Raw genomic sequence first — 115,343 nt, 5'->3', positions numbered from 1 at the left:
TTTCAGCGTATCCAACAGTTTACGGATAACCTCAATGTTATCGGCTTCATCCAGGTCTTCATAAAACAGTTCCGCAGACGGGCTGATATTTCCCTTTAACCACACATCCAGCATATGTTCGCTTAATGATTCACCGTTAAAAGGGTTAATCAGCCAGATTTCTCCGTCCGGGCATTCTATGCGCAATATAAGCTGCGTTGGGAATATCACCGGCAATAGTGGCAAATCGAGACGATTAGCAACCCACAATAAAACGGCGCCTAACGATACCGCACTGCCCTGCCGATTTTTTAGCACTTGATCAAGCCATAATGCATCGGAAAGACGATAAACACCACGTGAGGCTTTAAACCCCCATTCGCCGTAAAACAGCGCGATTAATTTTTCCAGCTGCTCTTCTAATGGCAGAAGCTGGCTAATTTCTTCCTTCGCCAGACTAACGAGACGCTCCAGTTCGTCGTAGACATCTTGCGAGGGAAAATCGCGGCGGATTGCTTCGCAAGCCAGGATCATGCCTTCGCACAATGGTGCTTTATTAAATTCGAAATCAGCTAACGATCTCATGACTTACCCCAGTAACGGTACTTTTGTGGTGGCGAGTTTAATGATGATGTACAGCACCACCAGCGCCAGCGGGAAGGCAATAATGCGCGCCTGCTGACTGTGCATCCGACGATAATCGAGTGCAATAAAACCCAAAACGATATAAATGATAACTCCAAACAGCTTTTCAGTCAGCCATTCAGCCTGCCCGGAAAATGGCAGGATGTGCGCTTTAGCCATCAGCGCGATGCCGCTAAGCAATAACACCGTGTCGACAACCGGCGGCACAATGCGCGTCCAACGAGCGAATGCCAGTGGATGCTCCTGGTAACGTAGCCAGAATCGTAGGGTTAAGAGCCCAACAGAAAGCGCAATGCTAATGAGATGAACGCTAAGCAGCGTAGTAAAACTTAACATCGATAATAGCGACCGAGCGTTACACGCTCGTTATCACCATAGTCCCGACAGGTTTCGACTTCATGATATCCCGCGTGGATAAATGCCTGTCGCACAGCTTCGCCCTGCTGCCAGCCATGTTCCAGAAGCAGAAAACCGCCGGATACCAGCGCGTTACGCGACTGTTCGATGATATGCACGATGTCTGCCATTCCGCTGTCTGCCGCAACCAGCGCAGTGAGTGGCTCAAAGCGAACATCGCCTTGTTGAAGATGTGGATCCTGCTCGTCGATATACGGCGGATTGCTGACAATCATCGTAAACTGCTGCCCGGCTAGCGCGCTAAACCAGTCGCTTTGCAGGATGTGGATATTTTTGATTGCCAGATTTTGCGCATTGCGCTTCGCAAGAGCGATAGCGTCAGGCATTCGGTCAACCGCCGTAACATCGCAATCCGGGCGTTCGCTGGCCAATGCCAGTGCAATTGCCCCTGTGCCAGTTCCAAGATCGAGAATGCGACAAGGTTGTTCAGGCAATCGCGCCAGTGCCTGTTCCACCAGACATTCCGTATCCGGGCGCGGAATTAAGGTCGCTGGCGAAACAAATAACGGCAACGACCAGAACTCACGCACACCGGTTAAATGAGCAATAGGTTCACCGGCACGGCGACGGGCTAAAAGCGCGTCGAGTTGCTCACATTGCTCTTCAGTCAACTGCGTTTCACCAAAGGCGAGAATATAAGTGCGCCCCTTGCCGGTAACATGCTCCAGCAGGATTTCAGCATCGCGCCGCGGGCTTTCGCTCGCCTGAAGTTGGCTTATTGCTTCACGTAACCAGTGTTGATATTCCATTATTCCTGCTCGGACAACGCCGCCAGTTGGTCGGCCTGATGTTCCTGGACGATCGGTTCTATCAGCATATCCAGTTTACCTTCCATTACTTCATCCAGACGGTAGAGCGTCAGGTTGATGCGGTGATCGGTAACACGCCCCTGCGGGAAGTTGTAGGTACGGTTACGATCGCTGCGATCGCCGCTACCCAGCAAGTTGCGACGGGTGGAAGCCTCTGCCTGCTGGCGTTTTGCCATTTCCGCTGCATGGATACGAGCACCGAGCACTGAAAGCGCCTTCGCTTTGTTTTTATGCTGCGAACGTTCGTCCTGACATTCAACAACAATACCGGTCGGCAAGTGAGTAATACGAATTGCCGAATCGGTGGTGTTAACGTGCTGACCACCTGCGCCTGAGGAACGGAAAGTATCGATACGCAAATCTGCCGGGTTGATATCCGGTAGTTCCGCTTCCGGCAGCTCCGGCATTACCGCTACGGTACAAGCAGAAGTATGAATACGCCCTTGCGATTCCGTCGCAGGAACACGCTGCACACGATGGCCGCCAGATTCGAATTTCAAACGTCCATACACACCATCACCGCTAATTTTGGCGATGATCTCTTTATAACCGCCATGTTCACCCTCGCTGGCGCTCATGATTTCTACACGCCAGCGGCGGGCTTCGGCGTAGCGGCTGTACATACGGAACAGATCGCCAGCGAACAGCGCCGCTTCATCACCACCAGTTCCGGCACGCACTTCAAGGAAGGCGTTACGTTCGTCATCGGGATCTTTTGGCAGCAAAAGAACCTGTAACTGTTGTTCCAGTTGCTCGCTTTTTTCTTTAGCTTCACGCAGCTCATCCTGCGCCATCTCGCGCATTTCCGGATCGTCGAGCATCATCTGCGCGGTTTCAATATCTTCCTGAACCTGTTGCCAGTCGGTGAAACAGCGCGAAACATCACTTAACTGCGCATATTCACGTGATAATGCGCGAAAACGTTCCTGGTCGGCGATGGTTTGCGCATCACCCAGCAGTGCCTGAACTTCTTCATGGCGTTCATGCAGGGCTTCCAGTTTGGCAACGATAGAAGGCTTCATAGGCGTAAATGCACCCTGTAAAAAAGAAAATGATGTACTGCTACTCCAGCCCGAGGCTGTCGCGCAGAATATTCAGGCGTTCGTTATCCCCGTCACGGGCGGCCTGTTGAAGTGATTTCGTTGGCGCATGGATCAGGCGGTTAGTCAGTTTCCATGCCAGATCCTGCATTATGGCTTGCGCGTCGCCGCCCTGTTCCAGGGCCGCTAACGCTTTGGCGGTTAACTCATCGCGAACTTGTTCAGCCTGGCTGCGATAATCGCGAATGGTTTCGCTGGCGCTTTGTGCGCGTAGCCACGCCATAAATTCGCTGGTTTCCTGGGCGACGATAGTTTCCGCCTCAACTGCGGCGGCTTTACGTTGCGCCAGGTTGTGCGAAATAATGCTTTGCAGATCATCAACGCTGTAAAGGTAGGCATTCGCCAGTTTGCCAACTTCTGGCTCAACATCGCGTGGAACGGCAATATCGACCAGCAGCATCGGTTGGTTGCGACGACTTTTTAATGCGCGCTCCACCATGCCTTTACCGATAATCGGCAACGGGCTAGCGGTGGAACTGATGATGATATCGGCTTCACACAGACGTTCGTCGATATCGCTCAGGGCAATCACTTCCGCGCCGACTTCATCTGCCAGAATTTGGGCACGTTCGCGAGTACGGTTGGCGATAATCATCTTCTGTACTTTGTGTTCGCGCAGATGACGCGCCACCAGCTCGATGGTTTCGCCCGCGCCAACCAGCAATACGGTCACCGTAGAGAGCGATTCAAAGATCTGCCGCGCCAGCGTACAAGCCGCAAATGCAACAGATACCGCACTGGCGCCAATATCCGTTTCAGTGCGAACGCGTTTCGCCACGGAGAAAGATTTCTGGAACATACGCTCCAGTTCGCTGGCCTTCATATGGCCTTTTTGCGAATCGGCAAAGGCTTTTTTTACCTGGCCGAGGATTTGCGGCTCGCCCAATACCAATGAGTCCAGGCCACTGGCAACACGCATTAAATGGCTGACCGCGTCGTTATCCTGATGCCAATAGAGGCTATTACGCAGATCTTCTTCGTTGAGATTATGGTAATCGCACAACCAGCGAATGAGCGCCTCTTGCAGGTTATCCTGCTCTTCAACGCTAAGATAAAGTTCTGTGCGGTTACACGTCGACAGCACCACGCCGCCCTGCACCATCGGCTGCGCGAGCAGACTGTCCAGCGCCTGATCGAGCTTATCCGGCGAAAACGATACACGTTCTCGCAGCGATACAGGTGCCGTTTTATGGTTGATACCGAGTGCTAAAAGGGTCATGTCTGCGGGAAATAATACCAACGTTGATATGGTTAGTCTGCTCGCATCATACAGGATGCGCGGGATCAATAAAAGAGAGCGCCCCCTTTTGGAGTAATTGCCTAAACCCGTTAGATTCTGGCAATTAAGACAACTTGAACATAGACGATGGCTGACGGTAACGCTAGCATTAAGGGTTATAACTGCAACGTATCTCAAGGACTTGTCATTATTATGCCCCTGCCCGATTTTCGCTTTATCCGCCTGCTACCGCTGGCTGCTCTCGTGCTCACGGCCTGTTCCGTTACGACGCCGAAAGGTCCGGGCAAAAGCCCGGATTCGCCACAGTGGCGTCAGCATCAGCAAGACGTGCGCAACCTGAATCAGTACCAGACACGCGGTGCGTTTGCCTATATTTCTGACCAACAAAAAGTGTATGCCCGTTTCTTCTGGCAGCAAACTGGTCAGGATCGCTACCGTCTGCTGCTGACTAACCCATTGGGCAGCACTGAGCTGGAGTTGAATGCCCAGCCGGGTAATGTGCAGTTAGTGGACAATAAAGGCCAGCGTTACACCGCCGATGACGCCGAAGAGATGATTGGCAAATTGACCGGAATGCCGATTCCGCTCAACAGTTTGCGCCAGTGGATTTTAGGTTTGCCAGGTGATGCAACCGACTACAAACTGGACGACCAGTACCGCCTGAGCGAAATTACCTATAGTCAGAACGGTAAAAAATGGAAAGTGGTATACGGCGGTTATGACACCAAAACGCAACCTGCGATGCCTGCCAACATGGAACTCACCGAAGGTGGTCAGCGCATCAAGTTAAAAATGGATAACTGGATAGTGAAATAATGCGGACTCAGTGGCCCTCTCCGGCAAAGCTTAATCTGTTTTTATACATTACCGGTCAGCGTGCGGACGGCTACCACACGCTGCAAACGCTGTTTCAGTTTCTGGATTACGGCGACACTATCAGCATTGAACTTCGCAACGATGGGGAAATCCGCCTGTTAACGCCAGTTGAAGGTGTGGAACACGAAGATAACCTGATTGTTCGCGCGGCACGGTTGTTGATGAAAGCAGCCGCCGCCAGTGGGCGTCTTCCGAAAGGAAGTGGTGCAGATATCAGCATTGACAAGCGTTTGCCTATGGGTGGTGGTCTGGGCGGTGGTTCATCCAATGCCGCAACAGTTCTGGTAGCTTTAAATCATCTGTGGCAATGCGGACTGAGTGTTGATGAGTTGGCAGAAATCGGTCTGACGCTGGGCGCAGATGTTCCGGTTTTTGTCCGTGGTCATGCTGCTTTTGCCGAAGGGGTCGGCGAAATATTAACGCCGGTGAATCCACCAGAGAAATGGTATCTGGTTGCGCACCCTGGCGTGAATATTCCTACACCAATGATTTTTAAAGATCCCGAACTCCCGCGCAACACGGCGAAAAGGTCAATAGAAACGTTGCTAAAATGTGAATTCAGCAATGATTGCGAGGTTATCGCAAGAAAACGTTTTCGCGAGGTTGATGCGGTGCTTTCCTGGCTGTTAGAATACGCCCCGTCGCGCCTGACTGGGACAGGGGCCTGTGTCTTTGCTGAATTTGATACAGAGTCTGAAGCCCGCCAGGTGCTAGAGCAAGCCCCGGAATGGCTCAATGGCTTTGTGGCGAAAGGTGTCAATCTTTCCCCATTGCACAGAGCCATGCTTTAAGCCGGGCAAGCTGAGTTTCGGTGACAACGTCACCTTGTTCCAGACGTTGCATCGCGCTCTTTAATACACCGCCTGGAAAGAATATTGCCTGGCCCGCACAGTTTTCGGCAGATTCTTTCCACCAATGGACGCATGCCTGAGGTTCTTCTCGTGCCTGATATGAAGCTTTTTGCTGGTAACGCCACCCCGGAACTAGCACAACGTATTGCCAACCGCCTGTACACTTCACTCGGCGACGCCGCTGTAGGTCGCTTTAGCGACGGCGAAGTCAGCGTACAAATTAACGAAAATGTACGCGGTGGTGATATTTTCATCATCCAGTCCACTTGTGCCCCTACTAACGACAACCTGATGGAATTAGTCGTGATGGTTGATGCCCTGCGTCGTGCTTCCGCAGGTCGTATCACCGCTGTTATCCCCTACTTTGGCTATGCGCGCCAGGACCGTCGCGTCCGTTCCGCTCGTGTACCAATCACTGCGAAAGTGGTTGCAGACTTCCTCTCCAGCGTCGGTGTTGACCGTGTGCTGACAGTGGATCTGCACGCTGAACAGATTCAGGGTTTCTTCGACGTTCCGGTTGATAACGTATTTGGTAGCCCGATCCTGCTGGAAGACATGCTGCAGCTGAATCTGGATAACCCGATTGTGGTTTCCCCGGACATCGGCGGCGTTGTGCGTGCCCGCGCTATCGCTAAGCTGCTGAACGATACCGATATGGCAATCATCGACAAACGTCGTCCGCGTGCGAACGTTTCCCAGGTGATGCATATCATCGGTGACGTTGCAGGTCGTGACTGCGTACTGGTCGATGATATGATCGACACTGGCGGTACGCTGTGTAAAGCTGCTGAAGCTCTGAAAGAACGTGGTGCTAAGCGTGTATTTGCGTACGCGACTCACCCGATCTTCTCTGGCAACGCGGCGAACAACCTGCGTAACTCTGTAATTGATGAAGTCGTTGTCTGCGATACCATTCCGCTGAGCGATGAAATCAAATCACTGCCGAACGTGCGTACTCTGACCCTGTCAGGTATGCTGGCCGAAGCGATTCGTCGTATCAGCAACGAAGAATCGATCTCTGCCATGTTCGAACATTAATCGAACCCGGCTCAAAGACCCGCTGCGGCGGGTTTTTTTGTCTGTAATATCCATTTGTATGACCTATGCCTCCTTCACCTGCCATTTAGTTGACAGATGATGCGCTCACGGATGAAACATTATTGTGAACAAAATATTTTCCTCACATGTGATGCCTTTCCGCGCTCTGATCGACGCTTGCTGGAAAGAAAAATACACTGCCGCACGGTTTACCCGTGACCTGATTGCCGGGATAACCGTTGGGATTATTGCTATTCCTCTGGCGATGGCGTTGGCAATTGGCAGTGGTGTGGCTCCTCAATACGGTTTATATACCGCTGCCGTTGCGGGGATTGTCATAGCTCTGACGGGTGGGTCGCGCTTTAGCGTTTCCGGTCCGACTGCAGCATTTGTAGTAATTCTCTATCCCGTTTCGCAACAGTTTGGACTGGCAGGCCTGCTGGTTGCGACGTTGTTGTCGGGGATCTTTTTGATCCTGATGGGTCTGGCGCGCTTTGGTCGTCTGATTGAATATATTCCGGTTTCCGTCACCTTAGGTTTTACCTCGGGTATCGGGATTACCATCGGTACCATGCAGATTAAAGATTTTCTCGGTCTGCAAATGGCTCATGTCCCGGAACATTATCTACAAAAAGTCGGCGCATTATTTATGGCGCTGCCGACCATTAATGTGGGTGATGCTGCTATTGGTATCGTGACGCTTGGCATTCTGATTTTCTGGCCACGTTTGGGTATTCGTTTACCTGGTCACCTTCCGGCCTTGCTGGCTGGTTGCGCGGTGATGGGGATTGTTAACCTGCTTGGCGGACATGTTGCTACCATCGGGTCGCAATTCCACTACGTTCTGGCCGATGGTTCTCAGGGTAACGGTATTCCGCAACTGCTGCCGCAACTGGTGCTGCCGTGGGATCTGCCTAATTCAGAATTCACACTAACCTGGGATTCTATTCGCACTCTGCTGCCTGCGGCATTCTCAATGGCAATGCTCGGGGCAATCGAATCTCTGCTCTGCGCCGTCGTACTGGATGGTATGACCGGGACTAAGCACAAGGCGAATAGTGAACTGGTCGGTCAGGGGCTGGGGAATATCATCGCTCCATTCTTTGGTGGTATTACCGCTACTGCTGCCATCGCACGTTCTGCCGCTAACGTCCGTGCTGGGGCAACTTCCCCTATCTCGGCGGTGATCCACTCTATTCTGGTTATTCTCGCCCTGCTGGTACTGGCACCACTGCTCTCCTGGCTGCCGCTTTCCGCCATGGCGGCCCTGCTGTTGATGGTGGCGTGGAACATGAGTGAAGCGCACAAAGTGGTCGACTTGCTGCGTCATGCGCCGAAAGATGACATCATCGTCATGCTGCTGTGTATGTCACTGACCGTGCTGTTTGATATGGTTATTGCCATCAGCGTGGGGATTGTTCTGGCATCGTTGCTGTTTATGCGCCGTATCGCCCGTATGACTCGTCTGGCGCCGGTGGCAGTAGACGTTCCTGAAGATGTGCTGGTCTTGCGTGTTATTGGCCCGCTGTTTTTCGCGGCGGCTGAAGGTCTGTTCACCGACCTGGAATCACGTCTGGAAGGAAAACGGATTGTTATTCTGAAGTGGGATGCCGTTCCGGTGCTTGATGCCGGTGGTCTTGATGCGTTCCAGCGTTTTGTGAAGCGCCTGCCTGAAGGGTGTGAACTGCGCGTGTGTAACGTGGAATTCCAGCCTCTGCGTACAATGGCCCGATCCGGTATTCAACCGATTCCGGGACGTCTGGCGTTCTTCCCGAATCGCAGCGCAGCGATGGCTGATCTGTAAGAAAGGCATTAAATTGACCAGTCAGCGCAAACTGACTGGTCAGCAAACTACTTTAGTTGTTAGCTATGACGGCGATTATCGCTACGGCGGCAACGTTTGTCATAGTGGCGAACCCACCAGTAACGGTCGCACACCTGTTCATGCCCGCCAACACGGGCTCCCGCCAGCCAGAGAATGGCACCGACGAAAATACTCAGCACTGCACCGTGTGCGAAATACTGGGGCATATCAAACTGTGGTAATTGGTTGAGGATTGAATACCCCACGCCGACCACCATCACCACCAGACCCAACCCCATAAGCACGTTACCGAGTAACGAAGCGTTTTTGCGTTTCATGTGTCACCTCCGGAACTTTCTGGGTTGTAACAGGGAATACCCCTCTTCCTTATGTGTAAAGTATAGACAACCCCCTGTGGCTTATGTGCGGGCGTGATCACAATTACAACCCTTATTTCAACAAAACTTTACAAATAACCGTCTGAACACCTTGACTTTCTAATAGTCGATACTGGCAATTATTATGTTATCTACGTTTAACACGCTGTTTTTTGTCAAGCGGGGCCGCAACCAGTAAACTACGCGCCAGTTATGTACTCACTCAGGACAAAAAAACGTGACGATTAAATTGATTGTCGGCCTGGCGAACCCCGGCGCTGAATACGCCACAACGCGACATAATGCTGGCGCCTGGTTCGTTGACTTACTGGCGGAGCGTTTACGCGCTCCCCTGCGCGAAGAGGCTAAATTCTTTGGTTATACCTCGCGAGTTACCCTCGGAGGCGAAGATGTCCGCCTGTTAGTCCCGACTACATTTATGAATCTCAGCGGCAAAGCCGTCGCCGCGATGGCCAGTTTTTTCCGCATTAATCCGGACGAAATTCTGGTCGCTCACGACGAACTGGATCTGCCTCCGGGCGTCGCCAAATTTAAATTGGGCGGTGGCCACGGTGGTCACAATGGACTGAAAGACATCATCAGTAAATTGGGTAATAACCCTAACTTTCACCGTTTACGCATCGGAATCGGTCATCCGGGCGATAAAAACAAAGTTGTCGGGTTTGTGTTAGGCAAACCACCTGTTAGTGAACAGAAGTTAATTGATGAAGCCATCGACGAAGCGGCGCGTTGTACTGAAATGTGGTTTACAGATGGTTTGACCAAAGCAACGAACCGATTGCACGCCTTTAAAGCGCAATAAGTCGTTGTCTGCGGCATTTTTGCCGAGTGCCGTGTATAATAGGCAAAGTTATTTCCATTTCTGCAATCTGTTTGTGATAACAGGTTGATTATTAAGATATTAAGGTGATTTAAATCATGGGATTCAAATGCGGTATCGTCGGTTTGCCCAACGTCGGGAAATCTACCCTGTTCAACGCGCTGACCAAAGCCGGTATTGAAGCGGCCAACTTTCCATTCTGTACCATCGAGCCGAACACGGGCGTCGTACCAATGCCTGACCCTCGCCTGGATCAACTGGCTGAAATCGTAAAACCGCAGCGTACGCTTCCCACGACCATGGAATTTGTCGATATCGCCGGTCTGGTAAAAGGCGCGTCGAAAGGTGAAGGTCTGGGTAACCAGTTCCTGACCAACATTCGTGAAACCGAAGCGATCGGCCACGTTGTTCGCTGCTTTGAGAATGACAATATCATTCACGTTTCCGGCAAAGTTAACCCGGCGGACGATATTGACGTTATCAACACCGAACTGGCGCTGGCGGATCTCGACACCTGCGAACGTGCGATTCACCGCGTACAGAAGAAAGCCAAAGGTGGCGATAAAGACGCGAAAGCCGAGCTGGCGGTACTGGAAAAATGCCTGCCACAGCTGGAAAACGCAGGCATGCTGCGCGCGCTGGATTTAAGTGCAGAAGAGAAAGCGGCGATTCGTTACCTGAGCTTCCTGACGCTGAAACCAACGATGTACATCGCCAACGTCAACGAAGACGGTTTTGAAAACAACCCGTATCTTGACCAGGTGCGTGAAATCGCGGCGAAAGAAGGCTCTGTTGTGGTTCCGGTTTGTGCTGCTGTTGAAGCTGACATTGCCGAACTGGACGACGAAGAACGTGACGAGTTTATGCAGGAACTGGGGCTGGAAGAACCAGGCCTGAACCGTGTGATCCGTGCCGGTTATAAACTGCTGAACCTGCAAACTTACTTCACCGCTGGGGTGAAAGAAGTACGCGCATGGACCATTCCGGTTGGTGCAACCGCGCCGCAGGCAGCTGGTAAAATCCACACCGATTTTGAAAAAGGCTTTATCCGCGCACAAACCATCTCGTTTGAAGACTTCATCACTTACAAAGGTGAACAAGGTGCGAAAGAAGCGGGCAAAATGCGTGCAGAAGGTAAAGACTACATCGTTAAAGATGGCGATGTGATGAACTTCCTGTTCAACGTCTAATTCCACGTAATATCCTGGCGGTTAATAACGAGCCATTATGTGAGTCGCACATAATGGCTTTTTTACGCCTGCTACGCTGCTTCTTTCAATTCTGAGTTACCGAACCCCATAATCAGACTCCTGGCAATATTAACAATGCGGCTTTTATGTGATAACAATCACAGTGCATTAACCGTTCAAGAGTTTGTCATGAAAAAAACATTTACCTTCAGTCTGTTAGCAATTGTCTTTGCGAGCCTGTTAAGTGCTTGTGTTCCTCACCATCATCACCGCCACAACGATGGCCCGCGTGGTCCTGCGGCTTCCGGTAAGCCAATGCCACCTTCAAATGGTGGGCCAAATCATGGCAGTCATGGTCGCCGCTATTAATTAGCAAGTCATACGCGGGAGAGTGCCTACTTTCCCGCTATCCACGGCGCTTAAACTGACTCGCATCAATGCCGTATTGCTTCATTTTTCGCCACAGCGTAGTGCGACCAATCCCGAGTAAAACCGACATTTCCTGAATACGTCCGCCAGTAACCTGGGCCGCGTTAATAATCGCCTCTTTTTCAACTTCCGCGAATGACAGACTGGTAGAAAGGCGTGTAGCGCTGGCATCATCTGTCGCCTGTTCAGTAAACAGGTGTTCCGGCAAATCACTGACACGAATGCGTCCGTTTTCGCTACTCAGCGCAAGATTCTCGATGACGCTGTAAAGTTCAAAATCATTGCCAGGCCATGCGCAAGAAACCAGGCGAGTAAGCGCATCGTCATCAATTTTCAGACGCGTAGAGAAGCGTTTTTCAAGACTGCGTAATTTGTTATTCACCAGCGCCGGAATACTGTCGCGCCGCATCCACAAAGGAGGGATGGTAATTTCAAATGCATGAAGCGCGTAATAAAGCTGGCGACTAAAGCGATTTTGCTCCACCAGCATCGCCAGGTCCGCTGTTGTAGTGGCAATCACTTTGACATCAATGGGTATTAAACGCCGCGCATCCAGTCTTGTGATGACGCCTTGTTTGATGACCTGGAGCAACGCAGACTGTAACTCTGCCGCCAGATATTCAATCTTTTCAAGGCACAACGTGCCGCCATGTGCCAGTTCCAGCCGACTCAGACGACCATTTTCATTCTCCGTGCGATCGCCACCAATAAATTCTTCCGCCAGCGCCGCATCGCCATATAACTCGCAATTAACCGCGATATAGGGACCCGCCGCACGCTCGCTTTCATTGTGAATGGCCTGGCTTAACAGTGCTTTGCCAACGCCTTCTTCTCCACAGAGTAACACCGGGAAACTGCTGCGCGCCGCCTGGCGGCCAAAATGGATCAACCGGCGGGTTTGCGGATCGTCCTGTGGCATATGAGCGAAGGTATGGCTGACTTTGCCTAATTGACTGGTCATCAACTGCCGCATCTGTTCTACCGGATGGAGCAACAGAATAAAGCTGGTCCCTTGCGTTTCAATTATCGGTTTAAGGGTAATGACCGCATCAATAAACTGGTGCTGACTTTCAAAAGTCGCTTCCACATGTTTGAGGGGATGAGCTTGCTTTATTGCCTGTTGCAATACGGTTGGTAGCGTTAATAGCTCAGTGATCGGCCTTCCCTGACTTGCCGTCGCGTCCAGACACAAAACACGCGCCGCCTGGGCATTGATAAATTGCAAATTACCCTGCTCATCCCAGCTAATCACGCCATCATCCATACTTTCCAGCAAGGCGTTAAGCTGATTTAAATGCCGGTTTGTTTCAGCCAGTAAACTGTCTGTCAGCAGTAAATTTCCTACCTCGCGCGCAATTGCCAGCGTCAACGGCAAATCGGCTGCGGTGGTTTGCTCAACCGGACATGCCAGCGCTATCGTTCCCGTTAATCGGCCCTTGCTGTCAAACAGTGGCGTTGCACAAAATGCCCAATCCCATAGCGCCTGCTTGAAATGTTGATCGGCCATCGTTTTCACTGCCTGACCGGAGATAGCCGCTAACGATAGCGCACAAGTACCAATAATTCCCTCTGCGCAATACGTGCCGTCATTGAATCCCAGGACACTAAGCTGGTGCAACGTTTGTGGATCGCCATAACGACTAAGGATGCAGGCGGTTTCATCAAGGATGAACAGTCCGCACGCCCGCGATTCCATATATTCCCAGGCATCTTCCAGTGCCGCTTGCCCGAGTGCCAGCATCGCTTCCTTACGCCGATAGATAGAAGCAAATGTCACGCCCCGAGCCTGATGCGGTACGCTCCATGACTCCCGTTTCATCAGCTTGCGGCATCGCTCCCAGGATGCTGCTATCAAGGGAGATACGCTCTGTTGCTGGTTGTTAAAACCGTCATTCATATTTGCTGCCCTTATGACAAAAAGGTGTTCCGCATCGCAAATTTACTTATCCAGATTCGGCATTGTTCCGTTATGGAACATTTATTAAAGCATATGTTTCATTGTGAAACATAATTTTGGTTAATTTTCTTTTCCCCTCCCTGATGCACAATGGATTTATCGGCAGTCAGTGGTCGCCGTGTCGTTGAACATCATCCATGCCCTACCCTAATTGCTGGAGCAAAATAATGAAAAAATTGATCAATGATGTGCAAGACGTACTGAACGAACAACTGGCGGGACTGGCGAAAGCGTATCCTTCGCTGGCACTGCATCAGGATCCGGTGTATGTCACCCGAGCCGATGCGCCAATTGCAGGAAAAGTGGCGTTATTGTCGGGCGGCGGCAGCGGACACGAACCCATGCACTGTGGTTATATTGGCCAGGGTATGCTCTCGGGGGCGTGTCCGGGCGAAATATTCACCTCACCGACGCCCGATAAAATTTTTGAATGTGCCATGCAAATCGATGGTGGCGAAGGTGTACTGCTGATTATCAAAAATTATACCGGCGATATTCTTAACTTCGAGACAGCGACCGAATTACTGCACGATAGTGGCGTAAAAGTGACCACCGTGGTCATTGATGACGACGTTGCAGTAAAAGACAGTCTTTATACCGCCGGGCGGCGCGGCGTTGCCAATACAGTATTAATTGAAAAAATTGTTGGCGCAGCGGCAGAACGCGGTGACTCGCTGGAGGCTTGTGCACAACTGGGGCGTAAGTTGAACAATCAGGGCCACTCTATTGGTATCGCCCTCGGTGCCTGTACCGTCCCTGCTGCAGGCAAACCTTCTTTTACGCTGGCAGATAATGAAATGGAATTTGGTGTCGGCATTCATGGTGAGCCGGGTATTGACCGCCGCCCCTTCTCCTCTCTTGATCAAACTGTCGATGAAATGTTCGACACGCTGCTGGAAAATGGCACATACCACCGCACGCTGCGCTTCTGGGATTATCGACAAGGTAGCTGGCAGGAAGAGACGCAAACTAAACAACCGCTTCAGTCTGGCGATCGAGTGATTGCGCTGGTCAACAATCTTGGCGCGACACCGCTTTCTGAACTGTATGGCGTCTATAACCGCCTGACCACGCGTTGCCAGCAAGCTGGCTTGACTATCGAGCGCAATTTAATCGGCGCGTACTGCACCTCACTGGACATGACCGGTTTTTCCATCACCTTACTGAAAGTTGATGACGAAACGCTGGCGTTATGGGACGCCCCGGTCCACACCCCGGCGCTTAACTGGGGTAAATAAGGAGATAACCATGTCACTGAGCAGAACTCAAATTGTTACCTGGCTCACTCGCTGTGGAGAAATTTTCAGCGAAGAGAGCGATTATCTTACCGGGCTGGATCGTGAAATCGGCGACGCTGACCACGGGCTAAATATGAATCGTGGCTTTAGCAAAGTGGTGGAAAAACTCCCTGCCATCGCGGATAAAGACATCGGTTTCATTCTCAAGAATACCGGCATGACGTTGCTTTCCAGCGTCGGCGGTGCCAGCGGCCCACTGTTCGGTACGTTCTTTATCCGTGCGGCACAGGCAACTCAGGCACGTCAAAGCCTGACGTTGATAGAGCTTTATCAGATGTTCCGTGATGGCGCAGACGGCGTAATCAGCCGGGGGAAAGCAGAACCCGGCGATAAAACCATGTGCGATGTCTGGGGGCCGGTGGTTGAGTCGTTACGCCAGTCCAGTGAGCAAAACCTTTCTGTTCCGGCGGCGCTCGAAGCCGCCAGTAGCGTCGCGGAATCCGCCGCACAAAGCACGATTACGATGCAAGCCCGCAAAGGCCGCGCCAGTTATCTCGGTGAACGCAGTATTGGTCACCAGGATCCTGGTGCAACCTCCGTGATGTTTATGATGCAAATGTTGGCGTTAGCCGCAAAAGAGTAAGGAATTGGTGATGGTAAACCTGGTCATAGTTTCACATAGCGCCCGACTGGGAGAAGGTGTCGGTGAATTAGCTCGCCAGATGTTAATGGGCGATAGTTGTAAAATCGCCATTGCCGCAGGAATTGACGATCCGCAGAATCCCATCGGTACAGATGCCGTCAAAGTGATGGAAGCCATCGAATCCGTTGCCGATGCCGACCATGTGTTGGTCATGATGGATATGGGGAGTGCGTTATTGAGTGCAGAAACCGCACTGGAATTGCTGGCGCCAGAGATCGCCGCGAGAGTACGTTTGTGCGCTGCACCGTTGGTCGAAGGAACGTTAGCAGCCGCCGTCAGCGCAGCCTCGGGAGCGGATATCGACAAAGTCATCCATGACGCCATGCATGCGCTGGAAGCCAAACGAGAACAACTGGGTTTACCATCATCCGCTACTGAAATCTCCGACATATGCCCCTCGCACGATGAAGAAGCCCGTTCTCTGGCAGTGGTGATTAAAAACCGTAACGGACTCCACGTCCGTCCAGCCTCCCGACTGGTCTATACTTTATCGACATTTAATGCAGACATGTTGTTGGAGAAAAACGGTAAGTGCGTAACACCGGAGAGTATTAACCAGATTGCGCTGTTACAAGTCCGCTGTAACGATACGCTGCGCCTGATTGCAAAAGGGCCAGAGGCTGAAGAGGCGTTAGCCGCTTTTCGCCAGTTGGCTGAAGATAACTTTGGTGAAATGGAAGAGATTGCACCGCCAACTCTGCGTCCAGTTCCGCCTGTCACAGGCAAAGCCTTTTATTATCAACCGGTTTTATGCACAGTACAGGCGAAATCATCACTGAGCGTGGAAGAAGAACAGGAACGGTTACGCCAGGCAATTGACTTCACGTTGTTAGATCTGATGACGTTAACGGCAAAGGCAGAAGCAAGCGGGCTCGACGATATCGCAGCAATTTTTTCCGGCCACCATACACTATTAGACGATCCTGAACTGCGGGTAGCGGCAAGCGAACTCCTTCAGCATGAACATTGCACGGCGGAGTATGCCTGGCAGCAGGTTCTTAAAGAACTTAGCCAGCAATACCAGCAGATTGATGATGAATATTTGCAGGCTCGCTATATTGATGTGGACGATCTTCTGCATCGCACCCTGCTCCACCTGACACAGACAAAAGAAGAACTCCCTCAGTTTAGCGCGCCGACCATTTTACTGGCGGAGAACATTTATCCCTCCACGGTACTTCAACTGGATCCGACAGTCGTTAAGGGCATCTGCCTTAGTGCCGGAAGTCCGGTATCCCACAGCGCTCTAATTGCCCGTGAACTGGGTATTGGCTGGATTTGTCAGCAGGGAGAGAAGCTGTATTCGATTCAACCTGAAGAGACGCTAACGCTGGATGTAAAAGCACAATGCTTCAGGCATCAGAGTTAAATTAGATTTGTCTGTCAGTTCGCAGAAAAAGATTTCAATCATGCTCTTACGGCGATCCTGAACTAAGGTTTTCTGATACTTGAATACCGTTTTGTTCGGTATCGCCAAAGGAGAATGATTGATGAAACCACTTGTCCCTCGTCGCTCGCAGAAAGTGGCGTTAATACCTGCTGCCGTATTATTGTGTGCCACCGCGCTATCTGCACAGGCAGAAGAAACACCGGTGACGCCACAATCGCCTGATATTTTGTTAGGCCCTCTGTTTAACGATGTGCAAAACGCCAAACTTTTTCCTGATCAAAAAACTTTTGCCGATGCCATTCCTAACAGCGATCCATTAATGATCCTCGCAGACTACCGGATGCAGCAGAATCAGAGCGGGTTCGATCTGCGCCATTTCGTTAACGTCAATTTCACCCTGCCGAAAGAGGGAGAAAAATATGTGCCTCCAAAGGGGCAGTCACTGCGCGAACACATTGACGGACTTTGGCCGGTGTTAACCCGTTCTACCGAAAGTACCGAACAATGGGATTCTCTGTTGCCGTTGCCGAAACCCTATGTCGTGCCGGGAGGTCGTTTTCGCGAAGTGTATTACTGGGACAGTTACTTTACCATGCTGGGGCTTGCCGAAAGCGGTCACTGGGATAAAGTGGCGGACATGGTGGCCAACTTTGGTCATGAAATAGATACTTATGGGCATATTCCAAACGGTAACCGCAGCTATTATTTGAGCCGATCGCAGCCGCCCTTTTTTGCCTTGATGGTGGAGTTACTCGCGCAACACGAAGGTGACGACGCGTTGAAACAATATCTGCCGCAACTGCAAAAAGAGTACGCGTACTGGATGGACGGTATTGAAAACCTGCAGGCCGGGCAACAGGAAAAACGCGTTGTTAAACTCAAGGATGGCACTATTCTTAACCGCTACTGGGATGACCACGATACGCCACGCCCGGAGTCGTGGGTAGAAGATATTGCCACCGCCAAAAGTAATCCGAACCGCCCTGCCACTGAAATTTACCGCGATCTGCGTTCTGCCGCCGCGTCTGGCTGGGATTTCAGTTCACGCTGGATGGACAACCCGCAGCAGTTAAATACGTTACGCACCACCAGCATCGTACCGGTCGATCTCAATAGTCTGATGTATAAGATGGAGAAAATTCTCTCCCGCGCCAGTAAAGTCGCCGGGGATAACGCGATGGCCAGCCAATATGAAACGCTCGCCGATGCCCGTCAGAAAGGGATCGAAAAATACCTGTGGAACGATCAACATGGCTGGTATGCCGACTACGATCTGAAGAGCGATAAAGTACGCAATCAGTTAACTGCCGCCGCCCTGTTCCCGCTTTATGTCATTGCAGCGGCAAAAGATCGCGCGACCAAAATGGCTGCTGCCACTAAAACACATCTGTTGCAACCTGGCGGACTGAACACCACATCGGTTAAAAGTGGACAGCAATGGGATGCGCCAAATGGCTGGGCTCCGCTGCAATGGGTCGCGACAGAAGGGTTGCAAAACTACGGGCAGAACGAGGTGGCGATGGACATTAGCTGGCACTTCCTGACCAATGTTCAGCACACTTATGACCGGGAGAAGAAGCTGGTCGAGAAATATGATGTCAGTACCACCGGAACAGGTGGCGGCGGTGGCGAATACCCGTTGCAGGATGGCTTTGGCTGGACCAATGGCGTCACGCTGAAAATGCTCGATTTGATCTGCCCGAAAGAACAACCGTGTGACAACGTTCCGGCAACGCGTCCGACCGGTAAATCAACCACACAGCCGGTTAAACAAAAAGAAGCGGAACCTACGTCTTAACTTTGCTGTATATCGGGCAATGCCATTGCGCGCATAAAATTGGCATTGCTCTTTTTTTCCACGAAAAACCAAACATCGATTATTATACGATCTATGTCTTAATTTTCTTATATCAGAGAAGATATTAATTTTACATTATCAATTTATTAATCATTACTCTTCTATTTATATTTTTCCGCCACTCACGCATTCTCCCTGACAATTTTCTTGTTGAACAATGCGTTGTTTAGCAAATAAGCAGATCATTCTGTTTCTTTAGACAAATCTTGACATCAAACATGATCTTTACCGATATATATGTAAATATATAGCGGTTTTAATTGTCAGGATATTACTTATGTCACTAACCAGACGGATGTTTACGCAGGCTCTTGCATCTACCTTGTTCCTGCATCATCTGCCGTCCTTTGCACAATCAGTTAAATTCTGGGCCTCATTGACGCTTCCTGAAGCCAAAAAAATTACGCGTATTGTCAGTGCCGGTGCGCCTGCCGATCTGCTTTTGCTGGCTGTCGCGCCAGAAAAACTGGTCGGTTTTTCTTCTTTTGACTTTGCTCGCGAGGCGGCAATTCCATTAACTCCGGCAATACGTCATTTACCTAAACTTGGACGACTCGCCGGGCGCGCCAGTTCGCTTTCAATGGAAGGGCTTATGGCATTGCAGCCCGATTTGGTCGTTGATTGCGGCAATACGGATGAAACCTGGCTCTCCCAGGCACGGCAGGTTAGCGAACAGACACAAATCCCCTGGTTATTGCTTAATGGGAAACTGGAGCAATCGGCAGAACAGTTAACAACGCTGGGCAAAACATTAGGCGAAGAGCACCGCACCGCAGAACAAGTCAATCTCGCCAGCCGCTTCGTCGGTGAAGCTCAGGCATTCTCCACCTCACCCGCCGCTAACCTCCGCTTTTATGCTGCGCGCGGTCCCCGAGGGCTGGAAACGGGCTTACAGGGTTCGTTGCATACCGAGGCGGCGGAATTATTAGGTTTGCACAACGTCGCGCAAATAGCCGATCGCCATGGCCTGGCACAGGTTTCCATGGAAAATCTACTGCGCTGGCAGCCGGATATTATTCTGGTTCAGGATGCTGTGACTGCAAACTTTATCCGTAACGATCCTCTCTGGCAGGGCGTAAAAGCCGTTGCGGAACATCGCATCCTGTTTTTGAGTGGCTTGCCTTTCGGCTGGCTGGATGCCCCGCCGGGAATCAACCGTCTTCTGGGATTGCGCAGACTCCACGCCTGGCTGGATCCCGCAGTCAACAGCCAGTTTAAAAACGATATGCAACGTTACGCTCAACTGTTCTGGCATTGCCCATTAAGTGACGCCGACTATCAAAAAATGGTGGCGAGCTAATGAGAACCGCGAACGGATGTATTCTGCTGCTGGCAGCTATCAGTATCACTTTTGCCGCCGTAAATGGGGCTTATCATCTCGATATGCAGCAACTGCTGGCGCTAATTCTTCGTCAAGAAGATGTTCCTGTGCAGGAACAAATTGTCTTCTGGCAAATCCGCGTGCCGCGCATTCTGGCGGCGTTGTTACTGGGCGCTGCGCTGGCAGGCGCCGGAACCACCTATCAGGGGATGTTCCGTAATCCCTTAGTTTCACCGGATATTTTAGGCGTCTCCGCCGGTGCCGGACTTGGTGCTTGCGCTGCAATCCTGTGGGGATTATCGATAGCTTACATCCAACTCTATGCATTTTTCGGCGGTCTGCTGGTGGTCGCGGGCGTCTGGCTGATTACATGTCGGGTGACTCGTCACGATCCGGTGCTCACGCTGGTGCTGGTCGGCATTGCGTTAGGAACGCTGTGTGGAGCGGGGATATCGCTAATTAAAACGCTGGCCGATCCCTATACCCAGTTGCCCTCGATTACCTTCTGGCTACTCGGTGGCCTGTCTACGGTAACCTTACGCGACCTTTACTACGCGGCACCGCTCATTCTGGCTGGCACCGTTCCTCTGCTATTCCTCCGCTGGCGCATGAATTTACTCACGCTTTCTGATGACGAAGCCCGTTCGCTGGGGCTGAATGTTGCGCGTCTGCGATTAGGATTGATTGTCTGCGCCACACTAATCACCGCCAGCACGGTAGCAATAGCGGGCATTATTGGTTGGGTTGGTCTGGTCGTTCCGCACATTGCCCGCTTGTTGACCGGTCATAACCATCAGCAACAGTTGCCCATGGCAATGTGTACTGGCGCGATTCTGCTCCTGCTTACCGATACGCTGGCGCGCAGCATTGGGACAACAGAAATCCCGCTCGGCATTCTGACCGCTTTTGTTGGCGCACCGTTTTTCCTGCTTTTGTTGTTACGCGGAGGTCGCCAGTGACTTTGCTTGCCGTCCGTCATGCGTCTCTGGGTTACTCCCGCCATCCGGTGCTAAGTGACGTTTCCTTCGCCCTGTCGCAAGGAACAATTTGTTGTCTGCTTGGCGCCAATGGTTGCGGCAAAACCACACTCATGCGCTCCATTCTTGGCGTTATTCCGTTATTAAAGGGCGAGATCTTACTGGATAGCATCCCTGTTCAGACACTTAGCCATCGCCAGCGCGCGCAAGCAATTGCCTGGGTACCGCAGGCGCACGACGGTATTTTTGCTTTCAGTGTGCTGGATATGGTGTTGATGGGCCTGGCCCCCACCATGGGCGCTTTTTCCCTTCCCGGTAAGCAAGAACGCCTGAAAGCAACGGAACAACTGGAAAAGCTGGGTATTTTGCATCTGGCGACAAGACGCTGGAATACCCTTAGCGGTGGTGAACGCCAGCTGGCTTTAATCGCCCGTGCACTCGTCCAACAACCGCGCTTGTTGTTACTGGATGAGCCCGCCTCCAGCCTCGATTTCGGTCATCAGATCCAACTTCTGGACACGCTGGCGCAGCTAAAAAATAACGGCATGACAATGTTAATGTCGACTCACCATCCGCTCCATGCCAACGCCATTGCCGACAGCATTATCCAGGTAGAGCCAGATGGACGAGTAACACAAGGCTTACCGACCGAACAGTTAACAACGAACAAACTGGCGACCCTGTATCGGGTTTCTGCCGACCAAATTCATCATCACCTCTCTGCAATTAGCCGCTAAGGAACAATCATGCTCATTGATGATATTGATTTTGCAGACCTTTATCTGCAGCAACTCAAACTGGCTCACCGCACAGAAAAAACGCCCGATCACTGGGATCAACGGGCGGAGAAAATGGCTGAAAATTGTGCCTCGCCAACGGACAGCTACCTGCAACAACTGATCGCTAAAATTGACCTGCAAGGCGCGCAGACCTTATTCGATATGGGCTGCGGACCAGGCACCGTATCGCTGGCGCAGGCTGACAAACTCACTACGATTTATGGCGTTGATTACAGTCAGGGGATGCTGAACGTTGCCGCCCGCCGCGCCGCCGCGCTGAAGGCAGACAATGTCCACTGGATCCAGCGCGCCTGGGAAGAGGACTGGAGTGACCTGCCACGCTGCGATATTGCCGTGGCTTCCCGATCCACACTGGTGGCTGATATGCGCCAGGCAATGAGCAAACTGAATAATCAGGCACGGCTGCGCGTCTACACCACCCATCTGGTCAGCACCTCGTTCGTCTCCCCGGCCATTCAGCGGGCGGCAGGTCGGGAAGTGATCGAATTACCCAACTATATCTTTGCGCTCAACGTCCTGTATCAAATGGGAATTTATGCTCACGTCGATTTTATCCGTGGACAAAATTGCCAACAGGATAACAGCACCTGGGAACGTTTTGAGCAGAATGTCAGCTGGAGTCTTGGCACGCTTAACGACGATGAGCGTGAGCGGTTATATCGCTGGTATCAACAACAAGATGCTCGTGCCCTCGCCCCTGCCAGCCGCGACTGGGCGCTCATCTGGTGGGATAGCGTGCCGCCGGAGGCACTGCGATGATCTTCATTTCTCAGGCACAAATCGATGCGTTACTTCTGGAAGATATCCAGGGCGGTGACCTGACCACGCGGGCATTAAATATTGGACACCAGCCTGGCTATATTGCGTTTTTTCACCGTCAGGGCGGCTGCGTCAGCGGCGTTTCTGTCGCGTGTAAGATGTTAACCACGCTGGGGTTAACCATTGATGACGCGGTCAGCGACGGTTCACAAGCGGATGCAGGTCAGCGGCTGATCCATGCTCACGGCGACGCTGCTGCACTTCATCAGGGATGGAAAGCGGTCCAGAACGTACTGGAGTGGAGTTGCGGCGTCTCAGATTATCTCGCTCAAATGCTGGCGTTGCTTCGTGAACGTTATCCTGACGGCAATATCGCCTGCACCCGAAAAGCTATCCCTGGAACCCGGTTGCTGGCAACACAAGCTGTCATTGCCGCTGGCGGGCTGATTCACCGTGCCGGATGTGCGGAAACTATATTATTGTTCGCCAACCACCGTCATTTTCTTGCTGACAATCAGGACTGGTCGGGCGCAATCGCCCAGTTACGTCGCCACGCCCCCGAGAAGAAAATTGTTGTTGAAGCCGACACGTCTGAAGAGGCTATCGCCGCGTTACGTGCGCAACCAGACGTACTTCAGCTCGACAAATTTAGTCCGCAGCAGGCAACTGAAATTGCGCAAATAGCGCCGTCGCTGGCTCCCCACTGCACGCTGGCTCTGACCGGCGGAATTAATCTGACGACACTCAAAAATTACCTCGACTGCGGCATTCGCCTTTTTATTACTTCCGCGCCTTATTACGCGGCACCGGCTGACATCAAAGTCAGTCTGCAACCCGCAGCCTCTTTTTAATTCTTTGTTAAACGGAATTTATTCTATGAGACTCAAAAAACGTTATCTCTGCACAGCACTATCACTTGCCTTTACCCAGCAGGCCGTAGCGGCTCAGGAGAGCGACACGCTGACCGTATGGTCCAGTCCGGTATCATCGACGACGACCACCGTTCTCGATCACCCCACCATGAAGGCCCTGGATAAGCAGAATGTCGCTCAGGCATTAAGCGTCGTCCCTGGCGTAGTGCTGCAAAAGTCAGGCAGCCGCAACGAAGAACAGGTCAAAGTTCGTGGTTTTGATAGCCGTCAGGTACCGGTCTATTTCGACGGCGTGCCGATTTATGTTCCCTATGACGGCAACCTCGATCTGGCGCGGATTCTGACCAACAATCTGGGCGCGGTCGAAGTTTCCAAAGGGTATTCGTCGCTGCTTCAGGGGCCTAATCAGATGGGCGGTGCCATTAATATCACCACCCAGAAGCCAACGAAACCTCTGGAAGCAAATCTGGGATATCGCCAGGGATGGAGCCGTAGCCAGGACAATGCCTACGATATGCATGCTTCATTTGCCGCCAGCAGCGATCTGGGGTATTTGCAAGTCAGCGGTAGCCAGCTAAAGCAGGATTTTCTCGGCCTGCCGCATGGTGTAAATAACGATATTGCAGGCAAACACGGCAAGATGATTAACTCATCGGCTGATGATAAACGCGGCATTGTGAAGCTCGGTTTTACACCGCGTGAAAACGATGAATACACACTGACTTACATTAAGCAGGATGGTGAAAAAGATAACCCGCCATACAGCGGAAACAGTGGTCAGAAATCACGCTACTGGCAGTGGCCGGAGTATGATAAAGAAAGTTTTTACTATCAGGGAACGACCCAGCTAAACGAGCGTTTTACTTTGAAAAGTCGGCTGTATCGCGACACCTTTGAAAATACGCTAATGATGTACAACTCGCTGGCTGATTTGAAAAATAAAAAAGGCAGCTACAGCCATTATTCCGATTACAGCGACGGTGCCGGATTACAACTGGCAGCCGATGTGCGTGAAAACGATCTGCTGTCGTTTGCCGTTAACTGGAAAGATGACGTACACCGGGAAAAAGGTGCGCCGCACGCCGCTTACGATCGCTATGAAGATCGCACCTGGTCGCTCGCCAGTGAATATCAATGGGCTGCCGCCGATAATGTCGATGTCGTGGCTGGAATCAGCTATGACTGGCGCGATAGCGTAGAAGCGAAAAAACATGAGAACGATGGCAGCATCACCCATTATGACGACAACAATCAGTCAGCTTTTAACTGGCAGGTGATGGGGAAATACCACTTTGCCAATGAAGACACGCTGGCGCTTTCGTACTATGACCGCACACGCTTTCCGACGCTGAAAGAACGCTATACCACGTCCAAACCAGCGTATAACCAGATAGCGATTGTTAACCCGCAGCTCAAGCCGGAACGCGCGCGCGGGGTAGATTTAACCTGGAATGGTGCCTTCACGCGCGACTGGGGATTTGAGGTCAGCGTTTACTATAATCGGGTGAGTGATGCCATCCTCTCGCACAATATCGATGCCGATACCATTCAAAACCAGAACAGCGGCACGGTGGATTACAGCGGTCTGGACGCCGGTATTAAGGGGAAAATCAGCAATATACTGGATGTAGGGTTGAGCTACGCCCTGATCCACGCTGACGCCAAACGCAAAGACATCGGCAAGATAACCGATCTGCCAACGCAGACAATGACCGCATGGATGACTCTCAAACCGTGGGAGCCGTTAAGCGTAACACTGTCGGAAGAGGCGCGTTCCTCCAGCTACAGCAACAGTGACGGTTCACAAAAAGCCGCCGGTTTTGCGGTGACCCACATTCGAGCCGATTACGCCTTAGGTCATGGCTTCAGCGTCAATGCGTCGGTCAATAACCTGTTTGATACCCAATATGCCTACAGTGAAGGGTTTATTGAAGAAGGTCGCAATTTCTGGGCAGGTGTCGAGTATACGTTCTGATGTGAAAGCGGATAGCGGCATCTGTATCGCTATCCGCCTTATGAAAATCTTATTCTCTTCGCAGGAGGCGGAATACGCCCAGAACGAGAATAGCTCCCACTACCGCCACCAGGAAGCTGTGCAGATTAAAACCGCTGATGGAGCCGCCAATGCCAAACATGGTCGCCAGCCAGCCGCCGACCACCGCACCGACTATCCCGAGAATACAGGTCAGGAAAAATCCACCACCATCACGCCCCGGCATGATTAGCTTGGCGATAATGCCGGCTATCAGGCCAAAAATAATCCAGGCAATAATTCCCATGTTCAGGCCCTCGTTTCTATGAACAGGACGCAAGAAATGCTTACGTCAACGCTCTAAGTATAGGCAAGGGTAAGTTTGATGTTGGGCGTCTGGCGGTTGATTTGCAGCCAATATGTAAAAAAAATTCTCATTTGTATAAAGTTTTGTTAATCGCTACCGATAAACCAAAGACAGTTTGTCGGTCAGGAGTTTTTCCGCGTGAGTCACTACCATGAGCAGTTCCTGAAACAAAATCCTTTAGCAGTGTTGGGCGTTTTACGCGATTTGCATAAAGCCGCAATTCCCTTGCGTATCAGTTGGAGTGACGGTCAACTGATCAGCAAAATACTGGCAATAACCTCGGATAAGCTGGTGCTGGATTACGGCAGTCAAGCAGAAGACAACAATGCCGTGCTTAAGGCGCGGCACATTACCATTACCGCCGAAACTCAGGGTGCGAAAGTCGAGTTTACTGTTGAACAATTACAGCAAAGTGAATACCTGCAGCTTCCGGCCTTTATTACCGCACCACCTCCCGCGCTATGGTTTGTGCAGCGACGCAGATATTTCCGCATCTCCGCCCCGCTCCATCCGCCTTATTTTTGCCAGACCAAACTGGCGGATAACAGCACGTTACGTTTTCGCCTGTATGATTTGTCGTTAGGCGGCATGGGCGCATTACTGGAAACGGCAAAGCCTGCCGGATTGCAAGAAGGCATGCGCTTCGCACAGATTGAAGTCAACATGGGACAATGGGGCATTTTTCACTTTGATGCCCAGTTACTGACGATCAGCGAGCGTAAATTGATTGATGGTAAAAATGAAACCGTCTCCACTCCCCGTCTGAGCTTTCGTTTTCTTAACGTCAGCCCGACGGTGGAGCGGCAATTACAGCGAATTATTTTCTCACTGGAGCGGGAAGCCCGTGAGAAAGCGGACAAAGTACGCGACTGAGTTACATTGCGTCCAGAGCCTGCTCGAGTTTGTAGATATAGCGTGGAGCCTGCGGCGCGGGGTGATTTCTCGCGACGTGATCGAGGAACTCGTCAGCGTCCAGATCGTTGATTTTGCTGATCGCCTTTTTCCGATCTGAGGAGAAAGTCCGTAGCAGTGCGCCTGCCCCGTTAGCGTATGACACTACCAGCGCATATTGCAGTACTTTCGGATCTTCAATACCTGCCAGCGGGCCGGTTTCCAGAATATTCAGGTAAGCTGCCCCCATTGAGATATTACGCTCTGGATTTTTCAGCTCACTGGTCGTCGGCTCACCACTCCAGCCCATACGGCGATAAACATCGCGTCCGGACGTGGAGGCTTTTAACTGCATCAAACCAATGGCATTCGATTTACTCACCGCGTTCGGGTTACCGCCCGACTCGATAGCGATAATCGCCGTGATCAATTGTGGATCGACACCCCAGGCAGCACCGGCTTTCTGACTTATTGGCATCCACTTCATTGCACGTTGTACCGGAACTTTCGCGTTCCACGGAGGATTCGTATAGTCATGTTTTGATGAACAACCCGCTAATAACACAATCAAAAAGGCAAACCATCTCAATTTCACTTCATCTATCCTTATAGCCTGGAATCGCCGTTGAGGTGACAACGGCACACCTAAGCGGCATGATATACAATTCGTTTCTGTTGTCAGCAAGGAATTGCCATGTCTCAGTTTCACTTAATCGCCCCGTCGGGTTACTGCATTAATCAGCACGCCGCGCAGCGCGGTATTCAACGCCTGATGGATGCGGGTCATCAGGTCAATAACGTAGAGGTCATTGCCCGTCGCTGTGAGCGGTTTGCAGGTACGGAAACGGAGCGTCTGGCGGATATTAATTCCCTTGCAGGGCTGACATCACCCAACACTATCGTACTGGCGGTTCGCGGCGGTTACGGCGCCAGCCGCTTACTGGCGGATATTGACTGGCAGGCGCTGGTTGCTCGCCAACAACATAATCCGTTGCTGATCTGCGGGCATAGCGATTTCACAGCCATCCAGTGTGGACTGCTGACCCAGGGTAATGTCATCACCTTTAGCGGCCCGATGCTGGTGGCGAATTTTGGCGCGGAAGAGCTGAACGCCTTTACCGAGCACCATTTCTGGCTGGCATTACGCAATGAAACATTCACCATTGAATGGCAAGGGGAAGGCCCGACGTGTCGGACCGAAGGCACGTTGTGGGGAGGCAATCTCGCGATGCTGATTTCGCTGATTGGTACGCCGTGGATGCCGCAAATTGAGAACGGTATTCTGGTGCTGGAAGATATTAACGAGCACCCTTTCCGCGTCGAACGTATGCTGTTACAGCTCTATCATGCCGGAATTTTACCGCGTCAGAAGGCGATTATCCTCGGTAGCTTCAGTGGTAGCACGCCCAATAATTATGACGCGGGTTACAACCTGGAGTCGGTGTACGCGTTCTTGCGTTCCCGCCTGTCTATTCCACTCATAACTGGCCTCGATTTTGGTCATGAACAACGCACAGTTACGCTGCCGTTGGGCGCACATGCCATCCTTAATCACACCCAGGAAGGCACACAGTTGACGATTAGTGGTCATCCTGTTCTTAAAGTGTAAAAAAATCACGTTTCAGGGCTAAGTAAAACGCTGTTTCTGCCGCTAATATGGTAGGGTTTATATAAGAGACAGCGTAATCAGGAGTAACCGACCGTTGGATGCCACAACAATAATTAGCCTTTTCATCTTAGGATCCATCCTTGTCACCAGCAGTATTTTACTTAGTTCATTTTCTTCCCGTCTTGGCATTCCCATTCTGGTTATTTTTCTGGCGATCGGCATGCTGGCGGGGGTTGATGGCGTCGGCGGCATCCCGTTTGATAATTATCCTTTTGCTTACATGGTAAGTAACCTCGCGCTGGCGATTATTTTGCTCGACGGCGGGATGCGTACCCAGGCCAGTTCATTTCGCGTGGCGTTAGGTCCGGCGCTGTCACTGGCGACGGTGGGCGTGCTGATTACTTCTGGTTTAACCGGCATGATGGCGGCGTGGCTGTTTAATCTCAATTTGATTGAAGGCTTATTAATCGGCGCCATTGTCGGTTCCACGGATGCCGCTGCGGTATTTTCTCTGCTTGGCGGCAAGGGGCTTAACGAACGTGTTGGCTCGACGCTGGAAATAGAATCCGGCAGTAATGATCCGATGGCCGTGTTTCTGACCATTACCCTGATTGCGATGATCCAGCATCATGAGAGCAATATTAGCTGGATGTTCATTGTCGATATTCTGCAACAATTTGGTCTGGGCATTGTAATAGGTCTTGGTGGCGGTTATTTACTGCTGCAAATGATCAACCGCATCGCCCTGCCCGCCGGATTATATCCATTGCTGGCATTAAGCGGCGGTATTCTGATTTTCTCATTAACCACTGCGCTGGAAGGTAGCGGTATTCTGGCGGTGTATCTGTGCGGTTTTCTGCTGGGTAATCGCCCTATTCGCAACCGCTACGGCATTCTGCAGAATTTCGACGGCCTCGCCTGGCTGGCGCAGATCGCCATGTTCCTGGTGCTTGGGCTGTTGGTTAACCCAAGCGACTTACTGCCTATTGCCATTCCAGCGCTCATTTTGTCCGCATGGATGATTTTCTTCGCTCGTCCCCTTTCGGTATTTGCCGGATTGCTGCCGTTCCGTGGCTTCAATTTGCGCGAGCGCGTATTTATCAGTTGGGTCGGGCTGCGCGGCGCGGTGCCAATTATCCTAGCGGTGTTCCCGATGATGGCGGGCCTGGAGAATGCACGGCTGTTCTTTAATGTCGCCTTCTTCGTGGTTCTGGTTTCGCTGTTGTTACAGGGAACGTCGCTCTCGTGGGCGGCGAAAAAAGCCAAAGTGGTGGTTCCGCCCGTCGGACGCCCGGTATCACGCGTTGGCCTTGATATTCATCCGGAAAACCCGTGGGAACAGTTTGTTTATCAGTTGAGTGCCGATAAATGGTGCGTGGGCGCGGCGCTGCGCGATCTGCATATGCCAAAAGAGACGCGTATTGCGGCACTATTTCGTGATAACCAATTGCTTCATCCCACTGGCAGCACCCGACTGCGTGAAGGCGACGTCTTGTGCGTGATTGGTCGGGAACGCGATCTCCCGGCGCTCGGTAAACTGTTCAGCCAGTCACCGCCAGTCGCGCTGGATCAACGCTTCTTTGGTGACTTCATTCTTGAAGCCAGTGCCAAATATGCCGATGTGGCGCTGATATATGGTCTGGAAGACGGTCGGGAGTATCGCGATAAACAGCAAACGCTGGGGGAAATTGTCCAGCAATTGTTAGGCGCGGCTCCGGTTGTCGGTGATCAGGTGGAGTTTGCCGGGATGATCTGGACGGTGGCCGAGAAAGAAGATAATGAAGTGCTGAAGATTGGCGTTCGGGTAGCGGAGGAAGAAGCCGAATCTTAAGTTTGATCCGTCTTGTATCGCCGGATGCGACACTGGTCGCATCCGGCTACAACAAGTTACACCGTCACAACAGGCACACGTAACGCCAGCGCGCACATCAACTCATAGCCAACGGTTCCGGCAGCGGCGGCGACATCATCAATTTTGATCTCTCTGCCCCACAGCTCAACCGGTGTACCAATACCCGCCTGCGGGCAAGGCGTTAAATCGACCGCCAGCATATCCATCGAGACAGTCCCTACCGTCATGGTGCGTACGCCGTCGACTAAAACCGGCGTACCGGTTGGCGCATGACGCGGATAACCGTCAGCGTATCCGGCGGCAACAATGCCAATTCGCTGTTCATCGCGCGCGGTATAGCGACCGCCATAGCCCACACGATCTCCCGCTTTTAGCGTCTGGATACCAATAATCTCGCTGCTTAACGTCATTACCGGACGTAATCCGGTATTGGCGATATCGCGCCACTGACCGGACGGCGATGCACCATACAAAACAATCCCCGGACGCACCCAGTCAAAATGCGCTTCCGGATGCCACAGCGTCGCCGCCGAGTTAGACAACGAGCGTCGACACTCAAGCCCTTCCGCCGCCTGGTCAACACGCGCCATCGCCTCGGTAATCCCATCAGGATGCTCGGCCTCGGCAAAATGCGACATCAGGGTCATTTCGCCAACATTCGCCATCGCCCGCAGCTGCTGCCAGACGGTGGACACGCGATCGGGCAGGAAGCCCAGCCGATTCATTCCACTGTTCACTTTAAGATAAATATCCAGTGGTGCTTTTAGTCGCGCGTTTTGCAACGCTTTGAGCTGCCAGTTACTGTGAACGCAGGTAGTCAGGCGATACTGGTCATAAATCTCCAGATCCTGGGCGTGGAAAAAACCTTCCAACATGAGGATCGGCCCTTTCCAGCCGCGCTCACGTAGGGTAATGGCCTCTTCCAGATTAAGTAAGGCAAAGCCATCAGTCGCCCCGAGCGCACTCCAGATACGGTCAATACCATGCCCATACGCGTTCGCTTTTACCACCGACCAGACGCGCGCATGCGGCGCGGCCTGGCGGACAATGTTCAGATTCTGTTTTAATGCCTGTAGATCGAGGCTGGCCTGTATCGGTCTGGTCATCTCGATTCCTTAGCTGTGCGCGCCATGTAAATGGCCCGGGCGTGATGGCGTAAATCCACGGCTGTAGCGCGCTACGCTTAAATCCTCATACGGGATAGCAGGCGTGCGCCCCGAGAGCAGATCGCTTAACAGCTGACCGGAACCGCAAGCCATCGTCCAGCCGAGCGTACCGTGACCGGTATTCAGCCACAGATTTTTAAAGCGTGAACGACCAACAATCGGCGTGCCGTCTGGCGTCATCGGGCGCAGACCGGTCCAGAAAGTAGCCTGCTCGACATGACCGCCGCGCGGATAGAGATCGCGAACGACCATTTCCAGCGTTTCACGACGCGGCTGTAACAGTTCAGTGTTAAAGCCAACAATTTCCGCCATTCCGCCAACGCGGATGCGGTTATCGAAACGGGTAATGGCGATTTTGTAGGTTTCATCCAGAATGGTGGATACCGGCGCGCCATCTTCCTGCGCTATCGGAATGGTCAGGGAATACCCCTTCAGCGGATATACAGGAATATCAACAATGCCTTTAAGCATCGCCGTCGAGTAAGAACCAAACGCCATCACATACGCATCGGCCTTAATCACTTCATCACCACACTTCACGCCATAGATTTGTTCGCCGTCACAAAGCAGCTGATCAACTGGCGTATTAAAGCGGAATTTAACCCCTGCCTGCTCCGCCATCCGCGCCAGATTCTGGGTAAACAGCTGGCAGTCTCCGGTTTCGTCATTGGGTAACTGCAGGCCGCCCGTCAGTTTGTGCGCCACTTCTGCCAGCGCGGGTTCCACCTCCGCCAGGCGGCTGGATTCCAGTAATTTGTACGGCACACCAGCATCTTCCAGCACGGCGATATCGCGAGTGGCATTTTCATACTGTTGTTCGGTACGGAACAGTTGCAGCGTCCCGCCCTGCCGACCTTCATACTGGATATTTGTCTCTGCGCGTAATGCTTTCAGGCAATCACGGCTGTATTCCGCCAGGCGCACCATCCGCCCTTTATTTTCCATATAGTGGCTGGTGTCGCAGTTACGTAACATTTGCCACATCCATTTCAACTGGAACTGCGTACCGTCGAGACGAACGGCCAGCGGCGCATGGCGCTGAAACATCCATTTAATCGCTTTTAAAGGCACGCCTGGTGCTGCCCACGGCGCGGCATAGCCGGGGGAGATTTGCCCGGCATTCGCTGCGCTGGTTTCAAGAGCCGCCCCCGGTTCCCGATCAATGACGGTGACCTCATGTCCTGCCTGATTCAGATACCAGGCGCTGGCAACGCCTACCACACCACTTCCCAGTATGACAACTCGCATAGCCACTCCGATAACGGTAGATACAGTAAAAGAATAATAATCTAATTACATCTTGATAACTCAGTTGAAAATATTATTCAACATATGGGTTTTTTATGGTGAGCCAGCTCACATCTCCCTGACACAGCGGGAATATGCTGTCTTTGGCATCTCCTGCTGAACGTGCTTTTTATCCAGCAGAAAATTCCGTTGAGACGCTAATTATTGGCACTCCGATAATAAGAAATCGCAAAGAAAAAAATTCTCCGGCGACGCGGTTTTTAACAGGTGTTCTATGCTTGAAATGAGGCGTTCCACACAGAGAGCGCCGACAACAATGAGGTGCGCGTATGGCGACGATCGATTCTATGAATAAGGACACCACACGTTTGAGCGATGGACCCGACTGGACGTTCGACCTGCTGGATGTTTACCTTGCAGAGATAGACCGGGTGGCGAAACTCTATCGGCTGGATACCTACCCGCACCAGATTGAAGTGATCACTTCGGAACAGATGATGGATGCCTACTCCAGCGTCGGCATGCCGATTAACTATCCGCACTGGTCATTCGGTAAAAAGTTTATCGAAACCGAACGTCTGTATAAGCACGGTCAGCAAGGGCTGGCCTATGAAATTGTCATTAACTCTAACCCGTGCATCGCTTACCTGATGGAAGAGAACACCATTACCATGCAGGCGCTGGTGATGGCACACGCCTGCTATGGTCACAACTCTTTCTTCAAAAACAATTACCTGTTTCGCAGCTGGACTGACGCCAGTTCCATTGTCGATTACCTGATTTTTGCCCGTAAATATATTACCGAGTGCGAAGAGCGTTATGGCGTTGATGAAGTAGAAAAGCTGCTGGACTCCTGTCATGCCCTGATGAACTACGGCGTGGACCGGTACAAACGTCCGCAAAAAATCTCTCTCCAGGAGGAAAAAGCCCGGCAGAAAAGTCGCGAGGAGTATCTGCAAAGTCAGGTCAACATGCTGTGGCGTACCCTGCCGAAGCGCGAAGAAGAGAAAACAGTCGCCGAAGCGCGCCGCTATCCTTCCGAGCCGCAAGAAAACCTGCTTTATTTTATGGAGAAAAATGCCCCACTGCTGGAATCATGGCAGCGTGAAATCCTGCGCATCGTGCGAAAGGTGAGCCAGTATTTTTATCCGCAAAAACAGACCCAGGTGATGAATGAAGGCTGGGCGACCTTCTGGCACTATACCATCCTTAACCATCTGTATGATGAAGGGAAAGTAACGGAACGTTTTATGCTGGAGTTTTTGCACAGCCACACCAATGTGGTCTTCCAGCCGCCCTATAACAGCCCGTGGTACAGCGGAATAAATCCGTATGCGCTTGGTTTCGCCATGTTCCAGGATATTAAACGGATTTGTCAGTCGCCAACGGAAGAAGACAAATACTGGTTCCCGGATATCGCCGGTTCTGACTGGCTGGAAACATTGCATTTTGCGATGCGTGATTTCAAAGATGAGAGTTTTATTAGCCAGTTCCTGTCACCGAAAGTAATGCGTGATTTCCGCTTCTTCACTGTGCTGGATGACGATCGCCATAATTATCTGGAAATTTCTGCCATTCATAATGAGGAAGGTTATCGGGAGATCCGTAACCGATTATCGTCGCAATATAACTTAAGTAATCTGGAGCCGAATATTCAGATCTGGAACGTGGATTTACGCGGCGACCGTTCACTGACGCTGCGCTACATTCCGCATAACCGCGCTCCGCTGGACCGGGGGCGTAAAGAGGTGCTGAAGCATGTGCATCGCCTGTGGGGATTTGATGTGATGCTCGAACAGCAAAACGAAGACGGCAGCGTCGAGTTGCTGGAACGTTGCCCGCCAAGAATGGGTAATCTGTAAAAACAACAAAAAACCCCTCGTTTGAGGGGTTTGCTTTTTAAACGGAAGGGATTATCGCCCCTGAATGGCTAAATCACCTGGCAGATTTTTCTGCATCCGGTGCCATATCTCGCCACTCTCATGCCCATAGCGGCGCACTGTTTCGTAAACCTGATCATGCGCGCCTTCAGTGCACAATGCCGATAACTTGTGATAGAAGCCCAGTGCCAGACTGCGCGCCTCCGGATTAGCGAAATAGTGACGACCAATTCGCGTATACAGCCCTTTCATCCCGTTAAGGATCAGACCGTAAATTGGGTTACCGGAAGCAAACGCCAAACCGCGGAAAATGTTGTAATCCAGATCAGCAAAGGCGTCGGCGTGATCGGCCACTTCATTGGCGGTTGCCAACACTTCTTGCGCTTTATCAGGATGCTGACGAAACGCGGTGCGAATAAAAATGGTTGAAATATTGGTACGCACCGACAGCAAATTATCAATAAGCTGCGGCACACTTTCGTGATCCAGTCGCGCCAGCGTCTCAAGAATATTCAACCCGGAGGTTTCCCAGAAATTATTCACCTTCGTCGGTTTGCCGTGTTGAATAGTCAGCCAGCCGTCTCGCGCCAGGCGCTGCAACACTTCGCGTAACGTAGTACGCGTTACGCCAATTAATTCTGAAAGTTCACGTTCTGCGGGCAAAATAGTCCCGGGAGGGAAGCGGTTATTCCAGATACTTTCAATAATGTACTCTTCCGCGAAACCCGCCGGGCTTTGCGCCTTAATGACCATAGTGAGATTTCCATAACACAGCAAAACAAAGTTGCACTCATCATACCAGAGGGCTAATCACGCTGATAGCAGACAAAAAGAAGAAAAAAGGGATCAAGGCTTCATTTTCTGCATCTCTTTCTCCTTGATCATCAATACTTGCCTCACTCCTGCCCGACCGTTAAGCTTTGCGCTTAAACATAAAAACATCATTGATTATTACTAAGGTAAGGGAAACCATCATGGAAATCTCCTGGGGCCGCGCGTTATGGCGCAATTTTTTAGGCCAGTCACCCGACTGGTACAAACTTGCCCTCATCATTTTTTTAATTATTAACCCGCTCATTTTTCTCATCAGTCCTTTTGTTGCTGGCTGGCTGCTGGTAGCGGAATTTATTTTCACGCTGGCAATGGCCCTGAAGTGCTATCCGCTACTGCCAGGTGGTCTGTTGGCTATCGAAGCCGTATTTATTGGCATGACCAGCGCAGGACATGTTCGGGAAGAGGTGGCTGCAAACCTTGAGGTTTTGCTGCTACTGATGTTTATGGTTGCGGGGATCTATTTTATGAAACAGCTATTGCTGTTCATTTTTACCCGCTTGCTGTTAAGCATTCGCTCCAAAATGCTGTTGTCGCTCTCTTTTTGCATTGCGGCAGCATTTCTCTCCGCGTTCCTTGATGCCTTAACCGTCGTGGCGGTGGTGATCAGCGTCGCTGTCGGTTTTTATGGTATTTATCACCGCGTAGCCTCTTCCCGCACGGAAGATACCGACCTGCAAGACGACAGCCATATCGACAAACATTACAAGGTGGTGCTGGAGCAGTTCCGTGCTTTTCTACGTAGCCTGATGATGCACGCGGGCGTCGGTACCGCATTAGGCGGCGTGATGACTATGGTAGGCGAACCGCAAAACCTGATTATCGCCAAAGCCGCTGGCTGGCATTTTGGCGATTTCTTTCTGCGCATGTCGCCGGTAACCGTTCCGGTCCTGATCGGCGGCATGTTAACCTGCCTGCTGGTGGAAAAAATGCGTTGGTTTGGCTACGGTGAAACACTGCCGGAGAAAGTCCGCGAAGTGCTGCAGCAGTTTGACGATCAAAGCCGCCAACAGCGTACCCGCCAGGATAAAGTTCGCCTGATTGTCCAGGCCGCCATCGGCGTCTGGCTGGTTATCGCGCTGGCACTACATCTGGCAGAAGTTGGCTTAATTGGTTTGTCTGTGATCATTCTGGCGACATCACTGACCGGTGTGACTGATGAACACGCTATCGGCAAAGCCTTCACCGAATCACTTCCGTTTACCGCATTGTTGACGGTCTTTTTCTCGGTAGTTGCGGTGATTATCGACCAGCAATTGTTCTCGCCAATTATTCATTTTGTCCTACAGGCATCGGAACACGCCCAGTTGTCACTGTTCTATATTTTCAACGGCCTGCTGTCATCCATTTCGGATAACGTCTTCGTGGGGACGATTTATATCAACGAAGCGAAGGCAGCTATGGAGAGTGGCGTTATCACCCTGAAGCAATACGAGCTGCTGGCGGTCGCTATTAACACCGGGACCAATCTGCCCTCCGTCGCTACACCGAACGGACAGGCTGCATTCTTGTTCCTGCTGACCTCCGCACTCGCGCCATTGATTCGCCTCTCTTATGGCCGCATGGTGTGGATGGCCCTGCCTTATACCCTCGTACTGACTCTCGTCGGACTGCTCTGCGTCGAGTTTACTCTTGCCCCTGTAACCGAATGGTTTATGCAAATGGGGTGGATAGCAACGCTTTGATAACAACTTACCGGGCATATTTATGCCCGGTTTGCCTTTTCGCCCGATAATTGTTCAATTACATCCTATTTTTACTCCCTCCTGGTGGCGCAACGAATGAATTGGTTTAAACTGCGCATTCGATGCATATTGCAGGGAAATTATTATGTTGCGATTTTTGAACCAATGTTCACAAGGCCGGGGTGCGTGGTTGTTAATGGCGTTAACCGCTCTGGCACTGGAACTGACGGCGCTGTGGTTCCAGCATGTGATGTTACTAAAACCTTGCGTGCTCTGTATTTATGAACGTTGTGCGTTATTTGGCGTTCTGGGCGCTGCACTCATTGGCGCCATCGCCCCGAAAACTCCGCTACGTTATGTAGCAATGATTATCTGGTTATACAGTGCGTTCCGCGGTGTACAGTTAACTTACGAACACACTATGCTTCAACTCTATCCCTCACCGTTTGCGACCTGTGATTTCATGGTTCGCTTCCCGGACTGGCTGCCGCTGGATAAATGGGTGCCACAAGTGTTTGTCGCCTCTGGCGATTGTGCCGAGCGTCAGTGGGAATTTTTAGGTCTGGAAATGCCACAGTGGTTGCTCGGTATTTTTATCGCTTACCTGATTGTCGCGGTGCTGGTGGTGATTTCCCAGCCATTTAAAGCGAAAAAACGTGATCTGTTTGGTCGCTAATCAATTCGGCGCTCCTGCGGGAGCGTCTTTTTCCTGCCGCTATGTTTATTTGACTCGCAGTAAATCAGAACTTCGCGTTGTATAACGTGGTGAAAGCATGGCTCGCTTCATCTGCCATTGTTGCTGGATCCCCTGCCCGGCAAAATAGAGTGTTCCCCTGCCATCCTTAGCATTCAGCATATCCATTACCGCCATCAATTGTTCACTACCGGGACGCGGTGCGTTGTCATCGAACAAATTTAGCTGCGCCACTCCCTGACTGAAAAAATCGCCCAGCATCACTCCCGCTTTTTGGTAGCGATGGCCCGCTTGCCAGATGGCGTCCAGAGATCGCGTAGCCGCGTTAATAATGTCTCTGCTGTCCTGGGTAGGCGTCAGCAGTTTTACCGACGCACTATTACCGTAATAGGATTCATTGAGCGCAAATGGCGACGTTTTAATAAACGTGGAGATAAACCGACAATATTGATGCTCACTGCGGAGTTTTTCTGCCGCCCGGGCGGCGTAACTACAAATGGCCTGCCGCATCGATTCATAATCCGTGATACGTTCGCCAAACGAGCGGGAACAGATAATTTCCTGCTTCGTCGGTGCAAACTCTTCCAGCTGCAAACAGGGTTCGCCGCGCAGTTCACGCACCGTTCTTTCGAGCACGACATTAAAATGTTTACGGATAAACCGGATATCAGTATCCGCCAAATCCAGAACGGTTTTGATACCCATCGTGTTCAATTTTTTGCTGATGCGCCGTCCAATTCCCCAGACTTCATCTACGGGTAAAGCGGCCATTAATTTACGCTGGCGTTCCAGATTAGATAAATCCACCACCCCACCGGTCTGCCGCTGCCATTTTTTTGCCGCATGATTGGCAAGTTTTGCCAGCGTTTTGGTCTGAGCGATACCCACCCCCACGGTGAGATGCGTTCGTTGCAGTACCGTTGCGCGAATTTCTCTGCCAAAGTCAGTGAGATCGCGGCAGTTACGTACCCCCGTCAAATCGCAGAACGCTTCATCAATACTGTAAATCTCCACGCGAGGAGATAGCTCTTCCAGCGTCGACATCACCCGATTGCTCATGTCTGCGTAAAGCTCATAATTGCTGCTAAAGCAGACAACGCCACAGCGACGAAACAGCTCTTTTTGTTTGAACCAGGGATCGCCCATTTTAACGCCCAGCGCCTTTGCCTCAGCGTTTCGGGCAATAACGCAACCGTCATTATTCGATAGCACAACCACCGGTTTACCCCATAAGTCAGGGCGAAACACCGCTTCACAACTGGCATAAAACGAGTTCACATCGCAAAGGGCAAACATCAGCGCATCGCCTTTATTACATGGACAACTACGCCAAAGACATCCAGCGTATCCTCGCTGCCGAGGGTAATCGGCGAGTACGCGCTATTCATGGGAATAAGCTGTACCGTCGGGCGCAACTGCAATTTTTTCACCGTAAACTCGCCATCGACAGCAGCGATGACGATATCACCGTGGCTGGCGGTAATAGCGCTATCGACAATCAATAAATCACCGTCACTAATCCCACCGTCAATCATGGAGTCTCCGCTCGCTTTGACGAAGTAAGTCGCGCTGGGATGCTGAATAAGCAATTGATTCAGATCGATACGCTGTTCAACGTAATCCGCTGCCGGTGAAGGAAAGCCACACTGAACAAGATCGCTAAACAGCGGAAAAGTCACAATTTCGCGGAGATCCGCAGGCTTGATAAACAACATAATAATCTGCCTGAAGTTATACTGTTTTTATATACAGTAGTCTGTTCTTACCAGCAGATCAATACTGATTCAGGCTATCAATACCTGTCGCTGCGTAGGCTGATCCTTAAGGATTGCCGCCCCACTGTTAACCATCTGAACGCGGTATGGATATGTCGGTAAGCATTACCTGAAAATACGGTTAATTTTATAGTTTAAACCTTTTTTAGTTATTAGTAAGATACCTGTGCTTCCAAAAAAGCTGGGAAATTCAACGACTCTTGGAAATTTTTGGACCTTGTCCCGCGGCTACAATCCGACAGCCGCGTTTCTTTTTACTATCTAACCCACCGTAAACCTACGGACCTTGCTCTACGGCTCATCCTGTACCCGTGTGATCCTGGCCATGTAATGAATGGATAGCAGTGAGTTATCCGGTTACGACATCAACCAGTTCTTTGGTTTCATCACTTTGGACTCTGCCCACCACAATAAATCTGAGAAGATGGACAACGAGAGCAATAACACAGACCATAAATAAGCCTCAAAAAAAAATAATAAAAGAAGCCATTTGTTTTATTAACAACGAGGATTTAATGATCAATAGAATTACAGATGTTTTAGTTAATGGGATATCTTCGATATTAAAATGATATAAAGAGTAGTTATTATTTTCCTGACACATTATTCCCGGTGGCGGCCTTCAAGATGGTCATTGATAATGATCAAGTCAATAATATCTTCCGATATTTATATTTTTATCGTGAAGCGTTTTTACTATAGCCCTAAAGTTTATCGATCAGCTAAAGACACGTTACCATGGATTAACAGTATGAATGGAGCTTTTTCAGCACGGCGTGATATTAATCACGCCAGAGTTGGATAATGAAAAGCAATATGACAGACAAAAAGTTAATGCAGGACTTTTCCATGCGTGGGGGGGAGTTGCGTAACGTTAGGTATTTACGCTCAGGAAGATGGGGGTATTTATTATGTTGAAAATCATAGGGTAGATCAGGATCTTGCTGTGGCCTATTCTGCTCAGGCAATAGCATTCTACGGCGAATCCATCGCCTGATGGCGCTTCTTTGTCCACTGTCATTTGCATGATTGTAGAGTAAACATAGACTGGAATTGAACAATCTCACGTAATCAGAATCACCCATTCTCAGTTTCAACCGCCAGTGCATAGCGCTAAATAAAGCTAACAATATAAAAGGACTTTATGAATTTTTCACATATTCTACAAGCATATTCACGAGTATTTTATATCAACTACCTGTAGCTCGGATATATAACGACGTCGTTTGATGTCCGAATTTACCGTCTTTCATTTTATACCCACCAGAACACCTGAGTAGAATAAGCATGCATGTTCAGGCAGTCTAATTAATGTGTCCATTGGTTACGGCATTTAAATTATTGTCATACCGTAGATTATCTTTTTTCGCGTGCTGCAATTTACTTAGAAACAGCGATGACGCTCTCACTTTTTAGCTCGAAAATTTTTTGCAGGATTCAGGATTAATACGTCAGCCCACCAGTACAAAATATTTCATACTTCCAATATACCGCCAGCCCAAACTTCATCGTGGCACTCTGGCGACACGTCTGGGAAATCGGTTCATTTCTTCCCGGGTAGCAAATCGCTAATACACTGTGCGCCAGACCTTGTTATTGATGACCAGAAAACCGCAAGGACCATTTTCGCGGCGGTTTGACTGATGCGGATTATTGCGCCCAGTCAGGTTTATTTAAGATATGGTCCTGCCAGTCAATCACTTCCGACTCTTTCACCGCGATATGGCGCACTGAAATGCGTTCGCCATGCATGGCTGCTTTTGAACCGGTAAGTAGCGGATGCCACGCAGGTAAATCTTTACCCTCCGCCAACAAGCGATAAGCACAAGTCATCGGTAGCCATTCGAACGTGGGCAGATTTTCACGAGTTAATTTAATGCAGTCGGGTTCAAACTCGAAGCGGCGTTCGTAGTTCCGACATTGACAGGTTTTAATATTGAGCTGACGGCAGGCAACGTTAGTGAAGTAGATTTCGTCGGTGTCCTCATCCATCAGTTTATGCAGGCAGCACTGACCACAACCATCACACAACGACTCCCATTCTGCATCGCTCATTTCGTCCAGGGTTTTACTTTGCCAGAAAGGTATATCGCTCATCAGGTGTTCCACCATTACGTTAAAACGCACCTTATAACCAGTCTGGCACGGCGATGCAAGCTTTGCCGCCCCTTTCAGGCGGCAAAAGTATTACAAAACGCGAGTTGTCAAAGAATGACCGCCGAAAGTAACCGTCAATTCATCGCCACTGTGCAGCGGACCAACACCATCAGGCGTGCCTGTCAGCACAACGTCACCGGCCTTAAGGGTAAAAAACTTGCTCATATAAGCAATCAGTGGAACGATTTTGTGGATCATGTCCGCAGTCGTACCTTGTTGGCGTTGTTCGCCGTTTACACTTAGACCCAGCGACGTATTTTGTGGATCACCGCTGAACTCTGCTGCAGGAATAAACCCGGAAAGTGGACACGAGTTATCAAACCCTTTGGCCTTTTCCCACGGCTGTCCGGCTTTCTTCATTTTTCCCTGAACATCACGTAATGTCAGATCGAGCGCCACACCGTAACCTGCAATAGCTTTGCGCACATGCTCTTCCGTGGCCTGACGTAGCGTCGCGCCAATCAACACCGCCAGTTCAACTTCATGATGAACCGAGCCGAAATTAGAGGGGATAGCCAGGGGCTGGCGCAGATCACACAGTGCCGTTTCAGGTTTAATAAACAACACGGGCTCTTCGGGCACTTCACTCCCCATCTCTTTAATATGTTTGGCATAGTTACTGCCAACACAGACGACCTTACTCACCGGATAATCCAGCAGCGCACCTTGCCAGTTGTGATGTTGATACATAACGTTCCTCTCACTTCATCGTGGTTCTTAAATCCCGCTCCAACGAATATGATGCCACCGCCGGATATCGGTTATTTGTCAGTACTGTCTGTATTTTTCGCCATCACAGAAAGATGTTGTTTAAGCAAATCCTCAGGTGGTGGTGGTAACTGGAGATAATAACCTTGCTCGGCTAATGCCTGTTTAACTTTCTCAATATCGGCATTTACCAGTTTTTTCCGCCCATCCAATGGCAGAATCATCGCGAGTTGAGGTTGGCCAAACCCTTTCATCAGCTCCTCTGGAACACGCGAAAAATCGTCTTTTTTTTCGACATATAAATAGGTCTGGTCACGTTTGCTACTTCGATAGATCACACAAAACATAATTTTACTCTGAATAAATGTGGGGGTGACTTGCCTCAATATAATCCAGACTATAACATGCCTGATAGTCTTCGTAATATCATCGCTCGCTGATGATGATAATTAGCTAATTGAGTAAGGCCAGGATGTCAAACACGCCAATCGAGCTTAAAGGTAGCAACTTCACCTTATCCGTGGTTCATCTGCATGAGGCAGAGCCTAAGATTATTCATCAAGCGCTGGAAGACAAAATCGCTCAGGCCCCCGCATTTTTAAAACATGCACCCGTCGTACTCAATGTCAGTGGCCTCGAAGAACGGGTCAACTGGTCAGCAATGCACAAAGCTATCTCAGCAACTGGCTTGCGGATAATTGGCGTCAGCGGTTGCAAAAATGCGAAACTGAAAGCTGAAATAGAAAAGATGGGGCTACCAATCCTGACTGAAGGAAAGGAAAAAGCGCCACGTTCAGCTCCCGTTCCCCAGGCTCCAGCGCAAAATACGATCCCGGACACAAAAACACGTTTAATAGACACTCCTGTACGTTCCGGTCAGCGCATTTATGCTCCACAATGTGATTTGATTGTTACAAGTAATGTAAGTGCAGGAGCAGAATTGATCGCAGATGGTAACATTCATATCTATGGCATGATGCGCGGTCGTGCGCTGGCCGGGGCAAGTGGTGACCGGGAAGCGCAAATATTTTGTACTAACCTGATGGCCGAACTAGTATCTATTGCTGGTGAATACTGGCTGAGTGATAAAATCCCAGTAGAATTTTATGGCAAAGCGGCACGGCTGCAATTAGTCGAAAACGCTTTGACCGTTCAATCGTTAAATTGATCCCTTTTTAACAAGGAATTTTTATGGCACGCATTATTGTTGTTACTTCGGGGAAAGGGGGCGTTGGAAAGACCACCTCCAGCGCGGCCATCGCCACTGGTTTGGCCCAGAAGGGAAAGAAAACTGTCGTGATCGATTTTGATATCGGCTTGCGTAACCTCGACCTGATTATGGGTTGTGAGCGTCGGGTCGTGTACGATTTCGTCAACGTCATTCAGGGCGATGCAACGCTAAATCAGGCGCTAATTAAGGATAAGCGTACTGATAACCTCTACATTCTCCCGGCATCGCAAACTCGCGATAAAGATGCCCTCACCCGCGAAGGGGTGGCCAAAGTTCTTGATGACCTAAAAGCGATGGACTTTGAGTTTATCGTTTGTGACTCACCGGCGGGTATTGAAACCGGTGCATTAATGGCTCTTTATTTCGCTGATGAAGCCATTATTACCACGAACCCGGAAGTCTCATCAGTTCGTGACTCTGACCGTATTTTAGGTATTCTGGCGTCGAAATCACGTCGCGCAGAAAACGGCGAAGAACCCATTAAAGAGCACCTGCTGTTAACGCGCTATAACCCTGGTCGCGTGCACAAAGGAGACATGCTGAGTATGGAAGACGTGCTGGAAATCCTGCGCATCAAACTCGTCGGTGTGATCCCAGAGGATCAATCCGTATTGCGCGCCTCTAACCAGGGTGAACCGGTCATTCTCGACATCAATGCCGATGCGGGTAAAGCCTACGCAGATACCGTAGAACGCCTGTTGGGTGAAGAACGCCCTTTCCGCTTCATTGAAGAAGAGAAGAAAGGCTTCCTCAAACGCTTGTTCGGAGGATAAGTTATGGCATTACTCGATTTCTTTCTCTCACGGAAGAAAAACACGGCCAACATTGCAAAAGAACGGCTGCAGATTATTGTTGCTGAACGTCGTCGCAGCGATGCAGAACCACACTATCTGCCGCAGTTGCGTAAAGATATTCTTGATGTCATTTGTAAATACGTACAAATTGATCCCGAGATGGTAACCGTACAACTCGAGCAAAAGGATGGCGATATTTCCATTCTTGAGCTTAACGTGACCTTACCAGAAGCAGAAGAGCTGAAATAAGCTGTATTAGCTCAAACCTGATCTGACAGTTACCGGTTGTTTATACTGGTATCTGTCAGATTGCATTTGGTCTAAATTTTGTTCTCCCCTTCTATTGTCAGCTCAAATCGCCGCTAATTCACACTATTGCCACCAGAGCGAAATTACTTATCCTGCCTTTTTTGATAAATATTTTTTACATTTAAATCACACAACAATATTGATATTTCAGATCGCATAACCTTTACAATACCATGTTAACACCTGATGACATTTCTTGAAGAAAATATTTCAAATCAATGAGTTAATCCTTATTTAAGATTATTCCCATTCAAGCATAAAACACAATTACTATTATACCATTCGCGCTCATTTTGAATTATCTGAATAATAGCGAGCGTTCTTTAGTTAAGTGAATATTAATTAAAGACGAAATTATTGTGTGTGCAACTTACTTAATACCGGACATCTAAGTTGAAGAAAAAAATACTCGCCTTCGGGCTTATCTCAGCATTGTTCTGCTCCGCACCAGCAATGGCGGATATGAATCGCACCACGAAAGGTGCGCTGTTAGGTGCAGGCGTAGGTTTACTGACTGGCAATGGCGTTAATGGTGTGCTGAAAGGCGCTGCTGTGGGCGCTGGTGTTGGTGCAGTAACTGAAAAAGGTCGTGACGGTAAAAATGCCCGCAAAGGTGCGAAAGTGGGTGCTGCCGTTGGTGCAGTCACTGGCGTGTTGACCGGCAATGGTCTGGAAGGCGCGATTAAAGGTGCTGTAGTTGGCGGCACAGGTGGTGCCATTCTGGGTAAAATGAAATAAGGAATGATGATGAAAAAATTTGCATTACTGGCTGGTCTGTTTGTTTTCGCACCAATGAGCTGGGCGCAGGACTACAATATTAAGAACGGTTTGCCAGCAGAAACCTATATTACTTGTGCTGAAGCCAACGAAATGGCAAAAACTGACAGCGCACAGGTTGCAGAAATTGTGGCTGTAATGGGTAACGCCAGCGTTACGAGCCGTGATTTAAAAATCGAGCAATCTCCGGAACTCAGTGCCAAAGTGGTAGAAAAACTGAACCAAGTTTGTGCTAAAGATCCGCAAATGCTGTTAATTACCGCCATTGATGACACCATGCGTGCCATTGGCAAAAAATAATCATTAATGTCGTACCGCGCCGATTGATTCGGCGCGTTTTTTTAGCAGGCGAAGGAATCAGAACTTATATTTCAATCCCACCATAACTGCGGTGTCATTGTAGCCATTATCACCGAGTTGAACGCCAACATTTCCCCAGACGCTGGCCGCTGGATTCAGATTGCCATTTACGCCAAGTTTAATTTCCCCCAGATTACGCGCACTGCCAGCAACTCATTTAGCCGTTTTCTGACAGTGATAACAGAAGGATTAATGCTGATCCCTATGGCTAACGAGTTTTTCCCTTAACCGATTAACCACATTGATCGCCAACCAAACCAACGCATTTAGCAAATTTATAGTAACAAGCACTTCTCCCAGCCAGGTGCTGGGTTTGGCAAAAAGGATAACCAGGAAAGTGATTAGCATAAATGCAATGGAGAAAATGATATATAAAGTAAAATAATCCAGATTATTACTCTTGTTCATGCTACTGATGGTAATCCTGTCAAAAATTTCAGACAATTATAGCAAACAAAATAATGAACAATAGTAACAAGACGAAACGAGCTAATTAGCTGTCTATAATTACGTCACCTCACGCTCAGGCGATCATTTTTCACTCAACCACCACTTTCACCTTCGGTTTTGAGAGAATAATTTTGACCAGCTCAATATATGTCACTGGTTTATAGAAATAGTATCCCTGTTGGAACGTGATGTTGTTTTGGTTCAGGTAATCGAGCTGCTCCTTCGTCTCAACACCTTCAGCGACAATACTGATAGAAAGTTTGCGCGCCAGATCCAGCACGCAGTCCAGGATCCGGGTGGAATCTGGATCTGCGTTGACCCGCCCGACGAAGCTGTGATCAATCTTAATATAATCAATATGTAGATCATGGAGATAAGAAAGCCCCGAGTATCCAGTACCAAAATCATCCAGTGCGATGACAAAACCATTTTCATGCAAAATGTTTAGTCGCTGGACCAGACTTTCATCAACATGCAAAGGCTCACGCTCAGTGACTTCAAGCACGAGATTCAAATCACGGCGCGTGAAGCTGTCCTTGTATTTCAGGCATTCTTCAACAAATGTCGGCGAAATAATATGCGAGGCGCTGAAATTTATCCCAACGTGAAAACCTTCTGGCAGTTTACTTTCGATCGCATTCATTTGTTTGGCGACCTGGCTCATCAAACTTTGGGTGAGCGGAACTATCAACCCTGATTTTTCAGCAAGAGGAATGAAAGCCGCAGGAGAGATATATCCTCCCCGAGGGTGTTTCCAGCGGGCAAGGACTTCCACGCCGCGTAACGTCCCTTCCAGCCCATTTACCACTGGTTGATAAAAAGGCACAATTTCACCGTTATGTATTGCCCGCCGCAGGATCTCTTCCGGTGTCGCGCTTTTGTTGAAATATTTATCAAGCAGGAAGACAACGGCGCAGGAAATCAACAAAATGAATATCAAAATCCCCAGACCTTTATCGATAAGTCTGCTAAAGCTAAATAGAGGCGGCTGGTTATAAATAATACTGAAATGATATTTTGTGGAACTGACTCGCCCAGAAAAATGATTTTTACCATTGAGAGCTGTCACATCTCCCGACGGGCCAATAATGCTACCGCCAACGAGTAAAGTATATTTCGCCCCCTTCAACGGCACATTGAGCGCGCCACGAATATGCTGATCGCTAATAGTCACCAAAACTCGGGTATCTGCGAACTGATTCTGATAAAGCAAAATGGGCATTTTATTAACAGTATCGATTGCCGGAGCTAGCAGTAAATTGCTTTCAGGAATCACGGGTATACGTGATAGCAGTACGCGGTTCCCCGGCAGTGAAGTACACCAGACCGCATCTTGTTTGAGAATGATGATCGTACGCAGATGTGGCTTGAGCGCTGCTTCTGTACCTAGTTGATATTGTTCATCCAGATCACACCCTTTTCTGGCTATTTCCCGTACCGTTTGAATCGCCTGTGACGCTTCCTCAAGTATATAATTGATATTGTTTGCGGCATATCTCGCCCCTGCCAGGCTCTCCGCTTTTGCGGAATACCAGAGCTGGATGTTCAAAATAGAGACGCCGGTAATAAACAGGCAAACCGCAGCGAGGATAGGGATAAGTGTATTGCGCATCTGCGTGTCCCTGACAACAGGTTAATAGAGGGGGTTGACATTCATTCGCTCAATCTGGCGTCTACAGAGAGCATGGTCGAGAGAATCAGAAATATCCACGCATCAGATGAAATTTTGCCCAACATGCCGCAAGTCTTTCAATGACTGATGAAAAACTAATGTTCGCGCTGATCAATGGGTCTTTAAGCAGACAAGAGGCATGGGGTAATAATTCGGGAACAAAAATATAGGTTGAGCACGTTTCTGTTTAGCTTTAACCTTCGCCTTTATACATATGTGAATCAATAGGTTGAATGCATTTCTGTACCAGCAATTCCAGCTTTTTCAGCGTTTGTATCGCCGTTGAGTCAAGTCCATAACATTTCAATTCTTCTGCCGAATGAAATCTAACGTTGACCTGACCTCCGGGCAACTGGCGAAGGAGTACCCTGAAAGGTAAATCCAGAGCGAGGTCTGGATGTTCCAACATCAAAGGCGTTCCCTTTTCAGGATTACCAAATACCAGAACAGTCGTTGGCGGCATTACAAGACCTGCATTACTGGCAGCTTTCGCGTGGTCAAACTCGCCAAATAAAACCAGACCATTATTTGATACCGCCTTAAGAAGACGTGTTCTGGTATGCTCGAAGTCAAATGCACTATTGAATTGAATCATAACGTTTTTACCATTAACACAATAATCAATGTGAACGATGAGACAACCGTAATATAAATACAAAATATTATAACCTGAGCTTGCTCATATTTTTGAACATCAGAGAAATAACATTTTCTGATGAGTTCCTTTAATCAACCAGAATTAAAACAATCACAATATCCACCATGCTTATAAAATCATCCTATAGTAACAAGATAATGTAGACTCTGATTCCATAAAGCACTCCCTTCCTAAACCCTGTAGTTACAAATTGTAAAGATTAATTTACTCTGTTTATATTTTGACTATCTGGTTATATCTCAGTGGATATGTAAAATTAATAACAGCTGGTGATCATTCAGTAGTTGACTATAGAAAATTCACCAGCCGGTCACAGACACGCATCTTTACAGGGCGTGTCTGCATTTTTTGTTATGATGTATTGTGATGTATATAGTAGTACTGGTGAATTATGAGCAATCTGAATCCATGCCTGGCGTGTGGTGCCTGTTGTGCATTTTTCCGCGTCTCTTTTTACTGGGCCGAAGCAGATGATGCAGGCGGCACTATCCCGGCTCATCTTACTGAGCAAATATCCCCTTACCACCGATGTATGAGCGGTACTAACCAGAAGGATCCACGTTGTGTCGCCCTGGCAGGAACGCCTGGAAAAAACGCATGTTGCACCATATATAAGAATCGCTCATCGACATGTCGAGAATTCGCCATGTCTGGCGAGGATGGGAAGATTAATGAGGCATGTAATCGCGCCCGAGCAAAATATGGGCTGCCGCCAATTTAAATCACTTTTCATTTTTAATGGGCGCTATAAAACTGCGTATCCATGATTATATTCTGATGTAACATGCCCATTGCCCGAGTATCAAGAATACAATGCCATATGTTCCTGGTACCGGGCAACATTTTGGTGAAAACTGCCATTTTAGAATTCAGTTCTTGATGATCATTCTTGATATTTTACGTAACAATTAACAGGCATTACATTCTGATATTTCGACTATAAACCATTACGTTTTTCGCGCTATTTCCACTCATCGGATGATCCTTTGCCGTTAATCATGAGATAGTTAAAACCAGTAATTTCGATTAGTCTTATTTTTTAGATGAGAGTCTTTTTATATGCTTTTAAACATTCTTTAAGAATAAGAAATCTGCCATAAAGACAGATTTCTTTAATTTATAATTAGAGATTTGCAACGTTATGATATACTTTTTGAACATCGTCGTCATCTTCGAGGGCATCAATAAGTCCTTCAAAGATTTCTAAATCTTCTGGTGAAAGCTCAACTTCTGATTGAGCAATCATTTCTAATTCTGTTGTTGAGAACTCAGTAATTCCAGCTGCTTTTAGAGCTGCAATTCCTTTATGAAGGTCTGTAGGCTCAGTATAAATAACGATGTTTCCTTCTTCTTCGGTCACATCACGGACATCCACTTCAGCTTCAAGCAAAATTTCAAAAATACGGTCAGGGTCAGTTCCTTTAAATACAATCACGCCAGTATTGTCAAACATATAGCTGACAGAACCTGCCGCGCCAATGTTACCGCCTTTTTTATTGAAAATTGTACGAACGTTAGCAATCGTACGGTTAACGTTTGAAGTCAACGTTTCAGCGATAATCATTGAACCATTGGGTCCAAAGCCTTCATAACGTCCTTGTACGAACGTTTCGTCTCCGCCACCTTTGGCTTTATCAATAGCTTTATCAATAACGTGTTTTGGAACTTGCGCCTGCTTCGCGCGTTCAATAACGAACTTTAAAGAAGTGTTTAATTCTGGGTCTGGTTCACCTTGTTTAGCCGCAGCATAGATTTCCACACCGAATTTTGCATATACTTTAGACGTTGCCCCGTCTTTAGCCGTTTTTTTAGCTACGATATTGGCCCATTTACGTCCCACTGGAATAATCTCCTCGAAATTTATTTACATCAATAACAGGTTGATAACCTGCGATTTTCGTCATATTATATCATAACATGAAAAAATTCGTCTATGAGAATTAGAAATAAGATAAATGTATAGCGACAGTTTAATTCTCCATTATTTAAATAATGTTACCAGATTATTTTTCGGATTTAGTTTTAGCTTTTTGCCCTTAATTATTGAAACGCTATAATAATACCTAAGGCAAAAATAATGTGTTGATATATAAATTATTTTTTCTTATGTTAATGTTAATTCATTCCAACCTAGGCTCAAGCACTCTTTCTTAACAACGAAAGGCCATAAAATGAATATCGAAGCATTTGCTTTTGGCACCACCAACTGGGGTGAAGTCGAAAAAACAGAACATCCCGGGGAAACAGGCATGGCCTACTGGCGCACACAATTTTTTGGTCACAAGCCGAACCAAATCCGTGTGCGAATGGTTGAATATACCCCAGGTTACCTGGCGGATCATTGGTGCAGTAAAGGTCATATCCTTTTATGCTTGGAGGGAGAACTCGAAACACTGCTCGCAGATGGCCGCAAATTCACTTTAACTGCGGGGATGAGTTATCAGGTTGGTGATAACGCAGAGCCACATCAGTCCAGAACGGAGACAGGAGCAAAACTCTTTATTGTGGACTAAAGGATTCGTCGTTGTTGCGATTGCGACGTCCGATTCTGGCACAGAATTGGAACCTGGCAGTAGAACAACCATCTGACCATCCCCCAACTACCTGGGGGTTTTGATAACTTATTTTGATAACCGTTAGCATCCTGGCAAAAATAACGGGAGCGTTACGCTCCCGTTAATGAATTTAATAAATTACCGAATTACATGTTCTTGATGATCGCATCACCAAACTCTGAACATTTCAGCAGCTTAGCGCCTTCCATCAGACGTTCGAAGTCATATGTTACGGTCTTCGCGTTGATTGCGCCTTCCATACCTTTAACAATCAGGTCTGCGGCTTCAGTCCAGCCCATATGGCGCAGCATCATCTCAGCGGAGAGGATGATAGAGCCTGGGTTAACTTTGTCCTGACCGGCATATTTCGGCGCAGTACCGTGGGTGGCTTCAAACAGGGCGCATTCGTCACCGATGTTTGCACCAGGGGCGATACCGATACCGCCAACCTGCGCTGCCAGGGCGTCAGAAATGTAGTCACCGTTCAGGTTCATACAGGCGATAACATCATATTCAGCCGGACGCAGCAGGATCTGTTGCAGGAATGCATCAGCAATCACGTCTTTAATGACGATCTCTTTGCCGGTATTCGGGTTTTTAACTTTCAGCCACGGGCCGCCGTCGATCAGTTCACCGCCAAACTCTTCACGCGCCAGCTGGTAGCCCCAGTCTTTAAACGCGCCTTCGGTGAACTTCATGATGTTGCCTTTGTGCACCAGGGTCACAGAGTCACGATCGTTAGCAATTGCGTATTCGATTGCGGCACGAACAAGACGTTTGGTGCCTTCTTCAGAACATGGCTTAATACCGATACCGCAGTGTTCCGGGAAGCGAATTTTCTTCACGCCCATCTCTTCACGCAGGAATTTAATTACTTTCTCAGCGTCGGCAGAGTCTGCTTTCCATTCGATACCTGCATAAATGTCTTCCGAGTTTTCACGGAAGATAACCATATCGGTCAGTTCAGGGTGTTTAACCGGGCTTGGGGTGCCCTGATAGTAACGTACCGGACGCAGGCAGATGTAGAGATCAAGTTCCTGGCGCAGGGCAACGTTGAGAGAACGAATACCGCCACCAACCGGAGTGGTCAGCGGGCCTTTAATAGCAACGCGATATTCACGAATCAGATCAAGGGTTTCAGCAGGCAGCCAGACATCCTGACCATAAACCTGTGTGGATTTTTCACCGGTGTAAATTTCCATCCAGGAGATTTTACGCTCGCCTTTATAGGCTTTCTCGACTGCAGCGTCGACCACTTTCAGCATGGCTGGGGTTACATCTACACCGATTCCATCACCTTCAATGTAAGGGATAATCGGATTTTCAGGAACGTTGAGTTTGCCGTTTTGCAGGGTGATCTTCTTGCCTTGTGCCGGAACAACTACTTTACTTTCCATTCACCTCTCCTTCGAGCGCTACTGGTTTGCTCGTCTGCCACCACGTTGCATATGCGTTTGCGTCCTGCGATACGGATGCTTTAGAGCAATTTTTTGTTAATGATTTGTAATTGACTTGTCAATACTACCCTATTGTTTGCCGTCATGAAAGATGCGCGTTATTAGGCTATAATGCGGCAATTCATAATCTCTGAAAATACCATGCAAAAAACTTCTTTTAGAAATCACCAGGTTAAGCGATTCAGCTCGCAACGCACTAACAAACGCAAACCAGAAAACCAGCCCACGCGCGTGATCCTGTTTAATAAACCTTACGATGTCCTGCCACAGTTCACCGATGAAGCTGGGCGCAAAACATTAAAAGAATTCATCCCGGTTCAGGGTGTTTATGCGGCGGGTCGTCTCGACCGCGATAGCGAAGGGTTATTGGTGCTGACCAATAATGGTGCACTACAGGCTCGTTTAACTCAGCCGGGCAAACTCACCGGGAAAATCTATTATGTGCAGGTGGAAGGCATTCCCACACAAGACGCACTTGAAGCCTTGCGCAATGGCGTAACCTTAAATGATGGTCCTACCCTGCCCGCAGGCGTGGAGCTGGTTGAAGAACCAGAGTGGTTATGGCCACGTAATCCGCCAATTCGTGAACGTAAAAGTATTCCCACCAGCTGGCTGAAGATTACTTTATATGAAGGACGTAATCGCCAGGTGCGCCGCATGACCGCCCATGTCGGTTTCCCTACGCTGCGACTGATTCGTTATGCCATGGGCAATTACACACTGGATAATCTCGCTAACGGCGAATGGCGAGAAGCAACAGAATAAGGATGCACAATGTTTAAACCGCACGTTACCGTCGCCTGCGTGGTACACGCAGAGGGCAAATTTTTAGTTGTTGAAGAGACGATTAACGGTAAAGCGTTATGGAACCAACCGGCGGGACATCTGGAGGCGGATGAGACGCTAGTAGAAGCGGCTGCGCGTGAGCTGTGGGAAGAAACCGGCATCAGCGCGCGACCGCAACACTTTATCCGCATGCATCAGTGGATTGCGCCAGATAAAACGCCGTTTTTGCGTTTCCTGTTTGCCATTGAACTTGAGCAAATATGCCCGACCCAGCCTCATGACAGCGATATCGACTGCTGCCGTTGGGTCAGCGCCGAAGAAATTTTACAGGCGTCAAATCTTCGTTCGCCGCTGGTGGCAGAAAGTATTCGTTGTTATCAAAGCGGGCAACGCTATCCGCTGGAGATGATTGGCGATTTTAACTGGCCTTTTACAAAGGGTGTCATCTAAAAGGCTGCGTGATAGAATACGCCGCCTTGAAGTTCAATGTCGTGAGTAATCCAATGTCTGAAACCGCAAAAAAAGTGATCGTCGGCATGTCCGGCGGTGTCGATTCCTCCGTTTCTGCCTGGCTGTTGCAACAACAGGGATATCAGGTCGAAGGCCTGTTTATGAAGAACTGGGAAGAAGACGACGGTGAGGAATATTGCACAGCGGCAGCGGATCTGGCTGATGCCCAGGCGGTCTGCGATAAGCTCGGCATTGAACTGCACACCGTCAACTTTGCTGCCGAATACTGGGACAACGTCTTCGAACTGTTCCTTGCCGAATATAAAGCCGGTCGCACGCCGAATCCGGATATTCTGTGCAACAAAGAGATCAAATTTAAAGCCTTCCTCGAATTTGCCGCCGAAGATTTAGGTGCCGATTATATCGCTACCGGTCATTACGTTCGTCGTGCAGATGTCGATGGCAAGAGCCGCCTGCTGCGTGGTCTGGACAGCAATAAAGACCAGAGCTACTTCCTTTATACGCTCAGCCATGAGCAAATTGCGCAAAGCCTGTTCCCGGTCGGCGAACTGGAAAAACCGCAGGTGCGTAAGATTGCTGAAGATCTTGGTCTGGTCACCGCGAAGAAAAAAGACTCTACCGGCATTTGCTTCATTGGCGAACGTAAATTCCGCGAGTTCCTGGGCCGTTATCTCCCGGCGCAACCGGGCAAAATCATTACCGTCGATGGCGATGAAATTGGTGAGCACCAGGGGCTGATGTATCACACCCTCGGTCAGCGTAAAGGTCTGGGTATCGGTGGCACTAAAGAAGGCACCGAAGAACCGTGGTATGTGGTCGATAAAGACGTCGAAAACAACATTCTGATTGTTGCGCAGGGCCATGAACACCCGCGTCTGATGTCTGTCGGTCTGATTGCCCAGCAGCTACACTGGGTCGATCGCGAACCGTTCACCGGCACTATGCGTTGCACGGTAAAAACCCGCTATCGCCAGACCGACATTCCGTGCACCGTCAAGGCGCTGGACGACGATCGCATTGAAGTGATTTTCGATGAGCCAGTTGCCGCCGTGACGCCGGGCCAGTCTGCCGTCTTCTATAACGGTGAAGTGTGCCTCGGTGGCGGTATCATTGAGCAGCGTCTGCCGCTGCCGGTCTGATTATTGTCTTTAATTACAACAAGGAAGCAGTGAACGTGGCAAAGAATTACTATGACATCACCCTCGCCCTGGCCGGTATTTGTCAGTCGGCACGCCTGGTGCAACAACTCGCTCACCAGGGGCATTGTGATGCCGATGCGCTACACGTCTCACTCAACAGTATTATTGATATGAACCCCAGCTCGACGCTGGCGGTTTTTGGCGGTAGCGAAGCCAACCTGCGCGTCGGGCTGGAAACCCTGCTCGGCGTGCTCAATGCCAGCAGTCGTCAGGGCTTAAACGCTGAGCTAACCCGCTACACGCTAAGCCTGATGGTGCTTGAGCGCAAACTTTCCTCAGCGAAAGGTGCGCTCAACACTCTGGGCAACCGGATCAACGGTCTGCAACGCCAACTCGAACACTTCGATTTACAGTCCGAAACGCTGATGAGCGCGATGGCCGCCATCTATGTTGATGTGATAAGCCCGCTTGGCCCGCGCATTCAGGTCACCGGCTCCCCTGCCGTACTGCAAAGCCCACAGGTGCAGGCGAAAGTTCGCGCAACCCTGCTGGCAGGCATTCGCGCCGCCGTGCTCTGGCACCAGGTTGGCGGCGGACGTCTGCAACTGATGTTTTCTCGTAATCGCCTGACCACTCAGGCAAAACAAATTCTTGCTCATTTAACCCCGGAGTTGTGATCTATGGAATTATCCTCACTGACCGCCGTTTCCCCTGTCGATGGACGCTACGGCGATAAAGTCAGCGCGCTGCGCGGGATTTTCAGCGAATACGGTTTGCTGAAATTCCGTGTACAAGTTGAAGTACGTTGGCTGCAAAAACTGGCCGCGCACGCAGCGATCAAGGAAGTTCCTGCTTTTGCTGCCGACGCAATCGGTTACCTTGATGCAATCGTCGCTAATTTCAGTGAAGAAGATGCATCGCGAATCAAAACCATCGAGCGTACCACTAACCACGACGTTAAAGCGGTTGAGTATTTCCTGAAAGAAAAAGTGGCGGAGATCCCGGAACTGCACGCGGTTTCTGAATTCATTCACTTTGCCTGTACTTCGGAAGATATCAATAACCTCTCCCACGCGTTGATGCTGAAAACTGCGCGTGATGAAGTGATCCTGCCATACTGGCGTCAACTGATTGACGGCATTAAAGATCTCGCCGTTCAGTATCGCGATATCCCGCTGCTGTCCCGTACCCACGGTCAGCCAGCCACGCCGTCAACCATCGGTAAAGAGATGGCTAACGTCGCCTACCGTATGGAGCGCCAGTACCGCCAGCTTAACCAGGTGGAGATCCTCGGCAAAATCAACGGCGCGGTCGGTAACTATAACGCCCACATCGCCGCTTACCCGGAAGTTGACTGGCATCAGTTCAGCGAAGAGTTCGTCACCTCGCTGGGTATTCAGTGGAACCCGTACACAACCCAGATCGAACCGCACGACTACATCGCCGAGCTGTTTGATTGCGTTGCGCGCTTCAACACCATTCTGATCGACTTCGACCGTGACGTCTGGGGTTATATCGCCCTTAACCACTTCAAACAAAAAACCATTGCTGGTGAGATTGGTTCTTCCACCATGCCGCATAAAGTTAACCCGATCGACTTCGAAAACTCCGAAGGCAATCTGGGGCTTTCCAACGCGGTATTGCAGCACCTGGCAAGCAAACTGCCGGTTTCCCGCTGGCAGCGTGACCTGACCGACTCCACCGTGCTGCGTAACCTCGGCGTGGGTATCGGTTATGCGCTGATTGCTTACCAGTCCACCCTGAAAGGTGTGAGCAAACTGGAAGTGAACCGTGATCATCTGCTGGATGAACTGGATCACAACTGGGAAGTGTTGGCTGAACCGATCCAGACGGTAATGCGCCGTTACGGGATTGAGAAGCCATACGAGAAGCTGAAAGAGCTGACTCGCGGTAAACGCGTTGACGCCGAAGGCATGAAGCAATTTATCGATGGTCTGGCGTTGCCGGAAGAAGAAAAAGCACGCCTGAAAGCGATGACGCCGGCTAACTATATTGGCCGTGCCATCACTATGGTTGATGAGCTGAAATAAGCCTCGTATCAGTGCCGGATGGTGATGCCGTCCGGCCTGTTTATTAAGATAATCCGCTTTTCTATTTACACCTCCCTTCCCCACTGGTTTATTTAATGTTTACCCCCACAACCACATAATCGCGTTACACTATTTTTATAATTAAGACAGGGAGAAATAAAAATGCGCGTACTGGTTGTCGAAGACAATGCGTTGTTACGTCACCATCTTAAAGTTCAGATTCAGGACGCGGGTCATCAGGTCGATGACGCAGAAGATGCCAAAGAAGCCGATTATTATCTCAACGAACATTTACCGGATATTGCGATTGTCGATCTCGGTTTGCCTGACGAAGATGGTTTGTCGCTGATCCGGCGCTGGCGTAGTAATGATGTTTCACTGCCAATTCTGGTTTTAACCGCCCGTGAAAGCTGGCAGGACAAAGTTGAAGTATTAAGCGCCGGTGCTGATGATTACGTGACTAAACCCTTTCATATTGAAGAGGTGATGGCACGAATGCAGGCATTAATGCGGCGTAATAGCGGCCTGGCTTCACAGGTTATTTCGCTGCCGCCGTTTCAGGTTGATCTCTCCCGTCGCGAATTATCCATTAGTGACGAAGTCATCAAACTGACCGCATTTGAATACACCATTATGGAAACCTTGATCCGTAACAACGGCAAAGTGGTCAGTAAAGATTCATTGATGCTACAGCTCTACCCGGATGCCGAACTGCGGGAAAGTCATACCATTGATGTTCTGATGGGCAGGCTGCGCAAAAAAATTCAGGCGCAATACCCGCACGAGGTGATTACCACCGTTCGCGGCCAGGGTTATCTTTTCGAATTGCGCTGATGAAAAAATTACTGCGTGTTTTTTTCCCGCTCTCGCTGCGGGTACGTTTTCTGTTGGCGACGGCCGCGGTAGTACTAGTGCTTTCACTTTCCTACGGTATGGTTGCCCTGATCGGTTATAGCGTTAGTTTCGATAAAACGACGTTTCGTCTGTTACGCGGCGAGAGCAATTTATTCTATACACTGGCGAAATGGGAAAACAATAAGCTACACGTTGAACTGCCGGAAAATATCGACAAGCAAAGTCCCACGATGTCTCTGATTTATGACGAGAACGGCAAACTATTGTGGGCGCAGCGTGACGTTCCCTGGCTGATGAAAATGATCCAGCCTGACTGGCTGAAATCCAATGGTTTTCACGAAATAGAGGCTGACGTGAACGATACCAGCCTGCTACTTAGTAACGATCTCTCTATTCAGCAACAGTTGCAGGAAGTTCGGGAAGACGACGACGATGCAGAAATGACCCACTCGGTAGCCGTTAATGTCTATCCGGCAACGGCGCGAATGCCAAAACTCACCATTGTGGTGGTCGATACCATTCCCGTAGAGCTTAAAAGTTCCTATACGGTATGGAGCTGGTTTCTCTATGTACTCCTGGCCAACCTGTTGTTAGTGATCCCGTTACTGTGGATCGCCGCTTGGTGGAGCTTACGCCCTATTGAAGCCCTGGCGCGAGAAGTCCGCGAACTGGAAGAACACCACCGTGAACTGCTCAACCCTACAACAACGAGAGAACTGACCAGCCTGGTGGGTAACCTGAACCGACTTTTAAAAAGCGAGCGTGAGCGTTACGACAAATACCGCACTACGCTCACTGACCTGACTCACAGCCTGAAAACGCCTCTGGCGGTGCTACAAAGTACGCTACGCTCTTTGCGAAGTGAAAAGATGAACGTCAGTGAGGCGGAACCGGTGATGCTGGAACAAATTAGCCGTATCTCGCAACAAATTGGTTACTACCTACACCGAGCCAGTATGCGTGGCGGGACATTACTTAGCCGCGAACTACATCCAGTGGCCCCGTTGTTGGACAATCTCACATCGGCACTGAATAAAGTTTATCAGCGTAAAGGCGTCAATATTTCCCTCGATATCTCGCCAGAAATTAGCTTTGTCGGTGAGCAGAACGATTTTGTTGAGGTAATGGGCAATGTACTGGATAACGCCTGTAAGTATTGTCTCGAGTTTGTCGAAATCTCCGCAAGGCAAACTGACAAACATCTCTACATCGTGGTCGAAGATGATGGACCGGGGATCCCGCAAAGCAAGCGTGAGGTGATTTTCGACCGTGGTCAGCGTGTTGATACCTTACGCCCCGGGCAAGGCGTGGGGCTGGCGGTCGCTCGTGAAATTACTGAACAGTACGACGGAAGAATCATCGCCGGAGAGAGCATGCTCGGCGGTGCGCGAATGGAGGTGATTTTTGGTCGCCAGCATTCCTTGTCGAAAGATGAATAAATATGTCCTTTGTTCGCGCATTACAGTATGCATCCGTTATAATCGGTTGCAGATACCCGCCTATGGACGCTTAACATGGAATACCAACTCACCCTTAATTGGCCCGATTTTCTTGAACGCCACTGGCAGAAACGTCCCGTGGTGCTAAAACGCGGCTTTAATAATTTTATTGACCCTATTTCTCCCGACGAGCTGGCGGGCCTGGCGATGGAAAGTGAAGTCGACAGTCGGCTGGTCAGTCATCAGGATGGCAAATGGCAGGTCAGTCACGGGCCATTCGAAAGCTACGACCATCTGGGCGAAACCAACTGGTCATTGCTGGTCCAGGCGGTTGATCACTGGCATGAACCGGCCGCCGCGCTGATGCGTCCGTTCCGTGAATTACCTGACTGGCGCATTGACGATCTGATGATCTCGTTTTCCGTGCCTGGCGGCGGCGTCGGTCCGCATCTCGATCAGTACGATGTATTTATTATTCAGGGTACAGGTCGCCGTCGCTGGCGGGTAGGTGAAAAACTGCACATGAGGCAGCACTGCCCTCACCCGGATCTGTTACAGGTTGATCCGTTTGAAGCGATTATTGATGAAGAGCTGGAGCCAGGCGATATTCTTTATATTCCGCCAGGGTTCCCGCACGAAGGCTACGCGCTGGAAAATGCGATGAACTATTCCGTTGGTTTTCGTGCGCCGAATACGCGGGAACTGATCAGCGGATTTGCCGATTACGTGCTGCAACGTGAGCTGGGCGGTAATTACTACAGCGATCCGGATGTCCCTCCTCGCGATCATCCGGCAGACGTTCTGCCGCAGGAGATGGATAAACTGCGTGAGATGATGCTTGAGTTGATCAACCAGCCAGAACACTTTAAGCAGTGGTTTGGCGAGTTTATTTCGCAGTCACGTCATGAACTGGATATCGCTCCGCCAGAGCCACCGTATCAACCGGATGAAATCTACGACGCGCTGAAACAAGGTGATGTACTGGTGCGTCTGGGTGGTCTGCGCGTCTTGCGCATTGGCGACGATGTTTATGCTAATGGTGAGAAAATTGATTCCCCGCACCGTCCGGCGCTGGAGGCACTCGCCAGCAACATTGCACTGACCGCCGAGAATTTTGGCGACGCACTGGAAGATCCCTCATTCCTCGCGATGCTCGCGGCGCTGGTCAATAGCGGGTATTGGTTCTTCGAAGGGTAAATTTGAATTGAAGCCGGATGCGGCATCATATGCCGCATCCAATTTCGCTTACTTCCGTTTCGCCGTTAACTCGGCAATACGCACAATCACTTGCACCGCTTTTTCCATTCCTTCCAGAGTGACAAACTCATGTTTACCATGATAGTTATAACCGCCGGTAAACAGATTTGGACACGGTAATCCCATAAACGACAACTGCGCACCGTCAGTACCACCACGGATCGGTTTCAGGTCTGGTTCAATATCGCAATCGCGCATCGCCTGCTGGGCAATATCAAGAATATGCGGATGCTCAACGACTTTCTCGCGCATGTTGTAGTAACTGTCTTCAATCACCAGTTCAATGTAGCAATCCGGGTGTAACCCTTTGCCCACTTTCTTGGCAATTTCCATCATTTTACGTTTACGCGCTTCAAACTGTTTACGGTCGAAATCACGGATGATGTAGTGCATATCGGCGCGCTCAACAGTGCCTTTCATGCTTGTCAGGTGATAGAAGCCTTCATAACCTTCCGTGGCTTCCGGGCTTTCATCTGCCGGTACTTCCGCATGAATGCGTGCCGCCAGCGACAGCGCATTCACCATCACACCTTTTGCCGTACCTGGGTGAACATTGTTGCCGACGATTTTGATATTCACCGAAGCAGCGTTGAAGTTTTCAAACTCCAGTTCACCTACGCCACCACCATCTACGGTGTAAGCCCAGCGGGCATCAAAGGCTTCAACATCAAAATGTTTCGCCCCTTTGCCCACTTCTTCATCTGGCGTAAAGGCAACACGAATATCGCCATGCGGAATATTTTTCTGCTGCAATACCGCCAGCGCGGTCATGATTTCTGCAATACCTGCTTTGTCGTCAGCACCCAACAATGTTTTACCGTCAGTGGTGATCAGCGTCTGTCCCAGCAGTTGATGCAGTACCGGGAACATGACCGGTGACAGGACTTCGTCGCCGACGCCCAACGCAATGTCGCCGCCACGATAGTTTTCAACAATCTGCGGATTCACATTTTTACCGCTGCAATCCGGTGAGGTATCCACATGAGAAATAAAACCAATCGCCGGAATATCGCCAGGAACGTTAGCCGGTAGCGTCGCCATCAACGTTCCTTTCTCACTTAAGGTCACATTGATAAGACCCATTTCTTCCAGCTGATCTTTCAGCAGATGCAATAATTTCCACTGGCCTTCCGTGCTGGGAACTTGTCTCACCCCCGCTTTTGATTGGGTATCGAGAGACACGTAGTTCAAAAAACGCTCAAGTAGTTTATCCATGTAGTCACCCTCACTTTTCGTGACGACATTATTAAGAAGCAGGAAAAGACAAATATTGCGTCAGGTCACTTTTACCCCTGCAATCGGGAATATTTATCAACATTACCTTAATGAATATAAAGCTAAGCCAGTAATTCACAACAAGGATTGGCGATCCAAGTAGTTTGCCGTAGAATTACGGCCCTCTTTAAGAGTCACCAAGGTGGTTAACCACAAACCCCGCTTCGGTAAGCCATCCGTTGCGTTTACATGGGACAGAGTAAAAAATTGAATAAACAACCGAGTTCGCTTTCACCGCTGGTGCAATTGGCGGGAATTCGCAAATGCTTTGATGGTAAAGAGGTCATTCCCCAGCTGGATCTGACTATCAACAATGGCGAGTTCCTCACGCTGCTTGGCCCTTCTGGCTGCGGTAAAACAACCGTTCTTCGCCTGATTGCGGGTCTGGAAACTGTTGATTCTGGACGCATCATGCTGGATAACGAGGACATCACCCACGTTCCGGCGGAAAACCGCTATGTGAACACCGTTTTCCAAAGCTACGCGCTATTCCCCCACATGACCGTATTCGAAAATGTGGCCTTTGGTTTGCGTATGCAAAAAACCCCTGCTGCTGAAATTACGCCTCGCGTGATGGAAGCTTTGCGGATGGTGCAACTGGAAAGCTTCGCTCAACGCAAACCGCATCAACTCTCAGGCGGTCAACAGCAACGCGTCGCCATTGCCCGCGCGGTGGTTAACAAGCCTCGCCTGCTGCTGCTTGATGAGTCGCTCTCGGCGCTGGATTACAAACTGCGCAAGCAAATGCAGAACGAGCTGAAAGCGTTACAGCGTAAGCTTGGCATTACCTTCGTCTTTGTCACTCACGATCAGGAAGAAGCACTCACCATGTCAGACAGGATTGTGGTGATGCGCGAGGGTCGTATTGAGCAAGATGGTACGCCGCGCGAAATTTACGAAGAGCCGAAGAATTTATTTGTTGCCGGATTCATTGGCGAAATCAATATGTTCAACGCCACTGTCATCGAACGTCTCGACGAGCAGCGCGTGCGGGCTAACGTTGAAGGTCGCGAGTGTAATATCTACGTTAACTTCGCCGTTGAACCGGGGCAAAAACTGCATGTTCTGCTGCGCCCGGAAGACTTACGTGTTGAAGAGATTAACGACGACAACCATGCTGAAGGGCTGATTGGATACGTTCGTGAGCGTAACTACAAAGGCATGACGCTGGAGTCGGTTGTTGAACTGGAAAATGGCAAGATGGTGATGGTCAGCGAATTCTTCAATGAAGACGATCCTGACTTTGACCACTCTCTCGACCAAAAAATGGCCATTAATTGGGTAGAAAGCTGGGAGGTCGTACTGGCTGATGAAGAACACAAGTAAGTTCCAGAATGTAGTGATTGTCACTATTGTCGGTTGGCTTGTGTTGTTTGTCTTTCTGCCCAACCTGATGATCATTGGCACCAGCTTTTTGACCCGCGACGACGCCAGTTTCGTCAAAATGGTCTTTACGCTGGAAAACTACGCACGTCTGCTCGATCCGCTCTATTTTGAAGTGCTATTGCACTCGCTGAATATGGCGCTGATCGCCACCCTCGCCTGCCTGGTTCTGGGCTATCCGTTTGCCTGGTTTCTGGCGAAGCTGCCGCACAAGGTGCGTCCGCTGCTACTTTTTCTGCTGATTGTTCCCTTCTGGACCAACTCATTGATTCGCATCTACGGGCTGAAAATTTTCCTCAGCACCAAAGGCTATCTCAACGAGTTTTTGCTCTGGCTGGGCGTTATCGACACACCAATTCGTATCATGTTCACGCCCAGTGCGGTGATTATCGGTCTGGTTTACATTCTGCTGCCGTTTATGGTGATGCCGCTGTACTCCAGTATCGAAAAACTGGATAAGCCGTTGCTGGAGGCGGCGCGCGATCTCGGTGCCAGCAAGTTGCAGACTTTTATCCGCATCATTATTCCACTGACGATGCCGGGGATTATTGCCGGATGTCTGCTGGTGATGCTGCCAGCGATGGGCCTGTTCTATGTGTCCGACCTGATGGGCGGTGCGAAAAACCTGCTGATCGGTAACGTCATCAAGGTCCAGTTCCTTAATATTCGTGACTGGCCGTTTGGTGCAGCCACCAGCATTACGCTGACTATCGTAATGGGCCTGATGTTGCTGGTTTACTGGCGCGCTTCTCGTTTGCTGAATAAGAAGGTGGAACTCGAATGATCGGTCGACTGCTTCGCGGCGGTTTTATGACCGCTATCTACGCGTACCTGTATATCCCAATCATTATTTTGATTGTGAACTCCTTCAACAGCTCGCGCTTTGGCATCAACTGGCAGGGTTTTACCACCAAATGGTATAGCCTGCTGATGAACAACGACAGTCTGTTACAGGCAGCGCAGCATTCACTGACGATGGCGGTGTTTTCGGCGACGTTTGCCACGCTTATCGGTTCACTGACGGCCGTTGCGCTGTACCGCTATCGCTTTCGCGGTAAGCCGTTCGTTAGCGGAATGCTGTTTGTGGTGATGATGTCGCCAGATATCGTGATGGCGATTTCTCTGCTGGTGCTGTTTATGCTGCTGGGTATTCAGCTTGGCTTCTGGTCGCTGCTGTTCTCGCATATCACCTTCTGCCTACCGTTTGTGGTGGTGACGGTGTATTCGCGCCTGAAAGGTTTTGACGTGCGAATGCTGGAAGCGGCGAAAGATCTCGGTGCCAGTGAATTTACCATTCTGCGAAAAATCATCCTGCCACTGGCAATGCCAGCGGTGGCGGCGGGCTGGGTGTTAAGCTTTACCCTGTCGATGGACGATGTGGTGGTTTCTTCGTTCGTCACCGGACCAAGCTATGAAATTCTGCCGTTAAAAATTTATTCGATGGTCAAAGTCGGCGTATCGCCGGAAGTTAACGCGCTGGCAACCATATTACTGGTGCTGTCGCTGGTGATGGTTATTGCCAGCCAGCTTATTGCTCGTGATAAAACGAAAGGTAACACAGGGGACGTTAAATGAAAAAATGGTCACGCCACCTGCTCGCGGCGGGTGCTCTGGCACTGGGCATGAGCGCCGCTCACGCTGATGACAACAACACACTGTATTTCTACAACTGGACCGAGTACGTGCCGCCTGGACTGCTCGAACAGTTCACCAAAGAAACCGGTATTAAGGTTATCTATTCGACTTACGAGTCGAACGAAACCATGTACGCCAAGCTGAAAACGTACAAAGACGGTGCCTATGACCTGGTGGTTCCTTCAACCTATTACGTTGATAAAATGCGTAAAGAAGGGATGATCCAGAAGATCGACAAGTCGAAGTTAACAAACTTTGGCAACCTCGACCCAGAAATGCTCAACAAGCCGTTTGATCCGAATAACGACTACTCCATTCCGTATATCTGGGGTGCGACGGCGATTGGCGTTAACGGTGATGCGGTGGATCCGAAATCTGTCACCAGCTGGGCCGATCTGTGGAAGCCTGAGTACAAAGGCAGCCTGCTGCTGACCGACGATGCCCGTGAAGTGTTCCAGATGGCGCTGCGTAAGCTGGGCTACTCCGGTAACACCACCGATCCGAAAGAGATTGAAGCTGCGTATAACGAGCTGAAAAAACTGATGCCAAACGTCGCGGCGTTTAACTCCGATAACCCGGCAAACCCGTACATGGAAGGCGAAGTTAACCTCGGCATGATCTGGAACGGCTCTGCTTTCGTTGCTCGCCAGGCGGGTACGCCAATTGACGTGGTGTGGCCGAAAGAAGGCGGCATTTTCTGGATGGACAGCCTGGCGATTCCGGCAAATGCCAAAAACAAAGAAGGCGCGCTGAAACTGATCAACTTCCTGCTGCGCCCGGATGTGGCAAAACAGGTTGCCGAAACTATCGGTTATCCAACGCCAAACCTCGCCGCGCGCAAACTGTTAAGCCCGGAAATAGCAAACGACAAGACGCTCTACCCGGATGCTGAAACCATTAAAAATGGCGAATGGCAGAGTGACGTTGGCCCAGCCAGTAGCATTTATGAAGAGTATTATCAGAAGCTGAAAGCAGGACGTTAATTCAGCAAGCGGGCGGTGGTATTACCGCCCGTTTTTTATTTAGCAAGGAAGTAACTAATGAGTCAGGAATAATGTATCGCTGCTATAGACGAGTTAAAGGAAAAGAGGCCGGAAAAGTGCGCGTGTATTATGCCAAATGCGGCGAGAAAGCCTTATCCGGCCTACAAGCCCCACAAATTCAATTAATTGTGGTCCGCTCGTAGGCCTGATAAGCGTAGCGCATCAGGCAATTACTCCTGATTTATAATCCCTTCAGCAACTTCTCAACAAACTCTGGTACCACCTGGCTTGCCGGGCCGTAATATTTCTCGGCAAATTCATTACCGACCTGACTCGGTTCGAGATTGAGTTCAACCGTATGCGCGCCATGCAGCTTCGCTTCGTGAACAAACCCAGCCGCCGGATAAACATGCCCGGATGTGCCAATAGCAATGAAAATGTCGGCCATGGACAACGCCATATAAATTTCATCCATGCCGAGTGGCATTTCGCCAAACCACACTACGTGTGGGCGCAGCGGAGCCGGGAACTGGCAGCAATGACATTTGTCTTCTGGCGTGACGTCTCCGGTCCAGTCGAGAACCTGACCGCTTTGCGAACAACGTACTTTCAGCAATTCCCCATGCATATGAATCACATTGGTATTACCTGCGCGTTCATGCAGATTATCGATATTCTGCGTCACCAGCAAAAAGCGATCGCCGAGGGCGTCTTGCAGTTTAGCCAGAGCAAGATGCGCAGCGTTAGGCTGAATTTCTGGCTGCTGTAGTTGACGGCGACGGGCGTTATAAAACGCTTGCACCAGTTCAGGATCGCGATCAAAACCTTCCGGTGTAGCCACATCTTCAACCCGATGTTCTTCCCACAGGCCATCTGCTGCGCGAAAGGTACGAATACCTGATTCCGCAGAAATTCCTGCCCCTGTCAGTACGAGTACTCTTGGTTTTTCCATTGCTTCCGGCACCACTTTATCTCTGAAAAAAATACGCTGACGCAAACGCTCGTGCAGGCGGCGTTTATTTTTACGAAAACGACTTAACCGATGACCCCGACGCGACAACATAGTAACCTCTGTTGATTAATCGGTTAGATGTAGGAAGGCCGCACCACGCATTCCTCCTGCATCCCCGTGACGCGCGCGTTCAATGCGCGGAACACGAGCTACAGGTAAGAGATGACGAGGCAGCCTGTCCGCCAGTTGCGTTGTGATTGCCGGGAAATTCGATAAGCCACCGCCAATGACCAGCAAATCAGGGTCAACAATGGTCAGGATATTTCCCAGACAAACCGCTAATAAATCCAGATAACGCTCAACGTGCGCCCTTGCCTGCTCATCGCCTTGCTCATAAAGCGCAATAATTTCGGGAGCCTGCAACGGTTGATGATAATAGTGTTGATACAGCCACGCAAAACCGCGACCAGACAGATAATTTTCAATGCAACCGTGCTGACCACAGCCGCAGCGACGTAACGGGAAATCCAGCCCCATCATGGTTAACGCATCGACGGGAAGGCGCATATGCCCAAATTCACCCGTAATATAGCTTTTACCCGTTACCGGTTTACCGTTGAATACCAGTCCACCGCCAACGCCAGTCCCCAGGATCAGTCCCATCACCAACGGATATTGGGTAAATTCATCGTCCCAGGCTTCAGAAAGGGCAAAGCAGTTGGCGTCGTTATTAAGGCGCACATCGCGTTCAAGGCGTGCGCTCAGATCGGCACGCAGCGGTTTACCACTTGCGGCGGGGACATTGGCGGCATACAGCGTGCCATCTTCTGTTTCCGGCATTCCCGGAATACCGATGCCGACAGAACCTTTACAGCCAAAACGTTGATCGGCTTCGGCCACCAGCTCGCACACTGCATCTAAAAATGCGTCATAGCTGTCACGCGGTGTCGGCACCCGCTTTTCCCACTGCAACTGCCGACCGCTATCAAACACGCCTAGCGCAATTTTCGTTCCACCAATATCAAACCCGTAATACATTCCCGCTCCTTGTTTTAATGTACTGCCTTTACTGGCCGCTAAGGACTCGCGCAGGGTCAATATTACTGGCGCGTCGCGCCGGATACCAACTTGCCAAAAGACTCAGCAACAATGCTGTGACCAGTACGTAGAAGACGTCCAGCCAGTGCAATTCCGATGGCAGGAAGTCAATAAAATAGATATCGCTGGAGAGGAACTGATGACCAATCAGCTTTTCAATCCACTCAATAATCGGGGTAAGTTGCAGTGAAACCACTACGCCGATAATCACACCACAGAGGCTGCCGAACAGCCCTGCCAGCAATCCATACCAGACAAAGATGGCGCGAATTAAACCGTCTTTCGCCCCCAGCGTTCTTAATACTGCGATATCGCCACTCTTATCTTTCACCGCCATCACTAAGGTGGAGACGATGTTGAAACAGGCCACGCCAATCACCAGTACCATCGCCAGATACATAATGGCGCGGATCATCTGGATATCGCGATACATATAGCCGTAAGTACCAATCCAGCTTTTAATATAAACATAGCTGTTGGTCACTTCACCCGCATCGCGTACCAGTTTGTTAGCGTTAAAAACATCCGTCATTTTAAGGGCAATGCCTGACACACTGGAACCCATATCAAGATATTGTTGGGCATCCGCCAGCGGGATCATGGCAAAACTGTGATCGAGTTGGCCACTCAACTGCAAAATACCCGCAACGTGCAAACGCACACGTTTCGGCTGCATCAGCTTATGCTCGGGATTCGAGTTTGGGATCATGATCGACACCCAATCGCCCTGCTTCACTTTCAGCGCATCCGCCACGCCTTTGCCGATGATAATTTGCTGTTCGCCCGCTTTAAAATTGTTCCAGGCATCGCCCTGGACAAATGATGGCAGCGCGCTCAGACGCTGTTCCTGTTGCGGATCAACGCCTTTAACCTGCAGAGCGCGCAGATTCGCGCCGCTCTCCACCAGCCCGGTGAAATTGATATACGGCGCAGCGGCGGCAATACCCGGCACTTTCTGCACTTTATCCAGTGCTTCCTGCCAGTTAGTCCACGGCTGATCTACCGCCTCAATTTCACCGTGCGGTACCACAGCAAGAATGCGGTTGTTCAGTTCGCGTTCAAAGCCATTCATCGCGCTTAAGCCGACGATCAATACCGCCACGCCAAGTGCAATGCCAATGGTAGAAATGACGGAGATCAGCGACACCATGCCGCCGCGCCGCCGTCCGCGACTAAAACGCAGGCCAATTAATAACGATAAAGGCATCGCCATTACTCCGCCCCCATCAGGCTTAGTTCCGCCGTCAGACGACCATCACGCATCTCCAGTTGGCGGCTCATGCGTTTCGCCAGTTGCAGGTCGTGAGTAACCACCAGGAACGCGGTGCCCTGCAAGCGATTCAACTCCCCAAGCAGCTGGAAGATGCTGTCTGCGTTACGCGCGTCAAGGTTACCGGTAGGTTCATCCGCCAGCACCAGGCGCGGGTTATTGACCAGCGCACGGGCAATCGCCACACGCTGACGCTCACCGCCGGAAAGCTCTGACGGGCGGTGATTCGCACGATGCTCCAGCCCCACCGCTTTTAACATTTCCAACGCTCGACTGTTGATTTCAGCGGGCTTTTTCTTGCCAATCAGCAGCGGCATAGCCACGTTTTCCAGGGCGGTAAAATCCGGCAGCAAGTGGTGAAACTGATAAATAAAGCCCAGCTTCTGGTTGCGCAGTTCTGCTTTCGCCGCCGAAGACAGTTTGCTCATTGGCTGACCATTAAAAATCACATCGCCGGAGGTTGGCGTATCCAGCCCGCCTAACAGGTGCAGCAAGGTACTTTTACCAGAACCAGAGCTACCGACGATCGCCATCATTTCACCTTCGCCCACGCTGAAACTGACATCGTGCAGCACATCGGTTTGCACACTGCCTTCCTGATAGCGTTTGCACAGGTTGTCGCATTGCAACAGGATCTTATTCATAACGTAAAGCCTCAGCGGGTTGAGTGGCGGCAGCGCGCCAGGAAGGGTAAAGCGTAGACAACAGCGCGATAGCCATCGCCACCAGCGCAATAACAATGACCTGTAAAGGTTCGATAGCCACCGGCAGCGCTGCGCCATCAAGCAGGACGCCGATTATCGGCATCAGATTATTCAACTGGCTGGCAAGCAGTGCGCCAAGCGCAGCTCCGAGGATTGCACCGATAATCCCGGCGCTGGCCCCTTGCACCATAAAGACCATCATGATTTGTCGCGGAGTTAAGCCTTGCGTTTGCAGGATCGCTACTTCGCCCTGCTTCTCCATCACCATTAGCCCCAGCGAGGTAATAATGTTAAACGCCGCAACGGCGACAATCAGGCTCAGCAGCAAGCCCATCATATTTTTTTCCATACGCACGGCCTGGAACAGCTCGCCTTTGCGATCGCGCCAGTCCTGCCATTTGCTGCCTTCTGGCAGTTTTTGCTGACTTAATGAGTCGACTTTCAGCGGCTCATCCAGCCACAAACGCCAGCCGGTAATATTGCCTGCCGGATAACGCATCAGACGCGAGGCATCCTCAATATTCACCAGCATTTCATAGCCATCGACTTCACTGTTGGCGGCGAAAGTGCCAATCACATTGAACAGGCGCTGACTTGGAATACGCCCCATTGGCGTGAACTGGCTGGCAGATGGCACCATCACGCGAATTTGATCACCGCGATTAACGCCCAACTGTGAGGCCAGCTGTTCACCGAGGATGACATTATATTTCCCCGGCTCGAGGTCAGTTTGTTTCACATTGACCAGATACGGCGTTAGTGGATCTTTTTGCGCCGGGTCGATACCCAGCATCACCCCGACCGCCACGCTGCGCGCGCTTTGCAGTACCACATCACCGGTAGTGATAGGTGCGACGCGATTAACGCCGTCCAGTTTGACTGCCGTTTCCGGGAGTTGCTGCGGGTTAAGAGAGCCATGCTCAGAAGAGAGAATTGCCTGTGGCATCAGGCCAAGGATGTTGTTTTGCAGCTCGCGCTCAAAGCCGTTCATCACTGACAATACTGTGACCAGCGCCATCACCCCGAGGGTAATGCCGATGGTAGAAAGCCAGGAGACGAAACGACCGAAGCGATCCGCTGCACGCCCACGCATGTAACGCAGGCCAATAAATAGAGCGACAGGTTGGTACATGAAATCCGTCTGGTTGCTGTTAGCAAAGACACGAGTATATAAGCGAAAGCGAGATGGGTAAACGTCTGAACTGTAAGTGATCGTCAGGGCTAATCTGAAAAGTACCAGCAAATCAATCGGCTAAAGGGCCTCATTTTCTCATCGGCCTTGTGGCCTGATCTTTATCTGAAAAATAACCAAATACAGACAGATACGCATTACACCACGCGACTCGCCCCGCAGGATCATCAGCATGTTAAATAAAAAGAGCGTGTTGTCCTGATGAAACAAAAAGAGCTATGGATTAACCAGATCAAAGGGTTATGTATTTGTCTGGTGGTAATTTATCACTCGGTCATTACCTTTTATCCGCATCTGACCACTTTCCAGCATCCGTTATCGGAAGTCCTGAGCAAATGCTGGATCTATTTCAATCTTTACCTTGCGCCCTTTCGTATGCCGGTTTTTTTCTTTATTTCCGGCTACTTGATTCGCCGCTATATCGACAGCGTACCCTGGGGAAATTGTCTCGATAAACGCATCTGGAATATCTTCTGGGTGCTGGCGCTTTGGGGCGTGGTGCAGTGGATGGCGTTAAGTGCGCTGAACCCGTGGCTGGCGCCTGAGCGCGATTTAAGCAATGCCTCCAATGCCGCGTATGCCGATTCCACCGGTGAGTTCCTGCACGGGATGATCACCGCCAGCACCAGCTTGTGGTATCTGTATGCTTTAATTGTCTATTTCGTGATATGTAAAATTTTTAACCGCCTGGCACTGCCGTTATTCGTTCTGTTTGTGCTGATGAGTGTGGCGGTTAATTTCGTTCCCACGCCATGGTGGGGAATGAACAGTGTGATCCGCAATTTGCCTTATTACAGCCTTGGTGCATGGTTTGGCGCAACATTAATGACCTGTGTTAAAGAGGTGCCGTTGCGCCGCCATCTGCTGATGGCTTCTTTGCTGGCTGTTCTGGCGGTTGCTGCCTGGTTGTTTAATATCTCGCTGCTGTTGTCGCTGGTATCGATTGTAGTGATCATGAAACTGTTTTATCAGTACGAGCAGCGTTTCGGTATGCGTTCCTCCAGCCTACTGAATGTGATTGGTTCTAACACCATTGCCATCTACACCACCCATCGCATTCTGGTAGAGATATTCAGCTTAAGTCTGATTCCGCAAATGAATGCAGCCCGCTGGTCGCCGCAACTCGAACTAACGCTCCTGCTGGTTTATCCTTTTGTCAGTTTGTTGATTTGTACTGTTGCTGGATTACTGGTGCGAAAATTTTCACAACGCGCATTCAGCGACCTGTTGTTCTCCCCGCCTTCTCTACCTGCCACCAGTTACTCTCGTTAAACCATCGCCCCTGCCGGGGCGATTCGATTTGCTAAACCATCTCGATTACGGATAATGAACAGCATTGCTTATCAGAGATAGGCCCCCATATGTTGGGGCATATCCTAACGAGACTCTGACAACCGTTATGCCTGAACAATATCGTTATACGCTGCCCGTCAAAGCGGGTGAGCAGCGTCTGCTGGGCGAGTTAACTGGCGCTGCCTGCGCGACGCTGGTGGCGGAAATTGCCGAACGTCACGCCGGTCCGGTGGTACTCATTGCACCAGATATGCAAAATGCTCTGCGTTTGCATGATGAGATCAGCCAGTTCACCGATCAGATGGTGATGAATCTGGCGGACTGGGAAACACTCCCTTACGACAGTTTTTCACCTCATCAGGACATTATCTCCTCGCGCCTTTCCACCCTTTACCAGCTACCGACGATGCAGCGTGGCGTACTGATTGTTCCGGTGAATACGCTTATGCAGCGCGTTTGCCCGCACAGTTTTCTCCACGGTCATGCGCTGGTGATGAAAAAAGGTCAGCGCCTGTCACGAGATGCATTACGAACCCAACTGGACAGCGCAGGTTATCGCCATGTTGATCAGGTGATGGAGCACGGCGAATACGCCACGCGCGGCGCGTTGTTGGATCTCTTCCCGATGGGCAGCGAGCTACCTTATCGTCTTGATTTCTTTGATGATGAAATCGACAGCCTGCGTGTATTTGACGTCGATAGCCAGCGCACGCTGGAAGAAGTTGAAGCCATCAACCTGCTGCCCGCACACGAATTCCCGACCGATAAAGCGGCGATTGAACTGTTCCGCAGCCAGTGGCGCGATACCTTCGAAGTGAAGCGCGATCCAGAACATATTTACCAGCAAGTGAGTAAAGGCACATTACCTGCCGGGATCGAGTACTGGCAGCCGCTATTCTTCAGCGAACCCCTGCCGCCACTGTTCAGTTATTTCCCTGCCAATACCTTGCTGGTGAATACTGGCGATCTGGAAAACAGTGCCGAACGTTTCCAGGCTGACACGCTGGCGCGTTTTGAAAACCGTGGCGTCGATCCAATGCGACCGCTGTTGCCGCCACAATCGCTCTGGCTGCGGGTGAACGAGCTCTTCTCAGAGCTGAAAAACTGGCCCCGCGTACAGCTAAAAGCTGAACATTTACCGACAAAAGCAGCGAATGCCAATTTAGGCTTCGAGAAGCTGCCAGACCTGGCCGTTCAGGCGCAACAAAAAGCGCCGCTGGATGCGCTGCGTAAGTTCCTCGAGTCTTTCGACGGTCCGGTGGTGTTCTCGGTAGAAAGTGAAGGTCGCCGTGAAGCGCTGGGTGAACTGCTCGCGCGAATTAAAATTGCCCCGCAACGCATTATGCGTCTTGATGAAGCCAGCGACCGTGGGCGTTATTTGATGATTGGCGCTGCCGAACATGGTTTTGTCGATACGGTGCGTAATCTGGCGCTGATCTGCGAAAGTGATCTGCTCGGTGAACGTGTTGCCCGCCGTCGTCAGGATTCTCGTCGCGCCATCAACCCCGATACACTGATCCGTAACCTCGCGGAGCTGCATATTGGTCAGCCGGTGGTCCATCTGGAGCACGGCGTCGGGCGCTATGCCGGAATGACCACGCTGGAAGCCGGCGGCATTACTGGCGAGTATTTGATGCTCACCTATGCCAACGATGCCAAACTGTATGTTCCGGTGTCGTCACTGCATCTGATTAGCCGTTACGCGGGTGGCGCGGAAGAAAACGCCCCGCTGCATAAACTTGGCGGCGATGCATGGTCACGCGCGCGGCAGAAAGCGGCGGAAAAAGTGCGTGATGTGGCGGCGGAATTGCTGGATATCTACGCGCAACGCGCCGCCAAAGAGGGCTTCGCGTTTAAGCACGATCGTGAGCAATATCAATTGTTCTGCGATAGCTTCCCGTTTGAAACCACGCCGGATCAGGCGCAAGCCATTAATGCTGTGCTTAGCGACATGTGTCAGCCGCTGGCAATGGATCGTCTGGTGTGCGGCGATGTTGGCTTTGGTAAAACAGAAGTCGCGATGCGCGCCGCTTTCCTGGCGGTAGAGAATCACAAGCAGGTGGCGGTGTTGGTGCCAACCACCCTTCTCGCGCAACAGCATTACGACAACTTCCGCGACCGTTTCGCCAACTGGCCGGTACGCATCGAAATGATCTCCCGTTTCCGCAGCGCCAAAGAGCAGACGCAAATCCTTGCGGAAGTGGCGGAAGGGAAAATCGATATTCTGATCGGTACGCACAAACTGCTGCAAAATGACGTCAAGTTTAAAGATTTAGGCTTGCTGATTGTCGATGAAGAACACCGCTTCGGGGTGCGTCATAAAGAGCGCATTAAAGCGATGCGGGCGAACGTGGATATTCTGACGCTTACCGCTACGCCAATCCCACGTACGCTGAATATGGCGATGAGCGGAATGCGTGACCTGTCGATTATCGCCACGCCGCCCGCCCGTCGTCTGGCTGTTAAAACGTTTGTCCGCGAGTATGACAGTCTGGTGGTTCGGGAGGCGATTCTGCGTGAAATTTTGCGCGGGGGGCAGGTTTATTATCTCTACAATGATGTGGAAAACATCCAGAAAGCCGCCGAGCGGCTGGCGGAACTGGTGCCAGAAGCGCGGATTGCCATCGGTCACGGGCAGATGCGTGAGCGCGAACTGGAACGGGTGATGAATGATTTCCATCATCAACGTTTCAACGTGCTGGTTTGTACCACCATTATCGAAACCGGAATCGACATCCCTACCGCCAACACCATTATCATTGAACGCGCGGATCACTTCGGTCTGGCGCAGCTGCACCAGTTGCGCGGTCGCGTCGGACGTTCGCATCATCAGGCATATGCATGGCTGCTGACGCCGCATCCGAAAGCGATGACTACCGATGCGCAAAAACGTCTTGAAGCGATTGCCTCGCTGGAAGATCTCGGGGCAGGCTTTGCGCTGGCAACGCACGATCTGGAGATCCGCGGCGCGGGTGAATTGCTTGGTGAAGAACAGAGCGGCTCGATGGAAACCATCGGTTTCTCGCTGTATATGGAGTTGCTGGAAAACGCCGTCGATGCGCTGAAAGCCGGACGCGAGCCGTCGCTGGAAGATCTCACCAGCCAGCAAACAGAAGTCGAGCTGCGGATGCCGTCGCTATTGCCAGATGATTTCATCCCTGACGTGAATACGCGTTTGTCGTTCTATAAACGTATTGCCAGCGCCAAAACGGAAAACGAACTGGAAGAGATCAAAGTCGAGCTTATCGATCGCTTCGGCCTGCTGCCGGATCCGGCGCGTACCCTGCTGGATATTGCCCGTCTGCGTCAGCAAGCGCAGAAACTGGGGATCAGGAAGTTGGAAGGTAATGAGAAAGGCGGCGTGATCGAATTTGCCGAGAAGAATCACGTGAATCCAGCCTGGCTGATTGGTTTGCTGCAAAAACAGCCGCAGCATTATCGCCTTGATGGCCCGACGCGCCTGAAGTTTATTCAGGATTTGAGCGAGCGGAAAACGCGTATCGAATGGGTTCGCCAGTTTATGCGTGAACTGGAAGAGAACGCGATCGCTTAATGGTGATATCGGGGGCGTTTCTGCGCCCCCATCTGTAACATTTACAAATTCTTTGCACTTCCCTGCACTATCCGACACTGTCACCATCCATAATTCAGGCTTATCTTTTTATTACAATAACCTTATATTTATTATGGACTTTTGGTGATGATCAAAACGCGTTTTTCTCGCTGGCTAACGTTTTTTACGTTCGCCGCTGCCGTGGCGCTGACGCTACCGGCAAAAGCCAACACCTGGCCGCTGCCGCCAGCGGGCAGTCGTCTGGTTGGCGAAAATAAATTTCATGTGGTGGAAAATGACGGTGGTTCGCTGGAAGCCATCGCCAAAAAATATAACGTCGGCTTTCTCGCTCTGTTACAGGCTAACCCCGGCGTTGATCCTTACGTGCCACGCGCGGGTAGCGTGTTAACGATTCCGTTGCAAACTCTACTACCAGACGCGCCGCGCGAAGGCATTGTGATCAACATTGCGGAGCTGCGTCTCTATTACTACCCGCCGGGTAAAAATTCGGTAACCGTATATCCAATAGGTATTGGTCAGTTAGGTGGTGACACGCTGACACCGACAATGGTGACCACCGTTTCAGACAAACGTGCAAACCCAACCTGGACGCCTACAGCGAATATTCGCGCCCGTTATAAAGCACAGGGAATTGAGTTGCCTGCGGTAGTTCCGGCTGGGCCGGATAACCCAATGGGCCATCATGCGATTCGTCTGGCGGCCTATGGCGGCGTTTATTTGCTTCACGGTACGAACGCCGATTTCGGCATTGGCATGCGGGTAAGTTCTGGCTGTATTCGTCTACGGGATGACGATATCAAAACACTCTTTAGCCAGGTCACCCCAGGCACCAAAGTGAATATCATCAACACGCCGATAAAAGTCTCTGCCGAACCAAACGGTGCGCGTCTGGTTGAAGTGCATCAGCCGCTGTCAGAGAAGATTGATGACGATCCGCAGCTATTGCCGATTACGCTGAATAGCGCAATGCAATCATTTAAAGATGCAGCACAAACTGATGCTGAAGTGATGCAGCATGTGATGGATGTCCGTTCCGGGATGCCGGTAGATGTGCGCCGCCATCAACTGAGCCCACAATCGCTGTAACTCCCGGATAAAAAAATCCCCGCGGCACAGTATGTCGCGGGGAAAAAAGCAGCAATAGCGGGCATTAATGAGGGTTAATGCTTATTTATAAATGACTGCCGTTCCGTGGAGGGTATTCGGACCGGTTACTGAAGTAATACGGAAAGATTTTGCGCCCATCTCATTCGCTTTTTGTGCCAGCTGTTCTTCCAGCGATCCCAGATTTGTCCCCGCGTTAGCACTAATTGTACCCACTTTTTGTTGGCCTTCTGGTGTTGCCTGAACTTCGACAGCAGCAAAGCTGGCAAATGACATGGAACTTAAAATCGCCACAGCGATGAGGGTTTTTACGTTTTTCATAATAGTGGCCTTATGCAGGTGAATGGCGTCGCAAGAAATTACTTAACGATCGATAACTAAATGATAGACGTGATCTGGATCACATACAAGAAGTTTTTTATAACAATCGTTAATTAAATTAAAAAACTTTAAATTTCAGTTAAATAGAGAGTTTTTATTTTTCTATTTTCTGGACTGGTGAAGGGAGGTGATTATTTTTATAATAACCATTCATTCACAGCCACCAGGTACAATGGCATCATGGCAATAGACTCAACACATTGTGTAAAAAAAAGCCGTGGCCGCCCAAAAGTGTTCGACAGGGACGCCGCGCTTGATAAGGCCATGAAATTGTTCTGGCAGCACGGTTATGAAGCGACTTCCCTTGCGGACCTCGTTGAAGCGACCGGAGCCAAAGCGCCAACGCTCTACGCGGAATTTACCAACAAAGAGGGGTTATTTCGCGCCGTACTCGACCGTTATATCGATCGCTTTGCCGCTAAGCATGAAGCGCAGTTGTTTTGTGAAGAAAAAAGCGTGGAGTCTGCACTGGCGGACTATTTCGCTGCCGTCGCCAGCTGCTTTACCAGCAAAGACACCCCCGCGGGTTGCTTTATGATTAACAACTGCACCACGCTTTCAGCGGATTCGGGCGATATTGCTCATACGGTGAAATCACGTCACGCAATGCAAGAACGCACCTTGCAGCAGTTTTTAAGTCAACGCCAGGCACGCGGGGAAATTCCCGCCCACTGTGACGTAACGCATCTTGCGGAATTTCTTAATTGTATTATTCAGGGGATGTCGATAAGCGCCCGTGAAGGCGCATCGCTGGAAAAACTGATGCTGATTGCCCGGACAACGCTGCGTTTATGGCCTGAACTGGTGAAGTAAGACGCAAAAAAAAGCCCCTCAGCCTGAGCGAATGAGGGGCTAAATTGCAGAGTACAGCCTTGTTATACTTTGTTATTCAGAACCAGTTGCCCATTGTTATCTAATGGGATTTGCGTACCCGGATCGCTGTTCATCCGAATTTTGCCCTGCTGATCGCCAATCTTATAGGTCACATCATAACCGAGCATTTTTTCTGACTTGTCATACACCGTTTTACAACGCTGCTGCGTGGTAGTGTAAGTATCGCTTTCCTGGAGAGAGCCCTGGATCTGGTTACCGGCATATCCACCGCCCAGCGCCCCCACAACAGTGGCGACATCTTTACCGCGACCACCACCAAACTGATGCCCTATCACCCCGCCAGCGACAGCCCCGAGGACCGAACCAGCAATGCGGTTTTCATCCTGTACCGGTCGGCGATGGGTCACCGTGACATTGCGGCACTCCTGGCGCGGTGTTTTAACCGTTTCCTTGATTGGGGTTGCAGAAACAACCTGAGCGTATTGCGGGCCACGTTCAAACACGTTCAGGCTGGCCACTGCCGCTACGCCAAGCGCAGCCGCTACACCAATCCCGATACCCGCCAACATTGATTTATTCACGGGAACACCTCCTTCTTTGCAGTTATGACAATCATGCAAGCGAAGGGGAAAAGCAGCTATCAGACAGAAGATGAAAAGCGTGGGAAAAGCAGGAAAAGCTGAAGGATTCAGAGAAGTCTGAAAGGATACCTGGTACGACGCGGCTACCGATCGCACTGTTCCTCAAGGGCGGATGAGGCGTTTACGCCACATCCGCCAGTGTACGCCGATTAATGCAACTTCAAACGCGGACGGATAACGCGGTTGATACTGCCCACCAGCATCATTAATCCGGTTTTAAAGTAGCCATGCAGCGCAATCTGATGCATTCGGTATAGCGAGATGTACACAAAGCGCGCAATTCGTCCTTCAATCATCATTGAACCGCGCGTCAGGTTACCCATCAGGCTACCGACGGTGGAGAAGTTGGACAGCGATACCAACGAACCGTGATCCTTATACTGATAATTTTTCAGCGGTTTACCGTTCATCTGCGCCAGAATGTTGTTCATTGCGCAGGTCGCCATCTGATGTGCGGCCTGAGCACGCGGCGGTACAAAGCCCCCTTCCGGACGCGGGCATGACGCACAGTCACCAATAGCGTAAATGTCTGGATCGCGCGTGGTTTGCAGCGTCGGTTCCACCACCAGTTGATTGATACGGTTGGTTTCAAGACCACCAATATCTTTCAGGAAATCTGGTGCTTTTATCCCGGCAGCCCACACCATCAGATCGGCCTGAATATATTCACCATCTTTAGTGTGCAAACCGCCTTCATCGGCACTGGTAACCATAGTTTGCGTCAGCACGCGAACGCCCAGTTTCGTTAACTCATTGTGAGCCGCAGCAGAGATACGCGGCGGTAACGCTGGCAAAATTCGCTCTCCCGCTTCCACCAGAGTAACGTTCAGGGCTTCGTTGGTCAGCCCTTTGTAACCGTAACTGTGCAGTTGTTTCACGGCATTGTGCAATTCGGCAGAGAGCTCTACGCCGGTCGCGCCGCCGCCAACAATCGCAATATTCACTTTGCCATTGGCGCCCAGGTTAGCAGAAAACTTCAGGAACAGATTCAGCATCTCCTGATGGAAACGACGTGCCTGATGCGGGTTATCAAGGAAAATGCAGTTCTCATTTACGCCCGGCGTGTTGAAATCGTTAGAGGTGCTACCCAGCGCCATCACCAGCGTGTCGTAAGCAATTTTCCGCTCTGGAACTAACAATTCACCTTTTTCGTCGCGCAGTTCAGCAATGGTGATTGTTTTCGCTTCACGATCGATATCAACCACAGATCCCAGCTGAAACTGGAAACCATGATTACGCGCATGGGCCAGATAGCTCAGCGCATCAACGCCTTCATCGAGCGATCCGGTCGCCACTTCGTGCAGCAACGGTTTCCACAGGTGGCTGTGGTTACGATCGACCAACGTAATTTTGGCTTTTTTCTTGCGCCCCAGCTTATCTCCAAGCTGTGTTGCCATTTCCAGCCCACCAGCACCGCCGCCGACAATCACAATTTTTTTCAATGGCGTAGTCAACGTGACCCCCTTAAATTTATTAACCAATTGTTAACTAATGGTTATTAACATAGCTCTTAATTAACAACAGGTTACAGCAATGAAAATGTTCTTCGCTATTGAGAATAACATGAATGGTGCATTGGTCATACCAAAATTGATGTTAATCAAGTTTTGTTGCTGAAAAGATAGGCGGTTTTACCTGTTGAGATCAAAAAACAGAGTTTATTGTTTATTATTCGAGCTAATTCAGGAGAGTGATGCGTATATGGAGGGCGTTTGGTAGGCCTGATAAGACGCGAACGGCGTCGCATCAGGCACATTGCCAGTGTCGGATGCGGCGTGAACGCCTTATCCGACCTACAGAATCCGGGGCCGCATCAGGTACCGGCCAGGTTACCTGATGCGACGATGCCAATTAACCGAGGGTTTTGAATGCTTTAATGCGCTGCAAATGCGGAGAGATATTTTTGAATTTGTGTGTCTGCTCTTCGTCCCAGACAATCTCGTAATAATGATGCAACTCTTCAGATGTCCGCTGACTGTTAAGCGCTTCATCGTGACGCGACAAAATCACCAGGCAACGATCGCGATTCTTCTCACGGAAGTTGGTCACACACTTGGTGGCAATATCGGCATACTCTTCCGGGCGATCAATCTTCCCTTCCATGTTCTCATAAGGGAACAAATTGGGATTGAAGATCACCTGGCGAATATCACAGAGAAAACCAATCCGCTCTGCCCAATAACCGCCCAGACCAACACCACAAATGAGCGGGCGCTCGTCGACGTTCAGTTGCAGCATTTTGTCCACTTCTTTGAGCAAATGCTGCATATCATGTTTCGGATGCCGCGTACTGTAGCTTATTAGCCGTACATCCGGGTCAATAAACTGCAATTGTAAGACTTTCTCGTGGTTACCCGGACTGTTAGAGTCAAAACCGTGCAAATAGATAATCATCGCTTCCTCAATAAGCCAGGGTTAATGACCTGCCTTCTCTTCCTGCCAGCGTTCATGCAACTGATTCAGACGGGCGCTGATCTCTTTCCAGCGAGCCGAGTCCATCAGTTCCTGTCGCGAAAATGAACCTTTATGATACAAACGTGTAACACGTTCTGCCTTGATCGGTGACAGATTATCTAACACGCTGACGGCCCCTTTACGATTATTGCAGACCAGGATCATATCGCAACCTGCATCCAGTGATGCCTGTCCACGCTCGGCATAACTGCCCATAATCGCGGCACCTTCCATCGATAAATCGTCAGAGAAAATCACGCCGTCAAACCCCAGCTCCTGACGTAAAACAGTTTTCAGCCAGTGGGGAGAACCGCTCGCCGGACGCGGATCAACATCGCTGTAGATCACATGCGCGGGCATAATGGCATCGAGTTTATTTTCGCAAATTAACGTACTGAAAACCGACATATCTCTGGCACGAATTTCCGCTTGCGGGCGTGGGTCGCACGGCGTCTCTTTGTGTGAATCTGCAGTTACGGCACCGTGACCAGGAAAATGTTTACCGGTGGTTTTCATTCCAGCTTCATGCATCCCATCAATAAACCGACTGGCGATTGCCAGGGCTTTTTCTGGGTCGGCATGATAAGAACGTTCACCAATCGCCGCGCTGATATGTCCTACGTCCAGCACTGGCGCAAAGCTGATATCAATATCCATAGCGATCATTTCGCTGGCCATCAGCCAACCTGCCTCTTGCGCCAGTTTGCCCCCCTCTTCCATTCCTAACAGCGCAGCGAATGATTGCGCTGCCGGTAAGCGGGTAAAACCGTCACGAAAACGCTGCACACGTCCACCTTCCTGATCCACCGCCACCACCAGGTGATTGCGTGAAGCTGCGCGGATCTGGCGTACCAGTTCGCGCAACTGTGCTGGATCATGATAGTTACGTGTAAAGAGAATCAGCCCTCCCACCAGCGGATGCGCAAGTATTTCGCGCTCTTCCGCGTCCAGTTCATAACCTTCAACATCCAACATTACTGGACCCACACTGCTCTCCTTATTGTTTTATTGATAGCTGCCGCCAGGTGTCATTGGCCAGCCTGATAAATTGTTGATCGCCGGTTTGTTGCCAGCGGTACTCAAACCACCCTGCTTTCAGCATCAGTAACCAGGGAAACCAGCGTCTGACCTGATGCCACAAATGCGCCGGATTAATATTCGCCCGCACGGCATAGTCATTAACTAATTGCCGGTGCTGCTCACTATTTTCCACCCACACCGCCGCCAGTTCCAGAGCGATATCGCCATCACCGGCATACTCCCAGTCGATGAGTTTTAGCCCTGACGAGGTATAGACTAAGTTCCCTGCATGAACATCCATATGCAACGGACTTAATCGTAACGGTTGTGGTTCGCGCGCTTTACGCAGACGTTTTAACAGTCGCAACCATCCCGCTGTTCGCCGCGCCGGATCGCTTCGCTGCCAGTACCGTTCCAGTAACGGCAGCAGGGTTATTCGCCAGCCAAAACGCGGTTGTTGATGCAGATAATACAGCAAGCCTGCCAGTTCGTCGGTATCCGGCAATTGCGTTTTTACCTCGCCGGGCAAATAGTCGACCGCCATCCAGCCACGGAGATAGAGACGTGGCTTCGGTGCAAGGTATGCCGGTAATCTTGATAACGCCCGGTACTGGCGCAGAAACACGGACTGCGGCGCATCAGGATCGTGAGTCTGACGCACAACAAAACGCTGATCCTGATGTTCAATGAGAAAACTCCCGCCGCTAAGTCCACTGTTAAACGTCGCGACGGGGTGATACTGCGGGAAATAGCGCGACAATAACTCGTCGCGCGTGATGGGATTATTGTTGCTGAACGGCACCTTTACCTGACCAGATAATTTCGCCCGTCTGCACCAGCATCAACTGCATTTGCAGGGTCGGAGCGTTAACGTTGCCAGAGGCGCTGGAGTACAGCACGTAATGAGCCCCCACGTTGCGAGCAATACCAATGGCTTTACTACGAGTGCCTAAGCTATCCTGCGGCGACAAACCTAACTGCTGCTTGGCCATCGAAAGCTGCTGGGCGGAAACGAGGGTAAATTTACCGTTATTAGCCAGTGCATTGCGCAGCGTTTCTGTCGCTTCCCCGGTATTCAAAGAACCATTGGTGCGGTTATTGACGCTATCAACCAGCAAGACGCTGCCTGCGGTCACGCCATCGGCCCCAAGCATCTTACCGACCATCGGCTGCATTGCGCCATTCCAGTCATAATGACGAATATGCGGCGCAGGCGGTGCGGTTTGGTCTTCGTGCTCAATTGGCCCTGGCTGCTCCGGGATCGTCGGCACTGATGGCACTGTGGGTACTGGCTGTTGCGGCTCAGCCGGTTGCTCCGGCGCAGGTTTTACCTCTTCTACCGGTGCGGGTTCACGTGGCCCCACACACCCGGCGAGAAACATCGCCAGCGCGGTGATTAAGGCGTAGCGACTCATTTTTGTCATCAAGATTCACCCCTTACAAATAAAGATAAAGTCTGACTTTGTGCGCTCCAAGAAAATTGGCGCTGCCGTACAGAGTCACCGCTGAACGAGCGGGAATGGTGACGCTGCGCGGCGTTTCCAGAGGGTGCATCTCAAGCCCCCTGGCGTCATACCAGTAAAAACGATAATGAACGGTAACGGGTTCTTGCCTTTCGTTATAAAGCGTCGAGGATGCTGAAGGCTGAATATCAGACGTTGAAAGAACGGGCTTTTCTGCGCTAATGCCCGCTGCCAGCAAAGATGACTCCATCACCAGTGACTGTTCATCATTCACCGGGATTTCCGGATGTGAACGACAACCGACCAGCAATAGCAACGCCAAAGACGCCAGTCCAAAGCATCCTTTTCTCATCGTTACAGGCCTTTATGCGCCAGCATTGGTCCCAACGGACGGCCACCCAGCAGGTGCATATGAATGTGATAGACCTCTTGTCCGCCATGACGGTTGGTATTCATGATCAAACGATAGCCATCTTCGGCAATACCTTCTTGCTCAGCAATTTTTGCCGCTACGGTTATCATGCGTCCCAGCGCCTGCTCATGCTCAGCTGACACGTCGTTCACGGTAGGGATAAGGATATTTGGAATGATCAGAATATGCGTTGGCGCTTGCGGCGAAATATCGCGAAACGCCGTTACCAGCTCATCCTGGTAGACGATATCGGAGGGGATCTCACGACGAATAATTTTGCTGAAAATAGTTTCTTCTGCCACGACATTTTCCTTTTTCAAATTGCCATGCGTTGCGCCATGCTACGCCGCGCTACACTGCGAGTATAGAGTATGGTCGAGTTAAACCTGCTCTTTCAACCTTAAGCCACGATTTATTAAGCAAAAAATCGTTTTACTGCCGTATACATCGCCATTATTCCCATTTTTGCCTATGAATGGGCCGAAAACACCTTTTCTCTTTGGTTTAGATAATAACAGGGATATCGGCGACAAGGCCCTTCCTGCTACCACCAGCATTGCTTTGACAGTTTCCTTCCACTGCCGGGCAAAATTGCTATGCGCAGGTGGAGCTGTTCGTCTGTTATCAGATAACCCCAAACGTCTCATTGCTGGAAATAATCTGCTCGACAAAACCTACGATATCAACGTGAAAGGAACTATCGCCCCGGGCGCAACACGCAATTTAATGATGACCGGTCTGATTAGCGGCTGTAAAAAAGGCAGCCATTCGGCTGCCTTAGTCTCCCCAACGTCTTACGGATTAGTTGTTGCGGATGTACTCATCCATTTCGGTTTTCAGGTTATCGGATTTCGTACCGAAAATCGCCTGAACACCGGAACCAGCAACCACTACGCCCGCTGCGCCCAGTTTCTTCAGGCCAGCCTGATCCACTTTGGACACATCAGCGACGCTAACACGCAGACGGGTAATACATGCGTCAAGGTTAGTGATGTTTTCTTTACCACCAAATGCAGCAACCAGAGCCGGTGCCATTTCGCTGGTGCCGGTAGCTTTCGCATCTTCAGTTGCGTCTTCACGGCCCGGGGTTTTCAGATCCAGAGCTTTAATCAGCACGCGGAAGATGGTGTAGTAAACAATCGCATAACCGATACCGACAATCGGGAACAGCCACAGCTTGCTGCTGTTACCAGACAGGACGATGAAGTCGATCAGACCGTGCGAGAACGATGTACCATCGCGCATACCCAGCAGGATACAGATCGGGAATGCCAGACCTGCCAGAATCGCGTGGATGATGTACAGGATCGGCGCAACGAACATGAAGGAGAACTCGATTGGCTCGGTAATACCGGTCAGGAACGAGGTCAACGCCGCGGAGATCATGATACCGCCCACTTTAGCGCGGTTTTCTGGTTTAGCAGAGTGCCAGATAGCAATCGCGGCAGCCGGCAGACCGTACATTTTGAACAGGAAGCCGCCAGACAGTTTACCCGCAGTCGGGTCACCCGCCATATAACGCGGAATGTCACCGTGGAATACCTGACCTGCGGCGTTGGTGTATTCACCAATCTGCATCTGGAAAGGTACGTTCCAGATGTGGTGCAGACCAAACGGTACCAGGCAGCGTTCGATGAAGCCGTAAATGCCAAACGCAACTACCGGGTTCTGGTAAGCAGCCCACTGGGAGAAGGTCTGAATGGCGGAACCAATTGGCGGCCAAATAAAGGACAGCACAACGCCAGTAAAGATGGCAGCCAGGCCAGAAATGATCGGCACAAAGCGTTTACCGGCAAAGAAGCCAAGATACTCAGGCAGCTTAATACGGTAGAAACGGTTAAACATGTACGCTGCGATCGCACCGGAGATGATCCCCCCGAGTACGCCCGTATCCGCCAGGTGTTTAGCGGCAATTTCTTCAGCAGGTAAATGCAGTACCAGCGGCGCAACCACGGCCATGGTTTTTACCATGATGCCGTAGGCAACAACTGCGGCCAGCGCGGATACGCCATCGTTATTGGTAAAGCCGAGGGCGACACCAATTGCAAAAATCAGTGGCATGTTTGCAAAAACGGAACCGCCCGCTTCTGCCATAACATGCGATACAACGGCGGGCAGCCAGCTGAAATTCGCGGAACCGACGCCAAGCAGAATACCTGCGATAGGCAGTACGGATACCGGCAGCATCAGCGATTTACCGACCTTTTGCAGGTTAGCAAATGCATTCTTAAACATAATTGAGAGTGCTCCTGAGTATGGGTGCTTTTAACGTTCTCACGCGTGGCAAGGGGGGGAGAACCTTGCCGTGTACAGGGCGTCTAAGCGCCCTTTATTTATTACACAGAGTAAAATAATTCATTATCGATTTGTTTGACGGCTATCACGTTTCAACTTCGGACCTTTAGCGAAGTTGCACATATTGACAAAATAAATGCCATAATGCATCAAACATGGTTATTCACCGCCCAATTTGCGGCGGTGAACTTTACTCGTTTTAGTAATTAATTACGAGCCTTAAAATAAATTCATTTAACGGATGGATTGAAGGCGGGAAGCGTCGATGTGAAACAGGCGGGCGAAGTTATCGGTGGTTACCTGCGCCAGCTCTTCAACGGCAACACCTTTCAACACAGCCATGTATTCAGCAACATCACGAACCATTGCAGGTTGATTCTCTTTTCCTCGATGCGGCACAGGTGCCAGATAAGGCGCGTCAGTTTCGACCAGTAACCGGTCGAGCGGCACATAACGCGCGGCATCACGTAGTTGTTCTGCATTACGGAAGGTCACAATGCCGGAGAAGGAGATGTAAAATCCAAGATCCAGTAATTTGCCTGCCGTTTCTCTGTCCTCTGTAAAACAGTGTAGTACGCCACCGCAATCCGTCACCTTTTCTTCGCGCAGAATTGCCAGCGTATCGGCGCGGGCGTCACGCGTATGGACGATAACCGGCTTGTTCAGTTCACGACCAATCTGGATATGGTGGATGAAAGACTCTTGCTGACGCACTTTAGTTTCCGGCGTGTAATAATAATCCAGCCCGGTTTCCCCGAGAGCAACAACGCCCTCTTCCGCCGCCAGGCGGCGCAAATCTTCCACATCATAGGAATCGTTCTGGTTGAGCGGATGCACGCCGCAAGAAAATACGACATTGTCTCGTTCGCCTACCAGATCCCGCATATGCAGATAACCCGGTAATGTCGTGGCGACCGCCAGACAAAATTTCACATCGCGCGCAGCGGCTTTCGCCAGAACGTCATCCACGTCCTTATGCAAAGATTCATAATCCAGACCATCGAGATGGCAGTGTGAGTCGACTAAAAACATGATGTCTCTCTTAAAGATGAGGAACCGGTAGCACAACGCCCGGTTGCAGGTAATGCTCAATACGCAGTAAAAGATCGGTGATGAGAAGCTCGCGGTTTACGCCAGTGACAGAAATTAACTGCTCACGGGTGTGACAAACATCCCCCAGTATAGCCTGCAGGCGCGCGGGAGAAAGCTGGTTTGCCAGCGCAGCAACAACGCCCGGCACATCAACATTGGTAACCTGCGAAGCGCCATACTTGCGCTTGAGCGCGTCCATCATCAGGGTTGCCAGCCAGTGCAGACGCGCCGGAGCTTGTTCATGATTAAGTGTCGGCAACAGGGAATACCAGTCGCCAGATTGCACACTGTGAGCCAACGCCTGGCAAAGTGTTTCGCGGGCCTGCCAGGTATCTCCCTGAAACAACGCCAACGCCGCGCCTGGCGAACCGGCGCTTAAGCGCAGTGCGGCAAGTAACGCATCCTGTGACATTGTCACTTCACGTGAAAGCCAGGTCACGGCGTACTGTTCTGGCGGTGGTGCGAGGTAATGTAGCCGACAACGACTACGTAATGTCGCCAGTAAACGTTCAAGCTCCCGGGTAGCAAGGAAAAACCAGGTTTCTGCCGGCGGCTCTTCCAGTGTTTTTAGCAAAGCGTTCGCCGCAGCATCGGTCAGCAAGGCGGCATCGGTTATCCAGACAACCTTAGCACCGCCTAAACGCGCGTGCTCATTCAGTTTTTCGGTGACTTCACGCACCGCATCAATGCCCAGCGCGTTCTTCCCTTTTTCGGGAGCAAGGGTGTAATAGTCGGGATGCGTTCCCGCCTGCATCAACTGACATCCACGACAGTGGCCGCAGCTTTTATGCCCCTCTGGTTGTTGGCACAAGAGATAACGGCTTAAAGCGTAGATTAAGGCATCATCGCCCATGCCTGGTAACGCCTGAATGAGTAGCGCATGGTGACCCCTTCCGGCCTGATAGCTGGCTACCAGTTTCTCGAAATCGGGTCTTAACCACGGATACCATCTCATGCGTTATGTTCCTTAACCCAGTGAGTCACGGTGGTGCGAATCGCCTCCATCACTGATTCCAGTGGCTGAGTGGCATCAATGGTGTAAATGCTTTTATCCTGTGCCGCCAGTTCAAGATAGCGCGCGCGAGTACGATTAAAGAAATCGAATGACTCTTGCTCAATGCGATCCAGTTCGCCACGCGCACGGGCACGTTTTAGCCCCACTTCTGGGGTCACATCAAGATAAAGCGTCAAGTCAGGACGAAAATCCCCCAGAACAGCATCACGCAGCGTTGCCAGCATATGCTGGTCAATGCCACGACCGCCGCCCTGATACGCCTGAGTGGAGAGATCGTGCCGATCGCCAATCACCCAGGTGCCTTTCGCCAGCGCCGGTTTGATGACAGTTTCCACCAGCTGAACGCGCGCGGCATAAAACATCAGTACTTCGGCTTTATCGGTAATGACTTCATCGCCTACCGATTTGATATCCAGCACCAGGCTTCTTAATTTTTCCGCCAGCTGCGTACCGCCGGGTTCTCGAGTGAAAACCATGTCGCGGATCCCCAGTTGCTCAAGCGTCTCAACCACCACGTTTCGCGCGGTGGTTTTGCCTGCGCCTTCCAGCCCTTCAATGACGATATACTTACTGCGCATTTTTTTCCTTAAGCACTTTCAGGTAATCCTGCACAGACTTGTTATGACTGGCAAGATTGGTATTAAACGTGTGACCGCCTTTACCATCGGCCACAAAATAGAGATACGGCGTTTTCGCCGGATGCGCAGCAGCCTTCAGCGAATCCGCCCCCGGCGTAGCAATCGCGCCTGGCGGCAGACCAGTAATGGTGTAGGTGTTATACGCTGTCGGCGTTTCCAGATCTGCACGAGAAAGTTTGCCATTATAACTCTCTCCCATCCCGTAAATCACCGTCGGGTCGGTTTGCAGGCGCATGCCGATACGTAAACGGTTGATAAATACTGAGGCAACCTGATCGCGCTCACTGGCAACGGCGGTTTCTTTTTCGATTATCGACGCCATCGTTACCAACTGGTTTTTATCTTTATACGGCAGACCATCCGCTCGCTCATCCCAGGCGCTATCGACCGCTTTCACCATTTTCTTGTGCGCTCGTTTGAGTAACGCGACATCAGTGGTATTAGCGGTATACATCCAGGTGTCTGGCCAAAACCAGCCTTCAATCCACTCTGGATTTTCAAGTTCCAGGGCCTGCGCCACGGTAGCGTATTTATCGTCGCTTAACGTGTGCGTGATATAGGGTGCCTCACGCAATTGTTTGAGGTAGTCGCTCAGACGCATCCCTTCTACCAGGCGTAGCGGAAACTGCGCTTCTTTCCCGCTTTTCAGCAATTGCAGCATTTCGCGCACGGTCATCTGCGGCGTAAAGCGATAAGTCCCGGCTTTGAAATGGGAAAGGTCCGGCTCAATACGCAGCAACCACTGAAAGACGCGGGGGCGATTGATGATTTTATCGGCATACAATTGTTCACCGAGAGCCATTCTTCCGGTTCCAGGTTTCAGGGTGAATATCGTCTCTTCTTTAATAAGTAATTTGCTGTCGGCAAGATGGTGAACCTTCCAGACGCCCACACCAGCGGCGATACCCAGTACCATCAGCAATAACAGGATAATCAAAAACACTTTTTTCATGACTAATTCGGGTGCTCACAAAGTGGGGCTAAATATTCATATAGCGTTGTTGACGAAAAGAAGACATCATCACAGGCACGCACAGGTATAACTGGCATCAGCGCATTACAAACCATCACTTCATCTGCCTGCATCACGTCTTCCAACGAGGCTTGCACTTCGGCAATCTGATAGGAGGATTGTGCCAGTAAACGGATACAGAATTGTCGCATAATACCGTTAACTCCAGCCTGATCCAGACGCGGCGTGTAGACCACGTTGCCTTTACGCCAGAACAAATTAGCTGCACAGCATTCCGTAACCCACCCTTCACTGTCAAGAACCAGCGCCTCGTCGGCGTTTGTCTGCTCAAGATGAGAGCGAATCAACACTTGCTCAAGACGATTAAGATGTTTAATTCCCGCAAGATGAGGATTGCGTCCCAGGCGTACCGGGCTTAGTGCCAGCAGCATTCCCTCTTTGCGTAAGCGGTCGTAATGCGTTGGGTAAGCCATAACTGAGAGCATGCGCGTTGCCGGTCCGCTGTTTAACGTACTGTAACCTCGCCCACCACTGCCACGACTGATCACCACTTTCAGCACGCCATTTTGCTGCTCTGCCGCCAGAGTCGCCATCTCGTGCTCAAGCTGCGTCCAGAAGTCACAAACGATCATTAATCGCTGACAGGCTTCCTGTAGTCGCGTCATGTGCGCGGATAATAAGCTGACTTTACCGTCGATAATTCTGGCTGTCGTGAAACAGCCATCGCCAAACTGTATGGCCCGATCGTTTGCTGCCAGCGAATCCTGTTTATGACCGTTAATTAAGAACATACCGGCTCCTTATAATAGGATTGTAAGTGTGGCAGCATGTTCACTGCGGAACAAGTCTGAATAAAATCTAAGAAAAAAGGCCCGCAAGCGGACCTTTTATGTAGGTGGAAAATGGCGACTTAGATCTTTTTGAAGATCAAAGAACCATTGGTGCCACCAAAGCCGAAGGAGTTACACAGGGTGTATTCCATTCCGCTGACCTGACGCGCTTCATGCGGCACAAAATCCAGATCGCAACCTTCATCCGGGTTATCCAGGTTGATGGTCGGCGGAACAGCCTGATCGCGCAGCGCCAGGATGGAGTAGATGGACTCTACTGCACCTGCTGCACCTAACAGGTGACCGGTCATGGATTTCGTGGAGCTTACCAGCACACGGCTTGCAGCTTCACCGAAGATAGTTTTCACGGCCTGCGCTTCAGCTTTATCGCCAGCTGGCGTAGAAGTACCGTGCGCGTTCACGTAGCCAATCTGGCCAGGCTCAATTCCTGCGTCACGCAGAGCATTTGCCATCGCCAGAGCTGCGCCTGCGCCGTTTTCCGGCGGCGACGTCATATGGTAGGCATCGCTGCTCATACCAAAGCCGACGAGTTCAGCGTAAATTTTCGCACCGCGTTTTTTCGCGTGTTCGTACTCTTCAAGTACCAGCATACCGGCGCCATCGCCCAGTACGAAACCATCACGCTCTTTATCCCACGGACGGCTAGCCGCTTGCGGGTTATCATTGCGGGTAGATAATGCACGTGCCGCGCCAAAACCACCAACGCCCAGCGGCGTACTGGCTTTCTCTGCGCCACCTGCAACCATCACGTCAGCATCGCCATACGCGATAATACGCGCAGCTTGACCGATGTTGTGCACGCCAGAAGTACAGGCGGTCGCGATAGAGATGCTTGGGCCACGCAGGCCATACATGATAGTCAGGTGACCTGCCACCATGTTCACAATCGTTGACGGAACGAAGAATGGGCTGATCTTACGCGGACCACCGTTCATCAGAGATGTGTGGTTTTCTTCGATCAGTCCGAGGCCGCCAATCCCGGAGCCAATTGCGGCACCAATGCGGGTTGCGTTCTCTTCCGTTATTTCAAGGCCAGAATCCTGCATGGCCTGAACGCCAGCGACAATTCCATATTGAATGAAGGCATCCATCTTGCGCTGTTCTTTGCGCGAGATAATGTCCTCACAGTTAAAATCCTTTACTAAGCCAGCAAATTTCGTTGCATAGGCGCTAGTATCGAAATGGTCGATTAGGCTGATGCCACTCTGACCGGCAAGCAGAGCTTTCCAGGTAGACTCTACGGTATTGCCGACAGGAGACAACATGCCCAGTCCGGTCACAACTACACGACGCTTAGACACGTTTGTCCTCCAGGGAGGGAAAAAAATGATTCTAGTGGGACAAAAAAGAAAAAACTCAGGCGGTCGAACGACCGCCTGGAGATGTTCACTTACGCCTGGTGGCCGTTGATGTAATCAATGGCAGCCTGAACGGTGGTGATTTTCTCAGCTTCTTCGTCCGGAATCTCAGTATCAAACTCTTCTTCCAGAGCCATTACCAGCTCAACGGTGTCAAGAGAATCCGCGCCCAGGTCTTCAACGAAAGAAGCATTGTTGGTAACTTCTTCCTGCTTAACGCCCAGCTGTTCGCCGATAATTTTCTTAACGCGTTCTTCGATAGTGCTCATACTCTTAAATTTCCTATCAAAACTCGCTTTCGCGATGGTTTTCGTAGTGTATAAAATGTTGAAAAATTTGCAACTAAATCCCGGCAGGTCTTACCACGATTTTACGTTATTTTGAGGCCATACCCCCCAACAACGCAAATCATTTTGCACTTATTATTACTCATAACCACGCAGACTGCGCGCAACATGAGCATTTTGTGCAAATCGCGGTCAGACCATGTACATCCCGCCGTTCACATGCAAAGTTTCACCCGTGATGTAAGCTGCTTCGTCGGATGCCAGGAATGCAACCGCGTTGGCGATTTCCTGTGCGCCGCCGAGGCGACCCGCAGGAACCTGCGCCAGGATACCCGCACGCTGGTCATCGCTCAGCGCACGTGTCATGTCCGTTTCAATAAAGCCCGGAGCAACAACGTTTACAGTAATACCGCGTGACGCAACTTCGCGCGCCAGTGATTTACTGAAGCCGATCAAACCCGCTTTCGCCGCAGCGTAGTTGGCCTGACCGCCATTTCCCATGGTACCAACCACAGAACCGATAGTGATAATACGACCATGACGCTTTTTCATCATAGCGCGCATTACCGCTTTTGACAGACGGAAAACAGATGAAAGGTTGGTTTCGATAATATCGTTCCACTCATCATCTTTCATTCGCATTAACAGGTTATCACGAGTGATACCGGCATTATTGACCAGGATATCGACTTCACCAAATTCTGCGCGAATTTTTTCCAGAACAGATTCGATAGATGCCGGGTCGGTCACATTCAACATCAGACCTTTACCGTTGGCGCCTAAATAATCACTGATCGCCTGAGCGCCGCTTTCACTGGTCGCAGTACCGATAACTTTCGCGCCACGAGCCGCGAGCGTTTCAGCGATTGCACGGCCAATCCCGCGGCTAGCACCGGTTACCAGTGCGATTTTTCCTTCAAAATTCATGTTGTTCCTCTTTTAAAGCTCGAGCGCCGCTGCCATCGCTGAAGGTTCGTTCAGCGCCGAGGCGGTCAGGGTGTCGACAATACGTTTCGTCAGGCCAGTAAGCACTTTGCCCGGTCCCACTTCATAAAGATGCTCAACGCCTTGCGCTGCCATGTATTCAACGGATTTCGTCCATTGAACCGGGTTATACAACTGACGTACCAGTGCATCACGAATGGCATCGCCATTGGTTTCGCATTTGACATCAACGTTATTCACAACCGGAACGGTCGGCGCGTTAAAGGTGATTTTCGCTAATTCAACCGCCAGTTTGTCGGCAGCGGGTTTCATCAGCGCACAGTGAGAAGGTACGCTCACCGGCAACGGCAGCGCACGTTTCGCGCCCGCAGCTTTACAGGCAGCGCCAGCACGTTCAACCGCTTCTTTGTGACCAGCAATAACCACCTGGCCCGGAGAGTTGAAGTTTACCGGAGAAACGACCTGACCTTCTGCTGCATCTTCACAAGCTTTCGCAATAGACGCATCATCCAGACCGATGATTGCCGCCATTGCGCCAGTCCCTTCCGGCACAGCTTCCTGCATAAACTTGCCGCGCATCTCAACCAGACGCACCGCATCAGCAAAATCAATCACACCAGCGCAAACCAGCGCGGAGTATTCACCCAAGCTGTGACCGGCCATCATCGCCGGTGCTTTACCGCCCTGCTGCTGCCATACACGGTACAGTGCAACAGAGGCAGTTAACAGTGCTGGCTGAGTTTGCCAGGTTTTATTCAGTTCTTCGGCGGGCCCCTGCTGGGTCAGCGCCCACAGGTCATAGCCCAGCGCCGCAGAAGCTTCAGCAAAGGTTTCTTCGACAATTGGATAGCTCGCCGCCATATCAGCCAGCATGCCAACGGTTTGAGAACCCTGACCAGGGAACACAAATGCAAATTGCGTCATGTTTAAATCCTTATCCTAGAAACGAACCAGCGCGGAGCCCCAGGTGAATCCACCGCCAAAGGCTTCAAGCAGAACCAACTGCCCCGGCTTAATACGCCCGTCGCGTACGGCTTCATCCAGCGCGCACGGTACAGAAGCGGCAGAGGTATTACCATGGCGGTCCAGCGTCACGACGACATTGTCCATTGACATGCCGAGTTTTTTCGCCGTTGCGCTGATAATACGCAGGTTCGCCTGATGTGGAACCAGCCAGTCCAGTTGGGAACGGTCAAGATTATTTGCTTCCAGCGTCTCATCAACGATGTGCGCCAGCTCCGTTACCGCAACCTTGAAGACTTCGTTGCCCGCCATGGTCAGATGAATTGAATTCTCTGGATTCACGCGGTCGGCGTTTGGCAGCGTCAGCAATTCACCATAACTACCGTCGGCATGCAGATGGGTAGATATGATTCCCGGCTCTTCAGAGGCAGCCAACACCGCAGCGCCCGCGCCATCGCCAAAAATGATAATGGTCCCACGATCTGTGGGATCGCAGGTGCGCGCCAGTACATCGGAACCGACGACCAGAGCATACTTCACCGCGCCAGATTTCACGTATTGATCGGCCACGCTCAATGCATAGGTGAAACCTGCGCAGGCTGCGGCAACGTCAAACGCCGGGCAGCCTTTGATGCCCAGCATGCTTTGGATCTGACATGCTGCGCTCGGGAAGGCGTGGGTGGCAGAAGTCGTTGCCACAACAATCAGGCCAATCTGGTCTTTATCGATGCCTGCCATTTCAATTGCACGCGTTGCCGCTTCAAAACCCATGGTTGAAACGGTTTCGTTTGGCGCAGCAATATGGCGTTCGCGAATACCGGTACGAGTAACAATCCACTCGTCAGAAGTATCCACCATTTTTTCCAGATCGGCGTTTGTCCGCACTTGTTCGGGCAGATAGCTGCCAGTACCAATAATCTTCGTATACATGTACGCTCAGTCACTTTTCGGTTATATACCGTCACTTGCAAACTGCGAGTTCGCTGGCAGCGCCCTGCTACCGCAGAGTTCCGCTTTTGCCATCGTCCAGCAGCTCAAAACCAGCTGGGTATACAGATTTCAGGCGAGCGGCAATTCGCTGAGGAACTTGTCGCTGCACCGCCTGCACTGCCTGTTCAATCGCGACCGCAAAAGCTCGCTGATTGGCCGCACCATGACTTTTTATCACCGTGCCGCGCAATCCTAACAGACAGGCGCCGTTATACTGGTCGGGGTTGAGGTGACTGAATCGCCTCGTCAGGCTCTTTTGTAGCCAACGCTTTAATAACAGTAGCCACCACGACCGTTTTTTTCCTTCACCCTGAGATTTCAGCAGAGAAAGGAACATCCTGACAACACCTTCCATCGTCTTTAATGTGACATTTCCTGTAAAGCCGTCACAGACCAGCACATCTGTCTTGCCAGTTAATAACTCATTGGCTTCAAGATAGCCGATGTAATTGATAGAAGGGATTGTTTTCAGCACAGCTGAGGCATCCTGAATGCTGTCAAGACCCTTCACTTCTTCTTCACCAATATTGAGCAACGCCACGCGAGGATTGGGAATTTCCACCACCTCTTCAGCCAAAACAGAGCCCATAATGGCGAATTGCACCAACATTGTACTATCACAATCGACGTTGGCCCCTAAATCAAGGACCACCGTTTTGCCCTTTTGTTGATGCGGCAGCACCGTCACCAACGCCGGACGCTCAATCCCCTCAAGGGGCTTGAGTAATAATTTTGCCAGTCCCATCAACGCTCCGGTATTACCAGCGCTGACGCAGGCTTGTGCTCTACCTTCTTTAACCAACTCCAGCGCCACGCGCATTGAGCTACCGCGACTGGCGCGAATAGCTTGCGAAGGCCGGGCATCACTGGCGATAACTGACTGCGCAGGGATAATCTGCAGACGCGAACGTTGTTCAAAGTCAGCTTTAGCAAGTAATGGCGTGATGGCGTCGGGATTACCGACTAAAAGAAGAGTGACTTGCGAATTAGAATTCAGTGCCTGCAAAGCTGCAGGCACTGTCACGGAAGGACCGAAATCCCCTCCCATGACATCTAACGCCAGGGTTAGACGTGTCAAGGTATCGTCGCCGCCCGGTTTGGTCTTTCCCCAGTTGCCTGGGGAAAATCCTCACTAAGCTTCATCACGCAGACGCGTGATTACTTAGCGATGACCTTGCGGCCGCGGTAGTAACCGTCGGCAGTGATGTGGTGACGCAGGTGTTTTTCACCAGAAGTTTTGTCTACAGACAGGCTGGTGACTGCGGTCAGCGCGTCATGGGAACGACGCATGCCACGTTTGGAACGGGTTGGTTTATTCTGTTGTACGGCCATGGACCTTACTCCTCAATTACGGTTTATCCCCGATCCAACGGGGAGCACCAATTACTTACGCTTTAAGCTGGCTAATACGGCAAATGGGTTTGGCTTTTGCGCTTCTTCAGGCAGTTCACCAAAGACCATGTCCGCTTCGGACACTTCACAGTGTTCAGAATCATGCACCGGAACTACCGGCAAGGCGAGGATGATTTCATCTTCAACCATTGCAAGCAGATCGATTTCACCGAATTCGTTAACCTCAATCGGTTCATACGCTTCCGGCAGTGCTTCAGCCTGTTCGTCTGAACGCACAGGACTAAAACAATACGTTGTGTAGACCTGATGAGTAAACGGCTTCCCGCAACGCTGACACTCGAGCGTTACCGTCACCTTCGCATCGCCGTTTAACACCGCGAGACGTTGGTTATCGATAGCGAACGACATGGAGCATTCCACATCACTGTCCACACTGACCACAGATTCGGCGACGCGCTCAACCTGATCAGGAGTATAAATACCCTGGTAATCAAGGCGTTTTTGAGCCGTACGAACCGGATCGAGAGTCAGGGGTAATTTTACCTTTTGCATAGGGCGCGCATATTAACTTTGTAACGTCATAGAGTCAAAGAAAAAGGCAGCCTGTGGTTGCCTTTTGCCAATAATTCGCACACATTGCGGGTTACTGCTTTATTTTCGTTCAGTGCTGACCACGAACATCAACCTGCAAAACGAAGCGCATAGTTTAAAATGGCTATCATCAATACGCTATATCTGATGGAAAAAAATATGCCTAAACTTATTTTAGCCTCCACATCGCCCTGGCGCCGCGTCCTACTGGAAAAACTGCAAATCTCTTTCGAATGTGCCGCGCCGGAGGTCGACGAAACCCCGCGCAGCGATGAATCACCGCGCCAGTTGGTGCTTCGACTGGCGCAGGAAAAAGCGCAATCTCTGGCGTCACGTTATCCGGATCATTTAATTATTGGTTCTGATCAGGTGTGTGTACTGGACGGTGAAATCACTGGCAAACCGTTAACGGAAGAAAATGCCCGTCTGCAATTACGTAAAGCCAGTGGCAATATTGTCACCTTCTATACCGGGCTGGCGCTGTTTAATTCGGCGAATGGGCATCTGCAAACAGAAGTTGAACCTTTTGACGTCCATTTCCGTCACCTGAGCGAGGCGGAGATTGATAATTACGTGCGTAAAGAGCATCCTCTGCACTGCGCAGGCAGCTTTAAGAGTGAAGGGTTTGGTATTACGCTGTTTGAGCGCTTAGAGGGGCGTGACCCTAACACGCTGGTTGGTTTGCCGCTTATCGCGCTCTGTCAGATGTTGCGCCGGGAAGGGCAAAACCCGCTGATGGGATAATTTTATGGGCCGGACGCGTTTACGCCGCATCCGGCAATTGGTGCTGACTGCCTGATGCGGCGTAAACGCCTTATCAGGCCAACCGCCTACTAGCAGGTTTATATGCTCGCATTAACGCGTGTTACGCAGTTTCTGCAAACAACGCTTCAAACCATCATCCATTGGCGCTTCGATACGCATCACCTCACCGGTCCCCGGATGGGTAAACTTCAGCGCCGCCGCATGCAGGAACAAGCGATTTAACCCCGTTCCCGCTTCAGTCAGTTGTTTATCGAATTCATGGTCGCCGTAACGATCGTCAAACGCTATAGGATGACCGGCATACTGAGTATGCACTCGGATCTGATGAGTACGTCCGGTAACCGGGCTACAACGCACCAGAGTGGCAAACGCATAGCGTTCCTCCACTTTAAAACGCGTTTCGGATGGTTTACCTTCCTGGCTCACACGCACAATACGCTCACCGCTTTGCAAAATATTCTTCAGCAACGGCGCTTGTACACTCTTCACGTGTGACTGCCACTGACCACGCACCAGCGCCAGGTAATCTTTCTGCATGCCTTTTTCACGTAACTGCTCATGCAGCGAACGTAACGCCGAGCGTTTTTTCGCCACCAGCAGCACGCCTGAAGTGTCCCTGTCGAGTCGATGCACCAGTTCGAGGAACCGCGCTTCAGGGCGCAACGCCCGCAAACCTTCAATAACGCCGAAACTTAAACCACTGCCGCCATGTACCGCCGTGCCGGACGGTTTATTCAGCACCAGAATATGATCATCTTCATATAAGATGACATCCGCCAGCGCCGCCACTTTTTGCAGATGTGGCGACACCGCATCTTCTTCCCGTTCGGCAACGCGAACTGGCGGAATACGCACTTCGTCGCCAGCTTCGAGTTTATATTCAGGTTTAATACGTTTTTTGTTCACCCGTACTTCACCTTTACGCAAAATACGGTAGATCATACTTTTTGGTACGCCTTTCAGTTGGGTACGCAAAAAATTATCGATACGTTGCCCTGCTTCGTCAGCAGTGATAGCAACGATTTTTACGGATGGAGTCTCTGTTTTCATGGTGGGCGATTCTAAATAGCCAGCAGGATTCGCGCCACTCATTTTTCTATGCTTATATTTAGTTTTGCACCTTATTACTTCGCAGGGTGATCACCTGATTGGTGGTTATTAAACCAATCGCCAGCAAGAAGTGAAAAAACTGTGAGTAAGTGGGTGATAAATGGTAAAAGTCATCTTGCTATAACAAGGCTTGCAATGGAATAATGAGAACGTTTCCGTGTCCAACCTTGTTAAAACAAGAAATTTTACGGAATAACCCATTTTGCCCGACCGATCATCAACGCAGCAATGGCGTAAGACGTATTGATCTTTCAGGCAGTTAGCGGGCTGCGGGTTGCAGTCCTTACCGGTAGATGGAAATATTTCTGGAGAGTAATACCCAGTCTGTTTCTCTGATAATTGCGCTGTTTTTCCGCATGAAAAACGGGCAACCGACACTCTGCGCCTCTTTGAGCTGACGATAACCGTGAGGTTGGCGACGCGACTAGACACGAGGCCATCGGTTCACACCCGGCAAGGCGTTACTTTGCCCGCAGCTTAGTCGTCAATGTAAGAATAATGAGTAAGTTACGATGAAAAGAATGTTAATTAACGCAACTCAGCAGGAAGAGTTGCGCGTTGCCCTTGTAGATGGGCAGCGTCTGTATGACCTGGATATCGAAAGCCCGGGGCATGAGCAGAAAAAAGCTAACATCTACAAAGGTAAAATCACCCGCATTGAACCGAGTCTGGAAGCTGCTTTTGTTGATTACGGCGCTGAACGTCACGGTTTCCTCCCTCTTAAAGAAATTGCCCGCGAATATTTCCCAGCTAACTATAGTGCTCATGGTCGTCCCAACATTAAAGATGTGTTGCGTGAAGGCCAGGAAGTTATTGTTCAGATTGATAAAGAAGAGCGCGGCAACAAAGGCGCGGCATTAACTACCTTTATCAGCCTGGCGGGTAGCTATCTGGTTCTGATGCCGAACAACCCGCGCGCGGGTGGCATTTCTCGCCGTATCGAAGGCGACGACCGTACCGAATTAAAAGAAGCACTGGCAAGCCTGGAACTGCCGGAAGGCATGGGGCTTATCGTGCGCACCGCAGGCGTCGGTAAATCTGCTGAGGCGCTGCAATGGGATTTAAGCTTCCGTCTGAAGCACTGGGAAGCCATCAAAAAAGCGGCTGAAAGTCGCCCTGCTCCGTTCCTGATTCACCAGGAGAGCAACGTAATCGTTCGCGCATTCCGCGATTACTTGCGCCAGGACATCGGCGAAATTCTTATCGATAATCCGAAAGTGCTCGAACTGGCACGTCAGCATATCGCTGCATTAGGTCGCCCGGACTTCAGTAGCAAAATCAAACTGTACACTGGTGAAATTCCGCTGTTCAGCCACTACCAGATTGAATCGCAGATTGAGTCCGCCTTCCAGCGTGAAGTCCGTCTGCCGTCTGGTGGCTCTATTGTTATCGACAGCACCGAAGCGTTAACCGCCATCGACATCAACTCCGCACGTGCAACTCGCGGCGGCGATATCGAAGAAACTGCGTTTAACACCAACCTGGAAGCTGCTGATGAAATTGCTCGTCAGCTGCGTCTGCGTGACCTCGGTGGTCTGATTGTTATCGACTTCATCGACATGACGCCAGTACGCCACCAGCGTGCGGTAGAAAACCGTCTGCGCGAAGCGGTGCGTCAGGACCGTGCTCGTATTCAAATCAGTCATATTTCTCGCTTCGGCCTTCTGGAGATGTCCCGTCAGCGCCTGAGCCCGTCGCTGGGTGAATCCAGTCATCACGTTTGTCCGCGTTGTTCCGGTACTGGCACCGTGCGTGACAATGAATCCCTGTCGCTCTCTATTCTGCGTCTGATTGAAGAAGAAGCGCTGAAAGAGAACACTCAGGAAGTCCACGCCATTGTTCCTGTGCCAATCGCCTCTTACCTGCTGAACGAAAAACGTTCTGCGGTAAATGCCATTGAAACTCGTCAGGACGGCGTGCGCTGTGTGATTGTACCAAACGATCAGATGGAAACTCCGCACTACCACGTGCTGCGCGTGCGTAAAGGGGAAGAAACGCCGACCTTAAGCTACATGCTGCCAAAACTGCATGAAGAAGCGATGGCGTTGCCGTCTGAAGAAGAGTTCGCTGAACGTAAGCGTCCTGAACAACCTGCACTGGCAACCTTTGCTATGCCGGATGTGCCACCAGCGCCAGCTCCGGCTGAACCTGTAGCGCCTGCAGCAGCCCCGGCACCTAAAGCGGCACCAGCAACGCCTGCAGCTCCGGCACAACCGGGTCTGTTGAGCCGCCTTTTCAGTGTACTGAAATCGCTGTTCAGTGGCGGTGAAGAAACCAAATCGGTCGAGCAACCTGCACCAAAAGAGGAAGCGAAACCGGAACGCCAACAGGATCGCCGTAAGCCTCGTCAGAACAACCGCCGTGACCGTAATGAACGCCGCGACACGCGTAGCGAACGTACGGAGGGTAGCGATAATCGCGAAGAAAACCGTCGTAATCGTCGCCAGGCGCAGCAGCAAACGGCTGAGACGCGTGATAGCCGTCAGCAGGCTGATGTAACGGAAAAAGCGCGTACCACTGACGAACAGCAAGCGCCGCGTCGTGAGCGTAGCCGCCGCCGTAACGATGATAAACGTCAGGCGCAACAAGAAGTGAAGGCGCTGAATGTTGAAGAGCAATCTGTTCAGGAAACCGAACAGGAAGAACGTGTACGTCCGGTTCAGCCGCGTCGTAAACAACGTCAGCTGAATCAGAAAGTGCGCTATGAACAAAGCGTTGCAGAAGAAGTGGTAGCCGCACCGGTGGTTGAAGAAACTGTCGCTGCCGAGCCTGTTACTCAGGAAGCACAAGCCCCGAGCACTGAACTGGTGAAAGTACCGCTGCCAGTCGTAGCGCAAACTGCGCCGGAACAGCAAGAAGAGAACAACGCCGATAACCGTGACAACGGTGGCATGCCGCGTCGTTCTCGCCGTTCGCCTCGTCACCTCCGCGTGAGTGGTCAGCGTCGTCGTCGCTATCGTGACGAGCGTTATCCGTCCCAGTCACCGATGCCGTTAACCGTAGCGTGCGCATCTCCGGAACTGGCCTCTGGCAAAGTATGGATCCGTTATCCGGTTGTACGTCCGCAAGATGTACAGGTTGAGGAGCAACGCGAACAGGAAGAAGTGCAGGTGCAGCCGATGGTGACAGAAGTCCCTGTTGCTGCCTCTGTCGAACCGGTTGTTGCTGCGCCGGTTGTTGAAGAGGTGGCTGAAGTTGTAGAAACACCTGTTCAGGTTGCAGAACCGCAACCAGAAGTTGTTGAAACAACGCATCCTGAAGTGATTGCCGCAGCGGTAACAGAACAGCCTCAGGTGATTGCCGAGGCCGATGTTGCCGTAGCGCAGGACGTTGCAGAGCACGCAGAACCGGCAGTTGAACCGCAGGAAGAGACGGCAGACATTGAAGAAGTTGCCGAAACTGCCGAGGTTGTGGTTGCCGAACCTGAAGTTGTCGCTCAACCTGCCGCCCCGGTCGTCGCTGAAGTCGCAGCTGAAGTTGAAACGGTAGCTCCTGTTATATCCGAGGCAATCGTTGAACATAACCACGCCACTGCGCCGATGACACGCGCTCCGGCACCGGAATATGTTCCGGAAGCACCGCGTCACAGTGACTGGCAGCGCCCAAGCTTTGCCTTTGAAGGTAAAGGTGCGGCAGGTGGTCATGCAGCAACACATCATGCATCTGCTGGCCCTGCGCGTCCGCAACCTGTTGAGTAAAACTTAACTCAAAGTGATCAAGCCCTGGCAACCGCCGGGGCTTTTTATTTCAGTGAATGACATCAACGCAGATCAGTATCGGTGAACTCATAGCAAAAAAATGCCCGCCCCGGCGCTCCCAGAGCAGGCAGACAAAACATACCCAGTTTCAAGATATGCTTAAAAACGAGCTTATTTGTTGAGCTGGAAAAGCGACAATCCTTGCATATCTGTAAACGCTTTGTACGACGCCTGCAACGCCGTTTGCTGCATGATGTAAGATGAAATAGTCGCATTCCAGTCCACATCAACCAGATCGCTCATCTGCTGCGTTTGCCCTAAAGCGCGATCGCTACCTAATGAATCCAGCGACTCCAGTTCATTCAGTTGCGTGCCGAGTTCCGCGCGTACGGTCAGGACATTATTCAGTGAGTTTTTCAGGCCACGGTTGGTTTTATCCAATGCCGCAGCGGCGGTTTCTTTATCCGCTTCGCTATCTGCGACTGGCGTTTTTAGCGCCGCGATGGCGCTATCCAGCATAGCAAACAGGTTAGTTTCAGAATCGCTACCGTCAGGTTCCGCTACCGCGTTGCTGGTGATGCTGTTGAAAATTTTGTCACCTGTATGCCCTATCACCATTGAGCGAGAGGCATCGACCTGCTGCTTAATACTTTCTGTTCCGCCGACATAATCACCGTCAGCCTCACTAAACGGCGCGGATTCTGTTTTATAACCGGCAAAAATGTAACGCCCGTTCCCATCCGTGGTATTCGCCAGGTTTAACAACTGGTCGCGAATCCCCTGAATATCCGTTGCCAACGATGCCCGGTCATCATCACTTAACGTGCCGTTGCTGGCATAAACAATTTTTTCCTGGGCATTCTGGATTGCAGTCGTCACCTGGCCAAGCACGCTTTCTTCCAGCGACACCTTTTGGGTCGCGAAAGTCCGCGCAAGTGTGTACTGGCTGTTTTGCGCCTGCGCCTGGGAGAGAACCACGGCTTGTGATGCTGCAATGGGATCGTCAGAAGGGTTAACGACTCGCTTACCCGTCGACATCTGTTCGCCGTACTTCATCCATTCCGCCTGAGAATTGGTGATACCGCGCATATTTTGCTGGTACATCATCTGGGTACTGAAACGCATCTTATCTCCCCTTAGCGAATGTTAATCAGCGCATCAAAAATGGCATTCGCCGTCTGCAGAACCTGGGCATTGGCCAGATAATACTGCTGAAAACGTTGCAGATTGCCGTACTCTTCGTCGAGATTGACGCCAGAGATAGACTGCTGCTGATTAGAAAGTTGCGTCACCACATTACTTTGAGTAGTGCTGCTGGTTTTCAACGTAGCGGTTTTATTCCCGATATCGCTAACCAACGAGGCATAGGCATCGTTAAAGGATTTCCCCCCGCCGACCGTTTTGCCATTAGTTTGCAAATCCAGCAGCGCCTGACCATTGCGGTTGTCGCTTTCACCGGCAGTTTCGTCGCTTGCCATGGCGATTTTCGCTTCGTCAGTGATTAGTACATCCATATTGACGATGGCATCGCTTACCGGTTTCAAGGTGAAGCTGTCGTTTGGTTTTGGCGTTCCGGTGAAGGTCAGTTCCAGACCATCAAATGAGACTTTACCGTCGGCATCCGGCACCACCGTAAAAGTGGTATTGCTTGCCAGACGGGTGACCTGCCACTGATTATCTTGGAACGTGATTTTGTAATCTGTCGCCAGCACAGCGGAACTATCGGTCACCGTAGCACCGATCGCGGAGCTACCTTTGTTTTTGCTATTTTCCAGAACAGCGGGCTTACCAATAGCAAAGAAATCCCCCCCTTCTTTACCATTGGCATCATACCCCTTGCTATGTTGGGCATTGAAAGCCTCGGCAAATGCCAGCGCCAGTTGCCCGAGCGTATTGCGCGTCTGATCAAGATCCTGAGAACGAAATGTCAGAATGCCGCCCAGCGACCCCGTATTCAGCAATTTCTCCGGGATCTCGATATTTTCCGCCGTCCCATCAACATAAGCGACTGTCGTACGAGAAGGATCGGCACTAGATGGGACTGCTGCAAGCTGACGTGCCGAACTGCCTTGAACCAGCGAATACCCATTGGCCATGGTGATATTGTAAGTACCGCCATCCTGAACACTGACCTCAACACCAACGATCTGGTTTAATTCACTCACCAGTTGATCGCGTTGATCAAGGAGATCGTTGGGTGAAGCCCCTGCTCCCACACCTGTCAAACGGGAGATCTGATCGTTCAGACTGGCGATTTGTTTAGCATAATTATTGATCTGGTCAACGCTGGCACCTATAGCGATATTGACCTGTTTGTCCTGGTCGCGCAGATACTGGTCGGTGGTTTTAAACTGATTTACCAGACCTTCCGCCTTGCCAATCAGCGCCTGCCGCGCAGCCGGATCCTCTGCGTTACTGACCAGCGTTTGCAAACTGGTAAAGAAGTCCTGCATTTGCGTTGCCAGCGACGTGGTGCTGCCAGAGAGCATATTGTCGATTTTCGACATTTGCTCATAACGGGAAGTCAGGCCGCTACTCTGGGTCTGGGCCGCACGTAACTGATTGGTAATAAACGCATCGTATTCACGTTGCACGCCAGAAACATAAACGCCATTGCCTCCCCAACCGCCCGCACCTAACGTACTGTTAGCCTGCGCCATAATGGTGGTTTGTCGGGTATATCCGGCAACGTTATAGCTGGAAATATTATTACTCGCCGTATTTAACGCCGCCTGGGCAGCGTTAAGTCCGCTCATGGCGTTATTAATCAAGCTGGACATGGAGGTTCCTTATAAGCCTTCAATTACCAAGCATTATCGGCAGACACCCGCCGGACTTGAATTATTCAGAACAGATTATCGATACTCATACTGTAGGTTTTGCTCACCTTGTCGCTTACCGATTTCAATTGCTGAATCATATTGGTGAGTTTGCGGGCATATTCAGGATCGGTGGCATAACCGGCATCCTGTAATGCCTGCGCCCCCTGCTCGGCGCTGGCAGCGCGAGTCACGGCGGCGTAGCGTGGATTACGGGTTAACAGCCCAACGTAATCTGACAATGCTTCGAAATAAGAACTGTAAACACGAAACTTCGCCTTTACTTTCTTCGCTTCGCCGTTTTCATATTCGGTGGTAGTGATTTCAGTAACTGGCCCTTTCCAGTTACCTGACGCTTTTACGCCAAACACGTTGTAGCTCGGCTCGCCATTTTCGCGACGAATTTGTCGTTGTCCCCAGCCTGATTCCAGCGCAGCCTGGGCGAGGATCAGGTGATGTGGCACACCGCTTTGCTGACTTGCCAATTGAGCTGGCTGCGAGAGCTGTGCAAGGAACGCTTTGCTGTCACCAGGCAGCAAAGCATCAAAATTGTGCGGTAAAGCTTTTTGCACCATCTGCTTGAGCGCTTTATTTTGAAAACTCATCACTGTTTCAAGTGGGAATTTCATCGGTCCGGCAGGCATTTCTTCTGCTGGCAATGGCTGCTCTGGCGTCATCTGTTTTACCATCATCTCCGCAAGTCCCAGACCTTTGCCTGCTGTCATCTGTTGGGCTATCTGCTGGTCATACATGCTGGTGTAGAGCCGGGTATTCTCGCTGCTGAACAGGCCATCTTTCGGTAAGGCTTCACGCATGCTTTTTAGCATCATCTGCACAAACATCCCTTCCACCTGGCGAGCTACCGGGCGAATATTTGCAGCTGGATCTTCGCCCGCTTTCGCTTTCAGATCGTTAAGTGATTGAGCATCCCAGGCGGCGCTCGCCAGCAGCTTGCTGTCGCTAATCATCAGATGATTTCCAGTTTTGCCCGCAGACATCCCGCGCTTTGCATAGATTGCAGTATGGACATTAAATCCATCGGGGTGGCTCCCAAGGCGTTGAGCGCGCGCACCACGTTATTGAGGCTGGCGCTGGAACGCACGCTTTGCAGCGAACCGCCGCTCTGGCGTAAGTCGATCTGCGTTTGTGGCGTTACCACGGTCTGTCCGCCGCCAAACGGTGTATCTGGTTGGCTGACATTGGCCTGACGATTTACCGTAACCGAGAGATTGCCCTGCGCCACCGCGCAGCTGTCGAGGGTCACTTCACGATTCATCACCACCGAACCGGTGCGCGAGTTAATCACGACTTTGGCGTCCTGCGGGGTGACATTGACCTGCATATTCTGGATATCGGCAAGGAAACGCACCTGGGAACTATTACCGCTCGGCACACGTACCTGAATAGTTCGGGCATCTAACGCCGTGGCACTGCCGAATCCTCGGGTGCGGTTGATGGTATCGGCGATCTGCTGCGCCATCGCGAAGTCTTCGTCATTTAGCTGCAAATTGAGGGTATTGCCAGTGCCGAATTGGCTGGGCAATTCGCGCTCAATAATCGCACCGTTGGTGATCCGCCCGCCATTCAGTTGGTTAACCTGAACGCTGCTACCTCCCGCTGATGCCCCCGCGCCACCGACCAGAATATTGCCCTGCGCCAGCGCATAAACCTGGCTGTCGACGCCCTTAAGTGGTGTCATCAACAACGTACCGCCACGCAAGCTTTTGGCATTGCCCATGGAAGAAACCACCACATCGATGGTTTGCCCCTGGCGTCCAAACGGCGGAAGTGACGCTGTCACCATCACCGCCGCGACGTTTTTTAGCTGCATATTGGTGCCAGTCGGAACGGTAATTCCCAACTGTGAGAGCATGTTATTAAGCGTTTGAGTGGTAAACGGCGTCTGGGTCGTCTGGTCGCCCGTGCCGTCAAGGCCAACAACAAGGCCATAACCAATCAGCGAGTTTTGCCGTACGCCCTGTACGCTGGTGAGATCGCGAATGCGGTCAGCCTGTGCAACAGTCGCTACCAGCAGAAGAATGAATACAGAGAGAAGTTTAATCACCACAGCCTCACTTACATTGGAGACAGGTTAAGGAAGAAACGCTGTAACCAGCCCATGTTTTGTGCTTCGTTAATGTAGCCATTGCCAACGTACTCAATGCGCGCGTCTGCCACCTGGGTTGACGGTACAGTGTTGCTGCCACTGATGGTGCGTGGATTGACCACGCCGGAGAAACGAATAAATTCCGTACCCTGATTAATGGCGATCTGTTTTTCGCCCACCACATGCAGGTTGCCGTTGACCAGCACCTGATCAACCGTCACGGTCAAGGTGCCGCTAAAGGTATTGCTGGCATTTGCCCCGCCTTTGCCATTGAAGCTATTACCGCCAGAGGCATCAACGTCGGCACGGGCATTACCAAACAGCCCCTGCAAATAGCGCGGTACAGTATCAAACCCGAAGTTGGTTTTTCCGTCGCGGCTGGCATTAGCAGACGAACTCTTGCTGGCGCTGACATTTTCCTGCAACACAATAGTCAGCGTATCGCCGATATTGCGTGGTCGGCGATCTTCAAATAACGGCTGATAGCCATAATTAATCGGCTGGGCAGACTGAAAAATGGAACCATTGGCGACGGGCGTCGGGCCGGGTACAGGTTGTGCCGTGGTCACCCCCTGCACCAGCGGGGTAGACGGGATCCAGGCGCAGCCGGCCAGTGAAAGCACCAACAAGGTGGAAATGCCGTATTTTTTTCGCATGGCTATCATCTTCAAAAATCAATAAACCGGTAAGTTGCCCTACCGGTATGCTTTAGAGTTGCGTCAGTTTTTGCAGCATCTGGTCGGTGGTGGATACCGCTTTACTGTTGATTTCGTAGGCGCGCTGTACCTGAATCATGTTGACCAGTTCCTCCGCCACGTTGACGTTAGACGTTTCAACATATCCTTGATACAACAGCCCAGCGCCATTCAGACCTGGCGTGCTTTCGTTCGGTGCGCCGGAGGATTGTGTTTCGGTGTAGAGGTTTTCGCCAATGCTCTCCAGGCCAGTGTCGTTCATAAAAGTGGTGAGATTGAGTTGTCCAACCTGAACCGGAGCGGCCTGTCCTTGCTGGGTAACGCTGACCACGCCATCACGACCAATGGTAATGCTTAACGCATTCGCCGGAATGGTGATTGCTGGCTGCACCTGAAAACCGCCCGCCGTCACCAGTTGCCCGTTCTGATCCACCTGAAAAGAGCCGTCGCGGGTATAGGCTGATGAGCCATCCGGCAGCATGACCTGGAAAAAGCCCTGCCCTTTAATCGCCACATCTTTGCTGTTATTGGTTTGCGACAGGTTGCCCTGGCTGTGTAAGCGTTCAGTGGCGACCGGACGTACTCCCGTACCGATTTGTAACCCGGATGGCAAGGTAGTTTGTTCGGAAGACTGTGCGCCAGGCTGGCGAATGGTTTGATAAAGCAGATCTTCAAACACCGCCCGCTGGCGCTTGAAACCATTGGTACTGACGTTTGCCAGGTTGTTGGCAATGACGTCCATATTGGTTTGCTGGGCATCGAGGCCCGTTTTGGCGATCCATAATGAACTGATCATAAAATGTCCTGTAGTGGATTGCTGACAAATCGCATATGTCTTCTCGCCGGATGCGGCGTAAACGCCTTATCCGGCCTACAAGAGCTCGCAAAATCAATAAATTGCGAATCATCCCGCAGGCCCGTCGGGCAACTTATGTTTGTCATTTATCCTTTCAATTAACTCATCGACAGCAGTTGGTTGGCGCGACCAGCGTTATCATCGACGCTGCTTATTACCTTCATCTGCATTTCAAAACGCCGCGCACTGGCAATCATGTCGCTCATTGCCGAAACGGCATTGACGTTGCTACCTTCCAGCACGCCCGACATCACTCGTAACGTCGGGTCAGCCTGTAACACCGGACCACGCGAGGCCTGACTTTCCGCACTCAAACGAAAGATCCCATCATCACCACGCTGCACTTCACTGCCCATGGCTTTCACCAGTTTCAACCGTCCTACTGGCGCAACGGTATTTGCCGGATCGCCCGGATTGAGCGCCGAAATGGTGCCATCGGCGGCGATAGTAATTTCCGCCCCTTCCGGCACGGCAATCGGCCCCGCCTCGCCAATCACCGGATACCCCTGAATCGTTAGTTGTCCACCGGGATCAACCTGAATGCTGCCATTACGCGTATACCCCTCGCTGCCGTCAGCGGTCTGCACGGCCAGCCAGCCATCCTGCTGCAACGCAACATCCAGGGGGCGAGAGGTGAAATCCATCTTGCCGGACGTCATATCTGCACCTGGCGTAGATGCCGTCACCAGAGTGCGTGTGGGCAGAGAAAGCCCTTCCACCGGCACTGCGCGCAAGGCGTTTAACTGCGCGCGAAAACCGGGCGTGGAGGCATTCGCCAGATTGCTGGCGGTCACCGCCTGTTGATTCAGCGTCTGGCTGGCGGCGCCCATCGCGGTATAGATTGCGTGATCCATCGAGCTATCCCGTCAGCAATTAGCGTAAGTTAACCAGCGTGTTGAGGATCTGGTCCTGAGTTTTGATGGTCTGAGCGTTAGACTGATAGTTACGCTGGGCGACAATCATATTGACCAGTTCTTTGCTGAGATCGACGTTGGACGCTTCCAGGGCGCCGTTGGTCAGTGCGCCAAAATTGCCGGTCCCGGCGATTCCCAGCAGCGCTACACCAGAAGACTGCGTTGCAGACCAGACGTTGTCCCCCTCTGATGCCAGCCCTTCGTTGTTGGCAAAGTTGGCCAGCACAATCTGACCCAGCAATTGGGTTTGTTCGTTCGAATAGTTCCCGACTACCGTGCCGTCATCGTTGATTTGATAACTCACCAGATCGCCCGGTTTGTAACCGTTCTGGGTGGTTGCCACAATATTGTTAGCGCCGGTGTTTTGCTGCATAGAGTTGAGGAAGCTGAGGGAGAATGTCGCAGGTTCCGCGCCGTTAATCGCGCCAGTGGTAATATCCTTTGTTGGATCCGACGTCAGAACACCATTGGCATCAAATTCCAGTGTTGTCGCTATCGTTGCAATGCTGTTTGGAGCACTACTATCCTGGGTGTAGACATCCCAGGTATTATCTTGCGTCTTCACAAAGTAGACGCTCATGTCATGGGCATTACCCTGACTGTCATACACCGTTACCGAACCTTTTTTGTTATAGCTATCGGCATCACTGGCGCTGAATGGCGTAACGGTAGGAAGCGTATCACTGGAGTTAAGGTTAATCTGCATAGACGCCGTGGTCGTGGACTTCGCCGCCATCAAGGTATTTGGAATCGAAATACTGCCTGGATTCGCCCCTTGCTGGATGGTCGGAGGCGTACCGGTTGCCGGATACCCGGTCAACTGTAAACCTTGCATATTCACAAGATTACGGTTTTCATCCAGTTTGAATTGCCCGTTACGGCTGTAAAACACCGAACCGTTACTGTCTACCAGACGGAAAAAACCGTTCTGGCTGATAGCGACGTCCAGGCCACGGCCAGTATTTGTGGTCGTGCCATCGGTAAAATCCTGAGTGATGCCAGCAACTTTTACCCCCAGTCCCACTTTCGAACCAGCAAACATATCAGCAAAAGAAGCCGTGCCGGATTTAAAGCCATAGGTGGCGGAGTTGGCGATATTGTTGCCAATGACATCGAGATTGGTGGCGGCAGCGTTTAATCCGCTAACCGCTTGAGAAAAGGCCATGACTGACTCCTGAAATGTGAAGGCTTAAATTATCTGCCGTACTTCGTCGAGGGTGGTGGTGCCGTAAGTGCCGAGATCCAGCGTGTTACCGTTATTGCCGCGAATCACGCCCTGTACCAGCGCAAACTGCAATGGCTGGGCAACCAACTGCGTACCGCCGTTGCTGGCACTAATTGCCACGTTATAAGAACCGTTCGGCGCGGTCGTACCATCGGTCAACGTGCCGTCCCAGGTGAAACTGTGGACTCCGGCGCTGAGCTCACCAATATCAATGGTGCGCACAACCGCGCCATTTTTATCGGTTATGGTTGCGGTCACTTTGTCTGCGGCCTGTTGCAGCTCAACACCAAACGGCGTGGTGGTGGTCACCGCCCCTTCTTCACTGCCTGTACCGGCAAGAATGGTGGTGCCGGGGATCATCACGCCGTGACCAATCAGGTTGCTGGCCTGTAGCGACTGGCTGTTATCAATCTGCCCGGAAATCGAACCGAGTGTGGTGTTGAGCTTTTCAATCCCGCTGACCGTGCTGATTTGCGCCAGTTGTGACGTCAGCTCGTTGTTTTCCATTGGATTGGTCGGATCCTGGTTTTTCAGTTGCGCCACCAGCAACGTCAGAAAGCTGCTCTGTAAATCGGCGGCGTTACTGCCCGTAATCGAACTACTGCTGGTAGTGCTGACGCCGGTATTTGTCGGATCGGTGGTGGTTACCGCAATGGACATGACTTTCTCCTTTATTGACCGAGCGTGAGGGTTTTCAGCATCATGCTTTTCACCGTATTGAGTACTTCAACGTTGGCCTGATAGCTGCGCGACGCCGACATGGTGTTAACCATCTCGCCTACCACATCGACGTTTGGCATTTTCACGTAGCCCTTCGCGTCCGCCAGCGGATTACCCGGTTCATAGACCAGTTTGTCCGGGGCCTGGCTTTCAATCACGTCAGCCACTTTGACTCCGCCCGTCGCTGCCCCTGGCGCGGCGTTCACCTGGAACACCACCTGTTTTGCCCGATAGGGCTGACCATCTGGCCCCGTCACGCTGTCGGCGTTGGCCAGGTTGCTGGCAGCCACGTTCAGACGCTGAGACTGAGCGGTTAACGCCGATCCGGCGATGTCAAAAATATTCAGCAGTGCCATCCGTTAATTTCCGCTTTGTAATACGTTCATCATGCCTTTGATTTGTCCGCTCAACGCGCTAAGGCTCATCTGGTATTGCAGGCTGTTATCGGCAAACTGGGTGCGTTCGCGATCCATATCCACGGTATTGCCGTCCAGTGAAGGCTGGTCCGGAATACGGTATTGCAATTCTGTGGCAGGAGGTGACAACGCCTGTGCTGGAATATGCTGCGACGAGGTCAACGTCAGCGCGACCACGCTGGTTTCATCTCTCCCGCGCTGCATCACTTTTTTAAGTTCACTGGCAAAATCCATATCGCGCGCCTGATAACCAGGGGTATCGGCATTGGCGATATTTGCCGCCAGCACTTCCTGACGCTGGGCGCGCAGATTGAGTGCCTCTTGTTGAAAACGTAAGGCGGCGTCGAGCTTATCGAGCATATCTCCTCCGCAGATATCAAAATTCTGCCGTCAGCTTAAAGACTTTACGCGCGCGTTATCGGCGGAATAAAAGCAAAATGGGTTGCTATTTATGCCGTTGATGGTCATTGCGTACGGGTACAATTCAGGCTGTGAAAATAGCCGGGGGCAGAAATGCTGACAATAATGCGCTGTGTGGCGATCATCACGATGTTGTTCAGTCCACTTAGTGCGGCTGGCGATTTCCCCTCACAATTGCAAACCTATTTCGTTGCACAACTGGCAGGGCTAAGTGATGAGGTCCACGTTTCTATTCGTACTGCACCCAATTTATTGCCGCCATGCGAACAGCCGCTGCTTTCCATGACTAATAACGCCCGCCTGTGGGGCAATGTGAATGTGCTGGCACGTTGTGGCAACGATAAGCATTACGTGCAAGTGAATGTACAGGCGACAGGGAATTATGTTGTTGCAGCAATGCCTGTTGTGCGTGGGGGAAAGCTTGACGCTGGCAGTGTAAAACTTAAACGTGGCAGACTGGATACACTACCGCCGCGTACCGTTCTGGATGTTAATCAACTGGTTGATGCGGTTAGCCTGCGCGATTTGGTCCCCGAACAACCTATACAGCTGACTATGCTGCGTCAGGCCTGGCGGGTAAAAGCAGGACAACGTGTTAACGTGATTGCCAGTGGCGATGGGTTCAGTGCAAATGCTGAAGGTCTGGCGCTGAATAACGCTTCCGTCGCGCAAAAAGCCCGCGTGAGAATGATATCGGGTCAGGTAGTCAGTGGCGTAGTGGATGCCGATGGGAATATTCTTATAAACCTGTAAGCTATTAAAGATTGCCCGTCCATTGCCGATAAATAAGCAACAAATGATAAAGCGCCCTCAATGAGGAATAAACCATGAGTATTGACCGCACTTCCCCCCTGAAGCCTGTAAGCACCGTTCAGCCACGTGAAACCAGTGACGCTCCGGTAGCCAATACCCGCGCAGCAAAAACGACGGCTACCGCCAGTACTAACGTCAAGTTAAGCGATGCGCAGGCAACACTGATGCAACCGGGCAGCAGTGATATCAATCTTGAACGCGTTGAAGCATTAAAATTGGCGATTCGTAATGGTGAACTAAAAATGGATGTCGGCAAAATTGCCGATGCGCTGATCAACGAAGTGCAACAAGATTTAATGAGTAAATAATCAGATGCCGCGTCTTGCTGAGATTCTCAACCAGATGTCTGTGGTGCTTAACGAGCTTAATATAGTGATGGTCCAGGAGCAGCAACATCTCTCTATGGGGCAGTTCACCGGTAGCCAGCTGCAACATATTACAGAACAAAAAAGCTCAATGCTGGCGACTCTGGATTACCTGGAACAGCTGCGTCGACAGGCACCGGATACAGAAATAAGTGAAGATATTGCGCAATGCTGGCAGGAAATCACCGAGAAAACGCAGCAATTGCGCCAGTTAAATCAGCATAACGGCTGGCTACTGGAGGGGCAGATTGAGCGCAATCAACAGGCACTGGAAATGCTGAAACCGCATCAGGAGCCGACACTGTACGGGGCGAACGGTCAGACCTCAACACCCTGGCGCGGTGGTAAAAAGATTTCTATTTGAAGATTTTCTCCGGCCTGCGATGCAGGCCGGAATTCTACGTTAAGCAGTACGACGAGCAAATTCTTTTACTTTGAAGCCCAACACGGCCAGTGCGGCAAAGTATGCTGCAATTCCCGCGACAACGACCGCCATCAAACGCAGTAAACGCCAGGGCATAGTGCCCAACGACCAGTCCGGCATAATATGCAACATGCCTAAAAGCACACCAGACATCACCAGAACCGCCACGAGTAAACGCAGCAGAAACGCAGTCCAGCCGGGTTGTGGGGTAAAGATTTTCTGCTTACGCAACTGCCAGTAAAGCAGCGAAGCATTCAGACACGCCGCCAGACCAATGGAAAGCGACAGTCCGGCATGTTTCAACGGGCCGATAAATGCAAGGTTCATCAATTGCGTCAAAATCAGCGTGACGATGGCAATTTTCACCGGCGTTTTAATGTCCTGCCGTGAATAAAAGCCCGGAGCCAGCA

General features: G+C 50.8%; 115 protein-coding genes and 1 pseudogene (2 of these 116 running past the window's edge). 51 read left to right on the top strand and 65 right to left on the bottom strand.

What is annotated here, in order from left to right; all coding sequences use genetic code 11:
- The 5 genes in view from sirB1 to hemA are tightly spaced (at most 40 nt apart) and all read right to left on the bottom strand, a layout consistent with a single transcriptional unit that may run on beyond the window.
- Nucleotides 1-564 carry the 5' portion of an invasion regulator SirB1 gene (sirB1, locus tag FEK46_RS06035; RefSeq protein ID WP_001764444.1) on the bottom strand. The gene continues 246 nt to the left of window position 1, outside the view, so the window shows 564 of its 810 coding nt (coding positions 1-564); its start codon is at nucleotides 562-564; its stop codon lies off the left edge, out of view.
- Nucleotides 565-567: 3 nt separating this feature from the next.
- Complete coding sequence (gene sirB2, locus FEK46_RS06030) at nucleotides 568-960, bottom strand: invasion regulator SirB2 (RefSeq protein ID WP_130259705.1); 393 nt, start codon at nucleotides 958-960, stop codon at nucleotides 568-570.
- Entirely contained in the window at nucleotides 954-1,790 is an 837-nt protein-coding gene (prmC, locus tag FEK46_RS06025; RefSeq protein ID WP_130259704.1) for a peptide chain release factor N(5)-glutamine methyltransferase, read from the bottom strand. The genes sirB2 and prmC overlap by 7 nt, the downstream gene beginning before the upstream one ends.
- A complete protein-coding gene (gene prfA, locus FEK46_RS06020; protein WP_130205673.1) occupies nucleotides 1,790-2,872 on the bottom strand; it encodes a peptide chain release factor 1 in 1,083 nt (360 codons plus the stop codon). The genes prmC and prfA overlap by 1 nt, the downstream gene beginning before the upstream one ends.
- Nucleotides 2,873-2,912: 40 nt before the next feature.
- Nucleotides 2,913-4,169 (bottom strand): glutamyl-tRNA reductase, encoded by a 1,257-nt coding sequence (gene hemA / locus FEK46_RS06015; RefSeq protein WP_130205671.1) that lies wholly within the window; start codon nucleotides 4,167-4,169, stop codon nucleotides 2,913-2,915.
- Between the two features lie 213 nt (nucleotides 4,170-4,382).
- On the opposite strand from hemA, the gene lolB reads away from it, so the two are divergent.
- The 4 genes from lolB (at nucleotide 4,383) to dauA (ending at nucleotide 8,759) form a co-directional block, all read left to right on the top strand.
- Complete coding sequence (gene lolB, locus FEK46_RS06010) at nucleotides 4,383-5,006, top strand: lipoprotein insertase outer membrane protein LolB (protein WP_130205669.1); 624 nt, start codon at nucleotides 4,383-4,385, stop codon at nucleotides 5,004-5,006.
- Nucleotides 5,006-5,857 carry a 4-(cytidine 5'-diphospho)-2-C-methyl-D-erythritol kinase gene (ispE, locus tag FEK46_RS06005; RefSeq protein WP_131162219.1) on the top strand — a complete coding sequence of 284 codons (852 nt, stop codon included), beginning with the start codon at nucleotides 5,006-5,008 and terminating at the stop codon, nucleotides 5,855-5,857. The genes lolB and ispE overlap by 1 nt, the downstream gene beginning before the upstream one ends.
- 150 nt (nucleotides 5,858-6,007) lie before the next feature.
- Entirely contained in the window at nucleotides 6,008-6,955 is a 948-nt protein-coding gene (prs, locus tag FEK46_RS06000; protein WP_001298109.1) for a ribose-phosphate diphosphokinase, read from the top strand.
- 124 nt (nucleotides 6,956-7,079) lie between these two features.
- Complete coding sequence (gene dauA, locus FEK46_RS05995; protein WP_135559636.1) at nucleotides 7,080-8,759, top strand: C4-dicarboxylic acid transporter DauA; 1,680 nt, start codon at nucleotides 7,080-7,082, stop codon at nucleotides 8,757-8,759.
- Between the two features lie 59 nt (nucleotides 8,760-8,818).
- Here the strand turns inward: dauA and ychH are convergent, their stop codons facing one another.
- Nucleotides 8,819-9,097 carry a stress-induced protein YchH gene (ychH, locus tag FEK46_RS05990; protein WP_064528711.1) on the bottom strand — a complete coding sequence of 93 codons (279 nt, stop codon included), beginning with the start codon at nucleotides 9,095-9,097 and terminating at the stop codon, nucleotides 8,819-8,821.
- Nucleotides 9,098-9,374: 277 nt separating this feature from the next.
- On the opposite strand from ychH, the gene pth reads away from it, so the two are divergent.
- The 3 genes from pth to FEK46_RS05975 all read left to right on the top strand — a co-directional run bounded on the left by pth (nucleotide 9,375) and on the right by FEK46_RS05975 (nucleotide 11,536).
- On the top strand, nucleotides 9,375-9,959 hold the full coding sequence (gene pth / locus FEK46_RS05985) for an aminoacyl-tRNA hydrolase (RefSeq protein WP_135559637.1): 585 nt from the start codon (nucleotides 9,375-9,377) through the stop codon (nucleotides 9,957-9,959).
- 116 nt (nucleotides 9,960-10,075) lie between these two features.
- Nucleotides 10,076-11,167: a redox-regulated ATPase YchF gene (ychF, locus tag FEK46_RS05980; RefSeq protein ID WP_135409858.1), complete on the top strand. Its 1,092-nt coding sequence runs from the start codon at nucleotides 10,076-10,078 to the stop codon at nucleotides 11,165-11,167.
- A gap of 189 nt (nucleotides 11,168-11,356) precedes the next feature.
- Complete coding sequence (locus FEK46_RS05975; protein ID WP_171021370.1) at nucleotides 11,357-11,536, top strand: hypothetical protein; 180 nt, start codon at nucleotides 11,357-11,359, stop codon at nucleotides 11,534-11,536.
- A 37-nt stretch (nucleotides 11,537-11,573) separates the two neighbouring features.
- Here the strand turns inward: FEK46_RS05975 and dhaR are convergent, their stop codons facing one another.
- A complete protein-coding gene (gene dhaR / locus FEK46_RS05970; RefSeq protein ID WP_135559639.1) occupies nucleotides 11,574-13,493 on the bottom strand; it encodes a dihydroxyacetone kinase operon transcriptional regulator DhaR in 1,920 nt (639 codons plus the stop codon).
- A gap of 227 nt (nucleotides 13,494-13,720) precedes the next feature.
- On the opposite strand from dhaR, the gene dhaK reads away from it, so the two are divergent.
- From dhaK to FEK46_RS05920, 10 genes are all read left to right on the top strand, one after another.
- Complete coding sequence (gene dhaK, locus FEK46_RS05965) at nucleotides 13,721-14,791, top strand: dihydroxyacetone kinase subunit DhaK (protein WP_130215987.1); 1,071 nt, start codon at nucleotides 13,721-13,723, stop codon at nucleotides 14,789-14,791.
- Between the two features lie 10 nt (nucleotides 14,792-14,801).
- Complete coding sequence (gene dhaL, locus FEK46_RS05960; protein WP_135559640.1) at nucleotides 14,802-15,434, top strand: dihydroxyacetone kinase subunit DhaL; 633 nt, start codon at nucleotides 14,802-14,804, stop codon at nucleotides 15,432-15,434.
- A gap of 10 nt (nucleotides 15,435-15,444) precedes the next feature.
- On the top strand, nucleotides 15,445-16,863 hold the full coding sequence (dhaM, locus tag FEK46_RS05955; protein WP_130205655.1) for a dihydroxyacetone kinase phosphoryl donor subunit DhaM: 1,419 nt from the start codon (nucleotides 15,445-15,447) through the stop codon (nucleotides 16,861-16,863).
- 121 nt (nucleotides 16,864-16,984) lie between these two features.
- Nucleotides 16,985-18,682, top strand: a complete 1,698-nt coding sequence (locus FEK46_RS05950; RefSeq protein WP_135559641.1) for an alpha,alpha-trehalase — start codon at nucleotides 16,985-16,987, stop codon at nucleotides 18,680-18,682.
- Nucleotides 18,683-19,019: 337 nt separating this feature from the next.
- On the top strand, nucleotides 19,020-20,042 hold the full coding sequence (locus FEK46_RS05945) for an iron ABC transporter substrate-binding protein (RefSeq protein WP_135559642.1): 1,023 nt from the start codon (nucleotides 19,020-19,022) through the stop codon (nucleotides 20,040-20,042).
- Nucleotides 20,042-21,022, top strand: a complete 981-nt coding sequence (locus FEK46_RS05940) for an iron ABC transporter permease (RefSeq protein WP_135491169.1) — start codon at nucleotides 20,042-20,044, stop codon at nucleotides 21,020-21,022. The genes FEK46_RS05945 and FEK46_RS05940 overlap by 1 nt, the downstream gene beginning before the upstream one ends.
- Nucleotides 21,019-21,777: an ABC transporter ATP-binding protein gene (locus FEK46_RS05935; protein ID WP_135559643.1), complete on the top strand. Its 759-nt coding sequence runs from the start codon at nucleotides 21,019-21,021 to the stop codon at nucleotides 21,775-21,777. The genes FEK46_RS05940 and FEK46_RS05935 overlap by 4 nt, the downstream gene beginning before the upstream one ends.
- Before the next feature lie 9 nt (nucleotides 21,778-21,786).
- Nucleotides 21,787-22,599 (top strand): class I SAM-dependent methyltransferase, encoded by an 813-nt coding sequence (locus tag FEK46_RS05930; RefSeq protein WP_135559644.1) that lies wholly within the window; start codon nucleotides 21,787-21,789, stop codon nucleotides 22,597-22,599.
- Nucleotides 22,596-23,450: a ModD protein gene (modD, locus tag FEK46_RS05925; protein ID WP_130259696.1), complete on the top strand. Its 855-nt coding sequence runs from the start codon at nucleotides 22,596-22,598 to the stop codon at nucleotides 23,448-23,450. Before FEK46_RS05930 ends, modD begins: the two co-directional genes overlap by 4 nt.
- A gap of 25 nt (nucleotides 23,451-23,475) precedes the next feature.
- A complete protein-coding gene (locus FEK46_RS05920) occupies nucleotides 23,476-25,446 on the top strand; it encodes a TonB-dependent receptor (protein WP_130205641.1) in 1,971 nt (656 codons plus the stop codon).
- Nucleotides 25,447-25,495: 49 nt separating this feature from the next.
- On the opposite strand, the gene FEK46_RS05915 is transcribed toward FEK46_RS05920, so the two are convergent.
- Nucleotides 25,496-25,750, bottom strand: coding sequence for a GlsB/YeaQ/YmgE family stress response membrane protein (locus tag FEK46_RS05915; RefSeq protein ID WP_000511315.1), 255 nt, complete (start codon nucleotides 25,748-25,750; stop codon nucleotides 25,496-25,498).
- 198 nt (nucleotides 25,751-25,948) lie between these two features.
- Between FEK46_RS05915 and FEK46_RS05910 the strand changes: the two genes are divergently transcribed.
- A complete protein-coding gene (locus FEK46_RS05910) occupies nucleotides 25,949-26,683 on the top strand; it encodes a flagellar brake protein (protein WP_130259694.1) in 735 nt (244 codons plus the stop codon).
- A gap of 1 nt (nucleotide 26,684) precedes the next feature.
- Here the strand turns inward: FEK46_RS05910 and emtA are convergent, their stop codons facing one another.
- Nucleotides 26,685-27,296: a membrane-bound lytic murein transglycosylase EmtA gene (gene emtA, locus FEK46_RS05905; protein ID WP_130205637.1), complete on the bottom strand. Its 612-nt coding sequence runs from the start codon at nucleotides 27,294-27,296 to the stop codon at nucleotides 26,685-26,687.
- A gap of 99 nt (nucleotides 27,297-27,395) precedes the next feature.
- Between emtA and ldcA the strand changes: the two genes are divergently transcribed.
- Nucleotides 27,396-28,310 carry a muramoyltetrapeptide carboxypeptidase gene (gene ldcA / locus FEK46_RS05900; RefSeq protein ID WP_130205635.1) on the top strand — a complete coding sequence of 305 codons (915 nt, stop codon included), beginning with the start codon at nucleotides 27,396-27,398 and terminating at the stop codon, nucleotides 28,308-28,310.
- 94 nt (nucleotides 28,311-28,404) lie between these two features.
- Nucleotides 28,405-30,141 (top strand): potassium/proton antiporter, encoded by a 1,737-nt coding sequence (locus FEK46_RS05895; RefSeq protein ID WP_064528688.1) that lies wholly within the window; start codon nucleotides 28,405-28,407, stop codon nucleotides 30,139-30,141.
- 56 nt (nucleotides 30,142-30,197) lie between these two features.
- On the opposite strand, the gene dadX is transcribed toward FEK46_RS05895, so the two are convergent.
- Both dadX and dadA read right to left on the bottom strand, forming a co-directional pair.
- On the bottom strand, nucleotides 30,198-31,268 hold the full coding sequence (gene dadX / locus FEK46_RS05890) for a catabolic alanine racemase DadX (RefSeq protein ID WP_135559645.1): 1,071 nt from the start codon (nucleotides 31,266-31,268) through the stop codon (nucleotides 30,198-30,200).
- A 9-nt stretch (nucleotides 31,269-31,277) separates the two neighbouring features.
- Nucleotides 31,278-32,576 (bottom strand): D-amino acid dehydrogenase, encoded by a 1,299-nt coding sequence (gene dadA / locus FEK46_RS05885; protein WP_130205629.1) that lies wholly within the window; start codon nucleotides 32,574-32,576, stop codon nucleotides 31,278-31,280.
- A 329-nt stretch (nucleotides 32,577-32,905) separates the two neighbouring features.
- On the opposite strand from dadA, the gene FEK46_RS05880 reads away from it, so the two are divergent.
- Nucleotides 32,906-34,438, top strand: coding sequence for a SpoVR family protein (locus FEK46_RS05880; protein WP_130205627.1), 1,533 nt, complete (start codon nucleotides 32,906-32,908; stop codon nucleotides 34,436-34,438).
- A gap of 51 nt (nucleotides 34,439-34,489) precedes the next feature.
- Here the strand turns inward: FEK46_RS05880 and fadR are convergent, their stop codons facing one another.
- Nucleotides 34,490-35,209: a fatty acid metabolism transcriptional regulator FadR gene (gene fadR / locus FEK46_RS05875; protein WP_130215962.1), complete on the bottom strand. Its 720-nt coding sequence runs from the start codon at nucleotides 35,207-35,209 to the stop codon at nucleotides 34,490-34,492.
- 221 nt (nucleotides 35,210-35,430) lie between these two features.
- On the opposite strand from fadR, the gene nhaB reads away from it, so the two are divergent.
- Nucleotides 35,431-36,972, top strand: a complete 1,542-nt coding sequence (gene nhaB / locus FEK46_RS05870; protein WP_130205623.1) for a Na(+)/H(+) antiporter NhaB — start codon at nucleotides 35,431-35,433, stop codon at nucleotides 36,970-36,972.
- A gap of 145 nt (nucleotides 36,973-37,117) precedes the next feature.
- Nucleotides 37,118-37,648 carry a disulfide bond formation protein DsbB gene (gene dsbB / locus FEK46_RS05865; protein ID WP_130205621.1) on the top strand — a complete coding sequence of 177 codons (531 nt, stop codon included), beginning with the start codon at nucleotides 37,118-37,120 and terminating at the stop codon, nucleotides 37,646-37,648.
- Nucleotides 37,649-37,693: 45 nt separating this feature from the next.
- Here the strand turns inward: dsbB and umuC are convergent, their stop codons facing one another.
- From umuC to FEK46_RS05835, 5 genes are all read right to left on the bottom strand, one after another.
- Nucleotides 37,694-38,962, bottom strand: a complete 1,269-nt coding sequence (gene umuC, locus FEK46_RS05860; protein ID WP_135491162.1) for a DNA polymerase V catalytic protein — start codon at nucleotides 38,960-38,962, stop codon at nucleotides 37,694-37,696.
- Nucleotides 38,962-39,381: a translesion error-prone DNA polymerase V autoproteolytic subunit gene (locus FEK46_RS05855; RefSeq protein ID WP_130205617.1), complete on the bottom strand. Its 420-nt coding sequence runs from the start codon at nucleotides 39,379-39,381 to the stop codon at nucleotides 38,962-38,964. Before FEK46_RS05855 ends, umuC begins: the two co-directional genes overlap by 1 nt.
- Before the next feature lie 1,710 nt (nucleotides 39,382-41,091).
- The gene (locus FEK46_RS05845; protein WP_205712811.1) at nucleotides 41,092-41,538 is read right to left on the bottom strand and encodes a YcgN family cysteine cluster protein; all 447 of its coding nucleotides are present in this window, start codon (nucleotides 41,536-41,538) and stop codon (nucleotides 41,092-41,094) included.
- Between the two features lie 90 nt (nucleotides 41,539-41,628).
- Nucleotides 41,629-42,288, bottom strand: a complete 660-nt coding sequence (locus FEK46_RS05840; protein WP_130205613.1) for a fumarylacetoacetate hydrolase family protein — start codon at nucleotides 42,286-42,288, stop codon at nucleotides 41,629-41,631.
- 71 nt (nucleotides 42,289-42,359) lie between these two features.
- The gene (locus FEK46_RS05835; protein ID WP_130205736.1) at nucleotides 42,360-42,653 is read right to left on the bottom strand and encodes a YcgL domain-containing protein; all 294 of its coding nucleotides are present in this window, start codon (nucleotides 42,651-42,653) and stop codon (nucleotides 42,360-42,362) included.
- Between the two features lie 125 nt (nucleotides 42,654-42,778).
- Here FEK46_RS05835 and minC point away from each other — a divergent pair, with 125 nt between their 5' ends.
- The 5 genes from minC (at nucleotide 42,779) to FEK46_RS05810 (ending at nucleotide 45,717) form a co-directional block, all read left to right on the top strand.
- The gene (minC, locus tag FEK46_RS05830; protein WP_130205612.1) at nucleotides 42,779-43,474 is read left to right on the top strand and encodes a septum site-determining protein MinC; all 696 of its coding nucleotides are present in this window, start codon (nucleotides 42,779-42,781) and stop codon (nucleotides 43,472-43,474) included.
- Between the two features lie 23 nt (nucleotides 43,475-43,497).
- Nucleotides 43,498-44,310, top strand: coding sequence for a septum site-determining protein MinD (gene minD / locus FEK46_RS05825; protein WP_000101043.1), 813 nt, complete (start codon nucleotides 43,498-43,500; stop codon nucleotides 44,308-44,310).
- Nucleotides 44,311-44,313: 3 nt separating this feature from the next.
- On the top strand, nucleotides 44,314-44,580 hold the full coding sequence (minE, locus tag FEK46_RS05820; protein ID WP_001185664.1) for a cell division topological specificity factor MinE: 267 nt from the start codon (nucleotides 44,314-44,316) through the stop codon (nucleotides 44,578-44,580).
- A 453-nt stretch (nucleotides 44,581-45,033) separates the two neighbouring features.
- Nucleotides 45,034-45,378, top strand: coding sequence for a YMGG-like glycine zipper-containing protein (locus FEK46_RS05815; protein WP_130205610.1), 345 nt, complete (start codon nucleotides 45,034-45,036; stop codon nucleotides 45,376-45,378).
- Between the two features lie 3 nt (nucleotides 45,379-45,381).
- Entirely contained in the window at nucleotides 45,382-45,717 is a 336-nt protein-coding gene (locus tag FEK46_RS05810; protein ID WP_074399524.1) for a YmgD family protein, read from the top strand.
- A 57-nt stretch (nucleotides 45,718-45,774) separates the two neighbouring features.
- Here FEK46_RS05810 and FEK46_RS05805 read toward each other — a convergent pair.
- The 4 genes and pseudogenes from FEK46_RS05805 to FEK46_RS05790 form a co-directional block, all read right to left on the bottom strand.
- Nucleotides 45,775-45,918: pseudogene (locus FEK46_RS05805) on the bottom strand (autotransporter outer membrane beta-barrel domain-containing protein); the annotation flags it as partial.
- Between the two features lie 48 nt (nucleotides 45,919-45,966).
- On the bottom strand, nucleotides 45,967-46,185 hold the full coding sequence (gene ymgF / locus FEK46_RS05800) for a cell division-associated protein YmgF (protein WP_130205608.1): 219 nt from the start codon (nucleotides 46,183-46,185) through the stop codon (nucleotides 45,967-45,969).
- A 130-nt stretch (nucleotides 46,186-46,315) separates the two neighbouring features.
- Nucleotides 46,316-47,839: a cyclic diguanylate phosphodiesterase gene (locus FEK46_RS05795; RefSeq protein WP_130205605.1), complete on the bottom strand. Its 1,524-nt coding sequence runs from the start codon at nucleotides 47,837-47,839 to the stop codon at nucleotides 46,316-46,318.
- A gap of 253 nt (nucleotides 47,840-48,092) precedes the next feature.
- Nucleotides 48,093-48,494: a DUF302 domain-containing protein gene (locus tag FEK46_RS05790; RefSeq protein WP_130205603.1), complete on the bottom strand. Its 402-nt coding sequence runs from the start codon at nucleotides 48,492-48,494 to the stop codon at nucleotides 48,093-48,095.
- Nucleotides 48,495-48,948: 454 nt separating this feature from the next.
- On the opposite strand from FEK46_RS05790, the gene FEK46_RS05785 reads away from it, so the two are divergent.
- A complete protein-coding gene (locus FEK46_RS05785; protein WP_130205601.1) occupies nucleotides 48,949-49,278 on the top strand; it encodes a YkgJ family cysteine cluster protein in 330 nt (109 codons plus the stop codon).
- A gap of 402 nt (nucleotides 49,279-49,680) precedes the next feature.
- On the opposite strand, the gene FEK46_RS05780 is transcribed toward FEK46_RS05785, so the two are convergent.
- Complete coding sequence (locus FEK46_RS05780) at nucleotides 49,681-50,397, bottom strand: YebC/PmpR family DNA-binding transcriptional regulator (RefSeq protein WP_130205599.1); 717 nt, start codon at nucleotides 50,395-50,397, stop codon at nucleotides 49,681-49,683.
- Nucleotides 50,398-50,728: 331 nt separating this feature from the next.
- Here FEK46_RS05780 and FEK46_RS05775 point away from each other — a divergent pair, with 331 nt between their 5' ends.
- The gene (locus FEK46_RS05775) at nucleotides 50,729-51,070 is read left to right on the top strand and encodes a DHCW motif cupin fold protein (protein ID WP_130205597.1); all 342 of its coding nucleotides are present in this window, start codon (nucleotides 50,729-50,731) and stop codon (nucleotides 51,068-51,070) included.
- Between the two features lie 188 nt (nucleotides 51,071-51,258).
- Here the strand turns inward: FEK46_RS05775 and icd are convergent, their stop codons facing one another.
- A complete protein-coding gene (gene icd, locus FEK46_RS05770) occupies nucleotides 51,259-52,509 on the bottom strand; it encodes an NADP-dependent isocitrate dehydrogenase (RefSeq protein ID WP_000444487.1) in 1,251 nt (416 codons plus the stop codon).
- A 171-nt stretch (nucleotides 52,510-52,680) separates the two neighbouring features.
- Between icd and rluE the strand changes: the two genes are divergently transcribed.
- From rluE to roxA, 8 genes are all read left to right on the top strand, one after another.
- Nucleotides 52,681-53,334 carry a 23S rRNA pseudouridine(2457) synthase RluE gene (rluE, locus tag FEK46_RS05765; RefSeq protein WP_135559646.1) on the top strand — a complete coding sequence of 218 codons (654 nt, stop codon included), beginning with the start codon at nucleotides 52,681-52,683 and terminating at the stop codon, nucleotides 53,332-53,334.
- Nucleotides 53,335-53,343: 9 nt separating this feature from the next.
- Nucleotides 53,344-53,805 carry a phosphatase NudJ gene (gene nudJ / locus FEK46_RS05760; RefSeq protein ID WP_022296361.1) on the top strand — a complete coding sequence of 154 codons (462 nt, stop codon included), beginning with the start codon at nucleotides 53,344-53,346 and terminating at the stop codon, nucleotides 53,803-53,805.
- A 53-nt stretch (nucleotides 53,806-53,858) separates the two neighbouring features.
- The gene (gene mnmA, locus FEK46_RS05755; RefSeq protein ID WP_001353282.1) at nucleotides 53,859-54,965 is read left to right on the top strand and encodes a tRNA 2-thiouridine(34) synthase MnmA; all 1,107 of its coding nucleotides are present in this window, start codon (nucleotides 53,859-53,861) and stop codon (nucleotides 54,963-54,965) included.
- Nucleotides 54,966-55,000: 35 nt separating this feature from the next.
- Nucleotides 55,001-55,642: a high frequency lysogenization protein HflD gene (gene hflD, locus FEK46_RS05750; RefSeq protein ID WP_042096460.1), complete on the top strand. Its 642-nt coding sequence runs from the start codon at nucleotides 55,001-55,003 to the stop codon at nucleotides 55,640-55,642.
- Between the two features lie 3 nt (nucleotides 55,643-55,645).
- The gene (purB, locus tag FEK46_RS05745) at nucleotides 55,646-57,016 is read left to right on the top strand and encodes an adenylosuccinate lyase (protein ID WP_131162237.1); all 1,371 of its coding nucleotides are present in this window, start codon (nucleotides 55,646-55,648) and stop codon (nucleotides 57,014-57,016) included.
- A gap of 162 nt (nucleotides 57,017-57,178) precedes the next feature.
- The gene (phoP, locus tag FEK46_RS05740; protein ID WP_130205589.1) at nucleotides 57,179-57,850 is read left to right on the top strand and encodes a two-component system response regulator PhoP; all 672 of its coding nucleotides are present in this window, start codon (nucleotides 57,179-57,181) and stop codon (nucleotides 57,848-57,850) included.
- Entirely contained in the window at nucleotides 57,850-59,310 is a 1,461-nt protein-coding gene (phoQ, locus tag FEK46_RS05735; RefSeq protein ID WP_130259682.1) for a two-component system sensor histidine kinase PhoQ, read from the top strand. The genes phoP and phoQ overlap by 1 nt, the downstream gene beginning before the upstream one ends.
- A 75-nt stretch (nucleotides 59,311-59,385) precedes the next feature.
- The gene (roxA, locus tag FEK46_RS05730; protein WP_130205585.1) at nucleotides 59,386-60,507 is read left to right on the top strand and encodes a [50S ribosomal protein L16]-arginine 3-hydroxylase; all 1,122 of its coding nucleotides are present in this window, start codon (nucleotides 59,386-59,388) and stop codon (nucleotides 60,505-60,507) included.
- A 48-nt stretch (nucleotides 60,508-60,555) separates the two neighbouring features.
- Here roxA and pepT read toward each other — a convergent pair whose 3' ends face one another.
- Nucleotides 60,556-61,782 carry a peptidase T gene (gene pepT / locus FEK46_RS05725; protein ID WP_130205583.1) on the bottom strand — a complete coding sequence of 409 codons (1,227 nt, stop codon included), beginning with the start codon at nucleotides 61,780-61,782 and terminating at the stop codon, nucleotides 60,556-60,558.
- A gap of 249 nt (nucleotides 61,783-62,031) precedes the next feature.
- On the opposite strand from pepT, the gene potA reads away from it, so the two are divergent.
- The 4 genes from potA to potD are packed head-to-tail and all read left to right on the top strand — an operon-like array spanning nucleotide 62,032 to nucleotide 65,843.
- On the top strand, nucleotides 62,032-63,168 hold the full coding sequence (potA, locus tag FEK46_RS05720; RefSeq protein WP_130205581.1) for a spermidine/putrescine ABC transporter ATP-binding protein PotA: 1,137 nt from the start codon (nucleotides 62,032-62,034) through the stop codon (nucleotides 63,166-63,168).
- Nucleotides 63,152-64,009: a spermidine/putrescine ABC transporter permease PotB gene (potB, locus tag FEK46_RS05715; protein WP_060773672.1), complete on the top strand. Its 858-nt coding sequence runs from the start codon at nucleotides 63,152-63,154 to the stop codon at nucleotides 64,007-64,009. Before potA ends, potB begins: the two co-directional genes overlap by 17 nt.
- The gene (gene potC / locus FEK46_RS05710; RefSeq protein ID WP_000580316.1) at nucleotides 64,006-64,800 is read left to right on the top strand and encodes a spermidine/putrescine ABC transporter permease PotC; all 795 of its coding nucleotides are present in this window, start codon (nucleotides 64,006-64,008) and stop codon (nucleotides 64,798-64,800) included. The genes potB and potC overlap by 4 nt, the downstream gene beginning before the upstream one ends.
- Nucleotides 64,797-65,843, top strand: a complete 1,047-nt coding sequence (gene potD / locus FEK46_RS05705) for a spermidine/putrescine ABC transporter substrate-binding protein PotD (RefSeq protein ID WP_130205579.1) — start codon at nucleotides 64,797-64,799, stop codon at nucleotides 65,841-65,843. Before potC ends, potD begins: the two co-directional genes overlap by 4 nt.
- Before the next feature lie 241 nt (nucleotides 65,844-66,084).
- On the opposite strand, the gene cobB is transcribed toward potD, so the two are convergent.
- From cobB to lolC, 5 genes are read right to left on the bottom strand one after another with little or no spacing between them, the layout of a single operon-like run.
- Entirely contained in the window at nucleotides 66,085-66,906 is an 822-nt protein-coding gene (gene cobB, locus FEK46_RS05700; protein WP_096938882.1) for a Sir2 family NAD+-dependent deacetylase, read from the bottom strand.
- A gap of 15 nt (nucleotides 66,907-66,921) precedes the next feature.
- On the bottom strand, nucleotides 66,922-67,833 hold the full coding sequence (gene nagK / locus FEK46_RS05695) for an N-acetylglucosamine kinase (protein ID WP_130205577.1): 912 nt from the start codon (nucleotides 67,831-67,833) through the stop codon (nucleotides 66,922-66,924).
- Between the two features lie 28 nt (nucleotides 67,834-67,861).
- Nucleotides 67,862-69,106 carry a lipoprotein-releasing ABC transporter permease subunit LolE gene (gene lolE / locus FEK46_RS05690; protein ID WP_042003467.1) on the bottom strand — a complete coding sequence of 415 codons (1,245 nt, stop codon included), beginning with the start codon at nucleotides 69,104-69,106 and terminating at the stop codon, nucleotides 67,862-67,864.
- On the bottom strand, nucleotides 69,106-69,807 hold the full coding sequence (gene lolD, locus FEK46_RS05685; protein WP_135559647.1) for a lipoprotein-releasing ABC transporter ATP-binding protein LolD: 702 nt from the start codon (nucleotides 69,805-69,807) through the stop codon (nucleotides 69,106-69,108). The genes lolE and lolD overlap by 1 nt, the downstream gene beginning before the upstream one ends.
- Nucleotides 69,800-70,999 carry a lipoprotein-releasing ABC transporter permease subunit LolC gene (gene lolC / locus FEK46_RS05680; protein WP_000284714.1) on the bottom strand — a complete coding sequence of 400 codons (1,200 nt, stop codon included), beginning with the start codon at nucleotides 70,997-70,999 and terminating at the stop codon, nucleotides 69,800-69,802. Before lolC ends, lolD begins: the two co-directional genes overlap by 8 nt.
- A gap of 261 nt (nucleotides 71,000-71,260) precedes the next feature.
- On the opposite strand from lolC, the gene FEK46_RS05675 reads away from it, so the two are divergent.
- From FEK46_RS05675 to ldtC, 3 genes are all read left to right on the top strand, one after another.
- Nucleotides 71,261-72,331, top strand: coding sequence for an acyltransferase family protein (locus tag FEK46_RS05675; protein WP_130205573.1), 1,071 nt, complete (start codon nucleotides 71,261-71,263; stop codon nucleotides 72,329-72,331).
- Between the two features lie 127 nt (nucleotides 72,332-72,458).
- A complete protein-coding gene (mfd, locus tag FEK46_RS05670) occupies nucleotides 72,459-75,905 on the top strand; it encodes a transcription-repair coupling factor (protein ID WP_135559648.1) in 3,447 nt (1,148 codons plus the stop codon).
- Between the two features lie 144 nt (nucleotides 75,906-76,049).
- On the top strand, nucleotides 76,050-77,012 hold the full coding sequence (gene ldtC / locus FEK46_RS05665) for a L,D-transpeptidase LdtC (protein ID WP_165383267.1): 963 nt from the start codon (nucleotides 76,050-76,052) through the stop codon (nucleotides 77,010-77,012).
- 81 nt (nucleotides 77,013-77,093) lie between these two features.
- Here the strand turns inward: ldtC and bhsA are convergent, their stop codons facing one another.
- Nucleotides 77,094-77,351: a multiple stress resistance protein BhsA gene (gene bhsA, locus FEK46_RS05660; RefSeq protein WP_135559649.1), complete on the bottom strand. Its 258-nt coding sequence runs from the start codon at nucleotides 77,349-77,351 to the stop codon at nucleotides 77,094-77,096.
- 240 nt (nucleotides 77,352-77,591) lie between these two features.
- Between bhsA and comR the strand changes: the two genes are divergently transcribed.
- Nucleotides 77,592-78,224 (top strand): TetR family copper-responsive transcriptional repressor ComR, encoded by a 633-nt coding sequence (comR, locus tag FEK46_RS05655; RefSeq protein WP_135492220.1) that lies wholly within the window; start codon nucleotides 77,592-77,594, stop codon nucleotides 78,222-78,224.
- A gap of 62 nt (nucleotides 78,225-78,286) precedes the next feature.
- On the opposite strand, the gene FEK46_RS05650 is transcribed toward comR, so the two are convergent.
- From FEK46_RS05650 to yceD, 22 genes are all read right to left on the bottom strand, one after another.
- The gene (locus FEK46_RS05650; RefSeq protein WP_064528599.1) at nucleotides 78,287-78,826 is read right to left on the bottom strand and encodes a glycine zipper 2TM domain-containing protein; all 540 of its coding nucleotides are present in this window, start codon (nucleotides 78,824-78,826) and stop codon (nucleotides 78,287-78,289) included.
- Between the two features lie 209 nt (nucleotides 78,827-79,035).
- Nucleotides 79,036-80,340 carry an NADH-quinone dehydrogenase gene (gene ndh / locus FEK46_RS05645; protein ID WP_135559650.1) on the bottom strand — a complete coding sequence of 435 codons (1,305 nt, stop codon included), beginning with the start codon at nucleotides 80,338-80,340 and terminating at the stop codon, nucleotides 79,036-79,038.
- A 397-nt stretch (nucleotides 80,341-80,737) separates the two neighbouring features.
- A complete protein-coding gene (ycfP, locus tag FEK46_RS05640; protein WP_075331716.1) occupies nucleotides 80,738-81,280 on the bottom strand; it encodes an alpha/beta hydrolase YcfP in 543 nt (180 codons plus the stop codon).
- Between the two features lie 21 nt (nucleotides 81,281-81,301).
- Nucleotides 81,302-82,327, bottom strand: coding sequence for a beta-N-acetylhexosaminidase (gene nagZ, locus FEK46_RS05635; RefSeq protein ID WP_135491154.1), 1,026 nt, complete (start codon nucleotides 82,325-82,327; stop codon nucleotides 81,302-81,304).
- A gap of 10 nt (nucleotides 82,328-82,337) precedes the next feature.
- Nucleotides 82,338-83,162 (bottom strand): thiamine kinase, encoded by an 825-nt coding sequence (gene thiK, locus FEK46_RS05630; protein WP_135409840.1) that lies wholly within the window; start codon nucleotides 83,160-83,162, stop codon nucleotides 82,338-82,340.
- Nucleotides 83,143-83,784 carry a penicillin-binding protein activator LpoB gene (gene lpoB / locus FEK46_RS05625; protein WP_130205559.1) on the bottom strand — a complete coding sequence of 214 codons (642 nt, stop codon included), beginning with the start codon at nucleotides 83,782-83,784 and terminating at the stop codon, nucleotides 83,143-83,145. Before lpoB ends, thiK begins: the two co-directional genes overlap by 20 nt.
- A gap of 13 nt (nucleotides 83,785-83,797) precedes the next feature.
- The gene (locus FEK46_RS05620) at nucleotides 83,798-84,175 is read right to left on the bottom strand and encodes a YcfL family protein (RefSeq protein ID WP_130205557.1); all 378 of its coding nucleotides are present in this window, start codon (nucleotides 84,173-84,175) and stop codon (nucleotides 83,798-83,800) included.
- A gap of 2 nt (nucleotides 84,176-84,177) precedes the next feature.
- Nucleotides 84,178-84,537 carry a purine nucleoside phosphoramidase gene (hinT, locus tag FEK46_RS05615; protein WP_054445830.1) on the bottom strand — a complete coding sequence of 120 codons (360 nt, stop codon included), beginning with the start codon at nucleotides 84,535-84,537 and terminating at the stop codon, nucleotides 84,178-84,180.
- A 499-nt stretch (nucleotides 84,538-85,036) separates the two neighbouring features.
- Nucleotides 85,037-86,470, bottom strand: a complete 1,434-nt coding sequence (gene ptsG, locus FEK46_RS05610; protein ID WP_000475698.1) for a PTS glucose transporter subunit IIBC — start codon at nucleotides 86,468-86,470, stop codon at nucleotides 85,037-85,039.
- 294 nt (nucleotides 86,471-86,764) lie between these two features.
- A complete protein-coding gene (locus FEK46_RS05605; protein WP_135559651.1) occupies nucleotides 86,765-87,562 on the bottom strand; it encodes a metal-dependent hydrolase in 798 nt (265 codons plus the stop codon).
- A gap of 10 nt (nucleotides 87,563-87,572) precedes the next feature.
- Nucleotides 87,573-88,577, bottom strand: coding sequence for a DNA polymerase III subunit delta' (gene holB, locus FEK46_RS05600; protein ID WP_130259677.1), 1,005 nt, complete (start codon nucleotides 88,575-88,577; stop codon nucleotides 87,573-87,575).
- Complete coding sequence (gene tmk, locus FEK46_RS05595) at nucleotides 88,574-89,215, bottom strand: dTMP kinase (RefSeq protein ID WP_130205551.1); 642 nt, start codon at nucleotides 89,213-89,215, stop codon at nucleotides 88,574-88,576. The genes holB and tmk overlap by 4 nt, the downstream gene beginning before the upstream one ends.
- Nucleotides 89,205-90,227: a cell division protein YceG gene (yceG, locus tag FEK46_RS05590; protein WP_131162242.1), complete on the bottom strand. Its 1,023-nt coding sequence runs from the start codon at nucleotides 90,225-90,227 to the stop codon at nucleotides 89,205-89,207. The genes tmk and yceG overlap by 11 nt, the downstream gene beginning before the upstream one ends.
- A gap of 2 nt (nucleotides 90,228-90,229) precedes the next feature.
- A complete protein-coding gene (gene pabC / locus FEK46_RS05585; protein ID WP_130205547.1) occupies nucleotides 90,230-91,039 on the bottom strand; it encodes an aminodeoxychorismate lyase in 810 nt (269 codons plus the stop codon).
- Nucleotides 91,040-91,158: 119 nt separating this feature from the next.
- Nucleotides 91,159-92,400, bottom strand: coding sequence for a beta-ketoacyl-ACP synthase II (fabF, locus tag FEK46_RS05580; protein WP_130205545.1), 1,242 nt, complete (start codon nucleotides 92,398-92,400; stop codon nucleotides 91,159-91,161).
- Nucleotides 92,401-92,489: 89 nt separating this feature from the next.
- A complete protein-coding gene (gene acpP, locus FEK46_RS05575) occupies nucleotides 92,490-92,726 on the bottom strand; it encodes an acyl carrier protein (protein ID WP_000103754.1) in 237 nt (78 codons plus the stop codon).
- A 210-nt stretch (nucleotides 92,727-92,936) separates the two neighbouring features.
- Nucleotides 92,937-93,671: a 3-oxoacyl-ACP reductase FabG gene (gene fabG, locus FEK46_RS05570; protein ID WP_001008542.1), complete on the bottom strand. Its 735-nt coding sequence runs from the start codon at nucleotides 93,669-93,671 to the stop codon at nucleotides 92,937-92,939.
- A 12-nt stretch (nucleotides 93,672-93,683) separates the two neighbouring features.
- Complete coding sequence (gene fabD / locus FEK46_RS05565) at nucleotides 93,684-94,613, bottom strand: ACP S-malonyltransferase (protein WP_130215900.1); 930 nt, start codon at nucleotides 94,611-94,613, stop codon at nucleotides 93,684-93,686.
- 15 nt (nucleotides 94,614-94,628) lie between these two features.
- Nucleotides 94,629-95,582: a beta-ketoacyl-ACP synthase III gene (fabH, locus tag FEK46_RS05560; protein WP_130205541.1), complete on the bottom strand. Its 954-nt coding sequence runs from the start codon at nucleotides 95,580-95,582 to the stop codon at nucleotides 94,629-94,631.
- Nucleotides 95,583-95,649: 67 nt separating this feature from the next.
- A complete protein-coding gene (gene plsX / locus FEK46_RS05555) occupies nucleotides 95,650-96,720 on the bottom strand; it encodes a phosphate acyltransferase PlsX (RefSeq protein ID WP_130259675.1) in 1,071 nt (356 codons plus the stop codon).
- 80 nt (nucleotides 96,721-96,800) lie between these two features.
- A complete protein-coding gene (rpmF, locus tag FEK46_RS05550; RefSeq protein WP_000290727.1) occupies nucleotides 96,801-96,974 on the bottom strand; it encodes a 50S ribosomal protein L32 in 174 nt (57 codons plus the stop codon).
- A gap of 51 nt (nucleotides 96,975-97,025) precedes the next feature.
- Nucleotides 97,026-97,547 carry a 23S rRNA accumulation protein YceD gene (yceD, locus tag FEK46_RS05545; RefSeq protein ID WP_001174481.1) on the bottom strand — a complete coding sequence of 174 codons (522 nt, stop codon included), beginning with the start codon at nucleotides 97,545-97,547 and terminating at the stop codon, nucleotides 97,026-97,028.
- A gap of 198 nt (nucleotides 97,548-97,745) precedes the next feature.
- Here yceD and yceF point away from each other — a divergent pair, with 198 nt between their 5' ends.
- Nucleotides 97,746-98,330, top strand: coding sequence for a 7-methyl-GTP pyrophosphatase (gene yceF / locus FEK46_RS05540; protein ID WP_064528833.1), 585 nt, complete (start codon nucleotides 97,746-97,748; stop codon nucleotides 98,328-98,330).
- Nucleotides 98,331-98,441: 111 nt separating this feature from the next.
- On the opposite strand, the gene rluC is transcribed toward yceF, so the two are convergent.
- Nucleotides 98,442-99,401, bottom strand: a complete 960-nt coding sequence (rluC, locus tag FEK46_RS05535) for a 23S rRNA pseudouridine(955/2504/2580) synthase RluC (protein WP_135559652.1) — start codon at nucleotides 99,399-99,401, stop codon at nucleotides 98,442-98,444.
- 572 nt (nucleotides 99,402-99,973) lie between these two features.
- Between rluC and rne the strand changes: the two genes are divergently transcribed.
- Nucleotides 99,974-103,159, top strand: a complete 3,186-nt coding sequence (gene rne / locus FEK46_RS05530) for a ribonuclease E (RefSeq protein ID WP_135559653.1) — start codon at nucleotides 99,974-99,976, stop codon at nucleotides 103,157-103,159.
- A gap of 171 nt (nucleotides 103,160-103,330) precedes the next feature.
- Here rne and flgL read toward each other — a convergent pair whose 3' ends face one another.
- The 11 genes from flgL to flgB all read right to left on the bottom strand — a co-directional run bounded on the left by flgL (nucleotide 103,331) and on the right by flgB (nucleotide 113,271).
- On the bottom strand, nucleotides 103,331-104,284 hold the full coding sequence (gene flgL, locus FEK46_RS05525) for a flagellar hook-associated protein FlgL (RefSeq protein WP_130215892.1): 954 nt from the start codon (nucleotides 104,282-104,284) through the stop codon (nucleotides 103,331-103,333).
- An 11-nt stretch (nucleotides 104,285-104,295) separates the two neighbouring features.
- Nucleotides 104,296-105,939 carry a flagellar hook-associated protein FlgK gene (gene flgK, locus FEK46_RS05520; protein WP_135406390.1) on the bottom strand — a complete coding sequence of 548 codons (1,644 nt, stop codon included), beginning with the start codon at nucleotides 105,937-105,939 and terminating at the stop codon, nucleotides 104,296-104,298.
- Nucleotides 105,940-106,004: 65 nt separating this feature from the next.
- On the bottom strand, nucleotides 106,005-106,946 hold the full coding sequence (gene flgJ / locus FEK46_RS05515) for a flagellar assembly peptidoglycan hydrolase FlgJ (protein WP_130205527.1): 942 nt from the start codon (nucleotides 106,944-106,946) through the stop codon (nucleotides 106,005-106,007).
- A complete protein-coding gene (gene flgI / locus FEK46_RS05510) occupies nucleotides 106,946-108,043 on the bottom strand; it encodes a flagellar basal body P-ring protein FlgI (protein WP_135559654.1) in 1,098 nt (365 codons plus the stop codon). The genes flgJ and flgI overlap by 1 nt, the downstream gene beginning before the upstream one ends.
- 11 nt (nucleotides 108,044-108,054) lie before the next feature.
- Nucleotides 108,055-108,750 (bottom strand): flagellar basal body L-ring protein FlgH, encoded by a 696-nt coding sequence (flgH, locus tag FEK46_RS05505; RefSeq protein WP_135559655.1) that lies wholly within the window; start codon nucleotides 108,748-108,750, stop codon nucleotides 108,055-108,057.
- 43 nt (nucleotides 108,751-108,793) lie between these two features.
- Complete coding sequence (flgG, locus tag FEK46_RS05500) at nucleotides 108,794-109,576, bottom strand: flagellar basal-body rod protein FlgG (protein ID WP_000625837.1); 783 nt, start codon at nucleotides 109,574-109,576, stop codon at nucleotides 108,794-108,796.
- Nucleotides 109,577-109,734: 158 nt separating this feature from the next.
- A complete protein-coding gene (flgF, locus tag FEK46_RS05495) occupies nucleotides 109,735-110,490 on the bottom strand; it encodes a flagellar basal-body rod protein FlgF (RefSeq protein WP_135559656.1) in 756 nt (251 codons plus the stop codon).
- A 19-nt stretch (nucleotides 110,491-110,509) separates the two neighbouring features.
- A complete protein-coding gene (gene flgE / locus FEK46_RS05490) occupies nucleotides 110,510-111,715 on the bottom strand; it encodes a flagellar hook protein FlgE (protein ID WP_135406384.1) in 1,206 nt (401 codons plus the stop codon).
- Nucleotides 111,716-111,739: 24 nt separating this feature from the next.
- Nucleotides 111,740-112,435 (bottom strand): flagellar hook assembly protein FlgD, encoded by a 696-nt coding sequence (gene flgD / locus FEK46_RS05485; protein WP_064528545.1) that lies wholly within the window; start codon nucleotides 112,433-112,435, stop codon nucleotides 111,740-111,742.
- Between the two features lie 11 nt (nucleotides 112,436-112,446).
- Nucleotides 112,447-112,851: a flagellar basal body rod protein FlgC gene (gene flgC / locus FEK46_RS05480; RefSeq protein WP_001196460.1), complete on the bottom strand. Its 405-nt coding sequence runs from the start codon at nucleotides 112,849-112,851 to the stop codon at nucleotides 112,447-112,449.
- A gap of 3 nt (nucleotides 112,852-112,854) precedes the next feature.
- On the bottom strand, nucleotides 112,855-113,271 hold the full coding sequence (gene flgB / locus FEK46_RS05475; RefSeq protein WP_130216143.1) for a flagellar basal body rod protein FlgB: 417 nt from the start codon (nucleotides 113,269-113,271) through the stop codon (nucleotides 112,855-112,857).
- 153 nt (nucleotides 113,272-113,424) lie between these two features.
- On the opposite strand from flgB, the gene flgA reads away from it, so the two are divergent.
- The 3 genes from flgA (at nucleotide 113,425) to flgN (ending at nucleotide 114,873) form a co-directional block, all read left to right on the top strand.
- Entirely contained in the window at nucleotides 113,425-114,084 is a 660-nt protein-coding gene (gene flgA / locus FEK46_RS05470) for a flagellar basal body P-ring formation chaperone FlgA (RefSeq protein WP_135559657.1), read from the top strand.
- A 74-nt stretch (nucleotides 114,085-114,158) separates the two neighbouring features.
- Nucleotides 114,159-114,452 carry a flagellar biosynthesis anti-sigma factor FlgM gene (flgM, locus tag FEK46_RS05465; RefSeq protein ID WP_130205511.1) on the top strand — a complete coding sequence of 98 codons (294 nt, stop codon included), beginning with the start codon at nucleotides 114,159-114,161 and terminating at the stop codon, nucleotides 114,450-114,452.
- A 4-nt stretch (nucleotides 114,453-114,456) separates the two neighbouring features.
- Nucleotides 114,457-114,873, top strand: a complete 417-nt coding sequence (gene flgN / locus FEK46_RS05460) for a flagella biosynthesis chaperone FlgN (RefSeq protein ID WP_130205509.1) — start codon at nucleotides 114,457-114,459, stop codon at nucleotides 114,871-114,873.
- 39 nt (nucleotides 114,874-114,912) lie between these two features.
- Here flgN and murJ read toward each other — a convergent pair whose 3' ends face one another.
- Nucleotides 114,913-115,343: the end of a murein biosynthesis integral membrane protein MurJ gene (gene murJ / locus FEK46_RS05455; protein WP_130205507.1), read on the bottom strand. Its footprint extends 1,105 nt past the window's final position; the window shows 431 of its 1,536 coding nt (coding positions 1,106-1,536); its start codon lies off the right edge, out of view — the gene reads right to left on this strand; it ends in the stop codon at nucleotides 114,913-114,915.

Origin of the sequence: Escherichia sp. E4736 (assembly GCF_005781225.1) — a bacterium.
Classification (GTDB): Bacteria; Pseudomonadota; Gammaproteobacteria; order Enterobacterales; family Enterobacteriaceae; genus Escherichia.
This window is presented reverse-complemented; position numbering and strand designations above follow the sequence as displayed.

Bases quoted from the DNA above. Each gene is read 5' to 3' on its own strand.
- potA (WP_130205581.1), top strand. From the start codon at position 62,032: ATGGGACAGAGTAAAAAATTGAATAAACAACCGAGTTCGCTTTCACCG.
- flgA (WP_135559657.1), top strand. From the start codon at position 113,425: ATGCTGACAATAATGCGCTGTGTGGCGATCATCACGATGTTGTTCAGT.
- acpP (WP_000103754.1), bottom strand. From the start codon at position 92,726: ATGAGCACTATCGAAGAACGCGTTAAGAAAATTATCGGCGAACAGCTG.
- flgJ (WP_130205527.1), bottom strand. From the start codon at position 106,946: ATGATTAGCGACAGCAAGCTGCTGGCGAGCGCCGCCTGGGATGCTCAA.
- ldcA (WP_130205635.1), top strand. From the start codon at position 27,396: ATGTCTCAGTTTCACTTAATCGCCCCGTCGGGTTACTGCATTAATCAG.
- nudJ (WP_022296361.1), top strand. From the start codon at position 53,344: ATGTTTAAACCGCACGTTACCGTCGCCTGCGTGGTACACGCAGAGGGC.
- rne (WP_135559653.1), top strand. From the start codon at position 99,974: ATGAAAAGAATGTTAATTAACGCAACTCAGCAGGAAGAGTTGCGCGTT.
- FEK46_RS05790 (WP_130205603.1), bottom strand. From the start codon at position 48,494: ATGATTCAATTCAATAGTGCATTTGACTTCGAGCATACCAGAACACGT.
- purB (WP_131162237.1), top strand. From the start codon at position 55,646: ATGGAATTATCCTCACTGACCGCCGTTTCCCCTGTCGATGGACGCTAC.
- flgE (WP_135406384.1), bottom strand. From the start codon at position 111,715: ATGGCCTTTTCTCAAGCGGTTAGCGGATTAAACGCTGCCGCCACCAAT.
- flgG (WP_000625837.1), bottom strand. From the start codon at position 109,576: ATGATCAGTTCATTATGGATCGCCAAAACGGGCCTCGATGCCCAGCAA.
- FEK46_RS05855 (WP_130205617.1), bottom strand. From the start codon at position 39,381: ATGTTGTTTATCAAGCCTGCGGATCTCCGCGAAATTGTGACTTTTCCG.
- dhaK (WP_130215987.1), top strand. From the start codon at position 13,721: ATGAAAAAATTGATCAATGATGTGCAAGACGTACTGAACGAACAACTG.
- FEK46_RS05880 (WP_130205627.1), top strand. From the start codon at position 32,906: ATGGCGACGATCGATTCTATGAATAAGGACACCACACGTTTGAGCGAT.
- flgK (WP_135406390.1), bottom strand. From the start codon at position 105,939: ATGTCCAGCTTGATTAATAACGCCATGAGCGGACTTAACGCTGCCCAG.
- rluE (WP_135559646.1), top strand. From the start codon at position 52,681: ATGCGGCAATTCATAATCTCTGAAAATACCATGCAAAAAACTTCTTTT.
- flgM (WP_130205511.1), top strand. From the start codon at position 114,159: ATGAGTATTGACCGCACTTCCCCCCTGAAGCCTGTAAGCACCGTTCAG.
- mnmA (WP_001353282.1), top strand. From the start codon at position 53,859: ATGTCTGAAACCGCAAAAAAAGTGATCGTCGGCATGTCCGGCGGTGTC.
- yceD (WP_001174481.1), bottom strand. From the start codon at position 97,547: ATGCAAAAGGTAAAATTACCCCTGACTCTCGATCCGGTTCGTACGGCT.
- modD (WP_130259696.1), top strand. From the start codon at position 22,596: ATGATCTTCATTTCTCAGGCACAAATCGATGCGTTACTTCTGGAAGAT.
- ymgF (WP_130205608.1), bottom strand. From the start codon at position 46,185: ATGAACAAGAGTAATAATCTGGATTATTTTACTTTATATATCATTTTC.
- FEK46_RS05920 (WP_130205641.1), top strand. From the start codon at position 23,476: ATGAGACTCAAAAAACGTTATCTCTGCACAGCACTATCACTTGCCTTT.
- potC (WP_000580316.1), top strand. From the start codon at position 64,006: ATGATCGGTCGACTGCTTCGCGGCGGTTTTATGACCGCTATCTACGCG.
- lolC (WP_000284714.1), bottom strand. From the start codon at position 70,999: ATGTACCAACCTGTCGCTCTATTTATTGGCCTGCGTTACATGCGTGGG.
- FEK46_RS05945 (WP_135559642.1), top strand. From the start codon at position 19,020: ATGTCACTAACCAGACGGATGTTTACGCAGGCTCTTGCATCTACCTTG.
- holB (WP_130259677.1), bottom strand. From the start codon at position 88,577: ATGAGATGGTATCCGTGGTTAAGACCCGATTTCGAGAAACTGGTAGCC.
- FEK46_RS05835 (WP_130205736.1), bottom strand. From the start codon at position 42,653: ATGTTTTGTGTGATCTATCGAAGTAGCAAACGTGACCAGACCTATTTA.
- lolD (WP_135559647.1), bottom strand. From the start codon at position 69,807: ATGAATAAGATCCTGTTGCAATGCGACAACCTGTGCAAACGCTATCAG.
- FEK46_RS05810 (WP_074399524.1), top strand. From the start codon at position 45,382: ATGATGATGAAAAAATTTGCATTACTGGCTGGTCTGTTTGTTTTCGCA.
- fadR (WP_130215962.1), bottom strand. From the start codon at position 35,209: ATGGTCATTAAGGCGCAAAGCCCGGCGGGTTTCGCGGAAGAGTACATT.
- flgF (WP_135559656.1), bottom strand. From the start codon at position 110,490: ATGGATCACGCAATCTATACCGCGATGGGCGCCGCCAGCCAGACGCTG.
- flgH (WP_135559655.1), bottom strand. From the start codon at position 108,750: ATGATAGCCATGCGAAAAAAATACGGCATTTCCACCTTGTTGGTGCTT.
- minC (WP_130205612.1), top strand. From the start codon at position 42,779: ATGTCAAACACGCCAATCGAGCTTAAAGGTAGCAACTTCACCTTATCC.
- FEK46_RS05785 (WP_130205601.1), top strand. From the start codon at position 48,949: ATGAGCAATCTGAATCCATGCCTGGCGTGTGGTGCCTGTTGTGCATTT.
- dhaR (WP_135559639.1), bottom strand. From the start codon at position 13,493: ATGAATGACGGTTTTAACAACCAGCAACAGAGCGTATCTCCCTTGATA.
- ychH (WP_064528711.1), bottom strand. From the start codon at position 9,097: ATGAAACGCAAAAACGCTTCGTTACTCGGTAACGTGCTTATGGGGTTG.
- yceG (WP_131162242.1), bottom strand. From the start codon at position 90,227: ATGAAAAAAGTGTTTTTGATTATCCTGTTATTGCTGATGGTACTGGGT.
- umuC (WP_135491162.1), bottom strand. From the start codon at position 38,962: ATGTTTGCCCTTTGCGATGTGAACTCGTTTTATGCCAGTTGTGAAGCG.
- yceF (WP_064528833.1), top strand. From the start codon at position 97,746: ATGCCTAAACTTATTTTAGCCTCCACATCGCCCTGGCGCCGCGTCCTA.
- dadX (WP_135559645.1), bottom strand. From the start codon at position 31,268: ATGACCAGACCGATACAGGCCAGCCTCGATCTACAGGCATTAAAACAG.
- cobB (WP_096938882.1), bottom strand. From the start codon at position 66,906: ATGTTGTCGCGTCGGGGTCATCGGTTAAGTCGTTTTCGTAAAAATAAA.
- rpmF (WP_000290727.1), bottom strand. From the start codon at position 96,974: ATGGCCGTACAACAGAATAAACCAACCCGTTCCAAACGTGGCATGCGT.
- ycfP (WP_075331716.1), bottom strand. From the start codon at position 81,280: ATGATTATCTATTTGCACGGTTTTGACTCTAACAGTCCGGGTAACCAC.
- nagK (WP_130205577.1), bottom strand. From the start codon at position 67,833: ATGTATTACGGGTTTGATATTGGTGGAACGAAAATTGCGCTAGGCGTG.
- lpoB (WP_130205559.1), bottom strand. From the start codon at position 83,784: ATGACAAAAATGAGTCGCTACGCCTTAATCACCGCGCTGGCGATGTTT.
- FEK46_RS05620 (WP_130205557.1), bottom strand. From the start codon at position 84,175: ATGAGAAAAGGATGCTTTGGACTGGCGTCTTTGGCGTTGCTATTGCTG.
- dhaM (WP_130205655.1), top strand. From the start codon at position 15,445: ATGGTAAACCTGGTCATAGTTTCACATAGCGCCCGACTGGGAGAAGGT.
- FEK46_RS05775 (WP_130205597.1), top strand. From the start codon at position 50,729: ATGAATATCGAAGCATTTGCTTTTGGCACCACCAACTGGGGTGAAGTC.
- FEK46_RS05975 (WP_171021370.1), top strand. From the start codon at position 11,357: ATGAAAAAAACATTTACCTTCAGTCTGTTAGCAATTGTCTTTGCGAGC.
- FEK46_RS05605 (WP_135559651.1), bottom strand. From the start codon at position 87,562: ATGTTTTTAGTCGACTCACACTGCCATCTCGATGGTCTGGATTATGAA.
- mfd (WP_135559648.1), top strand. From the start codon at position 72,459: ATGCCTGAACAATATCGTTATACGCTGCCCGTCAAAGCGGGTGAGCAG.
- phoP (WP_130205589.1), top strand. From the start codon at position 57,179: ATGCGCGTACTGGTTGTCGAAGACAATGCGTTGTTACGTCACCATCTT.
- flgC (WP_001196460.1), bottom strand. From the start codon at position 112,851: ATGGCACTGCTGAATATTTTTGACATCGCCGGATCGGCGTTAACCGCT.
- flgN (WP_130205509.1), top strand. From the start codon at position 114,457: ATGCCGCGTCTTGCTGAGATTCTCAACCAGATGTCTGTGGTGCTTAAC.
- potD (WP_130205579.1), top strand. From the start codon at position 64,797: ATGAAAAAATGGTCACGCCACCTGCTCGCGGCGGGTGCTCTGGCACTG.
- dadA (WP_130205629.1), bottom strand. From the start codon at position 32,576: ATGCGAGTTGTCATACTGGGAAGTGGTGTGGTAGGCGTTGCCAGCGCC.
- FEK46_RS05915 (WP_000511315.1), bottom strand. From the start codon at position 25,750: ATGGGAATTATTGCCTGGATTATTTTTGGCCTGATAGCCGGCATTATC.
- prfA (WP_130205673.1), bottom strand. From the start codon at position 2,872: ATGAAGCCTTCTATCGTTGCCAAACTGGAAGCCCTGCATGAACGCCAT.
- pabC (WP_130205547.1), bottom strand. From the start codon at position 91,039: ATGTTCTTAATTAACGGTCATAAACAGGATTCGCTGGCAGCAAACGAT.
- FEK46_RS05675 (WP_130205573.1), top strand. From the start codon at position 71,261: ATGAAACAAAAAGAGCTATGGATTAACCAGATCAAAGGGTTATGTATT.
- FEK46_RS05930 (WP_135559644.1), top strand. From the start codon at position 21,787: ATGCTCATTGATGATATTGATTTTGCAGACCTTTATCTGCAGCAACTC.
- FEK46_RS05795 (WP_130205605.1), bottom strand. From the start codon at position 47,839: ATGCGCAATACACTTATCCCTATCCTCGCTGCGGTTTGCCTGTTTATT.
- fabH (WP_130205541.1), bottom strand. From the start codon at position 95,582: ATGTATACGAAGATTATTGGTACTGGCAGCTATCTGCCCGAACAAGTG.
- lolE (WP_042003467.1), bottom strand. From the start codon at position 69,106: ATGGCGATGCCTTTATCGTTATTAATTGGCCTGCGTTTTAGTCGCGGA.
- FEK46_RS05940 (WP_135491169.1), top strand. From the start codon at position 20,042: ATGAGAACCGCGAACGGATGTATTCTGCTGCTGGCAGCTATCAGTATC.
- FEK46_RS05950 (WP_135559641.1), top strand. From the start codon at position 16,985: ATGAAACCACTTGTCCCTCGTCGCTCGCAGAAAGTGGCGTTAATACCT.
- phoQ (WP_130259682.1), top strand. From the start codon at position 57,850: ATGAAAAAATTACTGCGTGTTTTTTTCCCGCTCTCGCTGCGGGTACGT.
- comR (WP_135492220.1), top strand. From the start codon at position 77,592: ATGGCAATAGACTCAACACATTGTGTAAAAAAAAGCCGTGGCCGCCCA.
- FEK46_RS05845 (WP_205712811.1), bottom strand. From the start codon at position 41,538: ATGAGCGATATACCTTTCTGGCAAAGTAAAACCCTGGACGAAATGAGC.
- dhaL (WP_135559640.1), top strand. From the start codon at position 14,802: ATGTCACTGAGCAGAACTCAAATTGTTACCTGGCTCACTCGCTGTGGA.
- flgL (WP_130215892.1), bottom strand. From the start codon at position 104,284: ATGCGTTTCAGTACCCAGATGATGTACCAGCAAAATATGCGCGGTATC.
- flgB (WP_130216143.1), bottom strand. From the start codon at position 113,271: ATGCTCGATAAGCTCGACGCCGCCTTACGTTTTCAACAAGAGGCACTC.
- hemA (WP_130205671.1), bottom strand. From the start codon at position 4,169: ATGACCCTTTTAGCACTCGGTATCAACCATAAAACGGCACCTGTATCG.
- rluC (WP_135559652.1), bottom strand. From the start codon at position 99,401: ATGAAAACAGAGACTCCATCCGTAAAAATCGTTGCTATCACTGCTGAC.
- ychF (WP_135409858.1), top strand. From the start codon at position 10,076: ATGGGATTCAAATGCGGTATCGTCGGTTTGCCCAACGTCGGGAAATCT.
- ispE (WP_131162219.1), top strand. From the start codon at position 5,006: ATGCGGACTCAGTGGCCCTCTCCGGCAAAGCTTAATCTGTTTTTATAC.
- fabG (WP_001008542.1), bottom strand. From the start codon at position 93,671: ATGAATTTTGAAGGAAAAATCGCACTGGTAACCGGTGCTAGCCGCGGG.
- minD (WP_000101043.1), top strand. From the start codon at position 43,498: ATGGCACGCATTATTGTTGTTACTTCGGGGAAAGGGGGCGTTGGAAAG.
- minE (WP_001185664.1), top strand. From the start codon at position 44,314: ATGGCATTACTCGATTTCTTTCTCTCACGGAAGAAAAACACGGCCAAC.
- potB (WP_060773672.1), top strand. From the start codon at position 63,152: ATGAAGAACACAAGTAAGTTCCAGAATGTAGTGATTGTCACTATTGTC.
- bhsA (WP_135559649.1), bottom strand. From the start codon at position 77,351: ATGAAAAACGTAAAAACCCTCATCGCTGTGGCGATTTTAAGTTCCATG.
- pepT (WP_130205583.1), bottom strand. From the start codon at position 61,782: ATGGATAAACTACTTGAGCGTTTTTTGAACTACGTGTCTCTCGATACC.
- lolB (WP_130205669.1), top strand. From the start codon at position 4,383: ATGCCCCTGCCCGATTTTCGCTTTATCCGCCTGCTACCGCTGGCTGCT.
- flgD (WP_064528545.1), bottom strand. From the start codon at position 112,435: ATGTCCATTGCGGTAACCACCACCGATCCGACAAATACCGGCGTCAGC.
- fabD (WP_130215900.1), bottom strand. From the start codon at position 94,613: ATGACGCAATTTGCATTTGTGTTCCCTGGTCAGGGTTCTCAAACCGTT.
- nhaB (WP_130205623.1), top strand. From the start codon at position 35,431: ATGGAAATCTCCTGGGGCCGCGCGTTATGGCGCAATTTTTTAGGCCAG.
- icd (WP_000444487.1), bottom strand. From the start codon at position 52,509: ATGGAAAGTAAAGTAGTTGTTCCGGCACAAGGCAAGAAGATCACCCTG.
- roxA (WP_130205585.1), top strand. From the start codon at position 59,386: ATGGAATACCAACTCACCCTTAATTGGCCCGATTTTCTTGAACGCCAC.
- ptsG (WP_000475698.1), bottom strand. From the start codon at position 86,470: ATGTTTAAGAATGCATTTGCTAACCTGCAAAAGGTCGGTAAATCGCTG.
- tmk (WP_130205551.1), bottom strand. From the start codon at position 89,215: ATGCGCAGTAAGTATATCGTCATTGAAGGGCTGGAAGGCGCAGGCAAA.
- prmC (WP_130259704.1), bottom strand. From the start codon at position 1,790: ATGGAATATCAACACTGGTTACGTGAAGCAATAAGCCAACTTCAGGCG.
- dsbB (WP_130205621.1), top strand. From the start codon at position 37,118: ATGTTGCGATTTTTGAACCAATGTTCACAAGGCCGGGGTGCGTGGTTG.
- sirB2 (WP_130259705.1), bottom strand. From the start codon at position 960: ATGTTAAGTTTTACTACGCTGCTTAGCGTTCATCTCATTAGCATTGCG.
- FEK46_RS05840 (WP_130205613.1), bottom strand. From the start codon at position 42,288: ATGTATCAACATCACAACTGGCAAGGTGCGCTGCTGGATTATCCGGTG.